This window comes from Micromonospora sp. DT68 (assembly GCF_049847245.1).
In the GTDB taxonomy this organism is placed as follows: domain Bacteria; phylum Actinomycetota; class Actinomycetes; order Mycobacteriales; family Micromonosporaceae; genus Micromonospora; species Micromonospora profundi.
On sequence record NZ_JBNCNZ010000010.1, the window covers coordinates 57157 to 170892 of the forward strand.

At 71.2% G+C, this 113736-nt stretch carries 101 protein-coding genes and 1 riboswitch (2 of these 102 cut by a window edge); of the genes, 63 read left to right on the top strand and 38 right to left on the bottom strand.

Features of this window, described 5'->3' with window-relative positions; translation table 11 throughout:
• From ACPXB1_RS19335 to ACPXB1_RS19355, 5 genes are all read left to right on the top strand, one after another.
• Window positions 1–329 carry the 3' portion of a DUF2752 domain-containing protein gene (locus ACPXB1_RS19335; RefSeq protein WP_425735608.1) on the top strand. It extends 277 nt beyond the left edge of the window, so 329 of the gene's 606 nt are visible here — the last part of the coding sequence; its start codon lies beyond the left edge, outside the window; the stop codon is at window positions 327–329.
• A 439-nt stretch (window positions 330–768) separates the two neighbouring features.
• Window positions 769–1095, top strand: coding sequence for a hypothetical protein (locus tag ACPXB1_RS19340; protein WP_425735609.1), 327 nt, complete (start codon window positions 769–771; stop codon window positions 1093–1095).
• A 332-nt stretch (window positions 1096–1427) separates the two neighbouring features.
• Window positions 1428–2168: an FAD-dependent thymidylate synthase gene (gene thyX / locus ACPXB1_RS19345; protein ID WP_053656418.1), complete on the top strand. Its 741-nt coding sequence runs from the start codon at window positions 1428–1430 to the stop codon at window positions 2166–2168.
• Window positions 2169–2215: 47 nt separating this feature from the next.
• A complete protein-coding gene (gene dapA / locus ACPXB1_RS19350; protein ID WP_355597052.1) occupies window positions 2216–3142 on the top strand; it encodes a 4-hydroxy-tetrahydrodipicolinate synthase in 927 nt (308 codons plus the stop codon).
• Between the two features lie 52 nt (window positions 3143–3194).
• Window positions 3195–4883 (top strand): ribonuclease J, encoded by a 1689-nt coding sequence (locus ACPXB1_RS19355; protein WP_355597050.1) that lies wholly within the window; start codon window positions 3195–3197, stop codon window positions 4881–4883.
• 83 nt (window positions 4884–4966) lie between these two features.
• On the opposite strand, the gene ACPXB1_RS19360 is transcribed toward ACPXB1_RS19355, so the two are convergent.
• The 3 genes from ACPXB1_RS19360 to ACPXB1_RS19370 form a co-directional block, all read right to left on the bottom strand.
• Entirely contained in the window at window positions 4967–6016 is a 1050-nt protein-coding gene (locus ACPXB1_RS19360; protein WP_355628529.1) for an LPXTG cell wall anchor domain-containing protein, read from the bottom strand.
• Between the two features lie 122 nt (window positions 6017–6138).
• Window positions 6139–7827 (bottom strand): YbjN domain-containing protein, encoded by a 1689-nt coding sequence (locus ACPXB1_RS19365; RefSeq protein ID WP_425735610.1) that lies wholly within the window; start codon window positions 7825–7827, stop codon window positions 6139–6141.
• Entirely contained in the window at window positions 7824–8291 is a 468-nt protein-coding gene (locus ACPXB1_RS19370) for a YbjN domain-containing protein (protein WP_355597044.1), read from the bottom strand. Before ACPXB1_RS19370 ends, ACPXB1_RS19365 begins: the two co-directional genes overlap by 4 nt.
• A gap of 113 nt (window positions 8292–8404) precedes the next feature.
• On the opposite strand from ACPXB1_RS19370, the gene ACPXB1_RS19375 reads away from it, so the two are divergent.
• On the top strand, window positions 8405–10864 hold the full coding sequence (locus tag ACPXB1_RS19375; RefSeq protein WP_355628535.1) for an FtsK/SpoIIIE family DNA translocase: 2460 nt from the start codon (window positions 8405–8407) through the stop codon (window positions 10862–10864).
• 91 nt (window positions 10865–10955) lie between these two features.
• On the opposite strand, the gene ACPXB1_RS19380 is transcribed toward ACPXB1_RS19375, so the two are convergent.
• Both ACPXB1_RS19380 and sugE read right to left on the bottom strand, forming a co-directional pair.
• Window positions 10956–11201, bottom strand: coding sequence for a hypothetical protein (locus tag ACPXB1_RS19380; RefSeq protein ID WP_355597040.1), 246 nt, complete (start codon window positions 11199–11201; stop codon window positions 10956–10958).
• Window positions 11202–11306: 105 nt separating this feature from the next.
• Window positions 11307–11621 carry a quaternary ammonium compound efflux SMR transporter SugE gene (gene sugE / locus ACPXB1_RS19385; RefSeq protein WP_355597038.1) on the bottom strand — a complete coding sequence of 105 codons (315 nt, stop codon included), beginning with the start codon at window positions 11619–11621 and terminating at the stop codon, window positions 11307–11309.
• A 57-nt stretch (window positions 11622–11678) separates the two neighbouring features.
• Window positions 11679–11742: riboswitch (guanidine-III (ykkC-III) riboswitch) on the bottom strand.
• Window positions 11743–11845: 103 nt separating this feature from the next.
• Between sugE and ACPXB1_RS19390 the strand changes: the two genes are divergently transcribed.
• The 7 genes from ACPXB1_RS19390 to pspM all read left to right on the top strand — a co-directional run bounded on the left by ACPXB1_RS19390 (window position 11846) and on the right by pspM (window position 18182).
• Complete coding sequence (locus tag ACPXB1_RS19390; RefSeq protein ID WP_425735611.1) at window positions 11846–12769, top strand: ornithine cyclodeaminase family protein; 924 nt, start codon at window positions 11846–11848, stop codon at window positions 12767–12769.
• Window positions 12770–12860: 91 nt separating this feature from the next.
• Window positions 12861–14360: a 30S ribosomal protein S12 methylthiotransferase RimO gene (gene rimO, locus ACPXB1_RS19395; protein WP_355597034.1), complete on the top strand. Its 1500-nt coding sequence runs from the start codon at window positions 12861–12863 to the stop codon at window positions 14358–14360.
• 77 nt (window positions 14361–14437) lie between these two features.
• On the top strand, window positions 14438–15022 hold the full coding sequence (pgsA, locus tag ACPXB1_RS19400) for a CDP-diacylglycerol--glycerol-3-phosphate 3-phosphatidyltransferase (RefSeq protein WP_355597032.1): 585 nt from the start codon (window positions 14438–14440) through the stop codon (window positions 15020–15022).
• 112 nt (window positions 15023–15134) lie between these two features.
• Window positions 15135–15680, top strand: coding sequence for a CinA family protein (locus ACPXB1_RS19405; RefSeq protein ID WP_355597030.1), 546 nt, complete (start codon window positions 15135–15137; stop codon window positions 15678–15680).
• Between the two features lie 152 nt (window positions 15681–15832).
• A complete protein-coding gene (locus tag ACPXB1_RS19410) occupies window positions 15833–16291 on the top strand; it encodes a helix-turn-helix domain-containing protein (RefSeq protein WP_355597028.1) in 459 nt (152 codons plus the stop codon).
• A gap of 200 nt (window positions 16292–16491) precedes the next feature.
• Entirely contained in the window at window positions 16492–17373 is an 882-nt protein-coding gene (locus ACPXB1_RS19415; protein ID WP_355597026.1) for a PspA/IM30 family protein, read from the top strand.
• Window positions 17374–17396: 23 nt separating this feature from the next.
• The gene (gene pspM / locus ACPXB1_RS19420; RefSeq protein WP_355597024.1) at window positions 17397–18182 is read left to right on the top strand and encodes a phage shock envelope stress response protein PspM; all 786 of its coding nucleotides are present in this window, start codon (window positions 17397–17399) and stop codon (window positions 18180–18182) included.
• An 18-nt stretch (window positions 18183–18200) separates the two neighbouring features.
• On the opposite strand, the gene ACPXB1_RS19425 is transcribed toward pspM, so the two are convergent.
• Entirely contained in the window at window positions 18201–21887 is a 3687-nt protein-coding gene (locus ACPXB1_RS19425) for a hypothetical protein (protein WP_425735612.1), read from the bottom strand.
• Window positions 21888–22050: 163 nt separating this feature from the next.
• Window positions 22051–22851 carry a DNA-formamidopyrimidine glycosylase family protein gene (locus tag ACPXB1_RS19430; protein ID WP_355597020.1) on the bottom strand — a complete coding sequence of 267 codons (801 nt, stop codon included), beginning with the start codon at window positions 22849–22851 and terminating at the stop codon, window positions 22051–22053.
• Between the two features lie 110 nt (window positions 22852–22961).
• On the opposite strand from ACPXB1_RS19430, the gene ACPXB1_RS19435 reads away from it, so the two are divergent.
• Window positions 22962–24230, top strand: a complete 1269-nt coding sequence (locus ACPXB1_RS19435) for a hypothetical protein (protein ID WP_355597018.1) — start codon at window positions 22962–22964, stop codon at window positions 24228–24230.
• 25 nt (window positions 24231–24255) lie between these two features.
• Here ACPXB1_RS19435 and ACPXB1_RS19440 read toward each other — a convergent pair whose 3' ends face one another.
• Together ACPXB1_RS19440 and ACPXB1_RS19445 are read right to left on the bottom strand one after the other, a co-directional pair.
• A complete protein-coding gene (locus tag ACPXB1_RS19440; protein WP_053656361.1) occupies window positions 24256–24498 on the bottom strand; it encodes a CPCC family cysteine-rich protein in 243 nt (80 codons plus the stop codon).
• A gap of 25 nt (window positions 24499–24523) precedes the next feature.
• On the bottom strand, window positions 24524–25324 hold the full coding sequence (locus tag ACPXB1_RS19445) for an SAM hydrolase/SAM-dependent halogenase family protein (RefSeq protein ID WP_355597016.1): 801 nt from the start codon (window positions 25322–25324) through the stop codon (window positions 24524–24526).
• A gap of 143 nt (window positions 25325–25467) precedes the next feature.
• Here ACPXB1_RS19445 and ACPXB1_RS19450 point away from each other — a divergent pair, with 143 nt between their 5' ends.
• Complete coding sequence (locus ACPXB1_RS19450; protein WP_425735613.1) at window positions 25468–26055, top strand: hypothetical protein; 588 nt, start codon at window positions 25468–25470, stop codon at window positions 26053–26055.
• A 295-nt stretch (window positions 26056–26350) separates the two neighbouring features.
• Here ACPXB1_RS19450 and ACPXB1_RS19455 read toward each other — a convergent pair whose 3' ends face one another.
• Window positions 26351–30910, bottom strand: a complete 4560-nt coding sequence (locus ACPXB1_RS19455; protein ID WP_425735614.1) for an ATP-dependent helicase — start codon at window positions 30908–30910, stop codon at window positions 26351–26353.
• 177 nt (window positions 30911–31087) lie between these two features.
• Between ACPXB1_RS19455 and ACPXB1_RS19460 the strand changes: the two genes are divergently transcribed.
• The 10 genes from ACPXB1_RS19460 to ACPXB1_RS19505 all read left to right on the top strand — a co-directional run bounded on the left by ACPXB1_RS19460 (window position 31088) and on the right by ACPXB1_RS19505 (window position 41401).
• Window positions 31088–31474, top strand: a complete 387-nt coding sequence (locus ACPXB1_RS19460; RefSeq protein WP_355597012.1) for a hypothetical protein — start codon at window positions 31088–31090, stop codon at window positions 31472–31474.
• A gap of 192 nt (window positions 31475–31666) precedes the next feature.
• The gene (locus ACPXB1_RS19465) at window positions 31667–34501 is read left to right on the top strand and encodes a Na+/H+ antiporter subunit A (RefSeq protein WP_355597011.1); all 2835 of its coding nucleotides are present in this window, start codon (window positions 31667–31669) and stop codon (window positions 34499–34501) included.
• 55 nt (window positions 34502–34556) lie between these two features.
• Window positions 34557–35036 (top strand): Na(+)/H(+) antiporter subunit C, encoded by a 480-nt coding sequence (locus ACPXB1_RS19470; protein ID WP_355597010.1) that lies wholly within the window; start codon window positions 34557–34559, stop codon window positions 35034–35036.
• Window positions 35036–36541 carry a Na+/H+ antiporter subunit D gene (locus ACPXB1_RS19475; RefSeq protein WP_355597008.1) on the top strand — a complete coding sequence of 502 codons (1506 nt, stop codon included), beginning with the start codon at window positions 35036–35038 and terminating at the stop codon, window positions 36539–36541. The genes ACPXB1_RS19470 and ACPXB1_RS19475 overlap by 1 nt, the downstream gene beginning before the upstream one ends.
• Window positions 36538–37143, top strand: a complete 606-nt coding sequence (locus ACPXB1_RS19480) for a Na+/H+ antiporter subunit E (RefSeq protein WP_355597006.1) — start codon at window positions 36538–36540, stop codon at window positions 37141–37143. Before ACPXB1_RS19475 ends, ACPXB1_RS19480 begins: the two co-directional genes overlap by 4 nt.
• Complete coding sequence (locus tag ACPXB1_RS19485; RefSeq protein ID WP_355597004.1) at window positions 37140–37403, top strand: monovalent cation/H+ antiporter complex subunit F; 264 nt, start codon at window positions 37140–37142, stop codon at window positions 37401–37403. The genes ACPXB1_RS19480 and ACPXB1_RS19485 overlap by 4 nt, the downstream gene beginning before the upstream one ends.
• Window positions 37403–37756 (top strand): monovalent cation/H(+) antiporter subunit G, encoded by a 354-nt coding sequence (mnhG, locus tag ACPXB1_RS19490; RefSeq protein ID WP_355597056.1) that lies wholly within the window; start codon window positions 37403–37405, stop codon window positions 37754–37756. Before ACPXB1_RS19485 ends, mnhG begins: the two co-directional genes overlap by 1 nt.
• Window positions 37757–37928: 172 nt before the next feature.
• A complete protein-coding gene (locus tag ACPXB1_RS19495) occupies window positions 37929–39284 on the top strand; it encodes a hemolysin family protein (protein WP_355597002.1) in 1356 nt (451 codons plus the stop codon).
• Window positions 39281–40345 carry a hemolysin family protein gene (locus ACPXB1_RS19500; protein ID WP_355597000.1) on the top strand — a complete coding sequence of 355 codons (1065 nt, stop codon included), beginning with the start codon at window positions 39281–39283 and terminating at the stop codon, window positions 40343–40345. The genes ACPXB1_RS19495 and ACPXB1_RS19500 overlap by 4 nt, the downstream gene beginning before the upstream one ends.
• A gap of 117 nt (window positions 40346–40462) precedes the next feature.
• Window positions 40463–41401: a sporulation protein gene (locus ACPXB1_RS19505; RefSeq protein ID WP_355596998.1), complete on the top strand. Its 939-nt coding sequence runs from the start codon at window positions 40463–40465 to the stop codon at window positions 41399–41401.
• 19 nt (window positions 41402–41420) lie between these two features.
• Here ACPXB1_RS19505 and leuE read toward each other — a convergent pair whose 3' ends face one another.
• The gene (leuE, locus tag ACPXB1_RS19510; RefSeq protein WP_355596996.1) at window positions 41421–42092 is read right to left on the bottom strand and encodes a leucine efflux protein LeuE; all 672 of its coding nucleotides are present in this window, start codon (window positions 42090–42092) and stop codon (window positions 41421–41423) included.
• A complete protein-coding gene (locus ACPXB1_RS19515; RefSeq protein WP_355596994.1) occupies window positions 42092–43333 on the bottom strand; it encodes a bifunctional pyridoxamine 5'-phosphate oxidase family protein/GNAT family N-acetyltransferase in 1242 nt (413 codons plus the stop codon). Before ACPXB1_RS19515 ends, leuE begins: the two co-directional genes overlap by 1 nt.
• A 34-nt stretch (window positions 43334–43367) precedes the next feature.
• Between ACPXB1_RS19515 and ACPXB1_RS19520 the strand changes: the two genes are divergently transcribed.
• Together ACPXB1_RS19520 and ACPXB1_RS19525 are read left to right on the top strand one after the other, a co-directional pair.
• A complete protein-coding gene (locus tag ACPXB1_RS19520; RefSeq protein ID WP_355596993.1) occupies window positions 43368–44708 on the top strand; it encodes an aminotransferase class I/II-fold pyridoxal phosphate-dependent enzyme in 1341 nt (446 codons plus the stop codon).
• 432 nt (window positions 44709–45140) lie between these two features.
• Complete coding sequence (locus ACPXB1_RS19525; protein WP_355596991.1) at window positions 45141–45845, top strand: UdgX family uracil-DNA binding protein; 705 nt, start codon at window positions 45141–45143, stop codon at window positions 45843–45845.
• A 188-nt stretch (window positions 45846–46033) separates the two neighbouring features.
• Here the strand turns inward: ACPXB1_RS19525 and ACPXB1_RS19530 are convergent, their stop codons facing one another.
• The 3 genes from ACPXB1_RS19530 to ACPXB1_RS19540 form a co-directional block, all read right to left on the bottom strand.
• The gene (locus ACPXB1_RS19530; RefSeq protein WP_425735615.1) at window positions 46034–47446 is read right to left on the bottom strand and encodes an FG-GAP-like repeat-containing protein; all 1413 of its coding nucleotides are present in this window, start codon (window positions 47444–47446) and stop codon (window positions 46034–46036) included.
• 106 nt (window positions 47447–47552) lie between these two features.
• Complete coding sequence (locus ACPXB1_RS19535) at window positions 47553–47813, bottom strand: hypothetical protein (protein WP_355596987.1); 261 nt, start codon at window positions 47811–47813, stop codon at window positions 47553–47555.
• On the bottom strand, window positions 47813–48028 hold the full coding sequence (locus ACPXB1_RS19540) for a hypothetical protein (protein WP_355596985.1): 216 nt from the start codon (window positions 48026–48028) through the stop codon (window positions 47813–47815). Before ACPXB1_RS19540 ends, ACPXB1_RS19535 begins: the two co-directional genes overlap by 1 nt.
• A 229-nt stretch (window positions 48029–48257) precedes the next feature.
• Here ACPXB1_RS19540 and ACPXB1_RS19545 point away from each other — a divergent pair, with 229 nt between their 5' ends.
• The 7 genes from ACPXB1_RS19545 to rny all read left to right on the top strand — a co-directional run bounded on the left by ACPXB1_RS19545 (window position 48258) and on the right by rny (window position 56042).
• Window positions 48258–49229: a helix-turn-helix transcriptional regulator gene (locus ACPXB1_RS19545; RefSeq protein WP_355597054.1), complete on the top strand. Its 972-nt coding sequence runs from the start codon at window positions 48258–48260 to the stop codon at window positions 49227–49229.
• 151 nt (window positions 49230–49380) lie between these two features.
• A complete protein-coding gene (locus ACPXB1_RS19550; RefSeq protein WP_425735616.1) occupies window positions 49381–50808 on the top strand; it encodes an MFS transporter in 1428 nt (475 codons plus the stop codon).
• Window positions 50809–50812: 4 nt separating this feature from the next.
• On the top strand, window positions 50813–51013 hold the full coding sequence (locus ACPXB1_RS19555; RefSeq protein WP_355596981.1) for a DUF3046 domain-containing protein: 201 nt from the start codon (window positions 50813–50815) through the stop codon (window positions 51011–51013).
• A 184-nt stretch (window positions 51014–51197) separates the two neighbouring features.
• Window positions 51198–52244: a recombinase RecA gene (gene recA / locus ACPXB1_RS19560; RefSeq protein ID WP_355596979.1), complete on the top strand. Its 1047-nt coding sequence runs from the start codon at window positions 51198–51200 to the stop codon at window positions 52242–52244.
• 14 nt (window positions 52245–52258) lie between these two features.
• The gene (locus tag ACPXB1_RS19565) at window positions 52259–52951 is read left to right on the top strand and encodes a regulatory protein RecX (protein WP_355596977.1); all 693 of its coding nucleotides are present in this window, start codon (window positions 52259–52261) and stop codon (window positions 52949–52951) included.
• A gap of 33 nt (window positions 52952–52984) precedes the next feature.
• Complete coding sequence (locus ACPXB1_RS19570) at window positions 52985–53707, top strand: 3-keto-5-aminohexanoate cleavage protein (protein WP_355596975.1); 723 nt, start codon at window positions 52985–52987, stop codon at window positions 53705–53707.
• A 568-nt stretch (window positions 53708–54275) separates the two neighbouring features.
• Window positions 54276–56042, top strand: coding sequence for a ribonuclease Y (rny, locus tag ACPXB1_RS19575; RefSeq protein ID WP_355596973.1), 1767 nt, complete (start codon window positions 54276–54278; stop codon window positions 56040–56042).
• Window positions 56043–56131: 89 nt separating this feature from the next.
• Here the strand turns inward: rny and ACPXB1_RS19580 are convergent, their stop codons facing one another.
• Genes ACPXB1_RS19580 through ACPXB1_RS19595 form a run of 4 tightly spaced genes read right to left on the bottom strand, consistent with a single transcriptional unit; the run spans window position 56132 to window position 59549 of the window.
• Entirely contained in the window at window positions 56132–57115 is a 984-nt protein-coding gene (locus ACPXB1_RS19580; protein ID WP_355596971.1) for an amino acid ABC transporter permease, read from the bottom strand.
• A complete protein-coding gene (locus tag ACPXB1_RS19585; RefSeq protein ID WP_355596969.1) occupies window positions 57112–57819 on the bottom strand; it encodes an amino acid ABC transporter permease in 708 nt (235 codons plus the stop codon). The genes ACPXB1_RS19580 and ACPXB1_RS19585 overlap by 4 nt, the downstream gene beginning before the upstream one ends.
• Window positions 57820–57856: 37 nt before the next feature.
• Window positions 57857–58735 carry a glutamate ABC transporter substrate-binding protein gene (locus ACPXB1_RS19590; protein ID WP_167945395.1) on the bottom strand — a complete coding sequence of 293 codons (879 nt, stop codon included), beginning with the start codon at window positions 58733–58735 and terminating at the stop codon, window positions 57857–57859.
• A gap of 58 nt (window positions 58736–58793) precedes the next feature.
• Window positions 58794–59549 carry an amino acid ABC transporter ATP-binding protein gene (locus ACPXB1_RS19595; protein ID WP_355596967.1) on the bottom strand — a complete coding sequence of 252 codons (756 nt, stop codon included), beginning with the start codon at window positions 59547–59549 and terminating at the stop codon, window positions 58794–58796.
• A 194-nt stretch (window positions 59550–59743) separates the two neighbouring features.
• On the opposite strand from ACPXB1_RS19595, the gene selD reads away from it, so the two are divergent.
• Both selD and ACPXB1_RS19605 read left to right on the top strand, forming a co-directional pair.
• Window positions 59744–60733, top strand: coding sequence for a selenide, water dikinase SelD (gene selD / locus ACPXB1_RS19600; RefSeq protein ID WP_355596965.1), 990 nt, complete (start codon window positions 59744–59746; stop codon window positions 60731–60733).
• 244 nt (window positions 60734–60977) lie between these two features.
• Window positions 60978–61457 (top strand): hypothetical protein, encoded by a 480-nt coding sequence (locus ACPXB1_RS19605; RefSeq protein WP_355596963.1) that lies wholly within the window; start codon window positions 60978–60980, stop codon window positions 61455–61457.
• Window positions 61458–61576: 119 nt separating this feature from the next.
• On the opposite strand, the gene ACPXB1_RS19610 is transcribed toward ACPXB1_RS19605, so the two are convergent.
• Window positions 61577–61831 (bottom strand): DUF2277 family protein, encoded by a 255-nt coding sequence (locus tag ACPXB1_RS19610; RefSeq protein ID WP_355596961.1) that lies wholly within the window; start codon window positions 61829–61831, stop codon window positions 61577–61579.
• 163 nt (window positions 61832–61994) lie between these two features.
• On the opposite strand from ACPXB1_RS19610, the gene ACPXB1_RS19615 reads away from it, so the two are divergent.
• The 6 genes from ACPXB1_RS19615 to fxsT all read left to right on the top strand — a co-directional run bounded on the left by ACPXB1_RS19615 (window position 61995) and on the right by fxsT (window position 71135).
• On the top strand, window positions 61995–62183 hold the full coding sequence (locus ACPXB1_RS19615) for a hypothetical protein (RefSeq protein ID WP_355596959.1): 189 nt from the start codon (window positions 61995–61997) through the stop codon (window positions 62181–62183).
• A 63-nt stretch (window positions 62184–62246) separates the two neighbouring features.
• The gene (locus ACPXB1_RS19620) at window positions 62247–64517 is read left to right on the top strand and encodes an FxsB family cyclophane-forming radical SAM/SPASM peptide maturase (protein WP_355596957.1); all 2271 of its coding nucleotides are present in this window, start codon (window positions 62247–62249) and stop codon (window positions 64515–64517) included.
• Window positions 64501–65325: an aminoglycoside N(3)-acetyltransferase gene (locus tag ACPXB1_RS19625; protein ID WP_355596955.1), complete on the top strand. Its 825-nt coding sequence runs from the start codon at window positions 64501–64503 to the stop codon at window positions 65323–65325. Before ACPXB1_RS19620 ends, ACPXB1_RS19625 begins: the two co-directional genes overlap by 17 nt.
• A 49-nt stretch (window positions 65326–65374) precedes the next feature.
• Window positions 65375–66019 (top strand): TIR-like protein FxsC, encoded by a 645-nt coding sequence (locus tag ACPXB1_RS19630; RefSeq protein ID WP_355631971.1) that lies wholly within the window; start codon window positions 65375–65377, stop codon window positions 66017–66019.
• On the top strand, window positions 66016–67275 hold the full coding sequence (locus ACPXB1_RS19635) for a TIR-like protein FxsC (protein WP_355596951.1): 1260 nt from the start codon (window positions 66016–66018) through the stop codon (window positions 67273–67275). The genes ACPXB1_RS19630 and ACPXB1_RS19635 overlap by 4 nt, the downstream gene beginning before the upstream one ends.
• Window positions 67272–71135, top strand: a complete 3864-nt coding sequence (gene fxsT, locus ACPXB1_RS19640) for an FxSxx-COOH system tetratricopeptide repeat protein (RefSeq protein ID WP_355596949.1) — start codon at window positions 67272–67274, stop codon at window positions 71133–71135. The genes ACPXB1_RS19635 and fxsT overlap by 4 nt, the downstream gene beginning before the upstream one ends.
• 55 nt (window positions 71136–71190) lie before the next feature.
• Here fxsT and ACPXB1_RS19645 read toward each other — a convergent pair whose 3' ends face one another.
• A complete protein-coding gene (locus ACPXB1_RS19645; protein WP_355596947.1) occupies window positions 71191–72099 on the bottom strand; it encodes an alpha/beta fold hydrolase in 909 nt (302 codons plus the stop codon).
• A gap of 225 nt (window positions 72100–72324) precedes the next feature.
• Here ACPXB1_RS19645 and miaB point away from each other — a divergent pair, with 225 nt between their 5' ends.
• Window positions 72325–73818 carry a tRNA (N6-isopentenyl adenosine(37)-C2)-methylthiotransferase MiaB gene (miaB, locus tag ACPXB1_RS19650; protein ID WP_355596945.1) on the top strand — a complete coding sequence of 498 codons (1494 nt, stop codon included), beginning with the start codon at window positions 72325–72327 and terminating at the stop codon, window positions 73816–73818.
• Window positions 73819–73885: 67 nt separating this feature from the next.
• Here the strand turns inward: miaB and ACPXB1_RS19655 are convergent, their stop codons facing one another.
• The 3 genes from ACPXB1_RS19655 to ACPXB1_RS19665 form a co-directional block, all read right to left on the bottom strand.
• Window positions 73886–75286 carry a cellulose binding domain-containing protein gene (locus tag ACPXB1_RS19655; protein WP_355596943.1) on the bottom strand — a complete coding sequence of 467 codons (1401 nt, stop codon included), beginning with the start codon at window positions 75284–75286 and terminating at the stop codon, window positions 73886–73888.
• Window positions 75287–75601: 315 nt separating this feature from the next.
• Window positions 75602–77221 (bottom strand): cellulase family glycosylhydrolase, encoded by a 1620-nt coding sequence (locus ACPXB1_RS19660; RefSeq protein ID WP_355633163.1) that lies wholly within the window; start codon window positions 77219–77221, stop codon window positions 75602–75604.
• 521 nt (window positions 77222–77742) lie between these two features.
• Complete coding sequence (locus ACPXB1_RS19665) at window positions 77743–78951, bottom strand: DUF349 domain-containing protein (RefSeq protein ID WP_355598549.1); 1209 nt, start codon at window positions 78949–78951, stop codon at window positions 77743–77745.
• A gap of 201 nt (window positions 78952–79152) precedes the next feature.
• Between ACPXB1_RS19665 and ACPXB1_RS19670 the strand changes: the two genes are divergently transcribed.
• Genes ACPXB1_RS19670 through dapF form a run of 3 tightly spaced genes read left to right on the top strand, consistent with a single transcriptional unit; the run spans window position 79153 to window position 81657 of the window.
• A complete protein-coding gene (locus ACPXB1_RS19670; RefSeq protein WP_355598551.1) occupies window positions 79153–79878 on the top strand; it encodes a class III extradiol dioxygenase subunit B-like domain-containing protein in 726 nt (241 codons plus the stop codon).
• Between the two features lie 8 nt (window positions 79879–79886).
• Window positions 79887–80798, top strand: coding sequence for a tRNA (adenosine(37)-N6)-dimethylallyltransferase MiaA (miaA, locus tag ACPXB1_RS19675; RefSeq protein WP_355598575.1), 912 nt, complete (start codon window positions 79887–79889; stop codon window positions 80796–80798).
• Window positions 80799–80805: 7 nt separating this feature from the next.
• Window positions 80806–81657: a diaminopimelate epimerase gene (dapF, locus tag ACPXB1_RS19680; RefSeq protein WP_355598553.1), complete on the top strand. Its 852-nt coding sequence runs from the start codon at window positions 80806–80808 to the stop codon at window positions 81655–81657.
• Between the two features lie 63 nt (window positions 81658–81720).
• Here the strand turns inward: dapF and ACPXB1_RS19685 are convergent, their stop codons facing one another.
• Window positions 81721–83187, bottom strand: coding sequence for an NAD-dependent malic enzyme (locus ACPXB1_RS19685; protein ID WP_053657512.1), 1467 nt, complete (start codon window positions 83185–83187; stop codon window positions 81721–81723).
• Between the two features lie 184 nt (window positions 83188–83371).
• Between ACPXB1_RS19685 and hflX the strand changes: the two genes are divergently transcribed.
• Entirely contained in the window at window positions 83372–84826 is a 1455-nt protein-coding gene (hflX, locus tag ACPXB1_RS19690) for a GTPase HflX (RefSeq protein WP_425735617.1), read from the top strand.
• A 50-nt stretch (window positions 84827–84876) separates the two neighbouring features.
• A complete protein-coding gene (locus ACPXB1_RS19695) occupies window positions 84877–86730 on the top strand; it encodes a hypothetical protein (RefSeq protein WP_355598559.1) in 1854 nt (617 codons plus the stop codon).
• A 93-nt stretch (window positions 86731–86823) separates the two neighbouring features.
• Here ACPXB1_RS19695 and lexA read toward each other — a convergent pair whose 3' ends face one another.
• Window positions 86824–87609, bottom strand: a complete 786-nt coding sequence (lexA, locus tag ACPXB1_RS19700; protein WP_425735618.1) for a transcriptional repressor LexA — start codon at window positions 87607–87609, stop codon at window positions 86824–86826.
• 607 nt (window positions 87610–88216) lie between these two features.
• Here lexA and nrdR point away from each other — a divergent pair.
• Window positions 88217–88720, top strand: coding sequence for a transcriptional regulator NrdR (gene nrdR, locus ACPXB1_RS19705; RefSeq protein WP_053657503.1), 504 nt, complete (start codon window positions 88217–88219; stop codon window positions 88718–88720).
• A gap of 58 nt (window positions 88721–88778) precedes the next feature.
• On the top strand, window positions 88779–91664 hold the full coding sequence (locus ACPXB1_RS19710; protein ID WP_425735619.1) for a vitamin B12-dependent ribonucleotide reductase: 2886 nt from the start codon (window positions 88779–88781) through the stop codon (window positions 91662–91664).
• Between the two features lie 133 nt (window positions 91665–91797).
• Here ACPXB1_RS19710 and ACPXB1_RS19715 read toward each other — a convergent pair whose 3' ends face one another.
• Entirely contained in the window at window positions 91798–92706 is a 909-nt protein-coding gene (locus ACPXB1_RS19715) for an alpha/beta fold hydrolase (protein WP_425735620.1), read from the bottom strand.
• On the bottom strand, window positions 92699–93166 hold the full coding sequence (locus tag ACPXB1_RS19720; RefSeq protein WP_425735621.1) for a hypothetical protein: 468 nt from the start codon (window positions 93164–93166) through the stop codon (window positions 92699–92701). The genes ACPXB1_RS19715 and ACPXB1_RS19720 overlap by 8 nt, the downstream gene beginning before the upstream one ends.
• A gap of 593 nt (window positions 93167–93759) precedes the next feature.
• Between ACPXB1_RS19720 and pyrE the strand changes: the two genes are divergently transcribed.
• The gene (gene pyrE / locus ACPXB1_RS19725; RefSeq protein WP_425735622.1) at window positions 93760–94284 is read left to right on the top strand and encodes an orotate phosphoribosyltransferase; all 525 of its coding nucleotides are present in this window, start codon (window positions 93760–93762) and stop codon (window positions 94282–94284) included.
• 64 nt (window positions 94285–94348) lie between these two features.
• Window positions 94349–94981 carry a DUF4291 domain-containing protein gene (locus ACPXB1_RS19730; RefSeq protein WP_425735623.1) on the top strand — a complete coding sequence of 211 codons (633 nt, stop codon included), beginning with the start codon at window positions 94349–94351 and terminating at the stop codon, window positions 94979–94981.
• A gap of 93 nt (window positions 94982–95074) precedes the next feature.
• Here the strand turns inward: ACPXB1_RS19730 and ACPXB1_RS19735 are convergent, their stop codons facing one another.
• Window positions 95075–96106 carry a saccharopine dehydrogenase family protein gene (locus tag ACPXB1_RS19735; protein ID WP_355598296.1) on the bottom strand — a complete coding sequence of 344 codons (1032 nt, stop codon included), beginning with the start codon at window positions 96104–96106 and terminating at the stop codon, window positions 95075–95077.
• A 148-nt stretch (window positions 96107–96254) separates the two neighbouring features.
• Between ACPXB1_RS19735 and ACPXB1_RS19740 the strand changes: the two genes are divergently transcribed.
• On the top strand, window positions 96255–97202 hold the full coding sequence (locus tag ACPXB1_RS19740; protein ID WP_355628477.1) for a helix-turn-helix domain-containing protein: 948 nt from the start codon (window positions 96255–96257) through the stop codon (window positions 97200–97202).
• Between the two features lie 64 nt (window positions 97203–97266).
• On the opposite strand, the gene ACPXB1_RS19745 is transcribed toward ACPXB1_RS19740, so the two are convergent.
• Window positions 97267–97734: a hypothetical protein gene (locus tag ACPXB1_RS19745; protein WP_355598298.1), complete on the bottom strand. Its 468-nt coding sequence runs from the start codon at window positions 97732–97734 to the stop codon at window positions 97267–97269.
• A 176-nt stretch (window positions 97735–97910) separates the two neighbouring features.
• Here ACPXB1_RS19745 and ACPXB1_RS19750 point away from each other — a divergent pair, with 176 nt between their 5' ends.
• Complete coding sequence (locus tag ACPXB1_RS19750; protein WP_425735624.1) at window positions 97911–98834, top strand: AEC family transporter; 924 nt, start codon at window positions 97911–97913, stop codon at window positions 98832–98834.
• Between the two features lie 33 nt (window positions 98835–98867).
• Here ACPXB1_RS19750 and ACPXB1_RS19755 read toward each other — a convergent pair whose 3' ends face one another.
• The gene (locus ACPXB1_RS19755; RefSeq protein ID WP_425735625.1) at window positions 98868–99740 is read right to left on the bottom strand and encodes a helix-turn-helix transcriptional regulator; all 873 of its coding nucleotides are present in this window, start codon (window positions 99738–99740) and stop codon (window positions 98868–98870) included.
• A gap of 129 nt (window positions 99741–99869) precedes the next feature.
• Between ACPXB1_RS19755 and ACPXB1_RS19760 the strand changes: the two genes are divergently transcribed.
• The 6 genes from ACPXB1_RS19760 (at window position 99870) to ACPXB1_RS19785 (ending at window position 104034) form a co-directional block, all read left to right on the top strand.
• Window positions 99870–100775, top strand: a complete 906-nt coding sequence (locus ACPXB1_RS19760; protein ID WP_425735626.1) for an oxidoreductase — start codon at window positions 99870–99872, stop codon at window positions 100773–100775.
• A gap of 168 nt (window positions 100776–100943) precedes the next feature.
• Window positions 100944–101687, top strand: coding sequence for an SDR family NAD(P)-dependent oxidoreductase (locus ACPXB1_RS19765; protein WP_355598306.1), 744 nt, complete (start codon window positions 100944–100946; stop codon window positions 101685–101687).
• 163 nt (window positions 101688–101850) lie between these two features.
• Window positions 101851–102075: a hypothetical protein gene (locus tag ACPXB1_RS19770; RefSeq protein WP_355628459.1), complete on the top strand. Its 225-nt coding sequence runs from the start codon at window positions 101851–101853 to the stop codon at window positions 102073–102075.
• A 49-nt stretch (window positions 102076–102124) separates the two neighbouring features.
• A complete protein-coding gene (locus ACPXB1_RS19775; RefSeq protein ID WP_355598310.1) occupies window positions 102125–103060 on the top strand; it encodes a DUF2332 domain-containing protein in 936 nt (311 codons plus the stop codon).
• Window positions 103061–103131: 71 nt separating this feature from the next.
• Window positions 103132–103386: a DUF5522 domain-containing protein gene (locus tag ACPXB1_RS19780; RefSeq protein ID WP_355598312.1), complete on the top strand. Its 255-nt coding sequence runs from the start codon at window positions 103132–103134 to the stop codon at window positions 103384–103386.
• Between the two features lie 99 nt (window positions 103387–103485).
• Window positions 103486–104034, top strand: coding sequence for a hypothetical protein (locus ACPXB1_RS19785; protein ID WP_355598314.1), 549 nt, complete (start codon window positions 103486–103488; stop codon window positions 104032–104034).
• 50 nt (window positions 104035–104084) lie between these two features.
• Here ACPXB1_RS19785 and ACPXB1_RS19790 read toward each other — a convergent pair whose 3' ends face one another.
• On the bottom strand, window positions 104085–104774 hold the full coding sequence (locus ACPXB1_RS19790; protein WP_053657472.1) for a metal-dependent transcriptional regulator: 690 nt from the start codon (window positions 104772–104774) through the stop codon (window positions 104085–104087).
• 101 nt (window positions 104775–104875) lie between these two features.
• Here ACPXB1_RS19790 and ACPXB1_RS19795 point away from each other — a divergent pair, with 101 nt between their 5' ends.
• The 3 genes from ACPXB1_RS19795 to ACPXB1_RS19805 are packed head-to-tail and all read left to right on the top strand — an operon-like array spanning window position 104876 to window position 109543.
• Window positions 104876–105736 (top strand): sulfurtransferase, encoded by an 861-nt coding sequence (locus tag ACPXB1_RS19795; RefSeq protein ID WP_355598316.1) that lies wholly within the window; start codon window positions 104876–104878, stop codon window positions 105734–105736.
• Between the two features lie 48 nt (window positions 105737–105784).
• On the top strand, window positions 105785–106966 hold the full coding sequence (locus ACPXB1_RS19800; RefSeq protein WP_355598318.1) for an acetoin utilization protein AcuC: 1182 nt from the start codon (window positions 105785–105787) through the stop codon (window positions 106964–106966).
• A 24-nt stretch (window positions 106967–106990) separates the two neighbouring features.
• Window positions 106991–109543, top strand: a complete 2553-nt coding sequence (locus tag ACPXB1_RS19805) for a GNAT family N-acetyltransferase (protein WP_425735627.1) — start codon at window positions 106991–106993, stop codon at window positions 109541–109543.
• Window positions 109544–109567: 24 nt separating this feature from the next.
• Here the strand turns inward: ACPXB1_RS19805 and ACPXB1_RS19810 are convergent, their stop codons facing one another.
• The 6 genes from ACPXB1_RS19810 to ACPXB1_RS19835 all read right to left on the bottom strand — a co-directional run.
• The gene (locus ACPXB1_RS19810; protein ID WP_355598321.1) at window positions 109568–109975 is read right to left on the bottom strand and encodes a VOC family protein; all 408 of its coding nucleotides are present in this window, start codon (window positions 109973–109975) and stop codon (window positions 109568–109570) included.
• Window positions 109972–110421, bottom strand: coding sequence for an SRPBCC domain-containing protein (locus ACPXB1_RS19815; RefSeq protein WP_355598342.1), 450 nt, complete (start codon window positions 110419–110421; stop codon window positions 109972–109974). The genes ACPXB1_RS19810 and ACPXB1_RS19815 overlap by 4 nt, the downstream gene beginning before the upstream one ends.
• A gap of 53 nt (window positions 110422–110474) precedes the next feature.
• On the bottom strand, window positions 110475–110840 hold the full coding sequence (locus ACPXB1_RS19820) for an ArsR/SmtB family transcription factor (RefSeq protein WP_425735628.1): 366 nt from the start codon (window positions 110838–110840) through the stop codon (window positions 110475–110477).
• Window positions 110841–110976: 136 nt separating this feature from the next.
• Window positions 110977–111993 (bottom strand): RNA polymerase sigma factor SigB, encoded by a 1017-nt coding sequence (gene sigB / locus ACPXB1_RS19825; protein ID WP_425735629.1) that lies wholly within the window; start codon window positions 111991–111993, stop codon window positions 110977–110979.
• 159 nt (window positions 111994–112152) lie between these two features.
• Window positions 112153–112575, bottom strand: coding sequence for a D-aminoacyl-tRNA deacylase (dtd, locus tag ACPXB1_RS19830; protein ID WP_425735630.1), 423 nt, complete (start codon window positions 112573–112575; stop codon window positions 112153–112155).
• Between the two features lie 37 nt (window positions 112576–112612).
• Window positions 112613–113736, bottom strand: partial view of a DUF7059 domain-containing protein gene (locus tag ACPXB1_RS19835; protein WP_425735631.1) — the 3' portion only. Its footprint extends 361 nt past the window's final position; the window shows 1124 of its 1485 coding nt (coding positions 362–1485); its start codon lies beyond the right edge, outside the window; it ends in the stop codon at window positions 112613–112615.

The window sequence follows — 113736 nt, forward strand, 5'->3', positions numbered from 1 at the left end:
CGACCCACGCGGACCCGGACGCCGCGCCGACCTGCCTGCTCAAGCTGACGACCGGGCTGGACTGTCCGGGCTGCGGTGGCACCCGAGCCCTCTGGTACGTGCTGCACGGCGACCTGCCGGCTGCTGCCCGGCACCATTTCCTGTTCGTCTTCGCGCTGCCGTTCCTGGCGTACCTCTTCGTCGCCTGGGCCGGCAACCAGGCGTTCGGCTGGCGGCTGCCCGAGCTGCGGATCAGTTCCAAGGTCATCGGCGGCTTCCTGGCCGCGTGGCTCGCCTTCTCGGTACTGCGGAACCTGCCCTGGGCCCCGTTCACCTCGTTCTACGTCTGACCTCCTCCAGGCGAGCCTGACCTCCCCGCCCGAGGGCGAGGTAGGAGCGTGCCGTGCCCCTGTCGAGCTGCCCCAGATGTGGGGCATGGGGGCGCTGCCCTGGTGCGGTGCCGGGCGTGGGGGCGTTGCTCGGGTGATGGAGGACGCGGGGCGCTGTCCTGGTGGTGGGGGCTACGGGCGCTGCCCTGGGTGGCGTGGAGCGCGGTGCTGCTTTAGCCGTGGAGCGCGTGGCACCCCTGCCCTGGTAGTTATAGGGACGCGGCGCTGCTCCAACGGTCGAGGGGCGCGCACCGCTGCCTCTGTGGGTATGAGGCGCGGCGGCCCTCCTCTGGTGGCAGAGGGGAGCAGGCCGCTGCCGTGGTCGTGTGGGGTGAGGCGGCATCGCCCGGCATCGACCCGGACATCCCCAGCGCGCGTCATGGGGTGCTTGCCTAGTGGTGTGGGACGCAGGGCACGGCATCTCGTTGCAGCGGCCCGGCCCGGCGCGGCCCGGCGCGGCCCGGCCCGGCGCGGCCCGGCCCGGCGCGGCCCGGCCCGGCCCGGCGCGGCCCGGCCCGGCGCGGCCCGGCGCGGCCCGGCCCGGCGCGGCGCGGCCCGGCGCGGCCTGGCCCAGCGCGGCGCGGATCGCGGGGCGCCTGCCCCACATCTGGGGCAGCTCTACAGGCAGGCGCAGGCCAGCACCACGGTGGCCCGCCGATGGTGGTTGAGGTGGGACGGCGCGCTCACCCAGCACCTCATCGGGTCCGGGCCGAGTGGTTCGCGCTGAGCCCACCGGGGCCCAGAGAGGCCCGAGGGCCGGCGGGGGACAGCGGGGTTCGGCGGGGGGATAGCGGGGGTCGGCGGGGGACAGTGGGCGCAGTGGGGCACAGTGGGCTCGCGGACCGTGCGGCGTCTGCCCCACATCTGGGGCAGCTCTACAGGGAGTCGGGGAGGTGTCGGGGGTCGGCGGGGCACGGCGGGCTTGTCGAGACCTTTGACACGTATGGCCCCACTGGTTCGGGAAGCGTCGGTGATTGGGCTGCGGCTGGGCGGTTTCTGCACCGCGAGCCCGAGTTGGGCGCGGGGCCGCCGACGATTACAGTCCCAGGCATGCCGGAGATGGTGCAGCCCCAGGTCAAGTTGATCGCGTGGACCCAGTTCGCGGCCCCGGACGACGTGCCGTGGTCGACCGACGCCGAGGGCGGCCAGGCGCTCGCCGAGTTCGCCGGTCGCGCCTGCTACCAGTCGTGGAAGAAGCCGAACCCGGCGACCGCCACCAATGCCGGCTACCTGGCGCACATCCTCGAGGTCGGGCACCTGAGTGTGCTGGAGCACGGCTCGGTCACGTTCTACTTCACCGGGGTCTCCCGCTCCTTCACCCACGAGCTGATCCGGCACCGGCACTTCTCGTACTCCCAGCTCTCCCAGCGCTACGTCCCCGAGCGGGACGCGGCAATGGTCGAGCCTGCGGTGATCGCCGAGGACCCGGAGCTGCACAAGCGCTTCACCGAGGCCGCCGAGGCGAGCGTGCGGGCGTACACCGAGCTGCTGGAGGGCCTGGAGCAGCGGTTCTCCGACGAGCCGAACCCGACGCTGCGCCGCAAGCAGGCCCGGCAGGCGGCCCGCGCGGTGCTGCCCAACGCAACCGAGACCCGGATCGTGGTCACCGGCAACTACCGGGCGTGGCGGCACTTCATCGCGATGCGGGCCACCGAGCACGCCGACGTGGAGATCCGCGAGCTGGCCGTGGAGTGCCTGCGCCAGTTGCAGGGGGTCGCCCCGAACGTCTTCGCCGACTTCGTGATCTCCACGCTGCCGGACGGCACCGAGGTCGCGGCCAGCCCGCACGAGGCGTCCTGAGCCCTTCCCCGGCTGGCCCCGGTCGGTCGTCCGCTAGGTTGGAAGCTATGACGCACGACCACCCCGACACCGCCGCCCGCGCGGTGTCCCGCCCCTTCGGGCGGTTGCTCACAGCCATGGTGAGCCCGCTCACCCCCGACGGCTCGCTCGACCTCGACGGCGCCGCCCGGCTGGCGACTCACCTGGTCGACGAGCAGGGCAACGACGCGCTTGTCATCAACGGCACCACCGGCGAGTCGCCGACCACCACCGACGCGGAGAAGGAACGCCTGATCCGGGCCGTCGTGGAGGCCGTCGGCGACCGCGCCAAAGTGGTCGCCGGGGTCGGCACCAACGACACCCGGCACACCATCGAACTCGCCGCCGCCGCCGAGAAGGCCGGCGCGCACGGTCTCCTGGTGGTCACGCCGTACTACAACAAGCCGCCGCAGAGCGGGCTGCTGCGGCACTTCACCGCGGTCGCCGACGCCACCGGTCTGCCGGTGATGCTGTACGACATCCCGCACCGCTCCGGCGTACCGATCGAAACCGAGACGCTGGTCCGGCTCGCCGAGCACGGCCGGATCGTCGCGGTCAAGGACGCCAAGGGCGACCTGACCGCCACCAGCTGGGTGACCAGCCGGACCGCCCTCGCGTTCTACAGCGGCGAGGACGCCCTCACCCTGCCGGCGCTCGCCGTCGGCAGCGTGGGCGTGGTCGGCACCTCGACGCACTTCACCGGGGCGCTGACCGTACAGATGATCGAGGCGTACGACGCGGGGGACATGCCGACCGCGCTTGCCCTGCACCGGAGGCTGCTGCCGCTGTTCACCGGCGTCTTCCGTACCCAGGGCACCATCCTGGTGAAGGCGGGCCTGGCGTCGCTCGGCCTGCCTGCCGGCCCGGTGCGACCCCCGCTCGTGGACGCCACCGAAAACGAGATCGCCCAGCTGCGCGCGGACTTCGCGGCAGCGGGCCTGGAGCTGCCTGAATGATGAAACGACACGACGGGCGCCGCACAACGGCGTCGCAGAATGAGGTGGACGCGTGACCGAGGCGCACATCGAGGCGGAACTGCCCCCGCCGCTGCCGGAAGGGGGCCTGCGAATCATCCCGCTCGGCGGGCTCGGCGCCATCGGTCGGAACATGACCGTCTTCGAGTACGACGGCAAGCTGCTGATCGTCGACTGCGGGGTGCTCTTTCCCGACGTCGAACAGCCGGGCGTGGACCTGATCCTGCCCGACTTCGGGCCGATCCTGGACCGGCTGGCCGACGTACAGGCGATCGTGCTGACCCACGGGCACGAGGACCACATCGGCGCGGTGCCGTACCTGCTCGCCCACAAACCCGACATCCCGCTTGTCGGCTCGCAGTTCACCCTCGCGCTTGTCGAGGCGAAGCTGGCCGAGCGGCGCATCCAGCCGTACACGCTCACAGTGCGGGAGGGCGGCCGGGAGCGGCTCGGCCCGTTCGAGTGCGAGTTCTTCGCCGTCAACCACTCGATTCCGGACGCGCTCGCCGTGGCCATCCGTACCCCAGCGGGTCTGGTGCTGCACACCGGCGACTTCAAGATGGACCAGCTGCCGCTGGACGGCCGGATCACCGACCTGGCCGGCTTCGCGCGGCTCGGCGCCGAGGGCGTCGACCTGCTGCTGTCCGACTCGACGAACGCGGAGATCCCCGGCTTCGTCACCCCGGAGCGGGAGATCGGGCCGGTACTCGACTCGATCTTCGCGAAGGCCAAGGGCCGGATCATCGTGGCGTCGTTCGCCTCGCACGTGCACCGGGTGCAGCAGGTCTTCGACTCCGCAGCCGAGCACGGCCGCAAGGTCGCGCTGATCGGCCGGTCCATGGTCCGCAACATGGGCATCGCCCGGGACCTCGGCCTGCTCAACATCCCGGCCGGCCTGGTCATCGGGATCGACGAGGCGACCACGTTGCCCCCCGACCAGATCGTGCTGATGTCCACCGGTTCGCAGGGCGAGCCGATGAGCGCGCTGGGCCGGATGGCAAGCGGCGACCACCGGCACATCACCATCGCGCCCGGCGACACCGTCGTGCTCGCGTCGTCGCTGGTTCCGGGCAACGAGACATCGGTCTACCGGGTCATCAACCGGCTGGCCCGGGCCGGCGCCGTGGTGGTGCACAAGGACGTCGCCAAGGTGCACGTCTCCGGGCATGCCCCGGCCGGTGAGCTGCTCTACCTGCTCAACGTCGTCCGTCCGAGCAACCTGATGCCGGTGCACGGCGAGTGGCGGCACCTGCGCGCACACGCCCGCCTCGGTATCGAGTCGGGCGTCGCCCCGGACCGGGTGGTGATCTGCGAGGACGGCGACGTCGTCGACCTGGTCGAGGGCCGCGCCAGCCTGGTGGGGCACGTCAAGAGCCGGTACGTCTACGTCGACGGCCTCGCCGTGGGCGACGTCAGCGAGTCGCTGCTCACCGAGCGGCGGATCCTCGGTGACGGCGGCTTCATCGCCACCACAGTGGTCGTCGACTCGGTCACCGGCAAGGTGGTCGCCGGTCCGACGCTTTCGGCGAAGGGCTTCTCGGAGGACCCGGAGGCGTTCAACCCGGTGATCCCGCTGGTCACCGAGGCGCTCAACCGGGCGGCCGCGGATGGCATCACCGACCCGCACCAGCTCCAGCAGATCGTCCGGCGGACCGTGGGGCGGTGGGTCAACGACGCGTACCGGCGTCGGCCCATGATCGTGCCCACAGTCGTCGAGGTCTGACAGAACGTCCGACCGGGCCGGTCACCGACGTCCCCCGTGGATGTCGGTGACCGGCCCGGACCGTGTGCGGCGCGCGATCCGCCTCAGCCTCGGAACAGGCGGCGCTGGAGCGCCACCAGTCCAACCCCGAGGGCCAGCAGCGCCGCGCCGACCAGGCCGAACGTGCTGCTGGACGCACCGGTGCGGGCCAGTTCCGGGGCGTTCGTGGGAGACGTGCTCGGCGTGGTCGGCGTGGCGGTCGGACTGGCCGGCGGCGGGGTGGTGGCGCCGGCACCGGATCCACCGGCACCGTTCAGACGGAGCGTCACTGAGGTGTCCTTGTTGGTGTAGCGGTTGCTGGGGGCGAGCGACAACGTGACGGTCCTGGTGCCCCCGGTGACAGCCAGCCGCACGTCGAAGCTGTCGGTCGCGCCGTCGGCGATCGTTCGCAGCCGCAGGATCTCGCAGCCCACGCCGTCCATTCGTCCACTGTCGGAGCACGCTGGCGCGGTCACCCGTACCCCGGCCGGCGTGGTGATGTTCAACGAGTAACCGCCGATGGCGAAGGCTCCGGTGTTCGTGACCCGTACCCGCACCGTGGTCGACCCGTTGACGACCGGCGAGGCGGTCGCCCGCAGTCGCAGTGAGGTCTTGTCCGGCCAGTTGATCCGGAAGTCGGAGAACTGATCGGTGACCCCGGCAGCGTCCCGGCCGGCGACCGAGCCCCACGCTTTCACCCCGAAGACCGGCTTCGCGGCCGACGACGTGACCGTCAGCCGGTACTTCCGGCTACCTTCGGGTGCCAGTTCAACACCGCCGCAGAGCCAGGTCCTGTCCGCGCCGTCGACGGTCCGGCAGTCCCCGACCGTCGTCAGGCGGACATTCGGTGGGAGGCGGAGCACGAAGAAGCCCTTCGCCGCCGTCCGACCCACATTCTTGACGTCGACCTCCAGCGGAGAGGACGGGCGCCAGGGGTCGCCGCTGAGGAAGACGAGGTCCCCTCGGGCCAAGATCGTCGCCTGTGGGGCGGCGGCGGTCACGGCCGGCTCTGCTGTCGACGTCGGCACAGGCGCAGGCCCGGCGACGGCCGGGGCGGCGAGGACGGGTAGGTAGAGCGCGGCGGCGAGAACGCCGAGAACGAGTGGACGCCTCATGACGGCTCCCAGATGGTTGCGGTGGGTGACGGCTGTACCACGTCCGCCCTCCGGTCCCGGTTGCGCACTGTCGGATGCTGTATTTCCCGCCTCGCCCCGCAACCGTTGAGGCCCCTCGCGGGTCAGGGCAGCGCGGCGACAGCCCCGGCGTACGCCACGCCGGTGGCGATCGCGGCGTCCACGAGGACCCTGAGCTGAGCCGGGGCCACCCCGTGAGCCAGGTCGGTGGCCACGTCCCCGGCCAGCACGATCTCCGAACCGAGGTCGTGCGCGTACGCCTTGGGCAGCAGCCGGTCATGGTTCCACGCGTTGCAGAAGGCGTACGCCTCGGAGCGGCGCGTGGCCGGCAACCGGCGCGCGGCCATCGCCCGGGCATGCAGCACCTCGCCGCGCTCGCCGGCCCGGCGGAACTGGATCTCGGCGTCACCCCACCGGCCGACCACAGCGCCACCCTCGTCCACCAGGTACTGATCGCCGCGCCGGTCCAGGGCCGCGGTGATCAGATCAACGGTGAGCGTCGTCAGCTCTTCGTCAACAGGCCCGGTGGGCCCGGTGTCGGTGGGCCGGACACCCGCCTGACCGACGCCGTCCGGGACGGTGTCGGGCTCGTCGAGACGCTCGTCGTCGAAAGGCAGCGGGACCGGTGCGGCGAGGGGCCGCTCGGCGAGCCATGCGGCGATCCGACCGGAGTGGTGACCGGTGCCGTTGCGGGCGTCGAAGCTTCCCGCCAGTTCGCTTGCCATGCCGAGCAGCAGCGCGCCGAGGGCGGCGACGTCGAGGTCGGCGGCTGAGCGCTCGCCGTACGCCGGGCGGTGGATCTTCCGGCCCCCGAGGCCGGCGTCCCCGGCCATGGCACAGACCAGCGCCCCGGCGGCGGCGAACTCCATCGCCGCGTGATCGTCGCTGGGTCGGTCCAATCGGGGCAGTTGCTCGGCGAGGATGGCCAGGCCGCGTTCGAGGTGGCCGCCGAGCGCGCAGAACCTCAGGTGCGTGGCGAGGTGCGGGAACGCCGCGGGTTCCCGCCGGTGCCTCCGGTACGCCCGTACGTGTGCCGCTGCGGCCCTGCTCGGATCACCGGCGCGCAGTTCGGGCAGCAGCCCGGCGACGAGCGAGCGTTCGGGCTGGTCGGTGCAGTCGTCCGCGTCGGTGGGAGGCTGGCGCAGCTCGGTGAGCGCGGCGTGCCACTCACCCCAGCCCGCGAGCAGTTCGGCACGGCGGGCCGGGGCACAGCCCGCGCAGCCACCGGACGGGCCGGGACGCGTACCCGCCCACCGCTCGAAGAAGTGGCGGGCGGTGGGTTCGTCACCGAGGTGGTCGGCGATCCGGCAGCGCAGCTCGGCGACGGTCGGCGCGTCGGGGCCGTCGGCTCCCACCCGCCGCGCCAGATCGTCGAGCAGGGCGCGGGTCTGGTCCAGCCCGACCCGGGGGGTGCCGAGCAGCGCCTCCACCGCGTACCGCTGGTAGCGCAGCAGCAGCGCAGCCTCCGCGGAGGTGAGCAGCCCCGGGTGGTGGTCGGTGGCGGCCAGGCAGCGCCGTACCGGCTCGACAAGCCGCCATCGCTCGCCGTGCAGCAGGTATGCCTCGATCAGCGCGATCCGGGCGTCCACGGCGGACCGGACGTCGCCTGCGGCGTCGGCCTGCTCGGCGACCCGTTCCACTGCGGCCAGATGGGCCGGCCCGTCGGGCAGGTCCCGGGCGTCGGCGAGCGCTGCCACCAGCGCCGCCACCCGTCGGGGTGCGACCCGGTCACCGGCGTACGGCGTGCCGGGCACATCGGTGCGGCTGCCTGTGGTCTCGTCCCGGCCGGTCATGCGGACACCGCGCCGGGCAGTCGGCCGACCGCCACGGCGAGCTGGCATCCGGCCGTGATGCCGCAGTGCAGCAGTTGGTCGAGTTGGTGCGGCGTCACCCCACGTTCGAGGTCGGTGACGACCTCGCCGTAGACCTGGGCCCGCCCGCCGTCGTCGACGTGCACGAACGCCTTGGGCCAGAGCCGGTCGTGGTTCCACGAGTTGCAGAAGGCGTGCAGGGCGGGCACCCGCTCGATGTCGAAGGTGGGCGTGACCATTGTGCGGACCTGCAACAGCTCGCCGTCGCCGAGGCGCAGAAACCAGATGAGATTGTCGTCGAAGCGGCCCACCAGGTCGCCGTTGACGGCTACGCCGACCGGCAGACCCCGCGCGGCGAGCACCGCGGCGACCAGCTCGCCGGTCAGCGGGCGCAGCGCGCCGGGGTGCCCGGCCAACGGATCGTCCTCGAAACCCGGCGACGCCATCGGGCATCCCTTCTGAGGCGGATATCACGACCGGCGGCGGGGTTCGTGTTGCGACGCGCGGACACGACCCGTAAAAGCGGCGTTCTGCCCGGCCCCACCGTTACCGTGACTCTATGGCGGGCCGTACCCCTCAGGCGAGTCGCCGACGCGGCGCGTCGCCGCGCGGTGGCACCAACAGTCGTGCCCGTCAACCGGCGAAGAAGACCCGGGCGCCCGTCCGGCGGCGTACCGTGGCCGCCCGACCGGGCCCGGCCGTCTACGTGGGTCGTGCTGTCGGTGCACTGTGGATGGGGCTTGCCCACGGGATGGGGTGGGCGGTGCGGGCCGCCGGCCGGCAGGCCGCCTCCGCCCGTGACCTCGATCCGGAGCACCGCCGCGACGGCGCGGGGCTGCTGCTGTTCGGGCTGGCCCTGCTCACCGCCGTGGCGCTCTGGCTGTCGGGGGCTGGCCCGGTGGGGACGCGCCTGGCCGACACGATCCGGCTGTTCCTGGGTGCGATCTCCGTTGTGGTGCCGGTGCTGCTGATGATCGGCGCGTGGCGGCTCATGCGCCAGCCGGCCGACCCGGCGCACCGGGGTCGCGGCCTCATCGGCTGGGGTTCGCTGCTGGTGTCGACAGCCGCGTTGCTCCAGATCGGCCAGGATCCGAGCGACCCACAGCAGCGCGACTTCGCCGGTGGCCTGGTCGGGGCGGGCGTCGGTGGTCTGCTGGAACGCGCGGTCACCGCCTGGGTGGCAGTGCCGCTGCTGGTCCTGCTGCTGCTCTTCGGCCTGCTCGTGGTGACCGCGACACCGATCAACAAGATTCCCGAGCGGTTGGGTCTGCTCGCAGGCGGTCTGGTCACGCCGCCGGACGTCGTCGTCGGCGAGGAGACCGACGAGCCAGCCGTCCGCCCGGCCCGCAAGCGGCCCGCGAAGCGGATGCCGCCGCCGCTGGACCCGGACGACTTCGACGACATGGAGGGCGTCGACCTCCAGGAGACAGTGCTGCTGCCGCGCAAGGCGCCGGCGAAGGTCCCTGCGAGCCGCAAGCCGGCCGAGCCGCCGGACCACTCGCCCGCGCCGACCCGGGCCGAGCAGCTCGCGTTGACCGGCCTGGCCGGCGACTACACGCTGCCGCCGGCGAACATGCTCAGCGCCGGTGCCGCCGCGAAGACCCGCAGCAAGGCCAACGACGAGGTGATCGCCGCGCTGACCGGCGTGTTCGACCAGTTCGACGTGGACGCCGCGGTCACCGGCTTCACCCGGGGGCCGACCGTCACCCGGTACGAGGTGGAGCTGGGGCACGGGGTCAAGGTCGAGCGGATCACCCAGCTGTCGCGCAACATCGCGTACGCGGTGAAGTCGCCGGACGTACGGATCCTGAGCCCCATCCCGGGCAAGAGCGCGGTCGGTGTGGAGATCCCGAACACCGACCCGGAGAACGTGGCGCTCGGCGATGTGCTGCGCTCGCGGGCGGCGACAAGCGACCACCATCCGATGGTGGTGGCGCTCGGCAAGGACATCGAGGGCGGCTACGTGGTGGCCAACCTCGCAAAGATGCCGCACATCCTCATCGCCGGTGCCACCGGCGCCGGCAAGTCGTCATGCCTCAACTCGCTGCTGGTGTCCATCCTCACGCGGGCGACCCCGGACGAGGTGCGGCTGCTGCTGATCGACCCGAAGCGTGTCGAGATGACCGGCTACGAGGGCATCCCGCACCTGGTCACCCCGATCGTGACGAACGCCAAGAAGGCTGCGGACTCGCTGGACTGGGTCGTCCGCGAGATGGACATGCGCTACGACGACCTTGCGGCCAACGGGGTCCGGCACATCGACGACTTCAACCGCAAGGTCCGCAACGGCGAGATCAAGGCCCCGCCGGGCAGCGAACGGGAGATGCGGCCGTACCCGTACCTGTTGGTGATCGTGGACGAGCTGGCGGACCTCATGATGGTCGCGCCGCGCGACGTGGAGGACTCGGTCGTCCGGATCACCCAGCTGGCCCGGGCCGCCGGCATCCACCTGGTGCTTGCCACGCAGCGGCCCTCGGTCGACGTGGTGACCGGTCTGATCAAGGCGAACGTGCCGTCCCGGCTGGCGTTCGCGACCTCGTCGCTCGCGGACTCGCGGGTCATCCTGGACCAGCCGGGCGCGGAGAAGCTGCTCGGCCGGGGCGACGGGCTCTTCCTGCCGATGGGCGCGTCGAAGCCGGTACGGATCCAGGGCGCCTGGGTCACCGAGGGCGAGATCGCCGACGTGGTGAAGTTCTGCAAGGACCAGCGCGAGCCCGAGTTCCGCCCGGACGTGCTGGCCCCCGCCCAGGAGAACAAGAAGAAGATCGACGAGGACATCGGCGACGACCTCGACCTGCTGGTGCAGGCGGTGGAGTTGGTGGTCACCTCACAGTTCGGCTCGACGTCGATGCTCCAGCGCAAGCTGCGGGTGGGCTTCGCGAAGGCGGGTCGCCTGATGGACCTGATGGAGACCCGGGGGGTCGTCGGGCCGTCCGAGGGCTCGAAGGCCCGCGACGTGCTCGTCAAGCCCGACGAGCTGGAGGAGGTCCTGTCCGGCCTGCGTGGCGACGTGGACTGACCCGGGCACGCCGGCCGGACAACGCGCACGCCCGGCCTGGGAAAACACGACGGGCCCGCCGATGGTCGGCGGGCCCGCGAAGGACCAGGGCTCAGTTGTTGATCAGCGCACCGATGATCACCAGGCTGATCACCGCGGCGACGACGCTCGCGATAGCGGCGTACCAGCCCAGCGGCTTGTCGCCGAGCACAGCGCCGACGACGCCCGCGATCACACCGAGCACGCCGAAGATGATCGGGTTGAGCAGCAGTGCGAGAACCGCGAAGACGAAGCCCACGATCGTGAGAATCCGGGCGGCGTTGCTGCGCGGGCGGGCGGTGCTGGGCATGTCGGCCATGTCTGCCTCCGGTTGAGAGCTTGCTGTGCTCCAGTTGAGAGCCTGTCGGGACAGATCGAGCACTACCCGCTTCGGGTGTCGATCACGCATGTTTCGGACGGCGGTTCAGTGGAAGAACTTCAGTCCGACCACGCCCGACACCACAAGCAGGAGGCAGAGAAGCCGGGGCAGGCTCGCCGACTCGCCGAGCGCCAGCATCCCGACCAGTGCGGTGCCCACCGCGCCGATGCCGACCCAGACCGCGTATCCGGTGCCGACCGGGATCTCCCGCAGCGCGTACGCCAGCCCGGCCATGCTCAGCGCGAGGGTCACCACGAACACCACTGACGGGACGAGCCGGCTGAACCCGGCGCTGCGGTCCAGGGCGATCGCCCAGGCGGTTTCCAGCAGTCCCGAGATCACCAGCACCAGCCAGGCCATCGTTCACCTCACGGAGGGGGCCGGGCTGTCGCGCCCGGACGAGTCGGATGTGCACGTCGGGGGGCGTCTTGGCCTGACCGGGTACGCCCACCACTCGTCCGGAGCGACCCACGGGCATCCGGGGGTCACCGGCACCGACGCTAGCACCGGCCCCGACCGCTGGCCGGTGACTCCTGCCACGGTCGGTTGACCTGCACCTAACTTCAACTTGCACGATAGCAACCATGACCCTGCTGTACGCCGACTCCGAGGTCGCCGCCGCGCTGGACGCCAGCACCACCGTCGACGCCATGCGGGCCGCCCTGGTGGCCGCGTACGAGGGACGGCTGGTCGCCCCACCGCGGGCCACCGCCCCGCTCGGCGGAGGGCGGTTGATGTTCACTGCCGGGCACCTGGCCGGCGAGTGGTACGGCTTCCGCTCGTACGACACCTTCGGCCACCTCGAGGGTGAGCAGTTGGTGGTGCTGCACGACGCCCGCACGGGCGCTGTCCGGGCTGTGGCGGTAGGCGAGGAGCTGGGCTCCCGACGTACCGGTGGGTTGGGTGGTGTCGCTGTCGACGCGCTGGCCCGACCGGACGCGGCGACGGTGGGCGTGATCGGCTCCGGCCGGCAGGCGTGGACCCAGGTGTGGGCGACCGCCGCCGTGCGCCCGCTGCGCGAGGTGGTGGTGCACAGCCGTTCCGCGGCCCGCCGGGACGCCTTCGCCGCCCGGGTCCGCGCCGAACTGGGCGTGCCGGCCCGCCCGGTCGCCGATCCCGGCGAGGCGGTGCGCGGGCGCGACGTGGTGGTGCTCGCCACCACGAGCGTGACCCCGGTGCTGCGCGCCGCCGACCTGAGCCCTGGAACCCACGTCAACGCTGTCGGTTTCAAGCAGCGCGACCGCAGCGAGTTCGGCACCGACCTGCTGGACGTCGCCGAGCTGCTGGTCACCGACTCGCCGGCCCAGGCGGCCGACTACCGGCCGCCGATGCTCGCCGCCGAACCCCCGTACACCCGGCGGTTGCGCGACCTGGGCGGGATCGTGGCCGGCGCGGTCGCCGGCCGGACCTCGGCGGACCAGGTCTCCGTCTTCTGCTCCACAGGACTGGCCGGCACCGAGGTCTTCCTGCTCGACGCGCTGACCCGGGTCGCGGTTGCCACCCGCTGACCGGGTCGCGGGCGCCGGCAGGGACCGCACCGCGCCGGCCGGACGGTCGGCCCGCGTGCGTGGGCTTCCCCGGTCGGCCCGGTACCCTCGGATGGTGTCTGCCACCTCCCCTTCCGCTGCCGAGGGCCGCCGTGTAGCCCTGCTCACCCTGGGCTGTGCCCGCAACGAGGTCGACTCGGAGGAGCTGGCCGCCCGGCTGCACGCCGACGGCTGGCAGGTCACCACCGACGGCGAGGGCGCTGACGTGGTGGTCGTCAACACCTGCGGCTTCGTGGAAAAGGCCAAGCAGGACTCCATCCAGACCCTGCTGGCCGCCGCCGGCACGGGCGCCAAGGTGGTGGCCGCCGGCTGCATGGCCGAGCGGTACGGCAAGGAACTGGCCGACAGCCTCCCCGAGGCGCAGGCGGTGCTGAGCTTCGACGACTACCCGGAGATCGGCGCGCGGCTGAACGCCGTCGTCGCCGGCGAGCAGGTCACCTCGCACACTCCGCGGGACCGCCGCGAGCTGCTGCCGCTGACGCCTGTGAAGCGCCGCGACGCCGCCGTCTCGCTGCCCGGGCACGGCACCTCCACCCGGTCGGCCGTCGAGACCGACGAGCACACCCCGGCGCACCTGCGTCAGGTGCTGCGTCGCCGACTGGACACCGGCCCGGTGGCCTCGCTGAAGCTCGCCAGCGGGTGCGACCGCCGCTGTGCGTTCTGCGCCATCCCCGCGTTCCGTGGGGCGTTCGTCTCGCGTACGCCCGATGAGCTGCTCGCCGAGGCGGAGTGGCTGGCCAAGACCGGTGTACGGGAGCTGGTGCTGGTAAGCGAGAACTCGACGTCGTACGGCAAGGACCTGGGCGACCCCCGGGCGCTGGAGAAGCTGCTGCCGCAGCTCGCCGCGGTGTCCGGGATCGTGCGGGTGCGGGTGAGCTACCTCCAGCCGGCCGAGACCCGGCCCGGGCTGGTCGAGGCGATCGCGGGTACGCCGGGCGTGGCCCCGTACTTCGACCTGTCGTTCCAGCACTCAAGCGAGCCGGTGTTGCGCCGGATGCGCCGGTTCGGTTCCACTGACCGTTTCCTGGAGCTGTTGGCCGGTGCCCGCGCGTTGGCCCCGGAGGCGGGTGCGCGGAGCAACTTCATCGTCGGCTTCCCCGGCGAGACGCGCGCCGACGTCGACGAGCTGGTCCGCTTCCTTACCGAGGCCCGGCTGGACGCGATCGGCATGTTCGACTACAGCGACGAGGACGGCACCGAGGCCGCCGGGCTGCCCGGCAAGGTGTCCGCCGCGACAATCAAGCGGCGGTACGACAGGCTCAGCGCGCTTGCCGACGAGCTCTGCTCGCAGCGGGCCGAGGATCGGCTCGGCTCGACCGTCGAGGTGCTTGTCGACTCGATCGCCGACGGTGTGGTGGAGGGTCGGGCGGCGCACCAGGCGCCGGAGGTGGACGGCTCCACCACGCTTGTCGCCCCGGCCGACGGTGGGGTCGACCTGGCCGCGTTGCGCCCGGGTGACCTGGTCCGTGCAACCGTTACCGGCACCGAAGGGGTGGATCTGCTCGCGGTGCCGGATGAGATGATCTCGGCGGCGCCCGGCGCGGCACGGTGACGGCGGGGCCGAGCGGAGCGGGGGAGCCACGTGGCGCGATACCGGGAACGCCACGGCGACCCGAGCGGGGCGAGGTGGTGACCGGGGTGACGGAGTCGACGCCGGCCCGGGTGGTGCCGCAGGTTCCCGTGCTCAACGCCGCCAACGCACTGACGGCGCTTCGGCTGGTGCTGGTGCCGGTCTTCGCCGCGTCGGTGATCATGTCCGGGATGACGCACGCCGGCTGGCAGATGGCGGCGTGCCTGATCTTCGCGGTGGCCTCGGCGACCGACCTGGTGGACGGCTGGATCGCCCGCCGGTTCGGGTTGGTGACCTCGGTCGGCAAGGTGGCCGACCCGATCGCCGACAAGGCGCTCACCGGCGCGGCCCTGGTGCTGCTCTCCTGGTACGACAGGCTGCCGTGGTGGGTGACGGCGCTGATCCTCGTCCGTGAGCTGGGCATCACGGGGATGCGGTTCTGGGTGATCCGGCACGGCGTGATCGCGGCCAGCCGGGGCGGCAAGGTCAAGACCGCGCTGCAGACCCTTGCCATCGTCTGGTACCTCTGGCCGATGCCGGCCGGCCTGGCCGACGTCGGTCCCTGGATCATGGCCGCAGCGGTAGTGGTGACTGTGGCGACAGGCTTCGACTACATAGCCCAGGCCCTCCGCCTCCGCCGCTGACACCGACCTGCGTCGTCGGTCATGGAACCTCGGCGTGGCCGGGTGACAACTTCATGGTCAACGCGGCCGTCGCAGAGGGTTGGGCTGGGGCTGGTGGGGAAGGACGGAGTTCATGGCGCGGGATTCTGAAGAGTCGGCGGGTAGTCCCGCGGCAGGTGTCGTCCACAGCCTGGCGCAGCGGCACGAGACCCTCGCCACTGTCGAGTCACTCACCGGTGGCCTGCTCGCCGCCTCGATCGTGGAGATCGCCGGGGTCAGCGGGATCTACCAGGGTGGGCTCGTGGTCTACGCCACCGAGTTGAAGGCCACGCTGGCCGGCGTACCCGACGATCTGCTGGCCGAGCGCGGCCCCGTCGACCCGGACGTGGCGGCCGCGCTCGCCGAGGGCGGCCGGCGGCGCTGCGGCGCGGACTGGGGTCTCGCCACGACCGGGGTGGCAGGCCCGGAGCCGCAGGACGGCAAGCCCGTCGGCCTGGTCTACGTGGCGGTCGCCGGGCCGAACGGCGGCGAGGTTCGCGAACTCGACCTGGACGGCGGGCGCGACCACGTCCGCTCGGCCGCCGTGGTGGCGGCGTTGCGGCTGCTCGCCGAGCGGATCCACGCCGCCGACGAAGCCGCTCGGGACGGACTGGAAGCCGCCGACGCGGCGCGCCGATGAGTCGATCCGCCCGAACCGACAGGCGGGGTGGGATGTCGCCGGGCCCCGCACCGGGTACGGTTGCGGGAAGGCTCCGACGCTCGGGGCCGGTGCGGTCCGCCGCGACCGGCTGCCCAGCGCCGGGCGAGAGGTATCCCTCAGGGGGAGGTGCGATGGTCCTACTGCGCCGAGTCATCGGTGACGCACTGCGGGCGCGCCGGCAGGGGCAGCAGCGCACATTGCGCGAGGTGTCCACCGCCGCCAACGTCAGCCTCGGATACCTCTCCGAGATCGAGCGCGGGCACAAGGAGCCGTCCAGCGAACTGCTCGCCGCCATCTGTGACGCCCTCGGTGCCCGCCTGTCCGAGCTGCTGCGTGAGGTGAGCGACACCGTGGCGCTCGCCGAACAGATGCCCGAGGTGCTCGTTCCCATTGCCAACGAGTCGGCCGAGGCCACGCCCGTGGGCGCGGGGGCCGCCGTCGGCAAGAGGTCCAACCGGGCCGTACGCCAGGTCAGCTCCGATGGCAAGGTCGCCGTCTCGGTTCGGCAGGACTCGCCACTGCGGGCAACGCTGCGCAGCACGCGGGTGCGTCCCACCGAGCGAGACCGCGATGTGGTCTGCGCCGCCTGAGTCATCAGTCCGGTTGACCATGGGCGAGGTGGCGCGGGCCGCGTAGGGTGGCCGGCAGGAGCCGCCGGTGCCCGTCGACCGTCCGGTACGGATGCCTCGCCGGCGTCCGACTGGGACGATGGAGATCGGCCGGGTCGCGGTCGGTCGGTCCATCCGACCTGACCGTGGCGGAACGACGCTACTGAGGGGATACCGCGGAGATGGCGAACCCGTTCGTCAAGGGTTGGAACTACCTGATGGCGCTCTTTGGTGCCAAGATCGACGAGCACGCCGATCCCAAGGTGCAGATCCAGCAGGCCATCGAGGATGCCCAGCGGCAGCACCAGGCGCTGGTCCAGCAGGCTGCTGCCGTGATCGGCAACCAGCGTCAGCTGGAGATGAAGCTGTCCCGGCAGATGTCCGAGGTCGAGCGGTTGCAGGGCAACGCCCGGCAGGCCCTCGTGCTTGCCGACCAGGCCCGCGCCAAGGGCGACGAGGCCGAGGCGACGCGGTTCGAGCAGTCCGCGCAGACACTCGCCAGCCAGCTGGTCTCCGCCGAGCAGGCCACGGAAGACCTGAAGACCCTGCACGACCAGGCGCTCGGCGCGGCCGCGCAGGCCCGCCGTGCGGTCGAGAACAACTCGATGATCCTCCAGCAGAAGCTCGCCGAGCGCACCAAGCTGCTCAGCCAGCTGGAGCAGGCCAAGATGCAGGAGACGGTCGCCCACTCGCTGGAGTCGATGTCGTCGCTGACCGCCCCGGGTAACACCCCGTCCCTGGACGAGGTGCGCGACCGCATCGAGCGGCGGTACGCCAACGCCATGGGCCGCGCCGAGCTGGCCGGCAATTCGGTCGAAGGCCGGATGCTGGAGATCCAGAAGGCGACAATCGACTCGGCGGGCTCGGCCCGGCTGGAGCAGATCCGCTCCAGCATGGCGGGGGAGCAGCTCGGTGGCGCCGCCCAGCGTCCGGCCGTGTCGCAGGGCGAAGCGGCAGGTTCGGCGACCCCGGCCGGTGACCCGGCCGCCGCCGCCCGGCTGGACGAGCTGCGCGCGAGCATGGCCCGCGAGCGCGGCACCGGCGACCCGACCGCCGCCGGCTGAACGACCGGCCCGAGGAGGTCACGGTGGCAGACGAGCGGACGCGGTACTTCCGTCGGCTGAGTCGGCTGCGCCGATCCGCCCGGCGGTGGAGCGTACTCGCCGGTGGGCTCGGCGGCGCGGCAGCGGTGCTGACGCCGTACGCCGGCCTCGGTCTGCCGGACGCGGCCTGGGCCGGCGCCGCGGGCAGTGCGGTGGCGCTGGCCGCCTGGCGGTGGCTCGACCTGCGCGCGCTCGCCGCCCAGCCCGCGCCCCCGGCCCTGGACCCGGCCGAGGCCGCGGCCCGGTCCCGTGCCCGGCTGGTGGCCGCCGTCGAGCGACTGCCGGTCGGCTCGGGCCTGCTGGCCGAGGCCCGGCGGGTCCGCAACCGGGTCGCGTTGCGCGGCACCACCGCCGGGCAGCACTGGTCACGACTCGACAAGGCCTCGCTGACCCTCGCCGGGATGGCACCGCGGCTCACCGGGCTGGCCGAGCCCGCCGTCCTGGAGGCCGCCGTCGCGGACCGGTCGCTACGTGAACTCGCCGAGCGGACGGCGAGCGTCGAACGCGCGCTGCGCCTCGCCCCGACCGACGCCCGTGCCTCGCTCACCGAGGCGCACCGCACGCTTACCGCCCAACTGGAGAGCGGCGTGGCGGCCTACGAGCGGCTGGTGGTCGCCGCCGCCGGCTACCTCGCCGAGGACGCCCGACCGGAGCCCACCCATCCGGCCGCCGACCGGCTCACCGAGGCCACCGACCTGCTGCACGGCGTGGCCTCGGCCCTGGCCGAGCTGCGCGCCGTGGACCGTCCGCTGCGCGCGCCCACCCGCTGAGCCGACCCCACCCGGCCGTCACGGCGGGGTGGTGACCGGGATCGGCCCGGTGTACGGCGAGCTGCCGACGACGTTGAACGACCGGATCCGGTAGTGGTAGGTCGTGCCCCGGGCCAGCCCGGTGTTCGTGAAGCCGCGACCTGTCACCGTGAAGGTTGCCACCTCCCTGCCGAACGCCGGATCCAGCGCCCGTTGGACAATGAACCCCGCCCCCGGGCCTGCGGGCGTGTTCGCCGCCCAGCCGAGGGTCACAGTGGCGGTGTCCGGCCCCGGCGCGCTGGCGGTGACGGTCAACCCGACAGGTGTGGTCGGCGCGGGCGGCGTGCTCACCGTCGCCACCGTCGACCAGGCAGAGGCGGCGCCCAGGTACGTGGTCCGGACCCGGTAGTAGTACGTGGTGTCCGGGGCGATCGTGGCGTCCAGGTGGTTGTCGCCGACCCCGATCGCCGTGGTGCCCGGTCCGCTGGTGAAGGTCGGGTTGGTGGCCCGCTGCACGTCGATGCCCGTGGCGAACGACCGGTTCGTCCAGCGCAGCGCCACCCGCAGCGGGGCGGCCGGCGGGATCGCCGCGAGCAGACCGTTCGGCGCTGTCAACTGCACCGAGGCGGGCACGCTGTTCGACCAGGACGAGTAGCTGACCTCGTTCTCCGCCCGTATCCGGTAGTGGTAGGTGACCCCGGGGGTGACTGTCGCGTCGGTGTACCGGGTGGCGGCCGCCGCGACGGTGATGGTGGTGACCTCCCCGGTGAACGTCACATCGGTGGCCCGTTGCAGCAGGTGGCTCGTCGCGGGCGGGCGTCCACCGTTGCCCGTCCAGGCCAGCGCGATCGCCGGCAACGCGGTGGCCGAGCCGGGCACCGGTGTGGCAGTCAGGCCGGTGGGCGCCCTCGGCGTCACCCGCAACACCAGCGGCCGGGTCATGCCGAGGTCACGGTGGCCGGCTAGCTGACTGTGCCAGCGGTACTCCCATCCCATGTTGACGAGTTGGTTGACCACCACGGCGGGTCGCCCGTCGGCCGGGCTGACCGGAGTCGACCCGGTCCGCGCGCCAGCCGGGCGGCCCGGGTCCAGCAGCCGCACGCTGTCGCCCAGCTTGAACGGCAGGGCCGGAGCGACAGGGCGCAGCGCCACGACCACGTCCTCCCGGGGATGCACCTGGACGATTTCCTTCCAGCCCAGCTCCGCGCCGTGCGGCGGACGCAGGGTGCCGTCCCAGCCGACCCGGTTGACCACCTGCACGTCGCAGCCGCCGAACCGCAGCGGCTCGCTCTGCCTGACGTTCCCGCTGATCCGCCAGACCTGCGTCCCGTCGGTGGGCGCTCCGACCGGTACGGCCGGGTCGGCGGCGAACAGCACCTCGGTGACCGGGTCGGTGGCGCCGAGCGGCAGCGTCGCCGGCGTGAGCGGCCCGGCCTGCGGGTGACCGACGCCGAGCCGCCCGGTCAGCCGGCCGTGCCCCGGCTCGAAGACCTGCTGCACGGCCTTGACCTCGATCGGCAGCGTCACCGGTCCGGAGCCGCCGGTGGGAGTGAACGTCACGGTGGTGGCGTGCACCGGCACCGTCGTCTCCGCCGCCGTCCGGGTGCCGAACGCCGGATCGTACGCCGGCTGCGGCACGATCGGCGGGCGCTGGCTTGCCGCGTACGCCACGGGCAGGCGCTCGCGCAGCCGGTCCAGGTCGTACGGCTCCGCCGGTGCTCCGGTCACCCGGAACTGGAGCAGGGTCCGGGTGTTCGGGCCGTACCCGGGCTCGGTGGGTGGGGGGCCGCCCTCGGCGGTCCGGTCCGCGGCGTCGGTGTGCTGGTCGTAGCGCCTGTCGAAGCCGGGCAGCGGCGCCGGGGCGTCGTTGTAGAGGATCAGCGTGCTGCCCGACGGTACGGCGGAGAAGTCGACGAGCACGTCCGCGCGCTCACCGGGGGCGAGCAGCAGCGTGTGCCCGTCGACGTTGAGCACCGTCGGGTCGAGCCGGTCGTAGCGGTAGCCGATCGGCCGGTTCGGCAGGACCACAGGGGCGGGCAGCAGCCCGGCCTCGTTGCCGATCTGGATGAACGACGGCCCGGCGGCACGCGGGTCCGGCACACCACCGTCGCGCGCGTCGGTCGGCCATCCGGCCGGCTGGCCCGCCGCCCGCACGGCGGGCACCATCGGCACCTCCCCGGCGTCCCCGTCGGCAAGGCTGCCGTCCTCGGTCCACATGGGCGCGTCCGAGCAGGCCCGGTAGAGCTGGAGGTTGAGGCTGCGGTCCAGGCACGCGTTGAGGATCCGGAACCGGTACGTGCGGGGACGTACCTCCAGGTACGGGTAGGCGACGCCGTTGACAAGGGGAGTGTCGCCGTACGCTTCGGGTACCGCGGACGGGTGCGGCACCCCGGGGCGCAGCGGTGGTTCGGCTGGCGCGCCCACCGGGTCGTGGTGCGGGTTCGGCACCGGGCCCGGCCCGGCCAGCGGTGCAGCCCCAGTGGGCCCGTCGTTTGTCGGCCAACCGTCCACTGCGGGCCACCCGTCGGACCGGCTGCCGTCCGGTGCCGGGTTACGCGACCAGGGGCCGTAGTCCCACCGGCCGGTGGGGTTGCGCCCGCCGGAGCGGTACGGGTTCTGCCGGGGCTGGTAGACGTGGGGGTGCCAGAGGCTGCCCCGGGCGCCCCAGCGTTCCCGGTCCCAGGTCGGGTCCTCGGCGGCCAGCTGGGTGTCGTCCGGCACGAACGTCTTGTCCTCGATCACCAGTGGCAGCTGGTCGGCGGGCAGCACCCGGTCGGCGACGAGTTGGTCCTCCGCCGGGTCGGTGAGCAGGTAGAGGGCGAGCTGTCCGCCGTAGACGGTGAGCCGGGCCAGGCCGAGTGTGTTGTCGTGGAACCACAGCAGCCGGCCGCTCTGCTCGTTCGGGTAGTAGAGCGTGGTGGCGCCCACGCCGGGCGGCGGCATGTCCGGCACGTGCGTCAGGTTGGTCCCTGTCGGGTACGGGGTGATCTCCCCGGCCGGGGTGATCCACTGCTCGGGGTTGCCGGCGCTGGTCCATCCGGTCTGCGCTCCGGCCAGGTGCAGTACCGCCCGGTTCTGCGGGTAGGGGGCGGGGCCGTCGAGCGGGCCGATGCCGGCGCCCTCGACGGTCTCGTCGACAGGCAGGAACAACTCGCCGGCCCGGCCGGTGGGCAGCTGGTTGATGAACTTCACCCGTACCGGTCGGCCACGTCGGGCGCGGATCATCGGGCCGAGGTGCCAGGGCCGCTCCGGTGGCACCACAGTGTTGTGGCCGGACACGTCGGTGCCCAGGTTGAGCTGCCGGTAGCCGCGCAGCCGGGTGGCCGGCAGGTCCCGGTGCAGCCGCTGGGCGTACTCCTGAAGGCCGATCTCGTAGTAGTCGCAGCCCGGGTAGCTGATGGTGTCGGGCACCGCGACCGGCAGGTACGCGCCGAGGTCGGTGCGACCCAGCTCCCCTGGGGTGGGCAGCGTGTCGACGAACTTCCGCAGGCCGGTGCCCGGCGTCAGTTGACCGTCCGGGTCGCGCGTCGGGCGGGGGCTGTACGCGAAGTTGGGCACCGGGCCGAAGCACCGGGGCGCGGCGGCCGGGTCCAGGCTCGCGGCCGGGGCCGCCTCCTCGGGGGCGCGGGCCGCCGGTACGGGCGTCACGCGGCCGTTGACGGCACCGTCGCCCACCTGTGTGGGCCTGTCGAAGAACGTGGAGCGGAGTCTGCGAAACATCGCCATGGCTCTCCCCGGGGTCGGGGCACGAGACGCGCCACCCCGACGTGGCGGACCTCGGCACTCTGCTGACGATCGGTGAGCATTCAATCGCAGCATGCGACGCCGACGGCCAGATAGGAATTACCCAATCGTCCGTATCTGGGATGAGCTCGATCAATTAGGCCCGTCAACCGGGCGGCGTGTGCTCCGGTTGGCAGACCGGGCACCAGTAGGTCACCCGCTCGCCCAGCTCCTGCTTGCGGATGGCGGTGCCGCAGCGGCGGCAGGGCTGCGCGCGGCGGCCGTACACGTAGCTGGTCTGCCCCCGGTGAAGCGAGCCGGTGGTGCTCTGTGTCCAGCGGCCCCGATTGGCGGCCAGCAGACGCTGCGCGAGAGCCACAGTGGCGGGCAGGTCCGGCACCGCGCCGACCGGCGTCCACGGTGACACGCCCCGCAGGAAGAGCACCTCGCACTTGTAGAGGTTGCCGACCCCGGCGAGGTTGCGCTGGTCGAGAAGCGCCTCGCCGATCGTCTCGGTGGGTCGGGCGGCGAGCCGGCGGACCGCCTCTGCCGCGTCCCAGTCCGCGCCGAGCAGGTCAGGGCCGAGGTGACCGACCAGGTCGTCCTCCTCCGACGTCGGCACCAGCGCGAGGTCGTGCAGGTGGTAGCCGACCGCGACCGCGCCGGGGCTGCGCAGCACCACCCGGATCAGGTGTGCGGGGCGGCCACTCCAGCGTTCCCCCGGCGCGTACGCCCGCCACGCGCCGTCCATCCGCAGGTGAGAGTGGAGTGTCCAGTGCGTCCCGTCGAGGGCGTCGAGCCGGAGCAGCAGGTGCTTGCCCCGGCTTGCCGATTCGCGGACGGTCCAGCCGGTGAGGTCTGTGGTGGCCAGTCGCGGCACCCGGAAGTCACTGCCGGTGAGCCGCGTGCCGGCCAGGGCGCGGTGCAGCACACGCGCGGTGTTCCAGACGGTGTCACCCTCGGGCACCCTGCCATCCTCCCTCGATCGAGCAAGACTCGCATGTATCGCTATTTGTAGCTAGCTTCCTCATGATCTACCGACATGACAGGGTCAGGGGATATCTGAGGAGATCGCCCATGAAACGACCTCAATGTCGTATCCGCCCGACCGCCCTCGCCGCTGTCCTCGCCCTCGCGCTCACGATCGCCCTCGTCCCCCTCACCAGCGGATTTCCCGCCGCCACCCCCGTCGCCAGCGGTTCCGTCACGCTCACCGCCGTCGCGCCCGGCGGCGAACGCTGGAGCACCGACCTCTCCGTCGTCGACCGCGACGACGTAAACGTCCGGCGTACCCCAGCGGGGTTGCGGCTACGCGAGGCCCGAACCCCCGGACGCGGCCCCCGCAGCCCGCACAACGCGGTCGCCGAAGGCATGCTGCTGACCGCCCCGCGCACCCTGGCCCGCCCGGCCACCCGGGTCCGCGCCGAGATCACCGCGGACGTCCCCTCCGGCGCGACAGTGGAGGTGCTGGTCCGCGGCTGGCGGGTCACCGGCTGGACCGAATGGCGGGCCGCGACCAGCGGCGCCGTCTTCGACCGGCCGGTCAGCCAGGTGCAGACCCGGGTGGTGCTGACCGCGCGCAACGGCGGCGCCACCGCGACGGTACGCGCTGTCCAGCTCACCGCCGACGCGACAGCAGCCGTCTCCGCCGCCACACCCGGGCTCACCTACCGGGTGTACGCGACCCGCATCGGGCTGGTCGGCGAGGTGACCGCAAACGGCCGCACAGTGCAGCCGCGCGACCACTTCGTGGCCCTGCCGTCACGTCGTGGCCTGTCCCCGCTCAACACCGGCGACTACACGGTGCGGGTCTGCACCACCACGGGCTCCCGCTGCGAGTACGCCCCGGTCTGGGACGTCGGGCCGTGGAACACCCGCGACGACTACTGGAACCCCGCGGCCGTACGGGAGAACTGGAAGAACCTGCCGCAGGGTCGCCCCGAGGCGCAGGCCGCCTACCAGTCGGGCTACAACGGCGGGCGGGACCAGTTCGGGCGTACCGTGCTCAACCCGGCCGGCATCGACCTGGCCGACGGCACCTTCTGGGACGGCCTGAAACTCACCACGAACGCCTGGGTGGACGTCGCCTACCTGTGGACCGGCGGCGGGCCGCGTGGTGTCGTCGGCGACGGGCCGCTGAACATCCGCAGCGGGGCCAGCACGTCGTACGCAGTCCGTGGGCTCGCCGCACGGTTCGCCAACGTGCCGATCCAGTGCTACGTCACCGGACAGTCGGTGGCCGGCCCCTACCGCACCACCACCAGATGGAACCGGCTGGCCACCGGGCAGTACGTCAGCCACGCGTACATCTCCGCCGTGTACGGCGGCACCGTGCCGGTCTGCTGACCCGATCCCGCCGCGCCGGGCGCCGTCAGGGGCGCTCGTCGGGGCGGGCCGGGCGCACCATGTCCTGATAGCGTGGGTGGCTGGCCCCGTAGACGGCGTAGTTGAGCCGGGCGTACGTCAGGCTCAGGTCGCCGTTGGCGCCACCGCGCACCGCATCGGCATCGGCGTCGGTCTGGCCGTCGTCGGTCCAGAAGCAGACCGGGCAGGTCCCGCCGCCCGTTCGAGAGGCGCAACAGGGACAGCCCACGGGAACTACGTGTTCACCCACCGAGGCAGCATTCCACAGTTGAATGTCACCCGGCCACCCGCAAAAGATCACCCGGGACCACCCCGAGGAGGTCCACCGCGCGGCCACCATTGACCGCTATCGCCACCCGATCGGCCGAGTCTGCGTACACCACGAGGCCACCGTCGGGTGCGTCGCCGAAGGTCCGTCCGCGCACCGCCGTCCGGGCCGGCGTCGGCCCCGGCGGGCCTACCCGGAGGGTGGCCGGAAACGGACCGAGCAGTTCGGCCGGCGCGGCCAACTGGACGTTGCCGAAGTGGTCGACGGTCAGCACCTCGGCGGTGAAGCCCTCAGGGTCGGGGGTCACGACCGGCGACGGCAGGCGGACCAGCCCGGCCGGGTCGACGGCCGGGCCCGCCTCGGCCAGCGGGACGCCGAGCGCCAGGCGCGCCGCCACCGGTGCGAAGACGTCCCGACCGTGGAACGTGCCGGACACCTTGGCTGCCAGCCAGCGGGGCTCGGTGAGTTCCACCGCGGCCGTCACGCCGCCGAGCGCGGCGGCGGCGTCCGGCAGCAGCCCGTTGTCCGGGCCGACAAGCAGCCCGCCCGGGGTCGCCAACGCGATGCCCCGCCGGGTGGTTCCCACTCCCGGGTCGACAACCGCCACGTGTACGCCCACCGGCAGGTACGGCACCGTCTGCGCAAGCACGGCGGCACCGCGCCGGACGTCGGCGGGCGGCACCAGGTGGGTCACGTCGATGATCCGGGCGGCCGGCGCGATCCGGGCGATCACCCCGTGGCAGGCGGCCACGAAGCCGTCGGTGAGGCCGTAGTCGGTGGTCAGCGAGATCCAGGGCGTTGCGGCCATCCCCGCAGGTTAACGCCCGGCGCAGGTACGCGACCCTGCGGTGCACCCGCCCACGCGGACGACCGACGATTGCCGGAAATGGGACAGAGTGCAGTGTCCGACCGGCCCTCCCGTCCTCGGGCCCCGACCGGCAGACTGCCCTGGTGACACATCGGAGCATGCCCGCCGTCGGTGTTCTGCTGCTCGCCGTCGCTCTCACCGCCGGCTGCGGCAGTGACGACGCCGACCGACCGAACGCGGCACCGCCCGCCTCCTCCCTTCCGAGCGAGGACGCCACCGGCCTGCCGAGCGCCTCGCCGCCCCCGTCCGGCCCCGGCGGCAGCGCCACCACCCCGGCCACGCCGGCCCAGCCCGCGCCGCCGCAGCAGGGGACGACCGAGCGCCGGCCGGCGAGCCCACCGCCGGTGGTGCTGCCCCCGCGTCCCGCCGGGGCGCCCGCCGCCCAGCAGGTCGTCGACGCGTTCCGGGCCGCTGGCCTGAAGGTGCCCCGTCCGAAGGACCGGTCCGTCGACTGCGGGCCGGACGGCCTCGGCCTGGGATGCTCCGAGATCGTCGCCACCGATGCCGTCACGATCTACGTGTTCCCCGACGAGGTAAGCGCCAGCGACATCGCCGAGATCTGGAGCGGCCAGTCGTACCAGCGCGGCGCCGTAGTGCTCAACTACCTCGAGGCGAAGACCCCGGCCGCCGACCGCCCGCGCTACGAGAAGGCCCTGAACAACCTCCGCTGAGCCAGATCCAATGCTGGCTGCTGGCTGCTGGCTGCTGGCTGCTGCCGTGGGCGTGGGCTTCGAACTGGAGCGGGCGTTGAGCTGTGGTTGGTGGCCTTGGCGACCCGGTAGCCCTTTGGAGCTTGATACCTGTGAGTCATCAATATGACTCACAGGTATCAAGCTCAATTGAGTGAGGTCGGTGGTGCGTAGCGGTGCTGTGCCATCCGCACCTCCCACTGGCTGCGACGGGTCGGGCGCCCGCGATCGAGACCCACGGCGCGGGGCGCGTGAGTGCGGTCGCGGGGAGTGGAGGTCAGCCGCGCAGGCGTAGGCCGCGCGGGGTGACCCGGAAGCCGGCAGCGGTCAGCGCGTCCCGCAGCGGTGCGGAGTGCACGGCCTCACCGTCGGCCCGCTCCACCGATATCGCGCCCAACGCTCCGGAGTGGACGGCGTCGGCGAGCGCCTTGCCGGCAGCGGCGAGAGTGTCGGCGTCGTCGGTGAACGACAGCAGTGTCCGGCCGCCGCGTTCCACGTACAGCACCAGGTCGCCGCCGACCGTCACCACCAGCGCGCCCGCCTTTCGGCCGGCCCGGTGCCCGGTCGCCGGAGCGGACCCGTCGCCTGCGTCGACAACGCGTTCCGGCCAGGGCAGTGCCGCGCCGTACGGGTTGGCGGGGTCGGTGGCGGCGAGGACCATCGTCGGGCCGCTCCGGCCCCGGGCACCGTCGGCCGGCTCCGCGAGCGCGCGCAGCCGGTCCACCGCGCCGGGTACGGCGAACTGTGCCGCACCCAGACCCTCGACGAAGTAGCCGCGGCGGGCCGCGCCGCGCTCCTCCAGCGCCGACAGCACCGGGTAGACGGCGGTGAACCCACCGACCACCTGCTCCGCCAGCACCGCGCCACGGGTGACCACCCCGTGCCGTTCCAGCAGGACGTCGGCGAGGGCGGCGGCCCGGCGGGTCGGGTCGAGATCCCGCTCAGGTAGCCGTGACCAGCGGCCGGCGACCGTCGGCGGCTCGCCCCGAGTGGGCAGCGCCACCCGACCGGGTCGCCGGTAGCGGGTGCGTGGCGCGGACGGCCGGGCTCGGTGCGCCCCACCCGCGCCGAGCACCGCGCGCAGCGGGGCGAGGGTGTCGTTGGTGAGGTGGCCAGCCCAGACCAGATCCCAGATCACACCGGTCAGCACGGCGTCGTCGGTCGATCCGACCCGATCGGCCAGCGGGCGGAAGAACAGTGCCTGCCCGTCGCCGAGCGCGTCGAGCACCGCGTCGTGCAGCGGGGTGCGGGTGAGCGCCTCGTCGGGTGGCGCAAGGAGCAGCGGGGCGGCGTCCGCGTACGCCAGGGTGACCCAGCCGTCGCCGCCGGAGATGGCCCCCGAACCCGCCCAGAGCACCTCGCCGCTGGCACACAGCTCGTCGAGGTGGGCGGGGGAGTAGTCCGCGACGCGGCCGGGCAGCACGAGCCGTTCCAGCGCGGACGCCGGCACCGCCGCGCCCTGCAACTGCTCCACTGTCGCGGCGAGCGCCTCCACTCCCCGGGCCGCCGCGCCGACCTGCTGCCAGCGGGGCAGGAAGGTGGCAAGCGCCCGGGGCGGGACCGGCTCGATCTCCCGGCGCAGCGCCGCGAGTGAGCGGCGGCGCAGCATGCGCAGCACCTCGGCATCGCACCACTGGGCGCCTGCCGAATCCGGGGTGAACTCGCCGGAGACGACCCGGCCGGTGGCGGCGAGCTGGCGCAGGACCTGCTCGACGACGAACACCCCGAGCCCGAAGCGGGCCGCGCAGCTCGCCGCGGCGAACGGCCCGTGGGTGCGGGCGTAGCGGGCCACCAGATCGCCGAGCGGGTCGGCCACCGGTGTGAGGTACGCCTCGGCGACGCCTACCGGCAGCGCCACCCCGAGCGCGTCGCGCAGACGGGCGGCGTCCTCGACGCCCACCCAGCGCTGCTCACCGGCGATCCGGACCCGCAGCACCCGGCGGGCGGCCTCCAACTCGGTCAGCCAGGTCTCCGGTACGCCGCGCTCGGTCAACTCGGCGTCACTCAGGTCGCCGAGCACCCGCAGCAGCTCGACCACGTCCTCCGCGTCGCGGGGACGGCGCTGCTCGGTGAGCCAGCGCAGCTGTCTGTCGGTTTCGGCGAGCACCGCTGGGTCCAGCAGCTCACGCAGGTCGACCCGGCCGAGCAACTCGCCGAGCAGCGTGGAGTCGAGGGCGAGCGCGGCGGCGCGGCGCTCGGCCAGCGGCGCATCACCCTCGTAGAGGAACGCGCCGACGTAGCCGAAGAGCAGCGACCTGGCGAACGGGGACGGCGCGCTGGTCTCCACCTCGACAAGCCGGACCTTGCGGGCGGCCAGGTCGCGCATCAGCCCGGCCAGCGCCGGCTGGTCGAAGACGTCCTGGAGGCACTCCCGGGCCGCCTCCAGGGTGACCGGGAAGTCGGCGTACTCGCGGGCGACGTCGAGGAGCTGCGCGGAACGTTGCCGCTGCTGCCAGAGGGGCTGGCGGCGGCGTGGGTCGCGGCGCGGCAGCAGCAGTGACCGGGCGGCGCACTCCCGGAAACGGGCGGCGAAGAGCGCCGAGGTGCCCACCGACTCCTCCACCAGTTGGGTGATCTCGTCGGGCTCGAACACCACCACGTCGGCGCCGGGTGGCTCGTCGGCGGTGTCCGGCAGGCGCACCACGATGCCGTCGTCGGAGGGCATCACCTGGGCGTCGACGCCGTACCGCTCGGCGAGCCGCCGGCCCACGGCGAGGGCCCACGGCCCGTTGACCCGCGCGCCGAGGACGCTGTGCACGGCCAGCCGCCAGTCGCCAAGCTCGTCGCGGAACCGCTCGACGACGATGGTGCGGTCGTCGGGCAGGGAACGGGTGGCGTCCCGCTGCTCGCGCAGGTACGCCATCAGGTTGCCGGCGGCCCAGTCGTCCAGCCCGCCGGCACGCAGCGCGGCCAGTCCTGCCTCGTCGCTCTGCTTGAGCAGGGTGCGCACCCGAGCGCCGATGGCCCGACCCAGCTCTACCGGCCGACCCAGTTGGTCGCCCTTCCAGAACGGCATCCGGGCGGCCTGGCCGGGGGCCGGCGAGACCAGCACCCGGTCGGGGGTGATCTCCTCGATGCGCCAGGAGGACGAGCCGAGCAGGAAGACGTCGCCGACGCGTGACTCGTAGACCATCTCCTCGTCCAGCTCACCGACCCGGGCGGCCCGCTCGGCGCCGGCCAGGAAGACCCCGAACAGACCACGGTCGGGGATTGTGCCGCCGCTGGTCACGGCGAGCCGCTGCGCGCCGGGCCGGCCGGTGAGCAGGTCGGCGGCGCGGTCCCAGACCAGGCGGGGGCGCAGCTCGGCGAACGCTGTCGACGGGTAGCGCCCGGAGAGCATGTCCAACACGGCGTGCAGCGCGGAGTCGGGTAGCTCGGCGAACGGCGCGGCGCGGCGGACCAGCACGGCCAGGTCGCCGACCCGCCACGGCTCCAGTGCCACCATCGCGACGATCTGCTGGGCCAGCACGTCGAGGGGATTGCGCGGGTAGTGCAGCTCCTCGATCGCACCGTCGGTCATCCGCTCGGCGACGACCGCGCAGGAGAGCAGGTCGCCGCGGTGCTTGGGAAAGACCACCCCGCGCGAGACCGCGCCCACCTGGTGCCCGGCCCGACCGACCCGTTGCAGGCCGGCGGCCACGCTTGGCGGCGCCTCGATCTGCACCACCAGGTCGACAGCGCCCATGTCGATGCCCAGCTCCAGGCTGGAGGTGGCCACCACTGCCGGCAGCTGGCCGGATTTGAGCGCCTCCTCGATGTGTTTGCGCTCCTCGCGCGAGACGCTGCCGTGGTGGGCGCGGGCGATCACCGGTGTCGCGCCGGTGGCCGCGCCGGACTGCGCCATCACCTCGGCCGGCGGGCGGTTGCCGGCGGGCTCGGTGGCCAGCCCGTCGGCGGCCAATTCGTTGAGCCGGGCGCAGAGGCGCTCGGCGCTGCGCCGGGAGTTGGTGAACACGATTGTGGAGCGGTGCTGCCCGATCAGCGTGAAGACCCGCTCCTCGACGGCCGGCCAGATCGAGGCGCGACGCGGGCCGGGACCGCCGAGGTCGTCCTCAGGTGGCTGCTCCTGCTCGTCGAGGCGGGTCATGTCCTCCACCGGGACCTGCACGCTGACCTCGATGGTCTTGGGTGTGGCGGGCTGTACGACGTCGACAGGTCGGGCACCGCCGAGGAACCGGGCGCACGCGTCGATCGGCCGGACGGTGGCCGACAGGCCGATCCGCTGCGCCGGCGCGGGCAGTAGCTCGTCGAGACGTTCCAGTGACAGGGCCAGGTGCGCGCCGCGCTTGCTGCCGGCCACCGCGTGCACCTCGTCGACGATCACCGTCTGGATGCCGCGCAGCGAATCCCGAGCAGCCGAGGTGAGCAGCAGGAACAGCGACTCGGGGGTGGTGATGAGGATGTCGGGAGGGGTGCGGGCGAAGGCACGTCGTTCGTCGGCAGGGGTGTCGCCGGTCCGCATGCCGACGGTGATGTCGGGCGGGGTGACGCCGAGGCGGGTGGCCGCCTGCCGGATGCCTGCGAGCGGGGCGCGCAGGTTGCGTTCGACGTCGACGGCGAGGGCCTTGAGCGGGCTGACATAGAGCACGCGGCACCGCTGTCGTGCCTCGGCCGGCGCGGGCTCGCGGGCCAGCCGGTCCAGTGACCAGAGGAACGCCGCGAGCGTCTTACCGGAGCCGGTGGGTGCCACGACGAGGGCGTTGCGGCCGGCGGCGACCGACCGCCAGGCGCCGGTCTGGGCGGCGGTGGGCGCGGCGAAGGCGGCGTCGAACCACGCGCGGGTGGCGGGACCGAACCCGTTGAGCACCCCGCCCGTATCCACATCCGCCCCGGTCACCGGTCCATCGTGCCCCGCCGGTACGACATCCACGACCGGCAGCGGCGCAACACTCCTGAGTGCGCGGTAAAAGCACCTGTTGCGTGGTTAGTACGTTAAGTCTCACTTAACTGCTTGCTTCTGAGGAGCAACATAAAGTAACTTCACCCGCAACGCGAACGGGGTGGAGGCGATGGGATGGCCGGCGAGCCGCGACACGTCGAACCCAGCACCGACGTGCTGATCCGCAAGGTCGACAGTCACCTCGCCACGCTGCGCGGCGGTCTGCACGGGCCCGAGTTGGCGCTCGCCGAGCGCCTCGCCCGTTGCCTGCGGGAGTTGGTCGTCTCCACCGCCCAGGCCAGCGCTGCCGATCGCGGCCAGGTCCGCGTCGCCGTCCACTATTTCGTGCTGCGCCGTGAAAGTCGGGGTCGACTGCTCTCGATGCGGTCGTTGGCCGTCGCCGAGCGGGTGGTCGGCAAGGTCGCCCGACAACTCGGCCGAGCCGATCTCGTGGCCGAGTTGCGCCCGGGTGGCACTGACCTGGACGACGCGCAACCCATCAGTAACGCCCTGATAAGCTGATCTCCGGCGGCCCTGCTGGTCTGTCGGCCACCGAGGGCATTTGACATGCCTCGCTGGCTGGCGGCTGTCGCCGCTGGCCGCCCGATAGGGGACGAATTATGGCAAAGGCGCGCGGGCGTCGACAGATTGGCGTCTGATCGCTGCTAGGCGCCACAGCTGTACGGACGCCGGCCACCACGATCGGGAGTGCGAGTGCTGTTACTGCTCATCCTCCACATGGTGGCTGCCGTGGCCGCGCCGGTGCTCGTCAAGTGGTGGGGTCCGCGCGCTTTCTATCCGCTGGCGCTGGCACCGGCCGCCGCGTTCTGCTGGGCACTGGCCCGCACGCCCGCCGTCGCTGACGGTGGCGCGGTTGTCGAGACGTATCCGTGGATCCGGGAGCTGAAGCTCGACATCGCGCTGCGGGTCACCACCCTGTCGTGGCTGATGACGCTGCTTATCGGCGGCGTCGGCGCGCTGGTGATGGTCTACTGCGCCCGCTACTTCAAACCCGGCTCGACCGGACTGGCGCAGTTCGCCGGGGTCCTTGTCGCCTTCGCCGGCGCGATGCTCCTGCTGGTCTTCTCCGACGATCTGCTGCTGCTCTACGTGGGCTGGGAACTGACCACGATCTTCTCGTACCTGATGATCGGGCACAGCACCGAACGGCGGTCCAGCCGGTGGGCGGCGGCACAGGCGCTGATCGTGACCACGCTGGGCGGGCTGGCCATGCTGGTCGGTTTCATCATGCTTGGCGAGCACGCAGGCACCTACCGCTGGTCGGAGATCTCGGCTCAACCGCTGCCCGGCGGCGCATACCTGATCACCGCGGTGCTGCTGATCCTGGCCGGCGCACTGTCCAAGTCGGCGGTGCTGCCGTTCAATTCCTGGCTGCCGGCGGCGATGGCGGCACCCACACCGGTCAGCGCGTACCTGCACGCCGCCGCCATGGTCAAGGCCGGCGTCTACCTTGTCGGGCTGCTCGCGCCGGTCCTCGCCACGGTCGGCCCGTGGCGGCCCGTGGCGCAGATCGCCGGTGTGGTCACCATGCTCGTCAGCGGGTGGGCAGCCCTGCGGCAGACCGACCTGAAGTTGCTGTTGGCGTACGGAACGGTCAGTCAGCTCGGCCTGCTCATCGCGGTGACCGGCGCGGGCACCTCGGGCGCCGCGTTGGCCGGCACGGCGATGCTGCTGGCGCATGCGCTGTTCAAGGCGACGCTGTTCCTGGTCGTCGGCATCATCGACCACGGTGCCGGCACCCGCGACCTGCGGCAGCTGTCCGGGCTGCGGCGCTGGTCCCGGCCGCTGTTCGTGGTGTCGGTGCTGGCAGCGGCGTCGATGGCCGGCGTACCGCCGCTCGTCGGCTTCGTGGCCAAGGAAGCGGTGTTCGCGGCGTTCACCGACCAGCCGTTGCTCCTCGCCGGCATCGTCGTGGGGACGGTGCTCACCGTCGCGTACAGCGCCCGTTTCCTGTGGGGAGCGTTCGCCGACCGGCCGGGTGTGGAACCGGTGTCGCCGGGCCCGATCGCCGCGGCGATGCTCGTCCCGCCGACAGTGCTCGCCGGTCTCGGGTTGCTCGCCGGCCCGGCCGCCGCCGTGCTGGACGGCCTGCTGAGCCCGTACGCCGAACTGCTCGGTGAGGTCGACGCGCACCTGGTGCTCTGGCCTGGACTGACCCCGGCGCTCGGCCTGTCCGTGCTGGCGCTTGTCGGCGGCGGCCTGCTGTTCGCCGTGCGCGGGCCGCTCGCCCCGGTGCTTGCCCGGCTCCGCTCGCCGATCGGCGGCAACCAGGGCTACGAGTGGGTGGTGGGCAAGTTCGACAGGCTCGCCATCGAGGTGACAGGTGCGACCCAGCGGGGTTCCCTCCCGCAGTACCTGGGCATCATCCTGGTCACACTTGTGGTGCTGCCCGGCGGTGCGATGCTCGCCGCCGGCCCGTGGCAGACCCGGATCCCCCTCTGGGACAACCCGCTGCAACCGGTGGTCGTGTTGGTGATCGCGGTGGCCGCGTTGCTCGCGGTCGGCGCCCGCAGGCGGCTGACCGCGATGCTGCTGGTCGGGGTGACCGGCTACGGCGCCGCGATGCTCTTCATCCTGCACGGCGCTCCCGATCTGGCTCTCACGCAGTTCCTGGTGGAGACCGCGACCATCGCTGTCTTCGTGCTGGTGCTGCGTCGCCTGCCGCCACGGTTCTCGGCCCGTCCGCTGCGCCGCAGCCGCTGGACCCGCCGGGTGATCGGCGTGGCAGTGGGTCTGGTGGCGGGTGGGCTCGCCCTCGTCGCGGCCGGCGCCCGCCGGGCGCCGGACATCGCCGTGGCCTTCCCGGATCTGGCAGTGGCCGAGGGGTACGGCCGCAACGTGGTGAACGTGACGCTTGTCGACATCCGGGCCTGGGACACGATGGGCGAGGTGTCGGTGCTGGTGGTGGCCGCGACCGGGGTGGCCAGCCTGATCTTCGAGAAGTCCCGGACCGGGCCGCGCCCGCGTCGGCCGGGTCCGCCGGGCCGGTCGGTCCTGCCCGGGCGGCCGGTGTGGCTGCGCGGCGGCCCCACCCTGTACGCGGAGCGGCGCTCCATCGTGATGGAGGTGGTCACCCGGCTGATCTTCCACACGGTCGTGTTGTTCTCCCTGTTCCTGCTCTTCTCCGGTCACAACGCGCCGGGCGGCGGCTTCGCCGGTGGCCTGGTGGCGGGCCTCGCGCTTGTGGTCCGCTATCTGGCCGGCGGCCGGTACGAGTTGACCGAGGCGGCGCCGGTGGGCGCGGGCCTGATCCTCGGCGCCGGCCTGGCAGTGGTGGTGGGCAGCGGCATGGTGTCGATGCTCGCCGGCGGGACGTTGCTGCAGAGCGCCAAGATCGACGCTTCGCTACCGCTGATCGGCGACATCCATCTGGTGACCACGCTGTTCTTCGACATCGGCGTCTACCTCATCGTGATCGGGCTGGTGTTGGACATCCTGCGCAGCCTGGGTGCCGAGGTGGACCGGCACATCGAGGCGACCGGGACCGAAGCGGGCGGACTGGCTGTCGACAAGGGAGACCGGCCGTGAGCGCGAGGAGTGAGCCGGGTTTGCGAGCCCCGCAGTCGCGATCTGAAGGTGCCTCATGACGGCGGGTCAGTCGGGCGCGACGTTGGTCTTGGTGCTGGCTGTCGCGGTGCTGGTCGGCTGCGGTGTGGTCCTGTTGCTGGAGCGCAGCATGACCCGGATCCTGCTGGGCGTGATCCTGACCGGCAACGGGGTCAACCTGCTGATCATGCTGGGCGGTCGGTCCGGTGGGGCGCCGGTGGTGGGCACGGGGCCGGTGGACGAGATGGCTGATCCACTGTCGCAGGCCATGGTGCTGACGGCGATCGTGATCACGTTCGGGCTGACGGCGTTCCTGCTCGCTGTGGCGTACCGCAGTTGGTATCTCACCGGTGACGACGAGGTGCCCGACGATCTGGAGGACCAGCAGATCATCCGCCAGGCCGAGCGCAACGAGGCGGGTGCCATCGATCACGGCGGGGAGGGTCCGGACGACGATCCGGAGCAGGTCGATCCAGAGCCGGCGCGACGTCGGCTACGGCACGGGGACGAGGCGTGATGAGCAGGCTGTTGCCGCTGCCGGTGGTGGTGCCGTTGTTGGGTGCGGCGCTGACCCTCTTGCTGGCGACGCGACCCCAGATTCAGCGTGCGGTAAGTGTGCTCTGCCTGTCCGGGACGTTCCTCGTCGCGGTGGTGCTGCTGGTCGAGGCGTACCGGCACGGGCCGGTGGTGTTGGCGGTCGGCGGGTGGCCGGCGCCGGTCGGCATCGTGCTGGTCGCCGATCAGCTCGCCGCGCTGATGGTGGTGGTGTCGTCGGCGGTGACGCTGTGCGTGTTGCTGTACTCGATCGGTCAGGGCCGCAGCGAGACCGCCGAGACCACTCCCGTGGTGATCTTCCACCCGACGTACCTGGTGCTCACGGCGGGCGTGACGAACGCGTTCCTCGCGGGCGACCTGTTCAACCTGTTCGTCGGCTTCGAGATCCTGCTGGCGGCCAGCTTCGTGCTGATCACGCTGGGCGGCACCGAGACCCGGATCCGCACGGGGTCGACGTACGTCGTGGTGAGCATCCTCTCTTCGATGATCTTCCTGGCCGCTGTGGGGCTGGTCTACTCGGCCACCGGCACGCTCAACCTGGCGCAGCTCGCGCAGCGGCTCGACGATCTGCCCGACAACGTACGGCTGACGTTGCAGTTGATGTTGCTGCTCGCGTTCGCGATCAAGGCGGCGGTCTTTCCGTTGTCGGCCTGGCTGCCGGACAGCTATCCCACAGCGCCGGCTCCGGTGACAGCGGTGTTCGCGGGGTTGCTCACCAAGGTGGGTGTCTACGCGATCATCCGCACCGAGACGTTGCTCTTCCCGGACGGGCAGGCCAACAACCTGCTCATGATCGTCGCCGGGTTGACGATGGTGATCGGCATCCTGGGCGCGGTGGCGCAGTCCGACATGAAGCGACTCCTGTCGTTCACACTGGTAAGCCACATCGGCTACATGATCTTCGGGGTGGCGTTGAGCACCACCGCCGCGCTCTCCGGTGCGATCTTCTACGTCGTGCACCACATCACGATCCAGACCACGCTGTTCCTTGTCGCCGGGCTGGTCGAGGAGCGGGCCGGCAGCACCGACCTGCGCCGGCTCGGCGGGCTGGCCCGGATGGCGCCCCTGCTCGGCGTGCTGTTCTTCGTGCCGGCGATGAACCTGGCCGGGGTGCCACCATTCTCGGGCTTCCTGGGCAAACTCGGCCTGCTCCAGGCCGGGGCGGCGGCCGGTGGGGCGCTGCCCTGGACGCTTGTGGCGGCCGGGACGCTGACAAGCCTGCTCACCCTCTATGTCGCTTCGCGGGTGTGGAACATCGCGTTCTGGCGGGCGCCGCAGTTGGACACCACTGACCCTGTCGTCCGGCTGCCCACGCTGATGGTCGGTGCCACAGTCGGCCTGGTCGTGTTCGGCCTGGCGCTGACGGTGCTGGCCGGTCCGCTCTTCGACGTGACCGCCGCCTCGGCAGCCGACCTGCTCTCGCGCACCCCGTACGTGCGGGCTGTGTTCCCAGGAGGTGCGCCGTGACCGAACCGACCACGACGTCCTCGGGGTCCGCGGCGGCCGAGCCCCGTGGGCGGTTCGGGCGCTGGCGGGACCAGGCGGTGGCCCTGGGCTGGCTGGTGGTCGTCTGGTGTCTGCTGTGGGGCGAGATCAGCTGGGCCAACGTGGCCGGTGGCCTGCTGGTGGGCGGCGCGGTGCTCCTGTTCTTCCCGCTGCCGCCGGTCACCTTCGGCGGCCGGCTGCGGCCCTGGGCGTTGCTGGTGTTCGTTGGCAAGTTCGTCGTGGAGCTTGTCGTCGCGAGTATCCACGTCGCACGGATCGCCGTGCAGCCCGGCTACCGGCCTCGGGGGGCGATCATCGCCGTGCAGCTACGGGTGCCGACGGACCTCAACATCGCCCTCACCGCCGAGGCGGTCACCCTGGTGCCCGGCACTCTGGTCCTGGAGGTGGACCGGGCGGAAGCCACGCTGTACCTGCACGTGCTGGACACCCACGACCCGGCGGACCTGGAACTCGCGCGGGAGCGCACCCTCGCTGTCGAGCAGCGGATCGTCCGGGCGGTGGGCAGCGCGGCCGAGCTGCGCCTCGTCGAGTCCGATCCCGCCGAGAAGGGAACGACCCAGTGATCCTGCTTCTGGCCGCCGTCCTCACCGCCCTGCTGTCGGTGACCGCGCTGCTCGCCCTGGTTCGGCTCTACCGTGGCCCGACGTTGCTGGACCGGGTGATCGCCGCCGACATGCTGCTCGCCACAATGGTCGGCGCGGTGGGCGCGGAGGCGGCGGTCAACCGGCACGCCACCACGCTGCCCGTACTCGTGGTGCTGTCCCTGCTGGGCTTCGTCGGCTCGGTGGCGCTGGTCCGCTTCGCTGTCCGGGAGCGGGCGTGATCGGGGTGATCGCCGACTGGCTCGGCGCCGCCTGCCTGGTGGCCGGTGCGGTCCTCGCGCTCGCCGCCGGGATCGGCGTGCTGCGTTTCCCGGACGCCCTGTCCCGGATGCACGCCGCCACCAAACCCCAGGTGCTCGGGGTGCTCCTGCTGCTGCTCGGCATCGCGCTGCGGCTGCGGACCCTGCCGGACCTCGGGATGGTCCTGCTGGTGGCGATCTTCCAGCTGGCCACCGCGCCGGTCGCGGCGCAGATGATCGGCCGGGCGGCCTACCGGTCGGGGCGGCTCGACCGGAGCCTGCTCGACGCCGACGAGCTGGCCGAGCGGGGGCAGGGCGGCGGCCAGGTGGGGTGACGCCCGGCGAACCGGACGATCGGACGCCTTCGGCCCTCCCTCAGCGGAGTCCCAGCGAACGCCGATAAAATAGTCAGATGATCGACTCGTCTGCCCAGGAGGGCAGTAGTAGCCAGCCGGGTTGTGCCCGGCATATCCCCGACCCGACGACCCCGGGAGCCCTGAGCGACCCGTGTTGATCGTCGTCGGTCTTCTTCTGATCATCGTGCTCACCGCCGCGACAGGCTATTTCGTAGCCCAGGAATTCGGCTACGTCGCCGTGGACCGCGGCAAGTTGCGCCAGCTCGCCGATGACGGCGACCAGGCTGCCGCCCGCGCTCTGACCGTCACCAGCCGGCTCTCCTTCATGCTCTCCGGCGCGCAGCTCGGCATCACCGTCACCGCCCTGCTCGTCGGGTACGTCGCCGAGCCGTACCTCGGTGGTGGCCTCGCCGAGCTGCTCGGCGTGGCCGGTGTCAGCAGGTCGGTGAGCCTGCCGCTGTCGGTGGCCCTGGCCCTGGTCATCGCCACCATCGTGCAGATGGTCCTCGGTGAGCTGGCCCCGAAGAACCTGGCCATCGCCCGGCCCGAGGTACTGGCCCGGGCGCTGAGCCGGTCCACCCTCATCTACCTGGCCGTCGCCGGGCCGCTGATCCGGCTCTTCGACAGGGCTTCGATCCGGCTGCTGCGTCGGATCGGCATCGAGCCCATCGAGGAGCTGCCCAGCGGTGCCACACCTGCCGACCTGGAACAGATCATCGCCGAGTCCCGGCAGGAGGGCAGCCTGGACGCCGAGATGTCCACGCTGCTCGACCGGGGGCTCGACTTCCGTGAGCTGACCGCGGGCGAGGCCATGGTGCCGCGGGTCGACGTGCACACCGTACGCGCGCACGAGCCGGTGAGCCGTGTCGTCGAGTTGCTGGACACCGGCCACTCCCGGTTCCCGGTGCGCGGCGCGGAGGGTGTCGACGACCTGATCGGTGTCGTCGGCATCGCCGATGTGCTCGGCGTACCCCCGGGGGAGCGGGCGACCACGCCGGTGAGCGCGGTCGCCGGGCCGCCGCTGCTGGTGCCGGAGACGTTGCCGCTGCCGACGGTGCTCGACCGTCTGCGGTCCGGGCACCGGCAGATGGCCTGCGTGGTCGACGAGTACGGCGGCTTCGCCGGTGTGATCACGTTGGAGGACATCGCCGAGGAGCTTGTCGGCCCGATCAGGGACGAGGACGACCCACCCGATCGGGCACCTGCCCGGCAGGACGACGGGTCCTGGGTGGTGCCGGCCCGCTGGCGGATCGACGAGGTCGCCGACAGCACCGGCATCGCGCTGCCCGAGGCGCCGGAGTACGACACCCTGTCCGGGTTGGTGATGCGGGAGTTGGGCCGGGTGCCGGAGGTCGGTGACCGGCTGGAGATCAGCCTGGTGCCCGACGGCGCGGACGGCGAGGATCACGCCGGGGAGCCGCGGGCTCTGGTCGAGGTGCTGGCAGTGGACCGGCACGTGGCCGATTCGGTGCGGTTGCAGCTGACCGAGCCGGAGGTGACCGCATGAGCCCCGGGATCGCGCTGCTCACCTCGGGGGTGCTGCTGGCGTTGAACGGGTTCTTCGTGGCCGCCGAGTTCGCCCTGGTGGCAAGCAAGCGGTACCGCCTGGAGCAGGCGGCGGCCAGTGGTGGCCGTGCGGCCCGAGCCGCGCTCGACGGTGTCCGCGAGTTGTCGTTGATGCTGGCCGGGGCGCAGCTGGGCATCACCCTGTGCACCCTGGGGCTTGGCGCGCTTGCCGAGCCGGCCATCGAGCACCTGGTCAGCCCGCTGCTGCACGCGGTGGGCCTGCCGGACGCCGCCAGTCACGTGATCGCCCTGGTCTTCGCGCTCGGGTTGGTCACCTTCCTGCACCTTGTGGTGGGGGAGATGGCGCCGAAGTCGTGGGCCATCACCGACGCGGAGCGTTCGGCGACGCTGCTCGCGTTGCCGTTCCGCGCGTTCGCCCGGGTGTCCCGGCCGGTGCTGTCGGTGCTTAACGCGATGGCCAACGCGATCCTGCGCCTGTTCGGGGTCGAGCAGCAGGATCAGCTGGCTCAGGTGCACGGCCCGGACGAGCTGCGGATCCTGCTGGAGCAGTCCCGCGAACACGGGCTGCTCGGCGCCGAGCAGCACGAGCTGCTCACCAGCATGCTGGAGTTGCAGGGCACGACCGTGGCGCAGGTGATGGAGTCGTTCTCGACAATGGTCACCGTCGGGCGGGAGGACCCGGCCGAGCGAATCGAGCAGGTCAGCCGCGACAGCGGCAGGTCCCGGATGGCGGTGCTGGACGCGGACGGCGACGTCTGCGGCCTGGTGCACGTCCGGGAGGCGGTGCGGGTGGTGACGAACGGCCGTGTCGCCACCGCCGGGGAGCTGATGACGCCCGCGTTCACCCTGCCCGCGACGTCCTCGGTCACCGAGGCGGTGGCGGCCATGCGCGCCCGGCAGTCCCAGCTCGCGCTGGTGCGCAACGGTGGTGGGCCGTCCCGCCCGATCGGTTTCGTCGCCCTTGAGGACCTGCTTGAGGAGGTCATCGGGGAGTTCGACGACGAGACCGACACGGTGCCGCGGGGGCGGCGCCTGCGGTGAAACCGGAGGGGTGGTCCCTCTTCGCCGAAGTCGAGGTGACCACCCTCCGGGTCCGCGACCCTTGAGGTGACCTCGCCGTCGGCGGGGCGTACGGGGGCGTGGCCTGGTGGGGGCGCGGTGCGGTTGACGGGGGTGTCTCGGGAGTCCGGCTGGAGCGGGCTGTCCGTGCAGACCACGCTGCCCAATCCGAGCACCCGTCCGGGGCTGCGCCTGCCTGGGCGGGTGACCCTCGCCGCCGGGCCGGACGACGTGCTGGTGCGGCACATCCGCCTCGGCCTTGTCACCACGGTGGAGCCGAACGACCCGGAGGCCGCCCGGCGGCTGGTGCAGTTCCATCAGGCGCCGATCGCCGGGCGGTTCGTCGTACCGGCAGGTCGGCGGCGGGCTGTGGACTTCGCGTTGCCGCTGCCGTGGGAGACGCCGGTGACCACCTTCGGCGGGGTGCCGTTGCTGAGCCTGCGGATGGCGCTGCGGACCGAGGTGTCCGTCGACCCGGACCTCGATCAGGGCGCCATGGTGCCGGTGTTCGTGCATCCGGTGCCCACGCAGCAGCACGTGTTCGCGGCGATGGACACGCTTGGTTTCTCGATCCGCCAGGCCGGGTTGCAGGAGGGCGGGCTGCCCGGTGTGGAGTTCACACTGCCGCTGCACCAGCGGTGGGGTTTCTGGGTGGCTCCGCTCTACGCAGGCCCGATCACCGAGATGGAGGTGATCTTCGTGACCAACTCGGCAGGTCTGGAGGTGATCCTCTGGATGGACCGCCGGCTGGCCCTGGCGGGGATCACCCACCAGAGCATCAGCCGGTTCCGGATCTGGCACGCCGACGCCGGGCAGCGCGACTGGGTGGCGACAGTGGACGGCTGGCTGCGCCAGGCCATCAACAGGCACGCCGCAGCGGCAGCCCACGCCGACTGGTCGGCGCGGATCACCGGGTCACCGCATGTCAGCCGCCACCCCGACGAGCCGATCCGTCCCGGCTACGGCCTGGGCGGCACCGCCGGTGGCGCCGGCATCGGAGGCGGCGGTAGCGGTGGCGGTGGCGGCGACGGCACCTGACGACAGGTGCGAGGCGACGTCAGCCGGCGCTGGCGGTGGCCAGCTTGAGGCTGAAGGCGAGGAACAGCGTGGCGATGGCGGTGGTGCCGCCGGCGGCCAGTCGACGCCGCTGACGGAACTGGGTGGCCAGGAAGGTGCCCGCGAAGATCAACGCGGTCAGGTAGAGCACGCTCGCCGCCTGGGCGATCAGCCCGAGCAGCAGGAACGACAGCGCCGGCCACGCGTAGGTCGGGTCGACGAACTGGATGAAGAACGAGACGAAGAACAGGATCGCCTTCGGGTTCAGCAGGCTGATCACCAGCGCCTTGCGGAACGGACTGCGCATCGCCTCCGGCTCGGCGGCGTCGATGAGCCGCGGCGTGGTCGGGTCGTTGCGGTCGCGCCAGCGCCGCCAGGCGCCGCGCAGCATTGTCATCCCGACATAGGCGAGGTACGCGGCGCCGGCGTACTTGATCACCAGGAACACCGGTGGGTACGCCTTGAGCAGCGACGCCACCCCGGCGGCGGAGAGGACCATCAGCACCGTGTCGCCGACGAACACCCCTGCGGCTGCCCGGTAACCCGTGCTGACGCCCCGCTTGGCGGCGGTGGACAGCACGAACAGCGAGTTCGGCCCGGGCAGCAGAACGATGGCCACGGTGCCCAGTACGTACGTCCAGATGTCGGTGATCCCCAGCACGCCCGTCATCATCACGCCACCGGTGCCGTTCGGCGAAGTCTTTCTCGCAGCCTGGCCTGTGCGTTCGGCCACTCGTCGATTGTCATCGCGTACTGCACGGTGTCCCGCCAGGAGCCGTCCGCGCGCTGGCGGTGCATGCGCAGCACTCCCTCGCGGGTGGCGCCGAGCCGCTCGATGGCGGCCTGCGAGCGGACGTTGCGGATGTCGGTGTGCCACGCCACCCGCACCGCGCCCAGGTCGTCGAAGGCCCGGCCCAGCAGCAACAGCTTCGCCTCGGTGTTGATCCCGGTACGCCACCACGGCAGGCCGAGGAACGTGTACCCGATCGCCACCGACCGCCGTTCCGGGTCGATCTCGTAGTACGACGTGGTGCCGACCACCGCTCCGGTCACGGCGCAGCGTTGCACCCAGGGCACCCGCTCGCCCCGCTGCTGGGCGAGCAGGGCGGCGGTTACCACCTCGGCCGTACCGGTCACCGAGGTGGGTCGGGCCACGCCGAGGTGCCGCCAGACGTCGTCGTCGGCGGTGGCGGTGTGCAGCTCTTCGGCGTGCGCCAGGTCCAGGGGCTCCAGCCGGACGTGCTCACCGTGCAGCGGCACCGGGTCGTGCCAGGGCGTGCGGGCCGTGCGCAGGTACGCCGGCAGCGGGGCGGTGACCCCGGCGTCCGGCTCGGGCGGGCCGGCGGTCAGCCGCAGCGGCAGCACACCGGCCCAGTGCGGCAGGTGCAGGTCGGCCTCGTCGTCGCGGACCCCGCCGGTGCGGGCGCGTACGGAGACCTCCCGCAGCGGCAGCGCCAGCACGGCGGTCTCGGCCAGCTCGCGGCGGCTGGGCGGGCGGCTGTCGTTGCTGCGGCCCGTGCCGACCTTCTCGACAAGGGCGGTGAGCATGGCGGCCTTCTCCTGCTCGTCGGTGACGAGCCGGGCGGTGCCGTGCGCCACCACGGAGCGGTAGTTGGCGCTGTGGTGGAACTGCGAGCGGCCGTAGATCAGCCCGTCGAGCACTGTCACCGCGACGCAGACGGGCAGCCCGTCGCCCCGGGCGGCGAGCAGTGGCCGACTGCCGGTCGAGCCGTGCAGGTAGAGCGTGTCGCCGATGCGGACGTGCAGGGTGGGCAGCACGCGTGGCTGACCGTCGACGGTGAACCCGAGCGCGCAGTCGTACGCCTCGTCGAGTACGGCGTGCGCGGCCGCTCTGTCGTAGCTCATGCGGTCGCGCGCACGGCTGGCGGTGGTGCGGGCTGTGGGTGCGTACATGCTCGGCCCTTTGTTCTAGTACAATCTCTGATTTGTGTCAGCACGCTATCAGCTCACCGGGGCGACCGCCGTCGCGATTTCGGCCAGCATCGAGTCGGGCATCCGTACGGGCGCACTGCCGCCGGGTGCCGCTCTGCCGCCGGTCCGGGTGCTCGCCGCCGAACTGGGTGTCAGCCCCGCCACCGTCGCCCGCGCCTACCAGGAGCTGCGGCAGCGCGGTCTGCTCGTCACCGCAGGGCGGCACGGCACCCGGGTCCGTCCCCGCCCGCCGGTTGCCGCCAGCCGCTCCGCGCTGCGCCCCGCGCCGCTACCCGGTGCCCGTGACCTGTCCCGAGGCGAACCCGACCCCCGACTGCTGCCCACCCTCGGTCCGCACCTCGCGGCGCTCGCCGCCGAGGCAGGCCCGCCGGTCGGCTACTCCCACTCCGGGGTGCTCCCCGAACTGGCCGAGGTGGCCCGCGCCCGGCTGAACGCCGACGGCGTGCCGGCCTCGGAGATCACCCTCACCGGCGGCGCGTTGGACGGCATCGAGCGGCTGCTCGGCGCCCACCTGCGCCCCGGTGACGCGGTGGCGGTGGAGGACCCGGGTTGGGCCAACCTGCTCGACCTGATCGCCGCCCTGGGGATGCGTCCGATCGGCGTACCGGTCGACGACGAGGGGCCACTGGCGGCCGGGGTGGCCGCCGCGCTCGCCGCCGGTGCCCGCGCGCTTGTGGTGACCAGTCGGGCGCAGAACCCGACCGGCGCCGCCGTCTCTGCCGCCCGGTCGGCGGAACTGCGGACGTTGCTCGCCGGCCGGCGGGACCTGCTGCTCATCGAGGACGACCACGCCGCGGAGCTGGCGCGCGTACCCCTGCATTCTCTTGCGGGTGCGACAGCGAGTTGGGCGTTCGTGCGCTCGGTGAGCAAGCCCTTCGGCCCGGACCTACGGCTGGCGGTGCTTGCCGGCGACGAGACCACAGTGGCCCGGGTGACCGGCCGGACGCGCGTCGGCGCCGGCTGGGTGTCCACAGTGCTGCAACGGCTGGTCCTGGCCCTCTGGCGGGACCCGGTGGTCACCGAGCTGGTGCACCGGGCGGCGCAGAGCTACGAGCTGCGGCGCGACGGGCTGGTGGCAGCGCTGGCGGAGCGCGGCCTGACCGCGTACGGCCGCAGCGGCATCAACGTCTGGCTGCCGGTGGCGGACGAGACAAGTGCGGTTACCGCGCTGCGCGACGCCGGCTGGGTGGTGGCCCCCGGTGCCCTCTACCGGATCGCCGCCACACCAGGAGTGCGCATAACGGTGAGCTCTCTGACAACAGACGACCTGATCCCCCTGGCCGAAGCCCTTACCCAAGCCACAAACCCCACCCCACCCCCAAACTTCCCCACCTGACCCCACCCCGCCCCTGCTCCCCGCCCCCCGCCCCCTGCTCCCCGCGATCTTGCAGTTTGTGTCACTGGTATGCCCTTTATGGGGTGTTGGTCCGGGCAGGAAGTGCAAGATCGCGGGGGTTCGAGGTGGGCGGCGTGGGTATGCGGGCGCCGGAGGTGGGGGACTTGGCTTCAAATGGGGCGCGTAAGGGAGTCTGGATCGCGGTGGCGGTGGTGGTCGTCATCATCGTCATCGTGCTGATCGCGATGGCCTCGGGTGGGGATGGCGGTGGCGGCGGGTACTGACGCGGGCGGCACCGCCGGGTACCGAGGCGGCGGCGCGGCCGGATGCTGACGCGGCCTTTCGCGGCGCGTGTCGCGCGTGGCGGGGCCGGGTGGTGGCTGCTGGGGGCGTACCCGACAGTCGGCATCCAAGGGGTATATAACAGTCGACATGGCCGAGCAGACCGGGAGCGCTCCGGGCGCCCAGCGGTACATCCCACCGGACGCCGACACCATCGACGAGCTGCGCTCCGCGTCCGGCGGCTGTCAGGGCTGTGAGCTGTACCGGGACGCCTCGCAGACGGTCTTCGGCCGGGGCGACGAGAGCGCCCGGGTGGTGCTTGTCGGCGAGCAACCCGGCGACATGGAGGACCAGAAGGGTCTGCCGTTCGTCGGCCCCGCCGGCCGGTTGCTGAGACGCGCGGTCGACGACGCCGCGCTCGATCCCACCCACCTCTACCTCACAAATGCCGTAAAGCACTTTCGTTTCCAGCTGCGCGGCAAGCGGCGGATCCACCAGACCCCCGACCAGGTGCACATCACCGCCTGCCGGCCCTGGCTTGTCGCCGAGTTCGCCCGGCTGCGTCCGGAGATCGTGGTGGTGCTCGGCGCGACCGCCGCCAAGGCGCTGCTCGGCCCGTCCTTCCGGGTCACCCGGCAGCGGGGCGAGCTGCTGCCCTGGCCCGAATCGGCCCAGCGCCCGGAGGACTTCCAGCGCGTGCCGGTGGACAACGCCGGAAAGCGGGCCGACGCGCCCCCGGCCCGGCTGCTGGCCACCATCCACCCGTCGGCGGTGTTGCGGGCCGATGACCAGGACAAGGCGTACGAAGGGCTCGTCGCCGACCTGACCGTCGCCGCCCGGGCCCTGCGCGGCTGACCCGGGCCGTACGGTCGTCGAAGCCTCCAACATCAGCAGCCGGCGCTGCATCCACCCTGCTCCGGATCCGCCAGCTGAACTTGCGTTTCTGGGGCCAACGCCGCACCGAACCGACCGTGCGGCCCCGCCCGTGACGGGCCGACGACGGCGACGCGCCCGGCACTCGCCGGGCGCGTCGAACGTCGGTGTCAGACGATGCTGTTGAAGCCGTTCCAGTTGCTGCCGATCTGCTTGCTGGCGGAGTAGGGGACGCCGTTGTCGCGGACGATGTTGTTCGCGTACAGCAGCAGGGTGCCGTCGGTGGTGCGGCCGACGAGGTCGGTGTAGCCGTCACCTGTCACGTCCGCGCCGATCAGGGTGTCGAAGCCGTTCCAGTTGCTGCCGATCTGCTTGCTGGCGGAGTAGGGGACGCCGTTGTCGCGGACGATGTTGTTCGCGTACAGCAGCAGGGTGCCGTCGGTGGTGCGGCCGACGAGGTCGGTGTAGCCGTCACCTGTCACGTCCGCGCCGATCAGCATGTCGAAGCCGTTCCAGTTGCTGCCGATCTGCCGAGCGGAGGAACTGCTGTACGGGGTGCCGTTGTCGCGGACGATGTTGTTCGGGTACAGCCAGAGGGTGCCGTCGGTCTTGCGGGCGACCAGGTCGGTGTAGCCGTCACCTGTCACGTCCGCGCCGACGATCCGGTCGAAGTTGCCCCAGCCGCTGCCGATCTGCCGTGCGGAGGAGCTGCTGTACGGGACGCCGTCGTCGCGGACGATGTTGTTCGGGTAGAGGAGCATGCTGCCGTCCGGCTTCACAAGGAGCAGGTCGGTGAAGCCGTCACCGGTGGCGTCGGCGTTGATGATCCGGTCGGAGGTGCCCCAGCCGCTGCCGATCTGCCGTGCGGAGGAAGTGCTGTACGGGGTGCCGTTATCGCGCTCGATGTTGTTCGAGTACAGCCACAGAGTGCCGTCGGTCTTGCGGGCCACCAGATCGTGATAACTGTCGCCGGTCACATCGGCGACTCCGGGGTCCTTCTCAGGAGTCTGGCCGCTGGTGGTGATGTTGTTGTAGCGCCGGGCGACGTAATTGCTCGCCGGGTGGGAGTCGATGAGACCGTCCCCGCCACCCGTGAGAGTTTCCGTGGCCATCTTCACCGGGGTGGACCCGAAAGCGTAATACTCGAATGTGCCCGTCGATTGGTTGGTCCAGCGTTTGAAGAGGATGACGTGCTCGCTGGCGGAGTTGAGGATGTCGCCCGGCTGGAGGTCGTTCTTACTGATCTGCTTCGACACCGTGTACATGTTGTGGGTCGTCTTCGACGTGGAAAGGTGCCAGGCCATCGAAACGAACCCGGAGCAGTCCCGGCGGTAGTTCTTGCCGTTCTCGTCGGGGTAGTAGCCCTGCTGGCTGTACTTGATGCTGCCGCGATTGTCGTACCAGTACTTGGCGCGGCTGAGCACCTCGGTGGGGGTGATCGCCCCGCCCACGCTCGACGCGGCGAAGGCGGCCTCGGGAGTGCTCGCCAGCACTGTGGCGACGCCTCCGGAGAGGCCGGCGCCGGCGGCGAGTGCCACACCCAGCGCCATGGTGGTCAGGCGGCGAATCGTACTTCCGTGCATGGTGTTCCTTTCGGTTGCCGGCCTGCTTTCGGGCAGGCCGGTTCGACCACCGAGTCGTGAACGGTGGCCGGAGCGACGAGAAAATTGGGAAAGATCGTGCCGTGGGTCAAATGACCCGCCATGAACAGAGCAGGGCGGTGCTGGCGATCGTCTTGTCGACGAGGTGGCGCAGGGTGTCGGCGGCTTCCTCCGGGCTGTCGGTGTCGACAAACGCCAGGATGTCGGCGCTGTCCGGGCCGGCCCGGACGCGGAGGTGCTCCACGCCGCTGCCGGCCAGGACGTACACGTTGAGCAGATCTCGCAGGTCTGCGGGGTCGATGGCCGCCGCCGACGTGAGGGCAGCGATGCGGATATGCGTCGCGACCATCAGAGCCGCCTCGGGTCGACCGGCGCGGGTGCGCCCCAACCGAACCCGTCGCCCACCAGTGGGGCGGTCGGAGTGTCCTGTGGGGAAGCGCCCCAGCCGAACCCGTCGGCGAGTGACACCATCGCGTCCGGCCCCGCGCCCAGGATGACCACGAGACCGGCAGCCAGGAGAACGAATATCGCGAGACGGTAATGGGAATTGGCGGTCCGGAGCATTCTGGTCGACCTTTCTCCGTATGAAATTTCGCTGTGTTTTGTGGATTCGGGGGCATCTCGGTCGATGCTGTTTCGGTGAATGAAGCATCGCGAGTCCGCGCCGCCTTGTCACCGGGTACGGCCTGGCGTGACCCCGCCCGGCGGGTCTACGCCAGTTGCGCCACCGGGCTCACGGAAACGTTCAGTGCCCGGCAGAATGGCGGGCGTTGGTCCTACACGGGGAGGGGCTATGTTCGATTTGTTGGGGTTGTCCGCGCAGCACGAGATTGTCTACCGCGCCATGTTGGAGCGTCCTGATCTGAATATCACCGGGCTCTCAGCCCACCTCGGTGTGTCGCCCGGGGAGGTGCGTGCGGCTCTGGACGTGCTTGCCGACCTCGCGCTCATCCGGCTCGACCCGGAGGGTCATTCCGCTCGACCGGTGCGGCCGCAGGCCGGGCTGACGGCGCTTCTGACGAAGGTGGAGGCGGAGGTCGCGGTCCGACAGAGACACGTCGAGGCGACCAAGGCAGCCATCGCGGCCATCGCGGCCGCCCACGACGACTACCACCAGGGGGCGGAAGGCCGGGTGCTCGAAGGGATCGACAGCGTACGAGACCGGCTGGCCGAGCTGGCCGACACCGCCCGCGTCGAATGTCTCTCCTTCAACACCGGAGGGGCGCAGACCCCTGACACGCTCGCGGCGGAGGCGCCGCTGGACCAGCAGGCGCTTCGCCGCGGCGTCCAGATCCGCAACGTGTATCAGGACAGCTTCCGCAACGACCCGGACACCCTCGCGCACGCCCGGTGGTTGGCGGGCCTCGGCGGGCAGTCACGCACCACGCCGACGCTGCCCATGCGCATGGTCATCGTCGACCGGGGCACAGCGCTCGTTCCCATCGATCCCGCAAATCCGCGGCGGGGTGCACTGGAGCTGCACAGCCACGGGGTCGTCGCCGGATTGATCGCCCTCTTCGAGCAGGTGTGGCACACCGCAACACCGTTCGACGACCGGGTAACGGCCGACGCGCAGGGTCTCACCCAACAGGAACGGGAGTTGCTGCGGCTGCTCGCCGCCGGGCACACCGACGAGTCGGCGGCCCGCAAACTCGCGATCTCCCTGCGCAGTGTGCAGCGCATGATGACGTCCCTGACCGAGCGGCTCGGTGCCGCCAGCCGATTCCAGGCCGGCGTGCAGGCAGCCAGTCACGGTTGGGTGTGAGGAGGAGCCCGCGTAGCCGACCCGGCATCCGCAGGCGGATGCCGGGTCGGTGTGGCCGAGAAGACAGGCACCGGATCGGTCGCCGGCGAAACCGGTTGCCGCCGGTCGGCACGGGTGCGCGAGGATGGGTCACCCGTCCCGAGGAGCGTCGATGGCCACCGACCTGACCGCGCCGCGCACCGCCCGGCCCGACGTCGCGTCGATCCAGCGGCGGACCCTGCGCCTGCTCTTCGGCACCCAGATCATCGGCGGGGTCGGGGTGACCATCGGCATCGCCGTCGGCGCGCTGCTCGCCGCCCGGATCGCCGGCACCGCCGTGGCCGGCATCGCGCAGAGCGCCGGCGTGGTCGGTGCGGCGCTGCTCGCCATCCCGGTCACCCGGATCATGGCCCGGCACGGCCGCCGACCGGGCCTGGTCGTGGCGTACGCGGTCGGTGCCGTCGGCGGCGTGCTCGTGGTGCTGGCGGCGGCCACCCGGTGGGTGCCGTTGCTCTTTCTCGGCATGCTGCTCTTCGGTGGTGGCACCGCCGCGAATTTGCAGGCCCGCTACACGGCGGTGGACCTCGCCGAGCCGGCCCGGCGGGGCCGGCAGCTGTCGGTGATCATCTGGGCCACCACGATCGGCGCGGTGGCCGCCCCGAACTTCGCGGCGCTTGCCGACCGGGTCACCAGCGGCTGGGGGCTGCCGCCGCTGGCCGGCCCGTTCGCGTTCAGCGCGGCGGCGTTCGTGCTGGCTGGCGGCGTACTCCTCGTGTTGCTCCGGCCCGACCCACTGCTCACCGCGCGCCGAATCGCGGCGACCGCCGCGCCGACCGCCGCCGCGCCGACCGCCGCCGCGCCGACCGCCGCCGCGCCGACCACCGCTGCGCCGGCAGCCGCCGTGGTGGCGGAGGCGCCGGCTGCGGGCGGCCAGGTCGGCGGTGGGGCGACGCCGGCCGCCGCGCCGGTGGGGGCGCGCCTGCCGCGCGGTGCCGGGATGCGCGCGGCCTGGTCGGTGGTACGCGGGCAGCCCGCCGCCCGGCTCGGCATCGCCGCCGTGGCGGTGGGTCACCTGGTGATGGTGGCGGTGATGGCGATGACCCCGGTCCGGCTCGGTGAGTCGCATGCCGACGCCGACGTGCTGCGACTGGTCGGCATCGTGCTGAGCCTGCACATCGCGGGCATGTACGCGTTCTCTCCAATCGTGGGCTGGCTCACCGACCGGCTCGGGAGGCGGGCGGTGATCCTCGGCGGGGTCGGGTTGCTGCTGGCCGCCTGCGCGGTCGCCGGCACCGCCGGGCACCACACGCCACGGCTCTCGGTCGGGCTGGTCCTGCTCGGGTTGGGCTGGTCGGGAACGATGGTGGCCGGCTCGACGTTGCTGTCCGAGTCGGTGCCGGCCGGCGTGCGGCCGAGCGTGCAGGGGCTGTCCGACCTGACCATGGGGCTGGCTGGCGCGGGTGCCGCCGTGGCAGCCGGGTTTGTCATGCAGGTGGCCGGTTATCCGGTGCTGACCCTGCTCGCGGCGGTCGCGACAGTGCCCCTGGTAGCGCTAGCGTTGCGCCCGGTGCCGACCGGGGCATCGGACGAGGAGGGTTGATCACGTGCGGCTGACCGACTTCTGGACGCGCTTGGAAGAGGCGTTCGGGCCCGGCTACGCGGCGAGCATCGCCCGCGACCAGGTGCTGTCGCAGCTCGATGGAAGGACCATCGAGCAGGCGTTGGCGTCGGGGGAGCAGACGCATGTGGTGTGGCGGGCAGTCTGCGCGGCGTACCCCGACAGAGTGCCTGCGCGACTACGCTGAGCAGCCTTTTCGTCGCTTCCGCGTGTCGCTTGTCGAGTCGTACACCTGTTCGGCTATTGTCCACAGCGGGGTGCTCGTCCACAGCTCGCGGCCCGTCGGCTGGTTTTCTGTCGGACCCAGCGCCTAGCGTGTCCGCGTGACGCGAAGCTCAGCAAAGACGCCGGCGAAGGCAGGGGTGGCAACCATGGCAGCAGGGCCTGACCGGGAGAAGGCACTAGACCTTGCTCTCGCTCAGATCGACAAGCAATTCGGCAAGGGCTCGGTGATGCGGCTGGGGGAGCGGCCGGTCATCCAGACCGCCGTGATCCCGACCGGCTCCATCGCGCTCGATGTCGCGCTCGGGGTGGGCGGCCTGCCGCGTGGTCGGGTGGTCGAGGTCTACGGTCCGGAGTCCAGCGGTAAGACCACGGTGGCCCTGCACGCGGTGGCGAACGCCCAGCGGGCCGGTGGCATCGCCGCCTTCATCGACGCCGAGCACGCGCTCGACCCGGAGTACGCGAAGGCACTCGGCGTCGACACCGACGCGATGCTGGTCTCCCAGCCGGACACCGGCGAGCAGGCGCTCGAAATCGCGGACATGCTGATCCGCTCCGGCGCCCTGGACATCATCGTGATCGACTCGGTGGCGGCCCTGGTGCCGCGCGCCGAGATCGAAGGTGAGATGGGCGACAGCCACGTGGGTCTCCAGGCCCGGCTGATGAGCCAGGCACTGCGCAAGATCACCGGTGTGCTCAGCAACACCGGCACCACTGCCATCTTCATCAACCAGCTGCGGGAAAAGATCGGCGTGATGTTCGGCAGCCCGGAGACCACCACCGGTGGTCGGGCCTTGAAGTTCTACGCCTCGGTCCGGCTCGACGTGCGACGCATCGAGAGCCTCAAGGACGGCACCGACGTGGTCGGCAACCGCACCCGGGTCAAGGTCGTGAAGAACAAGGTGGCGGCCCCGTTCAAGCAGGCCGAGTTCGACATCATGTACGGCAAGGGCATCTCGCGCGAGGGCTCGCTGATCGATGTCGGCGTGGAGCAGGCGATCATCCGCAAGTCCGGTGCGTGGTACACGTACGACGGCGATCAGCTCGGCCAGGGCAAGGAGAAGGCCCGGGAGTTCATGAAGGAAAACCCGGACGTCGCGGCCGAGATCGAGAAGAAGATCCTGGAGAAGCTCGGCGTCGGTGTCGGCGCGAGTGACGCCGCCGGTGGCCCGGAGTTGCCGCCGGTCGACTTCTGACCGGTCGCTGACCCATGGCAGGACGACGCGCCCGTACGGGGCGGGGCTGGGATGCCAGCCCACCCCGTACGGGCGACGCCGCCGATCCGCCGCGCCCCCGCCGGGGGCGCCGGGCGGCCGAACAGCAGGCGGACGAGCCGGCGACCACACCGCGCGACGAGTCCGAGGTGGCCCGGGAGATCTGCCTGCGCCAGCTCGCCGTCCGGCCTCGCACCCGTGCCGAGCTGGCCGGGGCACTGGCCAAGCGCGGCATCTCCGAGCAGGTGTCGGCCGAGGTGCTCGACCGGTACGACGAGGTCGGCATCATCGACGACGCCGCGTTCGCCCGCGCCTGGGTGTCCAGCCGACACACCGGGCGTGGCCTGGCCCGGCGGGCACTCGCCAATGAGCTGCGCCAGCGGGGCGTCGACGGCGAGGTGGCCACCGAGGCGTTGGGTGAGCTGGACGAGGAGACCGAGGCGGCGACGGCCCGTGCCCTGGTGGACCGCAAGCTGCGTACCGCCCGGGGTGAGCCCGACGCTGTCTTCCGCCGGCTTGTGGGAATGTTGGCTCGCAAGGGCTACCCGCCCGGTGTGGCGATCCGTGCGGTGAAGGACGCGCTGGCCGCGCAGAGCGCCGAGGCTGCCGAGTTCGCCGAGCAGATAGACGCCGACGCGCTCGCCGACGCCGAAGGTGAACTGGACCGCGACAACCGGCCGGTCGAGTGAGCGACGCGAGACGGTCCGGAGGTGTGGCGCGGAATGTTGAAGGCGTGTCTGAACGGCGGACGCAGCCGCGACGACCATCCGGCCGTGCCGGTCACCCCGGCGGAGTTGGCGGCCGACGCGGCCCGCTGCGCGGCGCTCGGCGTCGGGGCCGTGCACGTCCATCCCCGTGACGCCTCCGGCGCCGAGTCGCTGCGTCCCGAGGTGATCGCCGACGCGCTCACCGCGATCCGCGCCGCCCGGCCGGGGTTGCCGGTGGGGGTGAGCACCGGCGCCTGGATCGAACCCGATCCGGCCGACCGGCTGGCCGCCGTCCGGGCCTGGTCGGTGCTGCCCGACTTCGCCTCGGTGAACGCCCACGAGCCGGGTGCCGAGGCGGTCGCCGCCGCCCTGCACGAGCGTGGCGTGCTCGTCGAGGTGGGGCTCTGGACGCTGGACGCGGTGGCGGCGTACCAGGGCTGGCGGGTGCCGGTCGGGCGGATCCTCGTCGAGTGCATGGCCGAGGAGGTGCCGGCGGCGGTGGCCGACGCGGGGCGGATCCTCACCGCGACGGCCGCCGGAGAGGCGACCTCCGCCGCCGGCCCGCCCGTGCTACTGCACGCCGAGGGCCTGGCCACCTGGGCGGTGCTCGCCGAGGCTGTCAACCGTGGCCTGCACACAAGGATCGGGCTGGAGGACACGCTCCTGTTGCCCGACGGTGCCCCGGCGTCGGGCAACGCCGCGCTCGTCACGGCCGCGCTGGCGGCCGGCGCACGCTGACCACCGGATTGCCGGCCAGTTCCGCGCTCACCGGGCTGTGGCGGTGTCGCAAAGTCGGCTCAACGCACGGCGTCGCCCTCGCTGAACAGGCACGACACTCCGGTGGGAGCCGTCGGCTCGCCGAGTTTGTCCCGGCGTATCCGACACCACATCAGCTTTGGGTGACGCTGCAACTTCTCTCCGTTCGGGGGGTTTGATCATGAGTCCTTGACCGGAGTGCCCCCGGAGACCTAGCCTCGCCATACAGGCTCACATTGCCCGACCAGCGCAGGCTAAGCGCACAACATAGATCGCGTAACAGAACAGCATCACTTTGGCCGCCTCCGCGGCCTTTGGCGGCAGTACCGGACTGGCCGGTCCGGCACACCGCGACAACTGCACCCGGTCGCCGACGATGCCCGAGGGCACCGCCGGCGGAGAGAGCTACCCACGGCCAGCCGCTCCGGTCGGGCGTCCACAGCCGCAGGAGTGTGCCTTTGGCACAGTCGCTGCGGTCTTGACGTTCAGGGGAGGCGGCCATGACGGGGCGGCGGCACAGGTTCACCGGTAGACCCAGCGGGGTCCCGGCATGAACGCCCTCGACGTCGTGCTCCTCGCGGCCGTCCTGATCCTCGCCGTGGTGGTGGTCGCGGCGGTGCTGTTCGGCGTCCGGACGCTGCGCCGGATGAGTGCGGCGCCGGCCCCGGAGGATCCCGCGTTCATCGCCGAGAAGGACCGTCAGGAGCAGTCCCTGGCCGCTCTGCGCAATGCTGCGGACCAGGCGAACAGCACGATCGACGTGGCGAAGTCGGCGGCTGCCGCAGCGCGTACCGAGGCGGCGGCGGCGAATGCCGAGGCGAAGGCGGCGCGGGCCGAGGCCCGCCGGATGCTCGACGACGCCCGCGCCGAGGCCGACACGGTGCTGGAACGGGCGCACAAGCAGGCCGAGATCGACGCCGAACAGTTGCGGACGGCAGCCCGCCGCAGTGGCGAACGGGAGGTAGCGGTTCTCGCCGCGACGACCCGGGAGCAGGCCGCGGAGGTGGAGCGCCGGGCAGCCCGCATGGACGAGCGGGAGCGGCTGCACACCGAGGAGGTGGAGCGGTTCGCCGAGCGGGAACGGCAGCTCACCGCGGCGAGCGCCGCGCTCGCGGCCCGGGAGTCGGCTCTCACCCAGCGCGAGGCCGAGCTGGCCGAGTCGGAGGAGCTGCGTCGACGGGAGCTGGAGCGGGTGGCCGGCCTCACCGCCGACGCGGCCCGTCTGGAGCTTGTCGAGGCGATCGAGACGTCCGCCAAGCGGGAGGCGGCGCTGCTGGTGCGCGACATCGAGGCCGACGCCCGCAACACCGCCGAGCAGCGGGCCCGGCACATCGTCGTGGACGCGATCCAGCGGGTGGCCAGCGAGCAGACCGCCGAGAGCGTGGTCAGTGTCCTGCACCTGCCCGGCGACGAGATGAAGGGCCGGATCATCGGCCGGGAGGGCCGCAACATCCGCGCCTTCGAGTCGGTGACCGGGGTCAACCTGATCATCGACGACACCCCGGAGGCGGTGCTGCTGTCCTGCTTCGACCCGGTACGCCGGGAGGTCGGCCGGCTCACCCTGGAGAAGCTGGTGCTGGACGGGCGGATCCACCCGCACCGGATCGAGGAGGTCTACGACCTGGCGCGTCAGGAGGTCGAGGCGCTCTGTCTCCGGGCCGCAGAGGACGCGCTGGTAGAGGTCGGCATCACCGAGATCCACTCGGAGTTGGTGACCCTGCTGGGCCGGCTGCGCTACCGCACGTCGTACGGGCAGAACGTGCTCAAGCACCTTGTCGAGACGGCGCACATCGCCGGCATCATGGCTGCCGAGCTGCGGCTGGACGTGCCCACCATCAAGCGGTCGGCGTTCCTGCACGACATAGGCAAGGCGCTTACCCACGAGGTGGAGGGCAGTCACGCCATCATCGGCGCGGACCTGGCCCGCAAGTACGGCGAGCACGAGGACGTGGTGCACGCCATCGAGGCGCACCACAACGAGGTGCCGCCGCAGACCATCGAGGCCGTGCTCACCCAGGCGTCCGACGCCTGCTCCGGTGGTCGGCCGGGTGCCCGGCGGGAGAGCCTGGAGGCGTACGTCAAGCGGCTGGAGCGGATCGAGGAGATCGCTGCCGGCAAGCTCGGCGTGGACAAGGTCTTCGCCATGCAGGCGGGCCGGGAGATCCGGGTGATGGTCAAGCCGGACGACGTGGACGACATCGGGGCGGCCGTGCTGGCCCGCGATGTGGCCAAGCAGATCGAGGAGGAGCTGACCTATCCGGGTCAGATCCGGGTGACAGTGGTCCGCGAGTCGCGGGTCACCGAGATCGCCCGCTAGCTCCGCAAGGTTCGTCGTCGTACTGGTAGAAGACGTCAGAAGGGCCAGCCCGGAAACCGGGCTGGCCCTTCGTCACTGCCAATGGGTTGTCAGACGCCTCCGCCGGGGGCGCCGCCGTGTCCCTCGGCCTGGGACATCAGTGCCGCGGGCGGCGGGGCCTGTGCCGGGGTGTTCGCGGTCTTGCGTCCCCGGGCGAGCCGGCGCTGGACGTACTGCGCGAGCTTCGACAGCGAGTAGTTGACAGCGATGAAGAGGACGGCGATCACGACGTACACCTGGATGGGGTTCTCCAGGGCGCCGATGATCTGCTTGCCGATGTTCAGGGTCTCCTCGTAGCTGATGATGAAGCCGAGCGAGGTGTCCTTGAGGACGACCACGAGCTGGCTGATCAGCGCCGGCAGCATGATCCGGAACGCCTGCGGCAGGAGGATCATCCGGGTCGACTGGAACGGGGAGAGACCGATCGCGGCTGCGGCCTCGCCCTGCCCGCCGGGCAGACCCTCCATGCCGGAGCGCAGGATCTCGCCGATCACCACCGAGTTGTAGATCGTGAGGCCGATGACCAGATACCACAGGTTGTCGAAGGTGACGCCGAACTCGGGAAAGCCGCGGGCCACGAAGAAGATGGTGATGACGACAGGCAGGCCGCGGAACACTTCGACGCAGACCCGGGTGATCGCCGACAGCAGCCGGCTCAGGCCGCGCAGCAGGTACGACAGTGGGGTGGCGAGCCCGGTGAACTTGCGGCTGGTCAGGCTCTTGAGCTGGATCCGCAGCAGCGCCAGCAGCGTGCCGACGACGAGCGAGGCAACGATGGCAAGCGCCGCCGCCATCAGGGTGTTCTTGAAGCCGATGCCGATCCGCTCCCACACGAGGGAGAAGTTCTCGTTGGAGGGGTCGATCAGTGGACCCCACAGCTCCATCGAGAACTGCCCCTTCTCGTCCAGGGGGCGGTAGATCAGGAAGTACGCCCCGACGAGGAGGGCCAGCCCGGCGACGACGCTGCTGATGAGTGTGACCCGCCGCTGCCGGGGCCCGGGAACGTCGTAGAGGACGCTTGTCTGCTGACTCATCGGGCCACCGCCTGTCGCTTCTCGATCCGGTCCAGCAGGGTGCCGAGCGGCACGGTCATGATCAGGTAACCGACCGAGATGCCGATGGCCACCGGGATGAAGGCGTAGCCTTCGGCGCCGGTGAGCTGGTCGGCGGTCGCCGACAGGTCGCCGACGACACCGAAGAAGCCGGCAAGCGCCGAGTTCTTGATCATCGCGATGATCACGGAGCCGAGCGGCACCACCGAGGCCTGCCAGGACTGCGGCAGCACCACGTAGCGCAGGTTCTGCCCGAAGGTCAGGCCCAGCGACCGCGCGGCCTCCGCCTGGCCGGCGGGCACCGCGTTGACCCCGGACCGCAGCGCCTCGCAGACGAACGCGGCGGTGTAGAGCACCAGGGCGATCAACGCGAACCGGAAGTACGGCAGGTCGGTGCCGAGCCGGGTGAACAGCGAGTCGATCACCGGGATGCGGAGGAAGTCCGCGTTGGAGCCGAGCGCCGGCAGACCGAAGGCGGCGAAGAACATCACCACGGTCAGCGGCAGGTTACGGAAGATGTTCACGTAGGTGGTGCCGACCGCGCGCAACGGCGGCACCGGAGAGATGCGGAGCACCGCCACGATGGCGCCCAGGATGAGGGCGCCGATCGCGGCGAGTAAGCAGATCTGGAGGGTGAGCCAGAAACCACCCGCAAAGACGTCGAACTTGTCGATGAGCACGTTCACGGGTCGGTGTTCCTCCCCACCCTCCAGATCGAAGGAATCAGTAGCGGTTGATGGTGGGCGCGGAGCCCAGCTCGGCGCCGAACTTGCCGGCGGTGTCGTCCCAGGCCTTCTTCCAGCTACCGTCGGCGACAGCCTTGTCCAGCGTGTCGTTGATGAAGCTGCGGAAGTCGTTGTCTTCCTTCTTCACACCGATGCCGTACGGCTCCTTGGTGAAGTTGGGGCCGGCCAGCTTGAAGGACGCCTCGTCCTTGGCGATGTAGCCGAGCAGGATGACGTTGTCAGTGGTCACGGCGTCGACCTGGCCGCCCTTGAGGGCGTCGCGGCACTTGTCGTAGGTGTCGAAGAGCACCAGCTGCGAGCCGACGTCCTTGACGTACTTCTTGATCTCCTCGGCCGGGGTGGAGCCGGTGACCGAGCAGACCTTCTTGGTGCCGTCCTTGAAGGAGTCCGGGCCGGTGATCGCGGCGTCGTCCTTCTTGACCATGATGTTCTGGCCGGCCTCGTAGTACGGGCCTGCGAAGGCGATGCGCTCCTTGCGCTTGTCGTTGATCGTGTAGGTCGCGGCGACCAGGTCGACGGTGCCGTTGACGATCACGTCCTCGCGGACCTTCGAGGGGGCCTCGACCCACTCGATCTTGTCGTCGGAGATGCCGAGCTCCTTGGCGATGATCTTGGCGATCTCGACGTCGAAGCCCTCCGGCTTGCCCGACAGGCCCTTCTGGCCGAAGCCGGGCTGGTCGAACTTGGTGCCGATCTTGATCTTCTGGGCCTTGTTCAGCTTCTCCATGGTGCTGCCGGCTGCGAAGGACTTGCTGCCGGAGCCGGTGCCCTCCGCGTCGTCGTCGCCACCGCAAGCGGTGAGGCCGAGCGCCAGAGCGGCGACAGCGGCGATTGCCGCAACGCGCTTGATACGCATATTTTTCTCCTTCATCAACGGAGCTCACCGGGGGGCGGCGCGCTCCAACTACGGACGCCTAGTGCGTGAGGATCTTGGAGAGGAAGTCCTTGGCCCGCTCGCTGCGCGGGTTGGCGAAGAATTCCGCTGGCGGGGCGTCCTCGACCAGCTGCCCGTCGGCCATGAAGATGACCCGGTTCGCGGCGTGCCGGGCGAAGCCCATCTCGTGGGTGACCACGACCATCGTCATGCCGTCGCTTGCCAGTGAGGTCATGACGTCGAGCACCTCACCGACCATCTCCGGGTCCAGGGCGCTTGTCGGCTCGTCGAAGAGCATCGCCTTGGGCTGCATGGCCAGGGCCCGGGCGATTGCCACCCGCTGCTGCTGGCCACCGGAGAGCTGGGCCGGGAACTTGTCCGCCTGGTTGGCGATGCCGACCCGGTCGAGCAGGGCCAGGCCGCGCTCGCGGGCGACTGCCGGCTTCTCCTTGCGGACCTTGACCGGGCCGAGCGTGACGTTCTCGAGGATGGTCTTGTGGGCGAAGAGGTTGAAGGACTGGAAGACCATGCCCACTTCGCTGCGGAGCTTCGCAAGCGGCTTGCCCTCGGCAGGCAGCGGCTGGCCGTCGAAAGTGATGGTGCCGGAGTTGATCGGTTCAAGTCGGTTGATGGTGCGGCACAGCGTCGACTTGCCGGAGCCGGACGGGCCGATCACCACGACCACCTCGCCCCGACCCACCGACAGCGAGACGTCGTCCAGCACGTGCAGCGGTCCGAACCACTTGTTGACCGCGTCCAGCACGATGAGCGGTTCGCCCGTCGTCACGTCGTCCACCGTCCCTGTCGTCTCCCAAAGCGGGGGCCGGATGGCCCCTGGTTGGGGCAACTGTAGGCGGCGTGACGTGGCGGAATGCAACTCGGTTGGTCACGGAGCGGTAACACCGTTGCCGCTCGCAGCCCGGCGTCCAATTTCGGTCAGCGGCAGCGGCGGTGGTGGCAGCACCAAAGAGTAGCCGAGATCATAGGAAGATGAGCGAATCGGTGAGGCTGACCCGCTATGCCCGCGGTGGGGGATGCGCCTGCAAGATCCCCCCGGGCGAACTGGAGATCATGGTTGCGGGTCTCGGCCCGGCCACCGGCACCGCCGAGCTGCTTGTCGGCCTCGACCACGGCGACGACGCGGCGGTGGTCCGCCTGGACGAGCGGACCGGCCTGGTCAGCACCGCCGACTTCTTCACCCCGGTCGTCGACGACGCCTACGACTGGGGGCGCATCGCCGCCGCCAACGCGCTCTCCGACGTGTACGCGATGGGCGGCGTCCCGCTTGTCGCGCTCAACCTGCTCTGCTGGCCGCGCGACGTGCTGCCGCTGGAGCTGGCCCGGGAGGTGCTGCGCGGTGGTCAGGACGTGGCCCGGGAGGCCGGCTGCCACCTGGCCGGCGGGCACAGCGTTGACGACGACGGCCCGAAGTACGGCCTCGCGGTCACCGGCACTGTGCGTCCTGAGGAGCTGATCACACTCGACGCTGGCCGGGCCGGGGTGCCGCTGTCGCTGACCAAGCCGCTGGGCGTGGGTGTGCTAAACACCCGGCACAAGGCCACCGGCGAGAGCTTCCCGGAGGCGGTGGCCACGATGAGCGCGCTCAACCGGGACGCCGCCCGGGCCGCGGTCGCCGCCGGCATCCGCTGCGGCACCGACGTGACCGGGTTCGGTCTGCTCGGGCACGCCTCGAAGATGGCCCGCGCCAGCCGGCTCACTGTGGCCATCGACACGGCCCGGGTGCCGTATCTGGCTGGCGCACGGGAGGCGCTGCGCGACGGGTACGTCAGTGGCGGCACCCGCCGCAACCTGGACTGGGTCACCCCGTGGACCGATTTCGGCGCGGCCGGCGAGGACGAGCGTCTGTTGCTTGCCGACGCCCAGACCTCCGGTGGTCTGCTCGTCGCCGGTGAGCTGCCGGGCGCCCCGGTGGTGGGTGAGTTGCTGCCCCGCGGTGAGCACCTGGTCGTCCTGCGCTGACGGTTACCGGTGGCTTCCCGCAGCCGGCGGCGGGCCGTCGACACGCTGCTCCGGTGGTGCCAACGGGGCACCATACCCGATAAACTGTCATCTTCTGGCTACTCCGAGCAATGCTGCTCAGGGAAATTTTGCCCGGAATGGTCACAGACCGGTAACTTGCCCCCGGCTGAGGTCATATGCCCCCCACCATCGTCAGTAAGGCCCGATCCGGAGGCCGGTGGGACGAACGCAGCGAGGAGGCGGAATGACCGAGCTGTGGAACTGGAGAATCGACCGGGCACGACCCGTGGAGGTCTACCCGGCACTGGCCGAGGCGCTCGGTCGGGTAGTGATGCCGCTGGCCGTGGCCGATCCGGCCCGGCTGCCGGCGTACGCGGTGGTGTGCGACGTCTGGCAGGCGCCGGGCGAGTTCGCGACGGTGGTGGATTGCTACGGGGTGCCCGAGCAGCTCGCCGAGCACCCGAGCATCGCCGCACTCGCTCGAGTACTGGGGCGCAACTGCCTGCTGCGCGACGACACGCTCGACGCGGGGCGACACCTGCTCGTCACCCCGGACGGCACGGTCCGTCCGGTGCACTTCGACGTGCGGGACACCGACGACGGCGAGGTGCTCAGCCGGCAGCGGCTGTGCACCCTCGGCGACCCGGGCTGCCGGGGCTGGTCGCAGTGTCACCGGTCGCGCTGGGCGCCCGACACTGTCGCGCCGGCACTCGCCGCGGCCTGACCCAGACGCACGGCAGCGCAGATCCGCCGCCCTCGGGAGCGGGGCGGTTCCGCCGCGACAAGCGGTGGGCGCCAGCCGCATCCGCGCGCTGGTGCCCAACCGCATCGCTTCGCCGGTGGTCAGCCGCGACCGGCGGTGGCCGGTTCGTCGGCTGCGCGCCCCGACGCGCCGCCCCGGACCACCAACTGGTCGAGCAGGGTGCGGGTGGCCTCGGTGACGGCGGCCACCGCGGCGTCGAACGCGGCGGCGTTGTGCGCGGCGGGCGCCCGGAAGCCAGAAATCTTCCGGACGTACTGCAACGCCGCCGCCTCGATGTCCGCGTCGGTCACCTGCGGGGTGAACGGCTCACGCAACGTCTTGATGCTCCGACACATGCTGTGCTCCTTAGCCGTCGACGCCCTTTTGCCACCCCTTGTGCCGGCGGTTGTACCGACGGTGACATTGGGTCGATAGTTGTCTATCCTGGGCTCGGATCAGAGCCTTTCGAGCCATGTCGCCGCTCGCGCTCCCAGCGCCCCGGGCCCCCGGAGACTCATTGTGGACCACGCCCCCGCCCGCCCGCCCCGTCCCGACATCGTCGACCTCACGCGCTGCCTGCAAATCCCGCTGGAGCTGATCGTCATCGAGCACGCCGATCTGATCGAGGCGGTCCGAAAGCGTGTCGTTCCGAGTGAGTCCGCGACGTCCGGCACTGTGGCCGTCGCTGCCTTCAACTCCTCCATCTGAGCGATGGCCTGCCGGTGCGGTCTGGCCGTAACGGGCGGATCATGCCGGCGGATCAGTCAGTTTGTGCTGAAGGTTCACAGTCGGTGCGACCTCAGCTGCGACCACTGCTACGTCTATCGGCACGCCGACCAGAGCTGGCGGAGCCGACCGGTCCGGATCTCACCGGCCACGGTGCGGGTCGCCGCGCGGCGGATCGCCGAGCACGCTCGCGAGCACGGGCTGCCGGTCGTACGCGTGGTGTTGCACGGAGGTGAGCCGTTGCTGCTGGGTGCCGCCGGGCTGCGCGAGGTGTTGGCCGTCCTGCGTGCGGCCATCACACCGGCCACATCGCTCGACCTGCGTATGCAGACCAACGGCGTCCTGCTCGACGAGGAGTTGTGCCAGCTGCTTGTCGACTACGACGTGCAGGTCGGTGTGTCATTCGACGGCGACCGCGCCGCCAACGACCGGCACCGCGTCTTCGCCCACGGCGGCAGCAGCCATGACCACGTTCGGCGGGCTCTCGCGTTGCTCCGCCGGCCGGAGCACCGCACCAGCTATGCCGGCATCCTGTGCACTGTCGATGTCCGCAACGACCCCGACCGGGTCTACGAGGCTCTCCTGTCCGAACGCCCGCCCCGAGTCGATCTGTTGCTGCCACACGCCACCTGGGACCGCCCTCCAGATCGGCTCGGGCTCGGGCCGACTCCGTACGCCGACTGGCTGGGCCGGATCCACCGGCGGTGGGTGGACGACGGACGGCCCATGTCCATCCGGCTGTTCGAGGCGCTGCGGTCGGGTGGTGGTGGCACCGAGGCGTTGGGCCTCGCGCCGGCCGACGTGCTGGTGATCGAGGCGGACGGCAGTTGGGAGCAGGCCGACTCGCTGAAGGTCGCATACCCCGGCGCTGCCGGCACCGGCTTCGACGTGTTCGGCCACTCCGTTGATGAGGCCGCCGGGCACCCCGGAATCGCCATCCGGCAGGAGGGCGTGGACGGGCTCTGCGCCACCTGTCAGGTCTGCCCGGTGGTCGACCGGTGCGGCGGCGGCCTGTACGCCCATCGCTGGCGCACCGGCTCCGGGTTCGACAACCCCTCGGTGTACTGCGCCGACCTGCTCCGCCTCATCGACATGGTTGACGGGTACCCGCAGCCCTCCCCACTCGCGTCGGACCAGGGGTCCGCGGCGCCTGTCGATGAGATCCTCGACGATCTGGCTACCGGGCACGGGTCGACGACGACGCTTGCGCTGCTCGCCGCCACGCAGCTTTCCATCACACGGACGCTGTTGGCGGATTGCCGCCGCACGGCCGGTCCCACTGCCGCCTGGGAGTTGCTCGTTCACCTGGAGCAGACGGCGCCGGAAGTGGTCCGGGTCGTCCTGGAACACCCCTTCGTCCGGCCCAGGCTGGTGCGTTACCTCGACTCGGTGGCCCGGTCGGGCGTCAGCGCGGCTGTCGACCCGTTGCCCGCCCTCGCCGTCGCAGTGGCCATCCGGGCAGGCGTTCCGGCCGCGCTGGACGTTCCGGTGCGGGCGAATGCGATCGCGTTGCCCACGCTAGGCAGCCTGGTGTCGTCCGGGCTGGGGGCGAGCGCCCACGTGACCGTCGTGCCGGGTGGGTTCCGGGTCCGGAGCGGGACGACGGAGCTGACGGTGCTCCTCGACCCGGTCGAACCGTCGGCCGGCTGGCGACCGGTGCGCGACGTGCCGGTCTCCGCCGGCCGGCTGCTCGTCGAGGACGGCGACCCGTACCGGGACTGCTACGACCAGCCGGTGGCGCCGCGCCTGGCGGACGCGGCGCTACGGGCGTTGAGTCGTACCTTGGGCGAGGCGTGGCGCGTCGCGTACCGGGACGTGCCGGCGCACGCGGCGGCGCTCGACGGCGGTCTGCGCGCCGTTGTGCCGTTGGCACCCGACCCGACGAATCCCTCCCGGAGCGCGACCGCCCGGCGCGCGTTCGGCGCGGTCGCCGTCACCCCCGATCTGGCTCCGGAGGCGATGGCGGTGCTGCTCGTGCACGAGTGGCAGCACGCGAAGCTCGGTGCCGTGCTCGACCTCTACGACCTCGTCAAACCAGGGCAGGGCACCCTGATCCGAGTGCCCTGGCGCACCGACCTACGGCCACCCGAGGGCGTGATCCAGGGGGTCTACGCCCACCTCGCCGTCAGCCAGGTGTGGCGGTCCCGGGCAGCCACCGACCAGGGGGACGCGTGGGCGCACGCCGCTCGTTACCTGGCGTGGACCCGGGAGGGCGCCGACGCGTTGCTGGCCAGTCGGGCACTCACCGCGGCGGGTGAGCGGTTCGTCGGGCAGATGCGCCACACCCTCAAGGAGACCCGTGTCGGGTCCGGATGAGTCGATTCGGCCTGCGCTGGGTCGCCCTGACCTCGCCGACGATCTGCGGGCGCTGGGCGTCCGCCCGGGCATGTGCCTCCTGGTGCACTGCAGCCTCAGAATGGTGGGTTGGCTCGATGAGGGTGCCGCGACTCTCGCCGGAGCTTTGCGCGACGTCCTCGGTTCCACCGGCACGCTGCTGGTTCCCACGCAGACATCCGGGAACTCGACCACGTCCTCGGCCTACCTGGAGGCCACCGCCGGAATGGACCGGGCGGAGGTCGACGAGTACGAGAAGGCGCTGCCAGGCTGGGATCGCCAGGAAACGGCCTCCCAGCGGATGGGCGTGCTCGCCGAGTACGTCCGGCGTTCCCCCGGCGCCGTGCGCAGCGATCATCCACAGACCTCGTTCGCCGCGCTCGGCCCGGGGGCCCGGCAGCTCACCGACGGTCACGACCTCACCTGCCACCTGGGTGAACGCTCACCGATGGGGCGGCTCTACGCGGCGGACGGGCAGATCCTGCTCCTCGGCGTCGGCTACGAGGCGTGCAGCGCCATGCATCTGGCCGAGTACCGGCTTCCGGTGCCTCCGCCCGAGCGCGACTACCGCTGTTTCCGGCGGGTCAACGGCCACCGGGTCCGTCTCAATTTCCGCGCTCTCCACCTGGACGACAGCGACTTTCCGGAGGTGGGTGCGGCGCTCGACGACGCGCCGTTCGTCGTGCATGGTCGCGTCGGTCAGGCGCACGCACGCCTGCTGCCAGCTCGTGCCACTGTGGACTTCGCGGTCGGCTGGCTCGCCGCGAATCGGTTGGCAGTGCGACATTGACGCGCGGTCTAGGCTGATGGTCCGGCCGCGTGGGGAGGGCGGAGGGGCAGTGGTGAGCACACTCGGCGCGCCTCTCTTCTTTCTCAGTCATTCCAGGGCACGGGTTAGCTGGGCCACCGGCAAACCCCCCGATTACGTCTCCCGGCTCTTCGAGGACCTCTCCGTCCACGTCAGCGAGTTGGTCGGCCCGGTGACCGGGGTGGATCCCGGTTTCCTGGACAGTTCCATCGCGGGCGGGGAGCTCTGGAACCCGGAACTCCTCCAGGCCGCAGGCACCTGTCAGGTGTTCGTGCCGCTGGTGTCCAGCGCTCTGCTCAGCAGCGAGTGGTGCGGTCGGGAATGGGACGCGTTCTCCCGCCGCCGGATCGTTCCGCGACACAGTTCCGCATCCGCCCACGAGACGGCGATCGTGCCGGTCACCTGGTCCCCGACGAACGGCACGCCACTTCCTCGGGTGCTGCGCGACATCCAACGGTTCTCCCCGACCGCCATGCCGGATCCCGCCATCGCGGAGCGCTACCAGCGGAATGGGGTCTATGGCTTGCTGACCATGGGGTGGGAGCCCGAGTACCGGGCCGTGGTCTGGAGGCTCGCGCAGCGGATTGTCGCCATCCACCGGTCGTACCTGGTGGAACCCTGGGTGCCGGCGAGCGTGGACGAGCTGTCCAACCGGTTCGCCGAGGAGCCCGGATGAGCCCCCCGGCGGACGGGCGTCGGCCCACGGCACGAGGGACGTACTTCTTCCTCAGCTATGCCCACTCGGCGCCCGTGCGCGGTGCCCGGGCGGACGCCGACGTCTGGGTCGGCCAGTTCTTCTCCGACCTGGCCGACGAGGTGCGGCGCCATGCCCGCCCGGCGGCAGGCATGAGGATCGGCTTCTTCGACCAACACATCCCGGTGGGCGCCGACTGGAAGGCGGCGCTCGCCGAGGCACTCGGTGAAGTCGAGGTCTTCGTCCCGCTCTACTCGCCCGGCTACTTCAGTCGCCCCTGGGCGCTGGGCGAGCAGGAGTCGTTTCGGGCCCGACTGGCCGCCGTCACGTCGACGAACACCGCTGGTCATCTCGTCCCGGTGCTGTGGATCCCGTTCGACCCGTGGCAGACCCACCCGGAGCTGGACAGCGCCCTGGACCTCGGCCGGGACGTCCCGGGGTACGCGGAGGACGGGCTGCGCGCGTTCTGCATGCTGTCCTCCTACCGGGAGCGGTACGAGCTTCTGCTGAACCGTCTGGCCGGTCGGATCGTGCACGCCGCCGAGCGGCAGCCGCTGGGCCCCTCCCGAGTGCCGGGCCTCGGCGAGGTGGTCGCCCCGACGCCGACCGATCCGGATTTCATCGTCGCCGTCCTGGCCCCGAGCTGGGACCGCCTGCCGACCCACCGTGACCCCGCCGGCTACGCGGCCAGCGGGCGGCTGTGGCGGCCGTACGGCCGCCGTCAGGAGCTGCCCGCCGCCGAGTACGCGGCCAGTATCGCCGAGCGTCTGGGGCTGTCGGCCCGGACGGAGGACTTCGGGCAGGCTGCTGGGTTGCTCGATCGCCGGCCGGCGGTGCTGTTGATCGACCCATGGATCCTGGCGGCGCCGGACGGGCGCGCGGTTCTCACCCGCTCGCTGAATGGCCTGCCGGAATGGGTCGTTCCACTGGTGGTCACCGACGAGAACGACACCCAGGACGTCACCCGGTGGGCGACCGAGGTGAAGCAACTGCTCCAGGGCGGCGGCCTGTCGCAGGTGAAACACGCACGCAGCATGCAGGAGTTCGTCGATCTGATGCCGGCGCTGGTCACCGAGGCGCGCCGGCACTTCCTCAAGCACGGCCCGATGGTTCCATTCGAATCACCGTCGAAACCGATCCCGAGCCTGCGTGACCCCGAGGCGCCCGCCGTCCCGACCGACCTCGCGCCCCCGCCTGATGATCCGGCCCCGCCGCGTCCCCACGGAGAAGACCGATGAACAACGATCGCGAAGGTCAGGTCGTCACCTTCTACTCGTTCAAGGGAGGGACGGGCCGAACGATGGCCCTGGCAAACGTTGCCTGGATCCTCGCGGCCAGCGGCCGGCGTGTGCTCGTCGCCGACTGGGACCTTGAGTCGCCCGGTCTGCACCGCTTCTTCCATCCGTTCCTCGACGCCGAGGCGATCCAGGGCACCAGCGGCGTGATCGACATGATCCGCGACTACGAATGGGAGACCACCCGGGCCGGCGACCGGCCCGAAGGCTGGGTGGAGCGGTACGCCCAGGTCGGGCGGCACGCGTTCTCGCTGCGCTGGAACTTCCCGGACGGCGGCAGCCTCGACTTTCTCTCCGCCGGCCGGCAGAACAGCGATTACGCCGTCGCGGTAAGCGGACTGGACTGGGACAACTTCTACAATCGGCTCGGCGGGGCGCAGTTCTTCGAGGCGCTGCGGGCGGACATGAAGCGCCAGTACGACTTCACCCTGATCGACAGCCGGACGGGGTTGAGCGACGTCGCCGACATCTGCACCCTGCACCTGCCGGACATCCTGGTCGACTGTTTCACCTTCAGCGACCAGGGCATCGAAGGTGCGGCCCGGGTCGCGCACTCGGTGGGGAGCCGGTACCGGCGGCGCGACATCCGGGTCCTACCGGTCCCGATGCGGGTCGACCAGGCCGAGAAGGAGCGGGCCGAAGCGGGTCGCCTCCTGGCCATGCGCCGGTTCGCCGGGTTGCCGGCAGCCATGACGGAGGCGGAGCGCCGGCGGTACTGGGCGGCGGTCGAGGTTCCGTACCGGCCCTTCTACGCGTACGAGGAGACACTGGCGACCTTCGGCGATCCGCCCGGCTCTCCGACGTCGCTGCTGGCCGCGTTCGAGACCCTGACCGGGGTCCTCACTGACGGCGCGATCACCGCGCTGCCGATGATGGACGAGTCGGTGCGGGAGCGGGTCAAGGCACGCTTCCGTCGGCGTACCGAGGCGATCGATGACCAGATCGTGCTGCGCTGTGCCGCAGAGGACGCGATCTGGGCCGAATGGCTGGAGCGGGTACTCAGCTCGGCCGGGTTGCGGGTGGTGGAGGCAACTGACGCCGCCGAGTCCGCCGCGACACCTGCTCCGCGTACGCTGACTGTGGTCTCCCCGGCCTACGTGGCAACGCCGTCCGACGATCTGCCCGCCCGTGACACCAGTCCCGGGTCCGCCGCCCTGGCCGTGTACGTCGCCGATCTGCGCCCGCTGACGGAGTTCCCGGCCCAGAGTTCCACCAACCTGGTGAACGTGAGCGCCGCGACAGCTGTGGAGCGAGTGTTGCGGCTGGTAGGCCGACCGATGCCCGCTTCGGTGGATGGTCCCGCGGGCGGGGGTGCCCGCTATCCCGGGACCGAGCCGCTGATCTTCAACGCGCCCAACCGGAACGCCCGTTTCACCGGCCGGGAGGACGACCTGGCACGGCTGCGCCTGCAACTGCAGAGCGTCGGCAGCGCGGTGGTACTGCCGGTCGCCCTACAGGGTATGGGTGGCGTCGGTAAGACCCAGGTGGCACTGGAGTACGTACACCGGTTCAAGGCCGCCTACGACCTGGTCTGGTGGATCGTCGCGGACCCGCCGCAGTTCGTCGACACGGCCCTGGCCGACCTGGCCGGTCACCTCGGAGTCCTCGCCGGACCCACCCTGCCCGACACTGTGCGGTCGGTGTTGCAGGTGCTGAGCAGAGGTGAGCCGTACGAGCGGTGGCTCGTCGTGCTCGACAACGCCGAGGAACTCGACCAGATCGAGCCGTTCCTGCCACGGGGCCCCGGGCACGTCCTGCTGACCTCCCGTAACCGTGCCTGGGGTGATCGGGCGAACCCGATCCAGGTGGACGTCTTCGACCGCTCCGAGAGCGTCCAGCACCTCACCCAGCGGGTGCCCGCGATCAGCGTCGAAGACGCCGACCGGGTGGCTGAGGCCCTCGGTGACCTTCCGATCGCGGTCGCCGCGGCGGGTGCGTGGCTCGCCGACACCGGTACGCCCGTCGCGGACTACCTGCGGCAGATCGAGCGGCACGGCCCGAGCGCGCTCTCCGTGGAGGCCACCTGGGACCTGTCGCTGAACCGGCTGCTCGACCAGGCACCCGCCGCCTACCGGCTACTTCAGCTCTGCTCGGTGCTGGCCCCGGAGATCGCGCTCGAACTCATCTACAGCGACGAAATGGCGGCAGCCCTCGTGCCGTTCGACCCGTCGGTGTCGGAGCGGCTCGTGCGCGGCGCCCTGGTGCAGCAGATCAATCGGTTGGCGCTGCTCAAGCTCGACGTGCAGGGTGGTCGGGTCCAGGTGCACAGGCTCCTACAGGCGGTGGTGCGCGATCGGATGACCGGCGACGAGAAAACCGAAGCCCGGCACCAGGCGCACCTGGTACTTGCCGCCTCTCGTCCACGGGGCGACGTGGACGATCCGACCACCTGGCCCCGGCTGCGCATGCTGTGGCCGCACCTGCAGGTTTCCGAGGCGCTGACCTGCCCCGATGAATCGGTGTGTGAGCTGCTGATCGACCGGGTTCGCTATCTGTGGCAGCGCGGCGGTCTGGTCCAGGCCGACACAATCAGCCGGCGAGTGGACGACATCTGGAGTGCGCGGCTGCGCGACAGCCCGGATGAGGCGGGGGCGCTCGCCCGGCATCTGCTGCATCTTCGCTTCAACCGGGCGAACATCCTGCGCAGCCTGGGCCGCTTCGACGAGGCACGCAATCTCGACGAGGCGGTGCTGGAGGAGCAACGTCACCTGCTGGGCCCGGAACACCCGCACAGCCTGATGACCGCCGGCAGCCTCGGCGGTGACCTGCGGGCGCTCGGCCGCTACGCCGAGGCGTTGGAGCGGGACAAAACCACGTACGCCTCCTGGCTGCACGTGTTCGGTGAGGACCACCCGCGGACGTTGAGCGCCGCCAACAACCTCGCCGTCTCCTACCGGCTGGTGGGCGATTACCATTCGGCCCGCCAGTGGGACGACGAGGTGCACAATCGGCGACGGCTGGTGCTCGGCCCCACCAATCCGTACACCCTCGTCTCCGCTGTCCGCCTGGGCAGCGACCTGCGCGAGGCCGGGGAGTACGAAAAGTCGGCCACCCTGCTGCGCACCGTGTACGACTCGTACTGCGAGGTGCTTGGGCCCGACGACGGAAGAAGCATCACTGCCCAGGTCAACCTGGCGGTGTCGCTGCGCAGCGCCGGTCGGGCGAGCGACGCGGCACCCATGTTCGAGGCGGCGTACCGGAAGCTCGACGACCTCTTCGGAATCGACAACCCGGACACTGTGGCGTGCCGGTCCAGCCGCGCGGCGAACATGCTGGCCCTCGGCGACGCCGCCCGGGCGTTCAGCGAGATGACAGCGGTGGCCCGAGCGTACGAGGAGCAGCTCCGGCTCGGCCCGAGCCACCCGCACACCTTGGCAACGCTGAGTAACTCCTCTGCCGCTGAGCGGGCGCTTGGCCGTGGAACGGAGGCGCTCGCATCGGCTGCCCGGGCGGCCGGCGAGTTGCGCAAGGTGCTGGGTCCCGACCATCCGCACACGCTGGCGGCGGAGGTGAACCAGGCGGTGTACCTCGCCGAGGCTGGTGACTGGGAGTCGGCGCGGGATCGATTGCGGGAGACCGCCGGTCGGCTGGCCGCGACTATCGGACCGGATCACCCCGACACACTGCGGTGCCTTGGTGATCTCGCGATGATGGTTGAGCGGACCGGCGACGGCGCTCCCGGAGAGGACCTCGTCGCCGTGGTGGACCGGTTGGCCGACCTGATCGGCCCCGAGCATCCGACGGTGGACACCCTGCGTGAACGGCGGTTCGTTGTCCGGGTGATCGATCCGGACACGATCTGACAGAGGGCGGCCCGGCAGGTGGCCGGTCCGCCCTGCTTACCGTGCTGCCTCTGGGTCAGAGCCGCGGGCTGGTCGCGAGGTCCGGTGTTGCCAGCCAGGTCAGGGTCTGCGGCAGGATCTCCACCGCACCGAAATGCGCGGCGCCCGGCTGCACCTCGACCCGGGCACGTGGGATCCGGGACGCGAGCCAGTGGGAGTGTTCCACCGGGCTGAAGCGGTCCTGCTCGCCATGCCAGAGCAGGACCTCCGCCCGGATGGCCCGCAGGTCGAACCCCCACGCCCGCCGTATCGCCAGCACGTCGTCGATCCAGCCCTCGGGGCCGTGTCGCAGCGCTTCGGAATACATGTCGGTCAGCAGCCGGCGGATCGCGATGTCCTCGACGACCCGGATGTCCGCCTCGGGTAACTGAGGGCGGAGGAACTCCAGGAGCGTCATCGGATCCCGGCGGGCTTCGTCCGCCCGGACCTTCAGGTTGAGCGTGAGTTCGGTCAGGTCCTCGTCGGCCCGCCCGAAATCCTCCACGTTCGTCTCGGCCATCCCCGCGTACCAGTCCAGGTCAGGTGCGCCGGCCGGGGCGAGCCCCACCAGAACGGCGGCCCGGGTGACGCGGTCCGGCAGGAGCGCCGCGCACGCAAGCGCGTGTGGTCCGCCGCCGGATCGGCCCACCACAGCGAACCGCTCGACGCCGAGGTCGTCGGCGATCGCAGCCACGTCGGCTGCGGCGTCGGCCACCCGCCGGCCCTCGTGCCGATCGGAGTCGCCGTAGCCGGGCCGGTCGTAGCAGACGAGGTGCACGCCGAGGCGGTAGACGACGATTCCCCGGGGCCGGGGACCGCTACGACTGCCCGGCGTGCCATGCAGCAGGAAAACCACTGGTCCGTCCGGAGCGCCGGAGGTCTCCACCGCGAGGTCCCGCCCGTCCGGGGTGGTGACGGTGCGCTGTGCCGCACCTTGTCGCGTCACGGTTGGCCTCCCGCGGGTCGTCATGTGCTCCCCCCCCCCCCGTGTACGGAGCCGCGCATCGTCGGCACCGAGTGCAAAGCCCCCGAAATCGCCCAGAACACATTCTTGTGTGCAGCGTACTGCCCGCCGCGGATGCCCGCTATGGGCCCACCGGGTCAATGCGTCGCCGTGCCCGAAGAGAGGGCCGCTACCCTGGTAGCCCGAGGGGAAAGGGGCGCCAACAGGGTGGCTAGGACCTACAACGTCGTCACGTACGGCTGCCAGATGAACGTGCACGACTCCGAGCGCATCTCCGGCCTGCTCGAACAGGCCGGTTACGTGCGTGCGCCCCAAGCCGACGACACGCCAGACGTCGTCGTCTTCAACACCTGCGCGGTGCGGGAGAACGCCGACAACCGCCTCTACGGCAACCTCGGTCATCTGCGCCCCGTGAAGGACAAGCACCCCGGCATGCAGATCGCCGTCGGTGGCTGCCTGGCCCAGAAGGACCGGGGCGAGATCGTCCGCAAGGCGCCCTGGGTGGACGTCGTGTTCGGCACCCACAACATCGGGTCTCTGCCGGTGCTGCTGGAGCGGGCCCGGCACAACGCCGCCGCCGAGGTGGAGATCCTCGAATCCCTCGACATCTTCCCCTCCACGCTGCCCACGCGCCGCGAGTCGACGTACGCCGGCTGGGTTTCGATTTCGGTGGGCTGCAACAACACCTGCACGTTCTGCATCGTGCCCTCTCTGCGCGGCAAGGAGAAGGACCGCCGCCCCGGCGACATCCTCTCCGAGGTACGTGCCTTGGTCGACGAGGGCGTGCTGGAGGTGACACTGCTCGGGCAGAACGTCAACTCCTACGGCGTCGAGTTCGGCGACCGGTACGCCTTCGGCAAGCTGCTGCGCGCCTGCGGCGACATCGACGGGCTGGAGCGGGTCCGGTTCACCAGCCCGCACCCGAAGGATTTCACCGACGACGTGATCGCGGCGATGGCCGAGACGCCGAACGTCTGCCACTCGCTGCACATGCCGTTGCAGTCCGGCTCCGACGACGTGCTGCGCGCGATGCGCCGGTCGTACCGCTCGGAGCGCTACCTGGGGATCATCGAGAAGGTCCGGGAGGCGATGCCGGACGCGGCGATCACCACCGACATCATCGTCGGGTTCCCGGGCGAGACCGAGGCCGACTTCCAGCGCACCCTGGACGTGGTGCGTGAGGCCCGGTTCTCGTCGGCCTTCACCTTCCAGTATTCGAAGCGCCCCGGCACCCCCGCCGCCACGATGGACGGCCAACTGCCCAAGCAGGTGGTGCAGGAGCGCTACGAGCGGCTGATCGCCACAGTGGAAGAGATCACCTGGGCGGAGAACAAGCGCCTGGTGGGGGAGACCGTCGAGGTGCTCGTCGCGGTCGGCGAGGGTCGCAAGGACGAGCGGACGGGTCGGATGTCCGGTCGGGCGCGCGACGGTCGGCTCGTGCACTTCGCGACCGAAGCTCCCGGCGGGGAGTCGCTCGCCGGCCAGATCCGGCCGGGGGACATCGTGCACACCACGATCACGTACGCCGCGCCGCACCACCTCAACGCTGACGGAGCGCCGGTGGCGCACCGGCGGACCCGGGCCGGCGACGCCGCCGAGGCGGGACGCTCCCCGCGTACCCCCGGGGTGTTGCTCGGCCTGCCGACGCTCGGCGCACCGCCGGTCGCGCCCGCGCCCGCCGCAGGCTGCGCCGCCCACTAGTGCAAGGAAGGGCCCCCTATTAACGTCAGGCGTTAATAGGGGGCCCTTCCTTGCACACAAGCGTCGCTCAGACAGTGATCCGTCCGGCGCCGGCGCCGGCGGTCACGATGGACTTGACGTTGCTCGCCGTGTCCAGTTGGTAGGAGTACGGGATGCTGGCGACGCTGCCGCCGGCCTGCCCGGTGGGCGAGTTGACGAAGTGGTTGTTGCGGGCGACGATGCGGCCCGGCCCGGAGTCGCCCTCACCGAGGTGGTACGTGTCGCGGACGTTCTCGAAGTAGTTGCCCTCGACGAGCACGCCGGCATTCTCGGTGGACGCCACACCGTAGCCGCCGTTGGCCCGGTAGTAGTTGTTGAACACGTGCACCGGGTTGCCGAAGCGCACCCGGGGGTTGCGCTGGTTGCTGCCGTCGAACCAGTTGTGGTGGTAGCTGACCCGCAGGTGACCGATGTCCTGGCCGCCGTTGTCGTCGCTGTGGCCGAGCAGCATTGTCTTGTCGTGGTTGAAGACCCGGTTCCACGACACGGTCACGAAGTCGGAGCCGCGCTTGATGTCGACAGCGCCGTCGTACCCGTTGCTGAAGCTGTTGTGGTCGATCCAGATGTTCGTTGCCGACTCCTGCACGTTGATGGCGTCGTCGTTCCAGTCCCGGAAGGTCAGGTTCCGGATGATGACGTTGCGGTCGCCGCTGATGTTGAGCCCGCAGCCGGCGATTGTCGCGCCGGAGTTGCCGAGGATGGTCTTGTTGGACCGGACCCGCAGCATGCCCGAGCAGGAGATCGTCCCGGACACCCGGATAACCGCGGAGCCGGTGGCGTTCAACGCGCTGGTCAGGGCCGAGGCGTTGGTGACAGTGGTCGTCGGAGCACCGCCGCCGCCGGTGGTGCCGCCGTTCTGGGTGGCCCAACCGACCAGCCCGGTCTGCGGCGGAATGCTGGGCACCGGGTCGCTGGGCAGCGGGTTGCTCGGCGCAGGCGTGCTGGGCGACGGGTTGCTCGGCGCCGGCGTGGTGGGCGACGGGTTGGTGGGTGTGGTCGGTGTGGTGCCGCCGGTGCAGGCCACGTTGTTGAGGGTGAAGCTGGTCGGCAGCGGGTTGCTTGAGTTGTTCCAGCTCGCGTTGAAGCCGAACGAGGCGCTGCCGTTCGTGGCCAGGGCGCCGTTGTAGTCGACGTTCGTCGCCGAGACCTGGCTGCCGCTCTGCGAGACGGTGGCGCCCCACGCCTGGCTGACCTGTTGGCCGGCCGCGTACGACCAGCGCAATGTCCACCCCGAGACGGGATCGCCGAGGTTGGTGACAGTGACGTTGCCGGTGAACCCGCCCGGCCACTGACTGGCGACGGAGTAGGCGACCTGGCAGCCGGCGGCGGCCTGTGCTGAGACGGCGGTCAGGAGGCCTGCGGTGAGCAGGGTGGCGGTGGCTGCGGCGGTGGTGGCGATCAGCGTCAACCGACGCTGTGGTGTGCGCATGCTGCTTCCTCTCGATGAGGCGGACGGCCGTCGCGACGCCCATGCCCGTGGGCGGCGAGGTGGCTCGGAGGTCCCGTGTTCGCCGGTGCGGTTCGGTGCGGAGAGCGGCTCCCGCGCTCGCGCCGCCCGCATCGAAAGGCAAGCGCTTTCCCGATGGAAACATAGAAGGAACTGGATGTAAATGCTCCGTGCGGCCGGGGTGCGTCGCTCCGCGGAGGGGGATCCGGCCACCGGTGGTCGATCACGGGTTGTCGGCGCTCGAAGCGGACCCGAGGTGGCCGGCGCCCTCGGCGTGGGCGCCGGCCTCTCGGTGGCTCAGCAGCTGACGCCGTTGAGCCTCACGGTCGCCGGGGCGCTGGCCGTACCGTTGGCGGTGAAGCCCACGGTGACCGATGCCCCCGCCGCCAGGGACGGCGCGTGGCTTGGCGCGGCGGCCGTGACCGTCGTACCGGCCTGCGTGACGGTGGCGTTCCATCCACTGCCCAAGGTCACGCCGGACGGCCAACTCCAGGTGACCGACCACGGATTCACCGCCGCGGAGCCGGTGTTCTTCACGGTCAACTCGCCCTGGAAGCCGCCCTGCCAGGCGTTGACCTGCCGGTAGGTGGCCGTGCAGGCACCGGTCGGCGGGTTGGTGGGGCCGCCGGTGGGCGTGGCCGTGGGCGTGGCCGTGGGCGTGGCGGTCGGCGTCGGACTGGAACCGCCGCCGGACGGCGCGATCAGGTACGGCTGGAGGATCGCCTGCTTGGCGGTGTTGATGTTCGTCCAGTCGTCCAACGCGATGCCGCCGGTGTCACCTGAGTTGGGGTTCCACGACCAGTAGGTGAAGGACATGCCGTTCACCCCCGTGCCGGTGTACGCCATCAGCTTCTCCAGCCACACCTTGTCCCGCGGGTCGGCAAGGGTGCTGCCGAACTCGCCCATCATGATTGGCGCGATGTTCTGCTTGTGCAGGTAACCCCAGTACTTGTCCCAGATGGCCGGCAGGTTGGCCGGATAGTCGGCGGCCTTGAACCACTCCTGCTCGTAGACGCTCGTGGCGTACTCGTGCGGCGAGTAGACCAGCCGGTTCGCCACGTTCAGCCGTACCGGGAACTCGCCGGCCTTCGACAGGTTGCCACCCCACCAGCCGCAGTCCTCGTCGTTGCTCGGGTCGTTGTCCCACACGTTGGAGAGGCCACCGCTGGGGCAGCTCACCCCCTCCACGAAGATCAACCAGTTGGGCTGGACACCGAGGATGGCGTTGCCGGCCCGTTCGGCGGCCAGCCGCCAGTCCCGGGTGGTGTCGCCGCAGCCCCAGCACGCGCCGGTGGCCGCCGGGTTGGTGCCCTCGGCGTGCGGCTCGTTGTGCAGGTCCGCGCCGATCACCGTGGGGTTGCCCGCGTACCGCTGGGCCAGCATCTTCCAGTCGTTGATCCAGGTCGCCTCGGAGACCGTCGACGTGTACCACAGCGGCGACTGCCCGGCGGCCGTCGGCCGGTGCCGGTCCAGGATGATCCGCATCCCCTTGCTGCCGGCGTAGTCGATCACCTTGTCCAGGATCTGCAACGGTGACAGCCCGACCAGGTCCGGGTTCACGAAGTCGTTGATCCCGCTGGCGGTCGCGCCCGGCTTCAGCGCGTCATTCGAGTACGGCACACGCAACGTGTTGTAGCCAAGGCTTGCCATCTTGTCGAGCTGCCCCCGCCACGGGTTGTTCGACCACAGCCCGTGGAAGGTCTTGTTGTCGGTCTCCATGCCGAACCAGTTGATGCCTGTCAACCGGACCGTGGTGCCGGTGCTGTCCACGATCTTGTTGCCGTTGGTGTGCAGGTAGCCGGTACCCGTGCCAGCGGCAACGGCCGGGCTTGTGCTGACCGCGGCGGCGATGAAGACGCCGGCCGCGGCGGTGGCGAGCGCGGTCAGCGCACCGCCGAGAGCTTTGGGACGGAACATTCGAGCTCCACTTCGGAGGCCCGACGCTGGCCAGGGAGGCCGCGCGGGCGGGCGGCCGTCGGCACGTCACGCTCCCTTTGGGTACGCGGACAGTGCGCGACGGTCCATGTCACGCGGACGGGGACACTCGCGACAACACACCGGCGACCCGTGACAGCGGTGTCCCGCCGTCGTTGCCCTCGTGCCGGTGGCCCAACCTGACTCCGTCGCCCATTCTCATCAGGGCACCTCAATGCGTCAACCGGACCACCCCTCCCGCCTCCCGCTCCCGTCCTCCGCTCCCGTTCCGCCCTCGTATCCCTGCAAGATCCACACAACATCGCGGATATTGCTGCTTCCCGCGCGTCGGAGACGGCAACTTCCCTGAAAGTGTGTTGATCTTGGCGCGGGGCGCGGGGCGCGGGGCGCGGGGCGCGGGGCGCGGGGCGCGGGGCGCGGGGCGCGGGGCGCGGGGCGCGGGGCGCAGACATGCGAGAGCCCTCGACCCCGTCAAGGGTCGAGGGCTCTCGGAACGCCTCGGGTCAGCCGGCCTGCTCGGCGAGCTGGAGGAACTGCCGCTTGGAGGCGAGGGCCTGCTCGGCCTCCTTGATCCGGCGGGCGTCACCGGCGCTCTGGGCGCGGGCCAGCCGCTCCTCGGCCTCGGCCACCTGGGCACGCATCTGGGCGAGCAGCGGGTTGTCCTCCTTGGTGGTGCGGCGCCACGCCGAGTCCATCACCTCGCGGACCTTGTCGTCGATGGCGCGCAGCCGGCGCTCCAGCCCGGCGGCGGCCTCGCGGGGCACCCGACCGGCCTCGTGCCACTGTGCCTGGATGTCCCGCAGCTTGGCCTGGGCGCCCTTGGGGTCACCGTCGATGTCGAGTGCCTCGGCCTCGGCGAGCAGCGCCTGCTTGCGTTCCAGGTTGCCGCGCTGCTCGTTGTCCCGGGCGGAGAAGACCTCGCTACGCCGGCTGAAGAAGGCGTCCTGCGCGGCCCGGAACCGTTCCCAGAGCTTCTGCTCGGACTCCTTCGAGGCGCGCGGCGCGGCTTTCCACTGCGTCATCAGATCCTTGAGCTGGTTGGCTGTGGCCGCCCACTCGGTGGAGTCCTTGAGCTTCTCGGCCTCGGCGACCAGTTCTTCCTTGACGGTCTGCGCCTGCTTGCGCTGCGCGTCAAGGGTGGCGAAGTGGGCGCCCCGACGCCTGGTGAAACCGTCCCGGGCGGCGGCGAAGCGCTTCCACAGCTCGCCGTCGGCCTTCTTGTCGACCCCGCGGATGGTCTTCCACTCGTCGAGGATCTCCTTGAGCCGGTCCCCGGCGGTCTTCCAGCCGGTGGACTCGGCGGCAAGCTTCTCGGCCTCCTCGACCAGCGCGGTCTTGCGGGCCAGGGCCTCACCGCGAGCGGCGTCCCGGGCGGCGCGGGCCTCTGCCGCCTTCTCCTCGGCGAGGGTTGCCAGCTTGTCCAGCCGCGCGGCGAGGGCGTCGATGTCGCCGACCACGTGGGCCTCGGGCAGCGTGGCGCGGATCCGCCGGATCGTGCTCAACGAGTGCCCGGCGTCCGCCGCGCCCGAGTTGAGCCGTGCCTCAGTCAGGTCCACTTCGGTGACCAGGTCGGCGAAGCGCCGTGCGAAGTGCGCCAGGCCCTCCTCCGGTGCTCCCGCCTGCCAGGAACCGACCACCCGCTCGCCCTCGGTGGTCTTGACGTAAACGGTGCCGTCCGCGTCCACCCGTCCGAAGGCAGTCCAGTCGCTCATGTGCCCATCCTCGTTCTCCCGGCGCCGGGAGAATCGTCCCCCGTCGCCGCCACGGCGCAGCCAAGTTACTTCCGGCATTGTCACAGGTCCGACCCGGTCCGCGTCGAGCGCCTATCGCCGACCGTGACCATACGGTGTCCTACGGCCCGATTGACCGGATCGGCGCGGAGACGCACCGGTGATTCCCGCTACGGTGAACGGGTGCCACTGGTCGCCGCTGCCGTCTGCCCCCATCCGCCCCTGCTCGTGCCCGAGGTGGCCGGCGCGGCCGCGCCGGAGTTGGACGACCTGCGGGCGGCCTGCGAGACCGCCGTACGCCGACTGGTGGCCGCGAACCCGGACACTGTGGTGCTGCTCGGCGCCGGCCCGGCGTCGGGCTCGATCCGGCCTCCGGCCACCGGGTCGCTCCAGCCCTGGGGTGTCGATCTGGATGTGCCGCTGGTCCCCGGTCAGCCGGACCGGGGCGCGGTGCTGCCGCTGAGCCTGACCATCGGCGCGTGGCTACTGAACCACCACGCTGCGTCACCGCTTGCCAACGCGCGGGTGACAGCGGTGCAGGTGACCGCCGACGCCGCTCCGGCCGAGCTGGCCGCCCTCGCCGGGGACGTCGCCGCCGCCGGTGACCGGGTCGCGCTGCTGGTGCTCGGCGACGGGTCGGCCTGCCGTGGCGAGAAATCCCCCGGGTACGACGATCCACGTGCCCTCGCGTACGACAAGCGGGTCGCGACGGCCCTGGCCGGGGCGGACGTGGATGGTCTGCGCGGCCTCGACCCGGGGCTGTCGGCGCAGCTCAAGGTCGCGGGCTGGGCGCCCTGGCAGGTGCTCGCCCGCGCCGCCGGGTCGGCGGGCGGGTGGCGGGGCGAGCTGCTGTACGAGTCGGCGCCCTACGGCGTGGCCTACTTTGTGGCGTCCTGGGAGCGGGTGTGAGCGGCGGCATGGCCGGCACGGTCGTGGCGGTGGTCGGGCCGACCGCGGCGGGCAAGTCGGCGCTGAGCATCGCGTTGGCGCACGCAGTGGGCGGTGAGGTGGTCAATGCGGACTCGATGCAGCTTTACCGGGGCATGGACATCGGCACCGCCAAGCTGACCCCCGCCGAGCGGGAAGGGGTGCCGCACCACCTGCTCGACATCTGGGACGTCACCGAGCCGGCCAGTGTCGCGGAATACCAGCGGCTGGCCCGTGCGGCCGTCGACGACATCCTGGCCCGGGGACGGGTGCCGCTGCTGGTCGGCGGGTCAGGGTTGTACGTGCGGGCGGTGCTGGAGCGTTTCGAGTTCCCCGGCACGGACGCCGCGCTGCGCGAACGCCTGGAACGGGAGTTGGCCGAGGTCGGCCCGGCACCGCTGTACGCGCGGCTGCGCGCCGCCGACCCGGCCGCCGCCGAGAGGATCCTGCCCGGCAACGGCCGCCGGATCGTCAGGGCGCTGGAGGTGATCGAGTTGACGGGTGCGCCGTTTGCGGCGTCGCTGCCGGAGCCGACGCCGTACTACAGGTCGGTGCAGATCGGTGTCGACCTGGACACCGATCTGCTGGACGAGCGGATCGCACTACGGGTGGACCGGATGTGGGCCGACGGCCTGGTGGCCGAGACCCGGGAGTTGCTGGGCCGGGGGATTGCCGAGGGGCGTACGGCCAGCCGGGCGCTGGGCTACCAGCAGGTGTTGCGGATGCTCGCCGGTGAGCTGACCGAGGCGCAGGCGCACGACGAGACGGTCCGGGCCACCCGGCGCTTCGTCCGGCGGCAGCGCTCCTGGTTCCGGCGCGACCCGCGGATCCAGTGGCTGGATTCCTCGAGGTCGGACGTGATCGGGGCCGCCCTGGGTGTGCTGCCCGCCGCTGCGCGATGATGGGTGTGTGCAGTTCACCAAGGGCCACGGCACCGGCAACGATTTCGTCCTCCTCCCCGACCCGGACGGTCAGCTCGACCTGACTCCGGCGCTGGTCGCGGCGCTCTGCGACCGGCGGCGGGGCATCGGTGCGGACGGGGTGCTGCGGGTGGTCCGCGCCGCCAAGCATCCCGATGGCGCCGGGCAGGCCGGCGAGGCCGAGTGGTTCATGGACTACTGGAACGCCGACGGCTCGTTCGCCGAGATGTGCGGCAATGGTTCGCGGGTCTTCGTCCGTTATCTGGTCGACAACGGGCTTGTGACTCCGACGGGCGCGGCGTTGCCGGTGGCCACCAGGGCCGGGGTGGTGCGCGCGCTGATCGAGGGGGACACGGTCGCCGTCGAGATGCGCCGCCCCCGGCTGTACGACGACTCCACCGCCACCCTCGGCGGGCGGGTACTGCCCGGCACGGCAGTGGATGTCGGCAACCCGCACCTTGTCTGCGTCCTGCCGGCCGACCTTGAGTTGGGCGAGCTGGACCTCACGACCGCGCCCGGTTTCGACCCGGCTGTCTTCCCGGCCGGGGTCAACGTGGAGTTCATCGTGGCCGGCGAGCCGGTCGACGGCGTCGACGAGCACACCCTCATGCGGGTGTACGAGCGCGGCAGCGCGGAGACGCTCTCCTGCGGCACCGGCGCGTGCGCCGTGGCCGCCGTGGCCCTGCGTGACGCGGGCCGGGGCACCGGTGTGGTCGCCGTCGACGTCCCCGGTGGCCGGGTCACCGTCACCGTCACCGAGGATTCGTGCTGGCTGTCCGGTCCGGCGCTGCTGGTGGCAACGGGCGAGGTCGACCTGGGCGCACTCCTGGCCGCTGCCTGACTCCGCTGTGGTGACCCGGCGCGCCACCTCCCAGCGCTCAGGAGGCGGCGCCGCGTGCAGCGCTCAGGGGGTGGCGCTGGCGTTGGCCGCGATCTCCGGAAGGTCGGCGGGGCCGGGGTCGGCGGCGGGGAGCGGGCTGGGGTTGTTCGCGGCGGCACGAACGGCGGCGGCGACCGCCGGGGCGACCCGAGCGTCGAAGACGCTCGGCACGATCACCGTCGGGTTGATCTTCTCTTCACCGACCACGTCGGCGATGGCCTGGGCGGCGGCGATCGCCATCTCCTCGGTGAACTCCTCGGCGTGCGCGTCGAGCATGCCGCGGAACACGCCGGGGAAGGCGAGCACGTTGTTGATCTGGTTCGGCTGGTCGGAGCGGCCGGTGGCGACCACCGCGGCGTGCTTGCGTGCCTCCCGGGGGTCGACCTCCGGGTCCGGGTTGGCAAGCGCGAAGACGATCGAGTCCTTGGCCATCTGCGCGACGTCGTCGCCGGTGAGCAGGTTCGGCGCGCTGACCCCGATGAAGACGTCCGCGCCCCGGATCGCGCCGGGCAGGTCGCCTGCGTAGTTCTCCTTGTTGGTGTTGTCCGCCAGCCACTGCCAGGCCGGGTTGAGCCCGGTCAGCCCTCGGTGCAGAGCGCCGTCCCGGTCGTACGCGATGATGTCGCCGACGCCCTGGCGCAGCAGCAGCTTCATGATGGCGGTGCCGGCCGCGCCGGCCCCGGAGACCACGACCCGGACGTCCGCGAGCTGCTTGCCCACGACGCGCAGGGCGTTGGTCAGCGCGGCCAGCACGCAGATTGCGGTGCCGTGCTGGTCGTCGTGGAAGACCGGAATGTCCAGCGCCTCGCGCAGCCGGGCCTCGATCTCGAAGCAGCGCGGCGCGGCGATGTCCTCCAGGTTGATCCCGCCGTACGCGGGCGCGATCGCCTTGACGATGGCCACGATCTCGTCGGTGTCCTGGGTGTCCAGCACCACCGGCCAGGCATCCACCCCGCCGAAGCGCTTGAACAGCGCGGCCTTGCCCTCCATCACCGGCAGCGACGCGGCCGGGCCGAGGTTGCCCAGGCCCAGCACCGCCGAACCGTCACTGACGACCGCGACGGTGTTGCGCTTGATCGTCAGCCGCCGTGCGTCCGCCGGGTTCTCGGCGATCGCCATGCAGACCCGGGCAACCCCAGGGGTGTACGCCCGGGACAGCTCGTCGCGGTTGCGCAGCGCGACCTTCGAGGTGACTTCGATCTTGCCGCCGAGGTGCAGCAGGAACGTCCGGTCGGACACCTTGCGCACGTCCACGCCGTCCAGCGTCCTGAGCGCGTCGACCACCTGGTCGGCGTGTTTGGCGTCGGCGGTGTCGCAGGTGAGGTCGACGATCACGTGGGTCGGGTCCGAGTCCACCACGTCCAGAGCCGTGACGATCGCCCCGGCCTCGCCGACCGAGGTGGTGAGCCGGCCGATCGAGGAGGCGTCCGCGGTCACGGCGATCCGGATGGTGATCGAAAATCCGGCGCTCGGCAGTCGGGTGATGGCCACGGGATCCCTCCGTCACGGCTGTACGGCCGGTCGACCGTCGCCCCGCATTTCTACCGGGTTGGCGGGGCACTCTGGCATTCGCCCCCACTTTTGGCGAGCTTCAGCACGGGCATATAGCAGGTGCATTGGGCGTTGTCTCATGTCAGGATTACGTTCTACTTATCAAATCGGACAGGAGAACCGCTTGCGAGACCAGGAGACCTTCGTCGGCGTCGAGGACGAGTTCGACGACGTCACCACCGGTGAGATGGAGCTGTCGGAGCGGCAGTCCCTCCGACGCGTCCCGGGCCTGTCAACCGAGCTCACCGACGTCACCGAGGTGGAATACCGCCAGCTGCGGCTGGAGCGGGTCGTCCTGGTGGGCGTCTGGACCGAGGGCACGGTGACCGATGCGGAGAATTCCCTGACCGAGCTGGCCGCGCTTGCCGAGACGGCGGGCTCGCAGGTGCTCGAAGGGCTGATCCAGCGCCGCTCGCGGCCCGACCCGGCCACCTACATCGGCCGCGGCAAGGTCGACGATCTCGGTGCCGTGGTGCTCTCCACCGGTGCCGACACTGTCATCTGCGACGGTGAGCTGTCCCCGTCGCAGCTGCGCAACCTGGAGCAGCGCACCAAGGTCAAGGTCGTCGACCGGACGGCGCTGATCCTGGACATCTTTGCCCAGCACGCCAAGAGCAAGGAAGGTAAGGCGCAGGTCGAGCTTGCCCAGCTCGAATACCTGCTGCCCCGGCTGCGCGGTTGGGGTGAGACGTTGTCCCGGCAGACCGGTGGTTCCGGTCGTGGCGGCGGCGCCGGCGGCGGCGTTGGTGTGCGTGGTCCCGGTGAAACCAAGCTGGAGACCGACAGGCGACGCATCCGCCACCGCATCTCCCGGCTGCGCCGCGAGATCAAGAGCATGAAGACGGTACGCGTGACCAAGCGCGCCCGCCGTTCCCGCAACGCCATCCCCGCGGTGGCCATCGCCGGCTACACCAACGCCGGCAAGTCCAGCCTGCTCAACCGCCTCACCGGCGCGGGCGTGCTTGTGGAGAACGCGCTCTTCGCAACGCTGGACCCCACCACCCGCAAGGCCACCGCCTCCGACGGGCGGCTCTACACGCTCTCCGACACGGTCGGCTTCGTACGCCACCTGCCGCACCAGATCGTCGAGGCGTTCCGCTCGACGCTGGAGGAGGTCGCGGAAGCGGATCTGGTGGTGCACGTCGTCGACGGCACCCACCCGGATCCTGAGGAGCAGGTCCGGGCGGTCCACGAGGTGCTCGCCGAGGTGAGCGCGGACAGGCTCCCCGAACTGCTGGTGGTCAACAAGACCGACGCGGCCGACGAGGACACGCTCCTGCGACTCAAGCGGCTCTGGCCGGACGCGATCTTCGTGTCGGCGCACTCCGGGCGGGGCATCGACGGCCTGCGCGAGGCCATCGAGGCGCGGTTGCCGCAGCCTGCTGTGGAGGTCCGGGCGATCCTGCCGTACGACAGAGGTGACCTGGTGTCACGGGTGCACCGCAGCGGTGAGGTGCTCAGCACCTCGCACCTGGCGGAGGGCACCTTCCTGCACGTGCGGGTCAGCGCGGCGCTCGCCGCCGAGCTGGCGCCGTTCGACGTCGAGAGGCAGGGACAGGCAGCAGTCAGCCTGCCCTGACCGATCCCGGCGTCATCCACCGGAAACGCTCGGCATGCGACACTGGCCGAATGCGCCGCGTCGTTTCCTCGGCCACGGTTGCCCTCGGCCTGCTCGGGGCAACCGTGGCGCTTGCCGGAGTGGCCGTTGCTGCTCCCGCTCCCGGGCAGTCCGAGCCGCCCGCCGTCACTCCCGGTAAGAAGCGGTGCACGGTCACCGACGAGCGGCTGCGGGAGTTGTCCGGGCTGGTGGCGACCAAGTCCGGCTACATCGTCATCAACGACAGCACCGAGATCGCGGCGCGTAAGCGGGTCTTCTTCCTCGACAGCAAGTGCAAGATCGCGAAGGAGCCTGTCCAGTATTCGGGCGCTGGCCCCTTCGACACCGAGGATCTGGCGCTCTCCCCGGACGGCAAGACCCTCTGGATCGCGGACACCGGCGACAACATCACCGCGAAGGAACGCCGTAAGCGGGTGGCGCTCTGGTCGATGCCGGTCACCGGCGCCAAGCAGCCGGTGTTGCACAGACTCTCGTACCCGGAGGGCAAGCCGCACGACGCCGAGGCCCTTCTCATCGGCGACGACGGCAAACCGCTGATCATCACCAAGGTGACAAAGGGCAAGGCCGAGATCTACACCCCCGCGGCGGCCCTGAAGACCGGTGACACCGAGCCGGTGCCGATGCGCAAGGCCGGCGAGATCGCACTGCCCGCTACGGAGACAGACAACCCGCTCAACACGTTCGGCCGGGTCGCGATCACCGGCGCGGCCCGCTCCCCGGACGGCACCAAGGTCGTCCTGCGGACGTATGCCGACGCCTTCGAGTACGACGTGTCCGGCGGTGACATCGTCGGCGCTCTCACGACCGGAAAGCCCCGGGTGACTCCGCTTGCCGATCCGTTCGGCGAGGCGATCAGCTATTCCCCGGACGGCAAGAGCTTCCTCACCGTCTCCGACGGAGGTCAGTTCAGCGAGGACGACCCCGTCGACATTCTCGCCTACACCCCGTCCACCTCGACGGCTGCGCCGTTGGCGGCGGCCGGTGCCGCGAAGCCCGCGGCCTCGCAGTCCTGGTTCGACGGGCTGAGCCTCGACGAGATCACCTACCTGGTGGGCGCCGTCGGGCTGGTCGGTCTGCTGCTTGTCGGCGCGGGCATCTTCGGCATCGTGCGGGCCCGCCGCCGGCCGCTGGCCGCCGGGTCCGAAAAATCGGATCCGGACGGTGAACCCCTCGATCCGGTTCCGGGGCGTGGCGACGGCGACGGTCGTCCGGCAGGCGACGAGCGTCGGGGCGGCGTCTACGGCGGCGGCGCACCGGCGGGGGGTGCGGTCTACGGGGCCGGCGCGGCCCGTGGTGGGGCGGTGTCGGCGGCCGGAGCGGTGTACGGCGGTGGGCGTCCCGCGGCGGCCGACAACGGCGGTTACGGTGCTCCACGGCCGAGCGGCGGTGCCGCTGGCGGTGGTGCCGGTGGTGGCGGTGTCTACGGCGGCGGCGGTCGTGCGCCGGGCGCTGGTGGTGGCCGGCCGGCAGGTGGGGGCGATCGTCCTCCGGGTGGCGGCGGTGGTCGGCCCGGCGGTGGTGTCTACGGCGCCGGCGGCGGCCAGCCCGGCGGTGGTCGGGGCGGCAGTCAACCCGGCGGTGGCCGGGGCGCTGGCCAGCCCGGCGGTGCTCGAGGTGGCGGTCAGCCCAGTGGCGGCCGGGGTGGCGGTCAGCCCGGCGGCGGTCGAGGTGGCGGTCAGCCCAGTGGTGGCCGGGGCGGCCAGCCCGGCGGCGGTCGTGCGGAGCCTCCGCGGCGTGGCGGGCAGGAGCAGCCGGACTACAGGGGTCAACGGCCCGCCCGCAGGCGCGACGACGAGGCACCTGTCGACCCGTACGGGCAGCATCCGGGCGGCCGTCGCGGCCCCCACCGAGGCGACCGCTACTGACGGCTCGGAGCCTGCTCGACGTGCGAACGGTCGGAGCGCAACGCGCGAACGGTCGCGTGGGTGAGCGCCGTGGGGCACTCACCCACCGGCCGGTCAGATTCGGCGCAGCACCGCCACGACCCGGCCCATGATGGTGGCGTCGTCGCCGGGGATCGGGTCGAAGGCTGGGTTCTGCGGCATCAGCCAGACATGGCCGTCGCGCCGCCGGTAGGTCTTGACGGTCGCCTCACCGTCGAGCATGGCGGCCACGATCTCGCCGGAGTCGGCGGTCGGCTGCTGCCTGACGACCACCCAGTCGCCATCGCAGATCGCCGCGTCGAGCATCGAGTCGCCCTTGACCTGGAGCATGAAGACCTCGCCCTCACCCACCAACTCGCGGGGGAGCGGGAAGATGTCCTCCACGGCCTGCTCGGCGAGGATCGGCCCACCAGCGGCGATCCGCCCGAGCATCGGCACGTACGCCGGTGTCGGCCGTTGGGCGCGTGACAACTCGTCGTCGATGGCCTCGCTGGGGGCGCGGACGTCCACGGCGCGCGGCCGGTTGGGGTCGCGGCGCAGGAAGCCCTTCTTCTCCAGCTCCTTGAGCTGGTAGGCGACGCTCGACGGCGACACCAGGCCGACCGCCTCGCCGATCTCGCGAACGCTCGGCGGGTAGCCGTGGCGCTCCACCCAGGTGCGGATGAACTCCAGGATGCGACGCTGGCGGGCGGTCAGGTCGACCGTCGCGGGGTCGGGAAAGGCGCTGACTACCGGGGTGACCGGGCGCACGGCGGGCTGACCCGTCCGGCTGCGCGCGGCGCTGCGGCGTCGGGTGGCCGGCGGGCCCGCCTCGGTGATGTGCTGCGGGCTCTTCGGCCGGCTGGCCCGGTCCTCGGTCACGTCCGTCCTCCCTGGTCGGCGCTGGGTGCCTCGTCGGCTCGTGGTGCGTGCGGGGTGCTCAAACAGTGGTGCTCGAACGCTCGTGCTCGAATGTGCCGTGCGCCCGGGTGCTGAAGATCCATCGCGCCCGGCTGTTCCTGACCGTATAGGTGAGATCGGTCATTTTCAAACATCTGTACGACCTCTCACCGGCGTGTCGGGGTGAAAAACCACTCCTGTCGTACGGATGCTCTGATAAATGGTACGTCGGGTAGCACGGATGTTCGAACGGCGACCGTTTTCCGGGCGACTTCAGCCGGGTGGCCGGTAACCGGGTCGGGGTCGCGGCGTTGGGTCTTCCGGCGGGAGCGGTGGGTGCGGATGACCGGATGGTCCGTGACGCGCCGGACACGCCGGTCAACTTGACCCGAGTACGCCAGCGACATACGGTCGACCCCTAGATGTAGTAGTGACACGGGCGTAAGTTGCCCACAGGTTGGGTTCGACTACCGACCGCACTCCCGCAGCGCAGGCCACGGCGGGCGTCAGCTCCAGCTGGCACCGCCGGGTCGAGTCGTGCCCGGTAGTGCCCGGTACGCCGTGGTTGATCATGATTAGGAGGTAGGCGATGCGGTGTCCGTACTGCCGACACGCCGACTCCCGGGTGGTCGACTCGCGGGAGGCCGACGACGGCCAGCTCATCCGGCGGCGGCGGTCCTGCCCTGAGTGCGGCAAGCGGTTCACCACAGTCGAGGAGGCGGTCCTCGCGGTCGTCAAGCGCAGCGGGGTGACCGAGCCGTTCAGCCGGACGAAGATCATTGGCGGGGTGCGCAAGGCGTGCCAGGGCCGGCCGGTCGACGAGGACTCGATCGCGTTGCTGGCCCAGAAGGTCGAGGAGACCGTGCGGGCCAAGGGTGCGGCCGAGATCCCCAGCCACGATGTGGGGTTGGCCATCCTGGGCCCCCTGCGGGACCTGGACGAGGTGGCGTATCTGCGGTTCGCCAGCGTCTACCGGTCCTTCGACTCGCTTGCCGACTTCGAGCAGGAGATCGAGACATTGCGCGCCGCCGCCCGAGCCCGTGCGGGCGCGGCGGAGGCCGGGGCGGCGGGGACCGCCGGCCGTACCAACTGAGGTTTGTGTTCTGACAGGTGGACGCGCGGCGTGGCCGCGTGACGAGGGGGCGGATGAGATGTCGGGGGATGGTGTGACGACAAGCAGGTCACGAAGCAAGGCCGGCGCGAGCGCGGGGCTGAAGATCGAGCGGGTGTGGACGACCGAGGGGGTCCACCCGTACGACGAGGTCGCCTGGGAGCGTCGCGACGTCGTGATGACGAACTGGCGGGACGGCTCGATCAACTTCGAGCAGCGCGGCGTGGAGTTCCCGGAGTCGTGGAGCGTCAACGCGGCGAACATCGTGACCACGAAGTACTTCCGGGGCGCGGTGGGGACCCCGGAGCGCGAGTGGTCGCTCAAGCAGCTGATCGACCGGGTGGTCACGACCTACCGCACGGCCGGTGAGGAGTACGGCTACTTCGCCAGCCCGGCCGACGCCGAGGTGTTCGCCCACGAGCTGACCTGGATGCTGCTGAACCAGGTGTTCAGCTTCAACTCGCCGGTCTGGTTCAACGTCGGTACGCCGTCGCCGCAGCAGGTCAGCGCGTGCTTCATCCTCGCCGTGGACGACTCGATGGATTCCATCCTCGACTGGTACAAGGAAGAGGGGTTGATCTTCAAGGGTGGCTCCGGCTCCGGCGTCAACCTGTCGCGGATCCGCTCGTCCCGTGAGCTGCTCTCCTCCGGTGGCACCGCCTCCGGTCCGGTCAGCTTCATGCGTGGCGCGGACGCGTCCGCAGGCACCATCAAGTCCGGTGGCGCGACCCGCCGGGCGGCCAAGATGGTCATCCTCGACGTGGACCACCCGGACATCGAGGAGTTCGTGATCACGAAGGCGCGCGAGGAGGACAAGATCCGCGCGCTGCGGGACGCCGGCTTCGACATGGACCTCGGCGGCTCCGACATCGTGAGCGTGCAGTACCAGAACGCCAACAACTCGGTGCGGGTCTCCGACGAGTTCATGACGGCGGTGCAGAACGGCGGCGGCTTCGACCTGCGCGGCCGGCTGGACGGCTCGGTGATCGACACCATCGACGCCAAGAAGCTGTTCCGCACCATCTCCCAGGCCGCGTGGGAGTGCGCCGACCCGGGCCTGCAGTACGACGACACGATCAACGACTGGCACACCTGCCCGGAGACCGGCCGGATCACAGCGTCGAACCCGTGCTCGGAGTACCTGCACCTGGACAACTCCTCGTGCAACCTGGCCTCGCTCAACCTGATGAAGTTCCTCCGCGCCGACGGTGGCTTCGACGTGGAGAAGTTCGTCAAGTCCGTCGAGTTCGTCATCACCGCGATGGACATCTCGATCTGCTTCGCCGACTTCCCGACCGAGAAGATCGGTGAGACGTCCCGCGCCTACCGGCAGCTGGGCATCGGCTACGCCAACCTGGGTGCCCTGCTGATGGCCTCCGGTCTGCCGTACGACTCGGAGCAGGGCCGCTCGGTCGCCGCGTCGATCACGTCGCTGATGACGGGCACCGCCTACCGCCGCTCGGCCGAGCTGGCCGGCGTCGTCGGCCCGTACGACGGCTACGCCCGCAACGCGGAGCCGCACAAGCGGGTCATGCGAAAGCACGCCGCCGCGAACGACGAGATCAAGCCGACCAGCCCGGTGGCCACCGCGATCGTCCGCGAGGCGACCAAGCAGTGGACCCAGGGCAACAAGATCGGTGACCGCAACGGCTGGCGTAACTCGCAGGCCAGCGTCCTCGCGCCGACCGGCACCATCGGCTTCATGATGGACTGCGACACGACCGGTGTGGAGCCGGACCTGGCGCTCGTCAAGTTCAAGAAGCTCGTCGGCGGCGGCTCGATGCAGATCGTCAACCAGACGGTACCGCGCGCGCTGCGCAGCCTCGGCTACCCCGAGGAGCAGGTCGAGGCGATCGTCGAGCACATCGCCGACAACGGGCACGTGGTGGACGCCCCCGGCCTCAAGCCGGAGCACTACGCGGTGTTCGACTGCGCGATGGGGGAGCGGTCCATCGCCCCGATGGGCCACGTGCGGATGATGGCGGCGATCCAGCCGTTCGTCTCCGGCGCCATCTCCAAGACGGTCAACATGCCGGAGGCGGCCACCGTCGAGGACGTCGAGAAGATCTACTTCGAGGGCTGGAAGCTCGGCCTCAAGGCGCTGGCGATCTACCGGGACAACTGCAAGGTCGGCCAGCCGCTGTCGGTGGCGAAGAACAACAAGGCCACCGAGCCGGCCGCCGTCGAGGCCGCCCCGGCAGCGGTGGAGAAGGTCGTCGAGTACCGCCCGGTGCGCAAGCGCCTGCCGAAGAAGCGCCCCTCCGAGACGGTCAGCTTCTCCGTCGGTGGCGCCGAGGGCTACCTCACCGCGTCGTCCTACCCGGACGACGGCCTCGGCGAGGTCTTCCTCAAGATGTCCAAGCAGGGCTCGACCCTGGCCGGCGTGATGGACGCGTTCTCGGTGGCCATCAGCATCGGCCTGCAGTACGGCGTGCCGCTGGAGACGTTCGTCAGCAAGTTCACGAACATGCGCTTCGAGCCGGCCGGCATGACCGACGACCCGGACGTGCGCATGGCGGCGTCGGTGATGGACTACATCTTCCGTCGCCTCGCGCTGGACTTCCTGCCGTACGAGCGCCGCGCCGAGCTGGGCATCTTCACCGCCAGCGAGCGGGCCGCCCAGCTGCGGGCCGAAGCCGACGCGGAAGCCGCCGGCGTCACCGGAGCGGAACTCACCGCGATGGCGTCGTCCGCGCCGGTCGAGGCTCCGGCCAAGCCGGAGGCCGTCGCCCAGCCGGCCCAGGAGATGGCCGACGTGGCCGCCGCCAAGCCGGCTCCGAGCGTGGGTTCCAGCACCGAACTGCTGGAGGCCGTCATCGGCAAGGCCGCCGACGCACCGCTGTGCTTCACCTGCGGTACGAAGATGCGCCCCGCCGGTAGCTGCTACGTCTGCGAGGGCTGCGGCTCCACCAGCGGCTGCAGCTGACGTACGCGATAAGCGCTGCCCCGGCTTCCCTCCTGGGAGGCCGGGGCAGCGCGGTTTCCATGCTCTTCCAGCCCCGGGAGCGTGCAGAGGTTGGCGCCCGGTCAGCGGCTACGAGCGTGCATTCGGGTCGCCCTCAGTCGTGAGGGCTGAGGAAGTCGGTGATGAGGGTAGCGAGCTCCTGTGGGCGTTCGGCGACCATCGCGTGGCTGGCGCCAGCGAGATGCCACACCCGCAGAGACGGGTTGTCCACAGCAGATAGCCGTTCGGCGGTGACCTTGCGATACGCCTCGTACAGGCTGTGGAACTGCTGTTGTTCGGGCAGGTCCTCGGTGGCGAGGACGAGCAACAGCGGGCAGCGGGCGTCGCGGTAGGCGGGCATCAGGTCGAGGGAGTCCATGGCGTCCCGGAGCTGCCGGGTGAGGTCCGGGGCGGGCCGCAGCCGGCTGCGGCCGTCGTCGCCGGGCACGAGGTTGCGTTCGAAGGCCGCCACCCAATCGTCGGGTGCGGCGCCGTAGCGCTGGGCCATGGCCCGTTGCCCCGCAAGCATGGCGGCCACCTGTTCGGCGGTGAGCGGTTCGGCCAGCATCGCGGCCATCCCGTCGAAGACGGCCCGCAGCTTGGCCAGTTCGGTCTCGGCCTGCTCCGGATCCAGCCCGGCGACCTGGTCCGGACGGTTCAGCGGCGGATTGCCGTCGAAGCTGACAGCGCCGGGGCACTCCGGGTGACGTTGCGCCCAGAGAGTGGCGAGCATGCCGCCGAGGGAGACGCCGACCACCGCTGGGGAGCTGAGGCCGAGGTGGTCGGTGACGGAGGCCAGGTCGGCCAGTACGTCGTCCCAGCGCCAGGGGCCGTCTCCGGACCGGCCGTGACCACGAAGATCGACGGTGACCACCCGGTGGGTCGGGCGCAGGTGCTCGGCGAGTGTGGTCATCTGGGCGAGGTTGCCGCCGGCGCCGTGGAGGAGCAGCAGCGGTTGTCCGGGTCCGCCGAAGTCGCGGATCGCGATCGGCACGGTCCGGGAGTGGATGATGCTCTCAGGCACGTCGGGTTCCTTCCTTGAGTAGCCGGTCGCGTACGGAGGCGGAGCGCACGCCGCCTTCGGGGTGGCGGGCGAGCTTGCCGCGGGAGACCAGGTCGTGGACGCCCTGGCGGGTGATGCCGAGCATGGCGCCGGCCACCGCATACGACACGGATTCGGCGGTCGGGTGGCCGACCCGTCGCGCGACGGCCTGGCCGAGAGGGCTGCGCCACCAGTCGATGGGTGGGTCGAACGGTCTGTCCGCCGGGTAGAGGGTGGAAATCGCGCGCATGACCACACCGGCGGCTGCCCGGTCGTCGCCGCTGACGATCGTGATGGCCCAGGAGCGGGCCCGCTTCCGGATGACGGCCCGCAGCCGTTCGATGGCGTCGTGGCCATCGACCAGGATTTCGAGGGGGTCGAGCAGACGGATGTCGATCAACCGGATGAGATGCTCGGTCAGTTCCTCGTGGGTTGGCGCCATGCCGCCTCCTCCGCTACTTGACACCCATCGTCAAGCACTTGACGTCGAGTGTCAAGCGCGATGGCGTGAGCGCGGCGGGCGGTACGGTCGACCGGTGCCCGGCAACAACGGCGTGCGTCGACGGGCTCTGCGCCGGTTGTCGTTGGTGGTGGGCGCGGCTGTCCCCGTACCCTGTTATCAGGCGGAATGGGCGGCTCGCTGGCACGCCCGGGTCGTCGCCCGGCGTTTCTCGGACGGCCTGCGGTGACCACGCACGGCCCGGTGCTTCCGATGTGGGTGTGCGGTGGCTGCTCCGCGCCTTGGCCGTGCCGGGCCCGGCGCACCGAGTTGCGTGCCGAGTTCGAGATCTCCCAGCGGAGGAAGCCGCGCGAACAGCCCCGCAGGTAGCTGCTACGTCTGCGAGGGCTGCGGCTCCACCAGCGGCTGCACCTGACGTACGCCTCAGCGCTGCCCCGGCCTCCTGTGAGGTCGGGGCAGCGCTCTTTGCGGCTCGCGGGATGTCCGCAACGGCGCACGGTGTCAGCCGAACTTCAGGTCGAGGCCGTAGGCAAGGCGGTTGGCTGCCGGCCCAGGGGAGGTGCGAGGCTCGCTGCGTGACTTCTCTCCTTGCGCGTCGAGTCTACGAAACGTGCCACCTCACCGGGTCGTTCCGCCTGCGCTCCGGTCAGACCAGCGACGAGTACTTCGACAAGTATCTGTTCGAAGCGCAGCCGGGCCTGCTGCGCGAGGTGGCCGAGGCGATGGTCGCCCTGCTGCCCGAGTGCGACCTGCTTGCGGGAATGGAGATGGGCGGCATACCTGTCGCCACCGTGATGTCGCAGCTGACCGGCCTGCCGACAGTCTTCGTCCGTAAGCAGGCCAAGGAGTACGGCACCGGCAAGGCAGCCGAGGGCGGCCCTGTGGACGGTCGGCGTGTTGTGGTGATCGAGGACGTGGTGACCACCGGCGGTGCGCTGCTGGCGTCGTGCCGTCAACTCCGGGCCAGCGGCGCCATGGTCGACACGGTGGTCTGCGCCATCGACCGCGAGCAAGGTGGACGGGAGAATCTGGCGGCCGAAAACCTTAGCTTGCACGCCGCCCTCACACGTCGCGACCTGGCATCCTCCCTGCTGGCATGACGGCCGCGCGGTCGGAGCGGAATCTTGGTTGAGCGCTCGGGTCCCCATCGGTGACGATCAGATGATGTCCGTTCCAGCCCGCCAGATCCGCGCCCACTACTCGGCCGACACCATCACCGTGTACCAGGCGTATCCCCCACAGATAGCGCTGCCGGCGGTGGCGGCCGGCCGTTTCGTGGCTCCCTTCAAGCGGGACCGGATGACGTGGATCAAGCCGTCGTTTCTGTGGATGATGTACCGCTGCGGCTGGGCCACCAAGCCAGGGCAAGAACGCGTGCTGTCCATCGACATCACGCGGGAGGGATTCGAGTGGGCCCTGGCGCGAGCCAGCCTGAGTCACTACGACAAGGACCTGCACGGCGACAGGGCGACCTGGTCGCGGCAACTGAAGACCAGCCCCGTACGAGTGCAGTGGGATCCGGAACGGTCACTGCAACTGACGGCGTTGCCGTACCGGTCATTGCAGGTTGGACTGTCCCGCGAGGCCGTCGACCGGTACGTCGACGACTGGGTTGTAGCCATCACCGACATCACCCCCAGGGTGCACCAGATCCGGAACCTCCTGCGCGGCGGCGACGAACAGGCGGCGACAGCTCAACTGCCTGTCGAGCAGGTCTACCCGCTGCCGGATCAGATCGCCGCCGGTCTCGACGCCGCCCTGACACCACGAAAAGTGCCCGAGCAACACGCACAGTGATGGCCGCTCGGCGCAGCGACGCGTCCCGGTCGCGGCTCTACGCTCCGGGCGGATGATGTCGGAACCGTCCGCTTGCGAGTTGCCCGCCGAGGTTCAGGCCGGCGAGTGGACGGTGAGATGGGTGGACAGGGCGTCGAGGAAGTCAGGAGCGTCGAACATCGCGCCGGCGGAGGCGACGCCTGTGGTCCGGGTGCGACCGGTGAGAATGCGGTCGATCGCCTCCACAGCAAGTGGTGCACTGACCGCGTAGATGTCCTGACCGGTGACGCTCAGGCGGCGTTGCGTGCCGCCGGAGCGGACGAGGACGTCGACGATGAAGGTCTGTGCGGAGCGCCCGCGGTCGTCGACCGCGCGTGGGGCCGTGGGATCTCCAGACAGCAGGTCTGAGGCTGCTTCGGTGGTCATGTAGGTGCGCACCTGCGGGATGGCCAGATGGCTGGGGATGGTGACGACGTCGGCCATTGTGAACTCGCTGATGACGCTTCGGGGGCCGAGCGGCGCCGGGAAGGGCCAGTCCACTGTCGACGGCGTGTCGTCGTGGTACTGCAGCTGTGCGTTGGCGTAGCGGACACGACGGCCGCCGCGTCGCTGCGACGAGACCGCGCCGGCGGCCAGCGTGCCGCCGGTGGGGTGCCAGCTGCTCAGACCATAGGCGATGTGTGCTTCGTCCGCCGACGTCCAGTCGCCCATCGCGGTGGTGACCAGCAGGTCGCCGAGGCCGCCGAAGAAGGCCATCGCCGGCAGCACCGCGATGCGGGCGGCGTGGGCGCGCTGCGCGAAGTCCGTGAACGTGTCGACGTTCGCTTCGATCTCGGCTGCCACGTCGACGTAGGGGATGCCGGCGCGCAGTGCCGCCTCGATGACGGGGCCCGCAGTGGTGGCGAACGGCCCGGCTGTGTTGATCACCGCGTCCGCGCCGTCGAGCGCTCGATCGAGCAGGGTCGGGCTGTCGACCGTCGCGTACCGCTGTGGTGAGCCCGGGAAGGCTTGCGCCAGGGCCTGCAGTTTGTCGTGGTTCCGGCCGAGCAGTAGCGGGGTGTAGCCGCGTTCGCGCAGCTCGGCGGCTACGAAACGGCCAGTGTGTCCGTACGCGCCGTAGACCGCGATGTTTCGACCCGTTGCCATGGCGTGCCCCTGCCTGTGTGAAGTCGTCTGCTGCTGAAGATCGTTCCTTGGCTGATTGAAGCCGGCCAGTGTCTGGAACGACATGACCCGTACAATTTCGGACGTGACTCTCTCCCCGCGTTCCGTCGCGGTTGCCGCCACCGAGGGGATGCTGCATTTCGAGCTGGCGCTGGCCTACGAGGTCTTCGGCACTCGGCCGGACGCAGTGCCCGGCCCCTGGTACGACCTCCGGGTATGCGGCACACGCAGCGTTCGGCTCGGCCGGTTCCTGCTGGAGCCGGACTGCGGGCTGGACCGCCTGGCAGACGCCGGCACCGTGATCGTCCCGGGCCTGGTGGACATCGACCAGGACCCGCCGGCCGAGCTGGTCGAGGCGGTACGTGCGGCCCACAAGGTCGGCGCGCGGGTGGTCTCCCTGTGCACTGGCGTGTTCGTGCTCGCCGCCGCCGGTCTGTTGGATGGGCTGCGCGCGACCACCCACTGGGCGCACACCGACACTCTCGCCGCGCGCTATCCCCAGGTGACGGTCGACCCGGATGTGCTCTACGTCGACAACGGCAGTGTCCTCACCTCGGCAGGCAAGGCCGCGGCGATGGACCTGTGCCTGCATCTGGTCCGACGCGACTACGGCTCAGCGGTCGCCAATATCGCAGCCCGCCGCCTGGTCGTGCCGCCGCATCGAGCAGGCGGCCAGGCCCAGTTCGTCACGACCCCCGTGCCGGCCCAGGACGAGCATGCCCTGGCCGACCTGCTCCCCTGGGTGATGCGGCGACTGGATCAGCCACTCACGGTGGAGGATCTGGCCCGCCAGTCGAACATGAGCTCGCGCCATCTGACCCGGCAGTTCCGGTCGGTCACCGGCACCACCCCGCTGCAGTGGTTGCTGACGCAACGGATCCGCCGAGCACAGGAACTGCTGGAGAGCACAAACGACAGCGTCGACGCCATCGCCTCAGCGGCCGGCATGGGCACCGCGACCACTCTGCGCCGCCACTTTCACCGCACCGTCGGCGTGCCACCGGACACCTACCGCCAGACATTCGGGCGTAGAGGCCGAAGTTTCGACGGCGTGGAACTCACCGGCGGCCACGGCTGATGACCGGCCCGGGCGACCGGCGATAAACAGCACCTATCGCCGGTCGCTCTTGACGCCCCTGAGGTCAGTAGTGCGCAAGGACCTGCGCCACGGGATGACCGAGAACGGCGGACACCTCGGCGAGTTCCTGTGCATCAAGCTCGTATCTGGCGCGCGTCGGGTTCATGGCGCTCACTTCGAAGCGGGCGAAGCCGACTGGCCAGTCATAGTGAAGAGCGTTCAGCGGAACCGTCGCCGCGCAGCAGGGAACCGTCACGTCCAGCTCATCGAAGCTCTCCCCGTTCTCCTCGATCAGGTCGAAGAGCCACTCCAGGTCGATGTCGCCGGCACAGCGCGGACATGTGACACGGTTGGTGTTCTCGCCGGCGTCGATGAGCGTGACGTGTTCGTAGAACTCATATTCGACATGCTCGACGTCATCGCCCGGCCCCGAGAAAAGTCCTGTGACGTAGGCCCTGGCTGCGGCGGCAGCCTCGGGAGTCGGCTGCCAGCGCAGGTCGGTCGGAATCAGGCGGATGTATCCGTCGCTCACGGCGCCCATGATGCCTGATGGTCGGCCTTCGGCGAGGCAGGCTGTGGTTCCGGACAGGTCCGTGCGATGGGCGGGATGTTTGCGCGGTCGGACGGGATGCGAGGCTGAGCTCGTGCTACCCGACTCGTACGCCTGCCATTCCCTGAGCCGGCGCGACGCCCGCCGGTGACGCCCGTATGAGCCTGGTGTCGGCGTTCGCGCCGATCTGGATCCTCACCGCTGTCGGCTACGCGGCCTGCCGTTGGGGCCTGCTGGGCGAGGCGGCGGCGTCGGTGCTCGGCCGGTTCGTGTTCCACCTCGCGATGCCGGCCGCCCTGTTCCTGGCCCTGTCCCGAATGCCGCTTTCCGGGTTCGCCAGCCGATCGCTGCTCGCCTTCGGGCTGAGCACTGCCGCGGTCGTCGGGTTCGGGTGGGTCGTCGCGAGCTGGCTGTTTGGTCGCAGGACCGGCGAACAGCCGATCTGGGGCATGGCCGCCGGGTACGTGAACTCGGCGAACCTCGGCATCCCGATCGCAACGCAGGTTCTCGGCACCGTGTCGTTCCTGGCGGAGGTGGTGCTGCTGCAGGTGCTTGTGGTGACGCCCGTCATCCTGGTCGCACTGGACAGGCACACCGATCCGGCCGGGCGGGTACGGGTCCGCCGTATCGCCTCCTTGCCGGTACGCAACCCGGTGATCCTGGCGTCGCTGCTCGGTGTCGTGTGCTCGGCTGCCGGCCTGCATCTGCCGTCGGCGGCCGCCGCGCCGCTCACCCTGCTGTCGGGCGCTGCGGCTCCGGCCGCCCTTGTCGCGCTCGGCGCGTCGCTGCACCCCACGGCGCCGTCGCGGGCAGAGCCGGCCCGGCCGGCAGAGCTGGCCGTGATCACCGCGCTGAAGCTCGTCGCGCAACCGGTCATCGCGTACGCGGCCGGGCTTGCCTTGCACCTGTCCGGGCCGCAGCTGCTCGCCGTGGTGGTGTGCGCGGGCCTGCCGACAGCGCAGAACACGTTCATCTACAGCCAGGAGTACGGCGTCGGCGAGGCGGTGGCCAGCCGGGCGGTGGTGCTGACCACGACGATGTCGCTGGTCACCCTGGCCGCCGCAGCGGCGTTGCTCGGGTAGTGACCCGCCCGTCAGTCATTGATCAGCTCGGCATCATCCGCTGGCGAGTGCCGAGCGGGTGGCGTGCAACGACGCCAAGAGTTGCAGCCGGTCCGCGTGGGCGCTGCCCGGCTCAGCGGTGAAGACGAGCATGACGGGGCCGGGATTTCCCGGCAGGGGATACGTGTCCCAGTCCAGGACGATGTCGCCTACCTCGGGAACCCGGAAGGTCTTGGTGCCGCTTACCGATTCGCGTACGTCGTGCTGGGCCCACAGCCGCCGGAACTGGGCGCTGCGGATACTCAGCTCGCCGACGATCGCGGTGGCGCGTGGGTGGGTGGGGTCGGTGGCGACGGCGGCCCGCATCATGCCGATGTAGTCCAGAGCCTGCTGCTCCCAGTCCGGACAGCTCCGCTCTCCGGTCAGCGTGTCGTCGAACAGCAACAGGAGCATGTTGAGCCGGTCGGTCGGGTAGGCGTCCGGGTCGCCGAGCAGCGCCTGCGCCATCGGGTTCCAGTCGAGCAGATCGAGATGCCGACCGAGTACGACAGCAGGGGTGTCCAGCACCCGCAGCAGACGCCGTGTGCCCTCCGGCACCCGCTCCGGGTCGCGGTTCACCCGGGTGGGCATCGACCGGCGGGCGGCGTGGGCCAGGGTGAACAGGTGCCGGCGTTCCTTGTCGTCGAGGCCGAGCGCGCCGGCAAGCGCGTCCAGGACGTCGTCGGACGGGCGTACCTCCCGGCCCTGCTCGATCCGCTGGTAGTAGTCGGTGCTCAGCCCGGCCAGCAGGGCCAACTCCTCGCGCCGCAGCCCGGTGACCTTGCGCCGGCCGCCCGGCTCCAGGCCGACCTCGTGTGGACGCAGCCGGCTACGCCGAGCGCGTAGGAAGTCCCCGAGCTCGCGAGCGTACGGATGAAGGCGGGTCATGCCGCAAGTGTGCAGCGGACCGGACCGCCGAAGGTAGGTCCCGCAGACCTAGGCAAACGAGTACGACCGAACCGGCCCGGAACGCTCCTACCGTCGGTGGCCAACGCACCGACACCCCAGGAGCAGCAGATGACCGGATGGACCGCCGACCGCATCCCCGACCAGCGCGGTCGGGTCGCCGTCGTGACCGGCGCGAACTCAGGCCTCGGCCTGGTCACCGCCACCGAACTGGCCAGCCACGGCGCCCACGTCGTGCTCGCCGTTCGCGACACCTCCGCAGGCGAGGAGGCCGCCCGCCGGATCGGCGGCGACGTCGAGGTGCGCGAGCTTGACCTGGCATCCCTCGCCTCCGTGCGGGCCTTCGCGGCGAAGCTGGCCGGCGACCACCCGGCGATCGACCTGCTGGTAAACAACGCCGGGGTGGTCCTGCTCGGCCCGCGCCGCACCTCCGCCGACGGATTCGAGCTGCAGCTCGCCACCAACATGCTTGGCCACTTCGCACTGACCGGCCTGCTGCTCGGCAACCTGGCCGCGGCGCGGGAAGCCCGTGTGGTCAGTCTCAGCTCGATCACCCACAAGAACGCGCACCTGGACTTCGATGACCTGATGTTCGAACGGAACTACCGGGCATCCACCGCCTACGGGCGGTCCAAGCTCGCCAGCACGATCTTCGGCATCGAATTGGACCGCCGCCTGCGCGCCGCCGGATCGCCGATCGTCAGCGCGCTGGCCCACCCCGGTCTCACCCGTACCAACCTGACTCCGCGTGCCTGGGAGCACCGTGGCCGGTTCGGGCGGCTGATCGCGCGGGCCGGGCTGTTGGCAACCCAGCCGGTGGAGCAGGGCGCGCTGCCGCAGTTGCGTGCCGCGACCGAACCCGGTGTGCGGGGTGGCCAGTTCTTCGGCCCAGCCCTGCTCGGGGAGACGCGGGGCAGGGTCACCGAGGCCCGGCTCAGCCGTGAGGCCGCCGATCCGGCTGTCGGCAAGCGGCTGTGGGCGGCGGCCGAGGAACTGACCGGCGTCAGCTACCTCTGACCTACGGCGCTGTCGCCGGCGGTCGACGGCAATCCGCAGCGTCGCGATCAGCCGCCGGGCCTCGGCCCTTCCGGCACGGCCCGACTCGTCGGCGACGTCAGCCGGTTCGCGAACGCGGCGTCCGATCACCGCCAGACGGCTCGGCTTTCGCCGACCAGACTTTGTGTCATGAACATGGCACTTGATGGCAAGGTAGCCCTCGTTACGGGTGGTGGTCGTGGTATCGGCGCTGCAGTCGCTTTGCGCTTGGCCGAGGAGGGCGCCGATGTGGCGCTGACGTTCCAGCAGAACCAGCAACGCGCCAACGATGTGGTGGACAAGATCAAGGCTGGGGGTCGGCGGGCGATCGCCGTGCAGGCCGACAGTGCCGATCCGGCAGCAGTGGTTGCCGCAGTGGACCAGGTTGCCGGTGAGCTGGGTCGGTTGGACATCCTGGTCAACAATGCCGGCGCGTTCCTACTCGGACCGCTGGAGCAACTGAACCTGGAAGAGTTCGATCAGACTGTCGCTGTCAATGTCCGGGCACCGTTCGTGGCGTCGCAGGCCGCAGTGCGCCACATGTCGGCCGGTGGGCGGATCATCAACATCGGAAGCAACGTGGCGGAGCGGGCGGTTTTCCCGGGCTTCTCGTTGTACGCAACGAGTAAGACCGCTCTGATCGGCCTCACCAAGGCGCTCGGACGCGAACTCGGTAGCAGAGCTATCACTGTAAACCTCGTGAATCCAGGGGCCACGGACACCGAACTGAATCCGGCCGACGGCCCTGATGCCGACACGATCAACGGGTTCACCGCCCTCGGCCACTATGCGGTGCCAGCCGACGTGGCCGCAGCGGTGGCGTTCCTCGCCAGCCCCGACGGGCGTTACATCACCGGGGCGACGGTCAACGTCGACGGCGGCTTCACCATCTGATTCATCGGCTCACCGCCGCATCGTCCACCGGCCGGGCTGGCTGACCTGATCACCGACTGGCTTGTCCGGACATATCCGCAGGTCACGGTGGTCCGGTTGGCCGGTCTTCGGCAGGAGGTACGCTCGTTCGCCGCTGGTCCCGAAAGACATGAGAGATGCAGACGTGAACGAGATTGCTGAGCGGGTGGCGGCGGCGCAGTTCGACGCACTCGAAGTCCTCTGCGCGGCGACTCCGAAGGGCTGGTACGCCGAGCGGGCAACAGCGCGTGCCGCCCTCACGTACGCCGACGCCGCGATCGAGGCGCTGGGCCCAGCGGCCTTCGGCGAGGAGTACGCACGAGGTCAGGCCATCGACCCGCGTGCCGCCTTCACCGAAGATCGACGCTGACCCGGGCGCCCTCGAAGCGGTCCGACCGCGAGGCTGCGACGATCACTGCATGACGACCGCCGAGGCGTACGCCAGATTCGCCACCCGGGAGGTACGAGGGGTCTCGCCCGCGTACGAGCGGCTGTCCCTGGCGGTGTCCCGCGACCACGAGGTGCTCGCGCTGCTCGACGGGCTGCCCCCGGCCAAGCGGCAACCGAACCTGCTGTTCGGCGTCGTCCGATGGCTCGGCGGCCCGGTCGAGGACCCGGCGGCGTTCCACGACTACGCGGTGGCGAACTGGCCGGTCATCGAGGCGCAGATGCGCGTCCGGGCCACCCAGACGAACGAGGCCGGTCGGTGCGCTGTGCTACTGCCGGTGCTCGCCGCGCTGCCGCAGCCGCTCGCGCTGCTGGAGGTCGGCGCGTCCGCCGGACTCTGCCTCTATCCCGACCGGTACGCATACCGCTATGGCGAGCAGCGGGTCGGCTCCGGCGAGCCCGTACTGGAGTGCGCGGCCAGCGGGTTGGTGCCGCCGGCACGCGTACCCGATGTGGTGTGGCGGGCTGGCCTGGACCTCAACCCCCTCGACGTGACCGACCCCGACGACGTGTCCTGGTTGGACGCGCTGATCTGGCCGGAGCACGCGCACCGGCGGTCGCGGCTGCAAGCTGCTGCGGCGGTCGCCGCTGCCGATCCGCCGCTGCTGGTCCGTGGCGACCTGGTGGACGATCTGCCGGCGCTTGCCGCGCGGGCGCCTGTCGACGCGACGCTTGTGGTCTTCCACACCTCGGTGCTCTACCAGGTGCCCGTGCCGCGCCGGGAGGCGTTCGTCCGGCTGGTCCGTGACCTGCCCGGTCACTGGGTCGCCAACGAGGCGCCGGAGGTGCTGCCGTACGACGGGCTGCCGACACCGTCGGGGGAGGGGCTGCACAACGTCCTCGCCCTGGATGGAACGCCGCTGGCCTGGACGCGGGGCCACGGTCAGGCGATGACGTGGTTCGGCTGACGCCGCACACAGACCGGTCTGGGCGTGCCGCCACCAGCACCGCGCTCCTCGTCGCTGCCTAGACTGCTGCGGTGAGCGGAGAGCGACGACCCCTGGCCGACCGGCCGCTCACCGAACCGCACCCGTCGCGGCTGCCGCTCGGGCATCCCGACCGGGAGCAGATCCTCGCCGCGCACGCCGCCGCGCTGGCCAGCGGTGAGGCCGGCTACCTCGACCCGGCGAGCGGGCTGTTCGTGCTCAGCGCCGAATTCCTGGCCCGGCGCGGCACCTGCTGTGGACGCGGCTGCCGACACTGCCCGTACGTGGACGATCCACACTGCGGATAACGGCGAAACGAGGACTTCCGCCGAACCCGGACACCCCGTACGGTGTCCGACGGACACCCGGCGGGCGCCTACCGCCGTCGGTCGGCGAGAGGGTGGAGCGTGCGCGGGCGGATCATGGTCGCCGGGCTGGCCGGACTGCTGGTGAGTGGCTGTGCCGCCGACGCCGAGCCGGTGGCGGTCCCGCCGCCGGTGCCGATCGCTGTGGACGTGGCGGCGGCGTCCTCGGGCGGAGCCTGCCGGTTGCTGGACTTCGCGCTCATCGAGCAACTGGTGAAGGTGCGCTTCGACGTGGCGGCGGCCAGCGAACGAGGTGACACGCACACCTGCGTGGTGCGGGCCGGGGACGCGCCGCTGCCGGAGTTGATGCTGAGCGTGTCCGAGACGTCGGTCGACAAGACCACGTTCGGCGCGGACGTGGTGCCCACCAAGACCACGAAGGTCACCGGGCTGGGTCAGCAGGCGTACCGGCGTACCGTCGCCGCCGCGAGCGGCCACGGCCCGGCAGTCGAGGTCGGCTGGCTGGCCACCGACGGCCGGTTGGCGACTCTGACCTGGACCAGCGCCCGCGGCACCGAGCGCGCGGCGGCCGAGAAGGTCGCCGGGGAGCTGATCGCGCTGGCCAAGAAGGTGGACACCCGGGCCCTGTGACGCCCAGGCCGGACGGGCAGCGAGCAGCGGCAGGTCAGCCGAGCAGCAGGTCAGCCGGCGGCGACGAAGACCCGCGAGGCGACCTCGCGCGGCAGCCGGACGCGGTCGCCGGACCTGTCGATCGACACCCCGTCACGCTCCTGAGCCACCGTCACAGTCGCACCCGGGTCGACACCGGCGGCGTGCAACTGGCGCAGCACGTCGGAGTCGGTCTGCACGCTCTCGCAGATCCGGCGCACGACCACCGGCCCGGTGAGACCGGGGAATGCCAGGTTGCGCTCACCCTCGCCGGCCTCGGTGGCCTGGGTCTCGGGGGAGCCCAGCGCCTCCAGACCCGGGATCGGGTTGCCGTAGGGGGAGCGGGTCGGCCGGTTGAGCAGGTCGTACACCCGCTTCTCGACGGCGTCGCTCATCACGTGCTCCCAACGGCAGGCCTCCTCGTGGGCCTCCTCGTAGGGCATCCCGATGACGTTCACCAGCAGCAACTCGGCGAGGCGGTGCTTGCGCATCACGGAGACGGCGGTGCCCCGGCCGAGCGCCGTGAGGGTCAGTTGCCGGTCGCCTTCGACGGTGAGCAGGCCGTCGCGCTCCATCCGGGCGACGGTCTGGCTCACTGTGGGGCCGCTCTGCCGTAGGCGCTCGGCGATGCGCGCGCGCAGCGGCGGCACGCCCTCCTCCTCCAACTCGAGGATGGTGCGCAGGTACATTTCGGTCGTGTCGACCAGGTCGTGAGACTTCATAGCGGCAGCGGCCCTCCGGTGCACGATGGTACCTCGCTGTTCGGCCAGCGACCGCCGCCGAACCGCGCGGGTCCTGACCTGGATGGTGTTTGATGGTCGCCATGTCCGGAATTGAGGAGCCGCTGATCGAAGTCGGTCGGCTCGCCGCCGAGCTCGACGACACCGATCCGCCCACCCTGCTCGACGTGCGCTGGCGGCTCACCGGCCCGCCCGGCCATGACGACTACCTGGCCGGCCATCTGCCCGGCGCGGTCTTCGTCGACCTGGACACCGCGCTCTGCGGGCCGCCCGGCGTCGGCGGCCGGCATCCGCTTCCCGATCCGGCCGCGTTGCAGGCGGCGCTGCGGGCCGCCGGCGTCCGCGCCGGTCACCCCGTCGTGGTGTACGACGGTGGCGACGGCCTGGCCGCAGCCCGCGCCTGGTGGACGTTGCGCTGGGCGGGGCACCGCGCGGTCCGCGTGTTGCACGGCGGCTACCCGGCCTGGGTCGCCGCCGGTCGGCCCGTCTCCACAACGGCACCCGCCCCGAGTCCGGGCGACGTCGAGGTGCGCCCCGGTGACCTGCCGGTGCTCGACGCCGGGCAGGCCGCCGCGCTGGCTGCCGCCGACGACGCCGTGCTCCTCGACGTACGGGCGGCGCCCCGTTACCGGGGCGAGGTCGAACCGATCGACCCGGTAGCGGGCCACGTTCCCGGCGCGGCGAACCTGCCGGCCGGCGAGTACGTCGGCCCGGACGGGCGTTTCCCGGCCGCCGACGTGTTGCGGGAGCGGTTCGCCGCAGCCGGTGTGACCGGGGCGCGGGACGTCGGGGCGTACTGCGGCTCCGGGGTGACCGCCGCGCAGGCGATCCTGGCGCTGCATCTGGCCGGCCGCACGGATGCGGCACTCTACGTCGGATCGTGGAGCAACTGGGTGGCCGATCCCGCCCGGCCGGTCGCCTCCGGGTCGACACCTGGCCACTGACCAGCACGTGCGGTGGGGGCCCGGCCGTCCTCGTGCGACCATGGGCTCATGTCCGACGACACGGTGGTGGTGTGGGACGAGTCGCTGCTCGCCTACGACATGGGTGACCATCCGCTCGATCCGGTACGGGTGGAGCTGACGTTCGCGCTCGCCCGCGAGCTGGGCATCCTCGACCGGCCAGGCGTGCGCATCGTGAAACCGGAGCCCGCCGACGAGGCCCTGCTCACCAGCGTGCACCACCCGGCCTACCTGGCGGCGGTGCGGGCCGCGCCGCGTGACCCGCTGTTCGCCGGGTACGGGATGGGCACCTCCGACAATCCGGTCTTCGACGGGATGCACGAGTCGAGCGCGTTGATCGCCGGTGCCACGGTGGCCGCCGCCGAGGCGGTGTGGCGCGGCGACGCAAGGCGGGCGGTGAACGTGGCAGGTGGCCTGCACCACGCGATGCCCGCCCGGGCCTCCGGCTTCTGCGTCTACAACGACCCGGCCGTTGCCATCGCCCGACTGCTGGAGCTGGGTGCCGAGCGCATCGCGTACGTGGATGTGGACGTGCACCACGGCGACGGCGTGCAGCAGATCTTCTGGGACGACCCTCGGGTACTCACTGTCAGCCTGCACGAGACCCCGCTCGCGCTCTTTCCCGGCACCGGTTTTCCGGACGAGACCGGTGGGCCGGGCGCGCATGGCACCGCTGTCAACATGCCGCTGCCGCCGGGTGTCGACGACTCCGGTTGGCAGCGGGCGTTCCACGCGATCGTGCCGTCGGTGCTGCGCGCGTTCCGGCCGCAGGTGCTGGTCAGCCAGTGTGGCGCCGATGGGCACCGGCTCGACCCGCTTGCCGATCTGAGCCTGACGGTCGACGGGCAGCGTGCCACCTACCTGGCGTTGCGGGCGCTCGCCGACGAGCTGTGCGACGGCCGCTGGGTGGCCACCGGCGGCGGCGGGTACGCGCTTGTCGAGGTGGTGCCCCGGGCCTGGACCCACCTGCTGGCAGTGGCCACCGGCGCCCCGATCGACCCGGCGACGCTCACCCCGCCGGCCTGGCGGAAGCTTGCCGCCGCCCGCCGTCCGGGTCGGGACATTCCGCTGCGGATGACCGACGACGTCGACCCGTCGTACGAGCCGTGGCAGCCGACAGGTGAGCCCAACGCTGTGGACCGGGCGATCGCGGCGACCCGCAGGACGGTGTTCCCGCTGCTGGGGCTCGACCCGCACGATCCGCGGGACTGAGCCGGGCCGGGGAGGACGGCACCTGTGACAACCGTGGACCAACCGGTGGACGTGCTGCTCAGCGACGGCAGCGCCGTCCAGTTGCGACCGATCAGCCCGGACGACGCGCCGGCCATCGTGGCGATGCACAGCCGGTTCTCCGAGCGCACCCGCTACCTGCGGTACTTCTCGCCGTACCCGCGCATCCCGGAACGGGATCTGATCCGCTTCGTCACTGTCGACCACCGCGACCGGGAGGCGTTCGTGGTGCTTGCCGGCGAGCAGATCGTCGCTGTCGGTCGTTACGAGCGGCTCGGCCCGCAGGCCCCGGAGGCGGAGGTGGCCTTCGTGGTGGAGGACGCCTACCAGGGCCGGGGCATCGGGTCGGTGCTGATGGAGCACCTGGCCGACGCCGCCCGGCGCAACGGCATCATGAGCTTCGTCGCCGAGGTGCTGCCGACAAACGGGACGATGCTGCGGGTCTTCTCCGACTTCGGCTACCAGGTCCAGCGCGAGTACGCCGACGGCGTGGTGCATCTGAGCTTTCCCATCGCGCCCACCGAGGCGACGCTTGAGGTGCAGTTCGGCAGGGAACATCGCACCGAGGCCCGCTCGATCGCCCGGCTGCTCGCCCCGCGCGGCGTCGCCTTCTATGGTGCCAGCGCCACGGGTCAGGGCGTCGGCGCGGCAGTGCTGGGGCACCTGCGCGACGGTGGTTTCACAGGTGCCGTGGTGCCTGTGCATCCGAGCGCGTCGACGGTGGCGGGGCTTCCCGCGTACCCGTCGGCTGTCGACGCCGGGGTCCCGGTGGACCTGGCGGTGGTGGCGGTCCCGCCCGCGGCGGTGACCGCGGTCGTCGCCGACGCGGCCGCCGCCGGAGTGCACGGCCTGGTGGTCATCTCGGCAGGCTTCGCCGAGGCCGGCGCCCAGGGCGCGGCCACCCAGCGGGCGCTGGTCCGCGCGGCGCACGCCGCCGGGATGCGCGTGGTCGGCCCGAACTGTCTCGGCGTGGCCAACACCGATCCGACGGTACGCCTCAACGCCACGCTCGCCCCGGCGCTGCCGCCGGCTGGTCGGGTCGGCATCTTCAGCCAGTCCGGTGCGTTCGGGGTTGCGCTGCTCGCCGAGGCCGACCGGCGCGGCCTGGGGCTGTCAAGCTTCGTCTCGGCCGGCAACCGGGCCGACGTCTCGGGCAACGACCTGCTTCAGTACTGGCAGGACGACCCCGGCACCGACGTGATCATGTTGTATCTGGAGACGTTCGGTAACCCGCGTAAGTTCGCCAGGCTGGCCCGGCGGATCGGTCGTTCCAAGCCGGTGGTCGCGCTCGCCTCACCGGCCCGACCGCCGGGGGTGGGCGACTCGGCCGGGCCGGACGAGGTGGCCGTGGCTGCCCTGTTCGCCCAGTCCGGCGTGATCCGGGTGGACACCGTGTCGGAACTGCTCGACGTGGGGGTGCTGCTTGCCAACCAGCCGTTGCCCGCCGGCGGCCGGGTCGGCGTGGTCGGCAACTCCTCGGCGTTGACCGGTCTGGCCGCGACAGCCTGCGTCGGGCAGGGCCTCACCGTCGTCGACGGCTATCCCCGCGACGTCGGGCCGAGTGCCGGTGCCGCCGAATTCGCCGCCGCCCTCGCGGAGACGGCGAGCGACGACCGGGTGGACGCCCTGGTGGTGGTATTCGCCCCGCCGCTGCCCGGTCAACTCACCGATGTGGACGCCGACGTCATCGCCGCGCTGCCGGCCGCGCTGGCGCTGGGCAAGCCGACGGTGGCGACGTTCCTGGTGGGCCGACCGCCGGCCGGCATGCCCGCGTACGGCGGCGTGGAGGAGGCCGTGCGCGCTCTCGCCCGCGTGCACCGGTACGCCGAATGGCTGCGCCGCCCACCCGGGATGGCACCCGAGCTGCTCCGTGTCGATCGTGCCGCCGCCCAGGCAGCGCTCCGCGATTCCCCCGACCCGAACGCGCTGCTGGCCGCGTACGGCATCGAACCTGTGGCGTCGGTGTCCGTCGACTCGCTCGACGCGGCGGTGGACGCAGCGGCGCGGTTGGGTTTCCCGGTGGCGCTCAAGGCTGCTGCCCCCGGGCTGCGGCACCGGGTCGACCTCGGCGCGGTCCGGCTCGACTTGCCCGACGAGGCGACGGTCCGCCGGGCGTACGCCGAACTGGCCGCCCGCTTCGGCGCGGAGGTCCTGGTGCAGCCGATGGTCCCGCCGGGGGTGGCCTGCGTGGTGGAGGTGATGGAGGATCCGGCGTTCGGGCCTGTGGTCGGTTTCGGTCTCGGTGGGGTGGCCACCGAGTTGCTCGGCGACCGGGCCTGGCGGGCGGTGCCGCTTACCGACCGCGACGCCGCCGAACTCGTCGACGAACCCCGGGCCGCGCCGCTGCTGCGGGGGCACCGGGGTGCGGCGCCTGTCGACAGGGCGGCCCTCGCGGACCTGCTGCTGCGGGTGGGTCAGCTCGCCGACGAACAGCCCCGGGTGCGGTCGCTGACCCTCAACCCGGTGCTCGCCCGTCCGGACGGCATCACGGTCCTGCACGCCCAGGTCCAGGTGGGAGGTCCGGCGGCCCGCCCGGACACCGGCCCTCGCCGCCTGTGAGCAGAGGTCCGAGCGGGCAGCGGTTCAGGCGCGGCTGGAGATCTGCTGGACGGCCCAGGCGTTGCCGTCGGGGTCGGTGAAGTGGACGAAGCCGACGTTGTCCAACGGGTGCGGCACGGGCCGGGGGTTGCGCCCGACCACCTGGATCTCGCTGACCTCCACGCCGCGTTCGACAAGTTGCGCGCGGGCCTTCTCGATGTCGGGCACCACCAGTTGCAGCCCCTTGAGCGAGCCCGGTGGCATCTGCGGGACCGCGCCCTTGCCGATCACCACCGAGCAGCCGGACCCTGGCGGTGTCAGCTGGATGATGCGGACGTCGTCGCCGATCACCGTGTCGTGGTCCACCGCGAAGCCGAGCTGGTCGGCGTAGAACGTCTTCGCCCGGTCCAGATCGGAAACCGGCACGATCACCACTTCCAACGTCCAGTTCATTGTTGCTCTCCTCGTGTCGTGGTTGTCGTACGCAGCAGCTGGGCGAGCCGCGTGAAGCTCTGCCCGATGCCCCGAGCCATCGGGTAGCGCAGCACGGTGTCCCGCCCCTCTGCGGTGGCGTAGAGCAGCGTGGTGGTGACTGTTGTTCGTCCGGCCAGCTCGGTGAACTCGTGGCTGACCAGGGTCTCGCCCGGGTAGGACTGGTCGTCGAAGAGTTCGGTGCAGACCAGCCGGTGTGGCGGATCGATCTGCCGGTAGACGCCGGCCTGGGCCATCCGGGCGCCGTCCGGGCCCTGCGACTCGAACCGCCACCGTCCGCCGACGCGCAGGTCGATGTCGCACCTCACCAGCCGCCAGCCCCGCGCCCCGTACCAGCGGACCAGCAGCTCGGGTTGGGTGAACGCGGCGAACACCAGCCGGGCCGGTGCCTCGAACAGGCGACTCATCACGATCTGCCGATCGCCCGGTGCGCGTACGACGATCGGGTCGTCGGTGCCTGTCACCTGCCCGTCCCGCCCTGCGTCGCGTCCCGCCTGTCGGTGGCCTGGAGTTCGTCGAGCAGGTCGTCGAGTCGCCTGTAGCTCTCCGCCCAGTAGTCGCGGTAGTCGGCGAGCCAGGCCGTGGCCTCCCGTAGTGGGCGTGCCTCCAGGCGGCACGGCCGGCGCTGGGCGTCCCGCCCCCGGCTGACGAGGCCAGCCCGTTCCAGCACCTTGAGGTGCTTGGAGATGGCTGGCTGGCTCATCTCGAAGGGCGCTGCCAGCTCCGTGACCGTCGCCTCACCGATCGCGAGCCGGGCGAGGATTGCTCGCCGGGTCGGGTCGGCAAGCGCCGCGAACGTCGCATCCAACAGCTCCGGTCCCACCATAACCTCCTGGTTGTATAACCAAATGGTTTATCGCGGATCGGTGCCGTCGTCAAGCACCTCGACGGCCGCGTCCCGCACCTCGACAGCACGGAAGGCCCCGGCGAACCGCCAGGGCCTTCCGTGTGGACCGTGTGCCTCAGCAGGCGTACGCCTCCAAGCGCTGCGCCCGCTCCGGAGCCCGCAGCTTCAGCAGCGTCACCTTCTCGATCTGCCGGATGCGCTCCCGGGACAGGCCGAACTCGCGACCGACCTCGTCAAGGGTGCGCTGGCGACCATCGTCCAGGCCGAACCGGAGCCGGATCACCGCCTGCTCCCGCTGGGACAGCGTCGACAGCACGATGCTCACCTCGTTGCGCAACTCGCCCTGGGCGGCGCTGTCACCGGGCTCGTTGCGCGGGTCCACCGAGGCCACGAAGTCGCCGAGTGCGCTCTCGCCGTCGTCGCCGACCGCCTGGTCCAGGCTGACCGGCTCCCGGTCGTACGAGATCAGCTCGATGACCTGGATTTCGGGGATCTCCAGTGCGCGGGCCACCTCGGCGACAGTCGGTTCGCGGCCGAGCGTCACGGCGAGTTCGCGACGGGCCCGCACCATCCGGTTGACCTGCTCGACCATGTGCACCGGGATGCGGATGGTGCGTGCCTGGTCGGCCATGGCGCGGGTGATCGCCTGGCGGATCCACCAGGTGGCGTACGTGGAGAACTTGTAGCCCTTTGTGTAGTCGAACTTCTCCACGGCGCGGATCAGGCCGAGGTTGCCCTCCTGGATCAGGTCCAGAAAGGCCATCCCGCGGCCGGTGTAGCGCTTGGCGATGCTGACCACCAGCCGCAGGTTCGCCTCCAGCAGGTGATCCTTGGCGGCCCGTCCCTCGGCGACGATCAGCTCCAGGTCGGCCCGCAACTCCGGCGAGACCGGGGTGCAGGTCGCGAGCTTCTCGTCGGCGAACAGGCCGGCTTCGACGCGCCGCGCCAGCTCGACCTCCTGTGCCGCAGTCAGCAGCTTCGTCCGGCCGATTCCGTTCAGGTATGCCCGGACCAGGTCCGTGGAGATGCCGCGCTCGTCGGTGGCGTCCAGGTCGGCGAGGATCTCGGTGGGCGCGTCGGTGTCGGTGCTGGCTGCCGGGCGCATCCGGTGTTCCGTCATCTGCAGGGCCATCTCTGTCTCTCCCCGTGTCCACGTCTGTGCCGTCTTTCCGGCTCAGTGGTGCCGGTGTGAAACACAGCTTGGCGGGAGGGGCGTGAAACGGGAGTGAGGCGATCGGGCACCGGACAGGATCCGACCGGATCATTGTCGTGAATGAAGCCGGTGGCCGGGTCAGAGGTCCAAGAGGATGGTGCGGGGTCCGATGTTGACGCTCTCGACGAGCATGTGGGCGCGGAAACGACCTGTCTCGACCTTCGCACCGCGCTCGCGCAGTGCCTCGACGACCGCCGTCACCAGCGGCTCGGCGACCTCGGCGGGAGCGGCGGCGGTCCAGGTTGGACGGCGGCCCTTGCGAGCGTCGCCGTAGAGGGTGAACTGACTGACCACCAGGATCGGCGCGCCGGTGTCGGAGGCGGACCGTTCGTCGTCCAGGATCCGCAGCTCGTGCACCTTGCGGGCCATCGTGCGGGCGGTCTCGGCCGTGTCGGTGTGGGTCACACCGAGCAGCACCAGCAGGCCGTTGTCGATCGCGCCGACCACATCGCCGTCCACAGTCACGCTGGCCCGGCCGACGGTCTGCACCACAGCGCGCATCAGCGGGCCACCTGCGTGCCGACTACCGGTGCCCGCATCACGCTGTCACCGGCTCGATGAAGCCGCGCTCCACGAGATGCGCAACGATCGGGCCGGCGGCCTCGGCCATCTCGTCGGGCTCCACGTCGTGCGCAGCGGCGAGCAGGGCGAGCTGGTCACGCAGCGGCAGCCGGCCGTCGGCGCCACCGACGAGCGCCAGCACCAACGGGTCGATCTCCTCGGTCCAGCGCAGGCCGTGCGGCATCGCGAGGACCTGCCGGTCCACCGCCCAGCCCTCGTCACCCATCGTGGCCTCCTGACGCAGTTGCAGGCCGTCGGCGGCCCGGTAACGCTCGGCGAGCAGCGCCTCGGTGTCGCGTACCCGGAGGAAGTCCTGGCGGTCGAACCAGGCGCCCACCTGGGCGCCCAGCGGCGGCTCGACCCGCTGCCGTAGGTCCTCCACGCGGATGATCGGGTCGGCGTGCCCGCCGCGGCGCAGGGACACGATGCCGAAGCCGATCCCCTCGACCTTGTGCGCGTCGAACCAGTCCAGCCAGGTTGCGGTCCGCTGTGGATCGGTGCTCTCGCCGACGTCGGTGAGCCACAGGTCGACGTACGCCATGGGGTCGGCGACCTCGCGCTGGATCACCCAGGCGTCCAGGCCGGTACCGGCGAACCAGTCGGCGACCCGCTCGTCCCACTCCTCACCGGCGACGTGCACCCAGTTCGCCAGGTACTGCATGGTGCCGCCCTCGGTGAGCAGGTCGGGGGCGGCGGCGGCCAGCTCCGCGCCGATCGCGTCACCCACCCGCCCGGAGTCGCGGTAGACGTGCGTGGTGGTGCCCGGGCCGACAACGAACGGCGGGTTGCTCACCACCAGGTCGAAGCGCCGGCCCGCCACCGGAGCGACAAGGTCGCCGCGCAGCAGCTCCCAGTCCTGGCCGTTGAGGGCGGCGTTGGTGGCGGCGAAGCGCAGCGCCCGCTCGGAGAGGTCGGTGGCGGTCACCGAACGGGCGTGGGTGGCCAGGTGCAGGGCCTGTACGCCAGAGCCGGTGCCCAGGTCGAGCGCGGTGTCGACCGGGCGGCGCACAGTCGCGCCGATCAGGGTCTGGGTGGCCCCGCCGATGCCCAGCACGTGCTCGGCACGCAGTGGCTGCCCCGGTCGGGCACTGCCCGGCACGT

Bases quoted from the DNA above. Each gene is read 5' to 3' on its own strand.
- ACPXB1_RS19605 (WP_355596963.1), top strand. From the start codon at position 60,978: ATGACCGAGCTGTGGAACTGGAGAATCGACCGGGCACGACCCGTGGAG.
- ACPXB1_RS19375 (WP_355628535.1), top strand. From the start codon at position 8,405: ATGGCGGGCCGTACCCCTCAGGCGAGTCGCCGACGCGGCGCGTCGCCG.
- selD (WP_355596965.1), top strand. From the start codon at position 59,744: ATGAGCGAATCGGTGAGGCTGACCCGCTATGCCCGCGGTGGGGGATGC.
- rimO (WP_355597034.1), top strand. From the start codon at position 12,861: ATGGTGTCTGCCACCTCCCCTTCCGCTGCCGAGGGCCGCCGTGTAGCC.
- ACPXB1_RS19610 (WP_355596961.1), bottom strand. From the start codon at position 61,831: ATGTGTCGGAGCATCAAGACGTTGCGTGAGCCGTTCACCCCGCAGGTG.
- ACPXB1_RS19760 (WP_425735626.1), top strand. From the start codon at position 99,870: ATGACCGGATGGACCGCCGACCGCATCCCCGACCAGCGCGGTCGGGTC.
- ACPXB1_RS19425 (WP_425735612.1), bottom strand. From the start codon at position 21,887: ATGGCGATGTTTCGCAGACTCCGCTCCACGTTCTTCGACAGGCCCACA.
- ACPXB1_RS19765 (WP_355598306.1), top strand. From the start codon at position 100,944: ATGAACATGGCACTTGATGGCAAGGTAGCCCTCGTTACGGGTGGTGGT.
- leuE (WP_355596996.1), bottom strand. From the start codon at position 42,092: ATGATGACGGGCGTGCTGGGGATCACCGACATCTGGACGTACGTACTG.
- ACPXB1_RS19755 (WP_425735625.1), bottom strand. From the start codon at position 99,740: ATGACCCGCCTTCATCCGTACGCTCGCGAGCTCGGGGACTTCCTACGC.
- recA (WP_355596979.1), top strand. From the start codon at position 51,198: ATGGCAGCAGGGCCTGACCGGGAGAAGGCACTAGACCTTGCTCTCGCT.
- ACPXB1_RS19500 (WP_355597000.1), top strand. From the start codon at position 39,281: ATGAGCCCCGGGATCGCGCTGCTCACCTCGGGGGTGCTGCTGGCGTTG.
- ACPXB1_RS19570 (WP_355596975.1), top strand. From the start codon at position 52,985: ATGTTGAAGGCGTGTCTGAACGGCGGACGCAGCCGCGACGACCATCCG.
- ACPXB1_RS19540 (WP_355596985.1), bottom strand. From the start codon at position 48,028: ATGCTCCGGACCGCCAATTCCCATTACCGTCTCGCGATATTCGTTCTC.
- ACPXB1_RS19750 (WP_425735624.1), top strand. From the start codon at position 97,911: ATGAGCCTGGTGTCGGCGTTCGCGCCGATCTGGATCCTCACCGCTGTC.
- dapA (WP_355597052.1), top strand. From the start codon at position 2,216: ATGACGCACGACCACCCCGACACCGCCGCCCGCGCGGTGTCCCGCCCC.
- ACPXB1_RS19695 (WP_355598559.1), top strand. From the start codon at position 84,877: ATGCGCCGCGTCGTTTCCTCGGCCACGGTTGCCCTCGGCCTGCTCGGG.
- ACPXB1_RS19735 (WP_355598296.1), bottom strand. From the start codon at position 96,106: ATGGCAACGGGTCGAAACATCGCGGTCTACGGCGCGTACGGACACACT.
- ACPXB1_RS19790 (WP_053657472.1), bottom strand. From the start codon at position 104,774: ATGAAGTCTCACGACCTGGTCGACACGACCGAAATGTACCTGCGCACC.
- ACPXB1_RS19460 (WP_355597012.1), top strand. From the start codon at position 31,088: ATGGCCGGCGAGCCGCGACACGTCGAACCCAGCACCGACGTGCTGATC.
- ACPXB1_RS19390 (WP_425735611.1), top strand. From the start codon at position 11,846: ATGACCCTGCTGTACGCCGACTCCGAGGTCGCCGCCGCGCTGGACGCC.
- ACPXB1_RS19360 (WP_355628529.1), bottom strand. From the start codon at position 6,016: ATGAGGCGTCCACTCGTTCTCGGCGTTCTCGCCGCCGCGCTCTACCTA.
- ACPXB1_RS19720 (WP_425735621.1), bottom strand. From the start codon at position 93,166: ATGGCGCCAACCCACGAGGAACTGACCGAGCATCTCATCCGGTTGATC.
- ACPXB1_RS19370 (WP_355597044.1), bottom strand. From the start codon at position 8,291: ATGGCGTCGCCGGGTTTCGAGGACGATCCGTTGGCCGGGCACCCCGGC.
- ACPXB1_RS19665 (WP_355598549.1), bottom strand. From the start codon at position 78,951: ATGAGCGACTGGACTGCCTTCGGACGGGTGGACGCGGACGGCACCGTT.
- ACPXB1_RS19415 (WP_355597026.1), top strand. From the start codon at position 16,492: ATGGCGAACCCGTTCGTCAAGGGTTGGAACTACCTGATGGCGCTCTTT.
- ACPXB1_RS19795 (WP_355598316.1), top strand. From the start codon at position 104,876: ATGTCCGGAATTGAGGAGCCGCTGATCGAAGTCGGTCGGCTCGCCGCC.
- ACPXB1_RS19810 (WP_355598321.1), bottom strand. From the start codon at position 109,975: ATGAACTGGACGTTGGAAGTGGTGATCGTGCCGGTTTCCGATCTGGAC.
- ACPXB1_RS19535 (WP_355596987.1), bottom strand. From the start codon at position 47,813: ATGGTCGCGACGCATATCCGCATCGCTGCCCTCACGTCGGCGGCGGCC.
- dtd (WP_425735630.1), bottom strand. From the start codon at position 112,575: ATGCGCGCTGTGGTGCAGACCGTCGGCCGGGCCAGCGTGACTGTGGAC.
- ACPXB1_RS19800 (WP_355598318.1), top strand. From the start codon at position 105,785: ATGTCCGACGACACGGTGGTGGTGTGGGACGAGTCGCTGCTCGCCTAC.
- ACPXB1_RS19445 (WP_355597016.1), bottom strand. From the start codon at position 25,324: ATGGCCGCAACGCCCTGGATCTCGCTGACCACCGACTACGGCCTCACC.
- thyX (WP_053656418.1), top strand. From the start codon at position 1,428: ATGGTGCAGCCCCAGGTCAAGTTGATCGCGTGGACCCAGTTCGCGGCC.
- ACPXB1_RS19820 (WP_425735628.1), bottom strand. From the start codon at position 110,840: ATGGTGGGACCGGAGCTGTTGGATGCGACGTTCGCGGCGCTTGCCGAC.
- ACPXB1_RS19655 (WP_355596943.1), bottom strand. From the start codon at position 75,286: ATGCGCACACCACAGCGTCGGTTGACGCTGATCGCCACCACCGCCGCA.
- ACPXB1_RS19565 (WP_355596977.1), top strand. From the start codon at position 52,259: ATGGCAGGACGACGCGCCCGTACGGGGCGGGGCTGGGATGCCAGCCCA.
- ACPXB1_RS19550 (WP_425735616.1), top strand. From the start codon at position 49,381: ATGGCCACCGACCTGACCGCGCCGCGCACCGCCCGGCCCGACGTCGCG.
- ACPXB1_RS19525 (WP_355596991.1), top strand. From the start codon at position 45,141: ATGGCCGAGCAGACCGGGAGCGCTCCGGGCGCCCAGCGGTACATCCCA.
- ACPXB1_RS19590 (WP_167945395.1), bottom strand. From the start codon at position 58,735: ATGCGTATCAAGCGCGTTGCGGCAATCGCCGCTGTCGCCGCTCTGGCG.
- fxsT (WP_355596949.1), top strand. From the start codon at position 67,272: ATGAACAACGATCGCGAAGGTCAGGTCGTCACCTTCTACTCGTTCAAG.
- ACPXB1_RS19660 (WP_355633163.1), bottom strand. From the start codon at position 77,221: ATGTTCCGTCCCAAAGCTCTCGGCGGTGCGCTGACCGCGCTCGCCACC.
- ACPXB1_RS19710 (WP_425735619.1), top strand. From the start codon at position 88,779: ATGTCGGGGGATGGTGTGACGACAAGCAGGTCACGAAGCAAGGCCGGC.
- nrdR (WP_053657503.1), top strand. From the start codon at position 88,217: ATGCGGTGTCCGTACTGCCGACACGCCGACTCCCGGGTGGTCGACTCG.
- ACPXB1_RS19405 (WP_355597030.1), top strand. From the start codon at position 15,135: ATGGCGCGGGATTCTGAAGAGTCGGCGGGTAGTCCCGCGGCAGGTGTC.
- sigB (WP_425735629.1), bottom strand. From the start codon at position 111,993: ATGGCCCTGCAGATGACGGAACACCGGATGCGCCCGGCAGCCAGCACC.
- ACPXB1_RS19470 (WP_355597010.1), top strand. From the start codon at position 34,557: ATGACGGCGGGTCAGTCGGGCGCGACGTTGGTCTTGGTGCTGGCTGTC.
- ACPXB1_RS19580 (WP_355596971.1), bottom strand. From the start codon at position 57,115: ATGAGTCAGCAGACAAGCGTCCTCTACGACGTTCCCGGGCCCCGGCAG.
- miaA (WP_355598575.1), top strand. From the start codon at position 79,887: ATGGCCGGCACGGTCGTGGCGGTGGTCGGGCCGACCGCGGCGGGCAAG.
- ACPXB1_RS19435 (WP_355597018.1), top strand. From the start codon at position 22,962: ATGAAACGACCTCAATGTCGTATCCGCCCGACCGCCCTCGCCGCTGTC.
- ACPXB1_RS19815 (WP_355598342.1), bottom strand. From the start codon at position 110,421: ATGAGTCGCCTGTTCGAGGCACCGGCCCGGCTGGTGTTCGCCGCGTTC.
- ACPXB1_RS19365 (WP_425735610.1), bottom strand. From the start codon at position 7,827: ATGACCGGCCGGGACGAGACCACAGGCAGCCGCACCGATGTGCCCGGC.
- ACPXB1_RS19775 (WP_355598310.1), top strand. From the start codon at position 102,125: ATGACGACCGCCGAGGCGTACGCCAGATTCGCCACCCGGGAGGTACGA.
- ACPXB1_RS19530 (WP_425735615.1), bottom strand. From the start codon at position 47,446: ATGCACGGAAGTACGATTCGCCGCCTGACCACCATGGCGCTGGGTGTG.
- ACPXB1_RS19545 (WP_355597054.1), top strand. From the start codon at position 48,258: ATGTTCGATTTGTTGGGGTTGTCCGCGCAGCACGAGATTGTCTACCGC.
- ACPXB1_RS19635 (WP_355596951.1), top strand. From the start codon at position 66,016: ATGAGCCCCCCGGCGGACGGGCGTCGGCCCACGGCACGAGGGACGTAC.
- sugE (WP_355597038.1), bottom strand. From the start codon at position 11,621: ATGGCCTGGCTGGTGCTGGTGATCTCGGGACTGCTGGAAACCGCCTGG.
- ACPXB1_RS19410 (WP_355597028.1), top strand. From the start codon at position 15,833: ATGGTCCTACTGCGCCGAGTCATCGGTGACGCACTGCGGGCGCGCCGG.
- ACPXB1_RS19515 (WP_355596994.1), bottom strand. From the start codon at position 43,333: ATGTACGCACCCACAGCCCGCACCACCGCCAGCCGTGCGCGCGACCGC.
- ACPXB1_RS19475 (WP_355597008.1), top strand. From the start codon at position 35,036: ATGAGCAGGCTGTTGCCGCTGCCGGTGGTGGTGCCGTTGTTGGGTGCG.
- ACPXB1_RS19380 (WP_355597040.1), bottom strand. From the start codon at position 11,201: ATGGCCGACATGCCCAGCACCGCCCGCCCGCGCAGCAACGCCGCCCGG.
- rny (WP_355596973.1), top strand. From the start codon at position 54,276: ATGAACGCCCTCGACGTCGTGCTCCTCGCGGCCGTCCTGATCCTCGCC.
- ACPXB1_RS19740 (WP_355628477.1), top strand. From the start codon at position 96,255: ATGCTGCATTTCGAGCTGGCGCTGGCCTACGAGGTCTTCGGCACTCGG.
- ACPXB1_RS19730 (WP_425735623.1), top strand. From the start codon at position 94,349: ATGTCCGTTCCAGCCCGCCAGATCCGCGCCCACTACTCGGCCGACACC.